General features: G+C 71.0%; 106 protein-coding genes and 1 pseudogene (2 of these 107 cut by a window edge). 34 read left to right on the forward strand and 73 right to left on the reverse strand.

Annotated elements, in window-relative coordinates:
• The 4 genes from GQR16_RS07560 to GQR16_RS07575 all read left to right on the forward strand — a co-directional run.
• On the forward strand, nt 1-208 hold the final stretch of the coding sequence (locus GQR16_RS07560; protein WP_157414550.1) for a thioredoxin family protein. The gene continues 266 nt to the left of window position 1, outside the view; 208 of the gene's 474 nt are visible here — the last part of the coding sequence; its start codon lies beyond the left edge, outside the window; the stop codon is at nt 206-208.
• Entirely contained in the window at nt 195-686 is a 492-nt protein-coding gene (locus tag GQR16_RS07565; protein ID WP_157414551.1) for a DUF4395 domain-containing protein, read from the forward strand. The genes GQR16_RS07560 and GQR16_RS07565 overlap by 14 nt, the downstream gene beginning before the upstream one ends.
• Nucleotides 687-763: 77 nt before the next feature.
• Nucleotides 764-1,189 carry an OsmC family peroxiredoxin gene (locus GQR16_RS07570; RefSeq protein WP_157414552.1) on the forward strand — a complete coding sequence of 142 codons (426 nt, stop codon included), beginning with the start codon at nt 764-766 and terminating at the stop codon, nt 1,187-1,189.
• A gap of 1 nt (nt 1,190) precedes the next feature.
• Entirely contained in the window at nt 1,191-2,093 is a 903-nt protein-coding gene (locus GQR16_RS07575; RefSeq protein WP_157414553.1) for a TIGR01777 family oxidoreductase, read from the forward strand.
• Here the strand turns inward: GQR16_RS07575 and GQR16_RS07580 are convergent.
• Entirely contained in the window at nt 2,068-2,508 is a 441-nt protein-coding gene (locus GQR16_RS07580) for a hypothetical protein (protein WP_170298436.1), read from the reverse strand. The two genes, GQR16_RS07575 and GQR16_RS07580, sit on opposite strands and share 26 nt — an antisense overlap.
• Nucleotides 2,505-3,308 (reverse strand): 4-hydroxy-tetrahydrodipicolinate reductase, encoded by an 804-nt coding sequence (gene dapB, locus GQR16_RS07585; protein WP_157414554.1) that lies wholly within the window; start codon nt 3,306-3,308, stop codon nt 2,505-2,507. The genes GQR16_RS07580 and dapB overlap by 4 nt, the downstream gene beginning before the upstream one ends.
• A gap of 38 nt (nt 3,309-3,346) precedes the next feature.
• Here dapB and GQR16_RS07590 point away from each other — a divergent pair, with 38 nt between their 5' ends.
• Entirely contained in the window at nt 3,347-3,865 is a 519-nt protein-coding gene (locus GQR16_RS07590) for a GNAT family N-acetyltransferase (protein WP_157414555.1), read from the forward strand.
• Between the two features lie 69 nt (nt 3,866-3,934).
• Here the strand turns inward: GQR16_RS07590 and GQR16_RS07595 are convergent, their stop codons facing one another.
• The 8 genes from GQR16_RS07595 to GQR16_RS07630 all read right to left on the reverse strand — a co-directional run bounded on the left by GQR16_RS07595 (nt 3,935) and on the right by GQR16_RS07630 (nt 12,800).
• The gene (locus GQR16_RS07595; protein WP_157414556.1) at nt 3,935-4,537 is read right to left on the reverse strand and encodes a histidine phosphatase family protein; all 603 of its coding nucleotides are present in this window, start codon (nt 4,535-4,537) and stop codon (nt 3,935-3,937) included.
• Between the two features lie 53 nt (nt 4,538-4,590).
• Nucleotides 4,591-5,973: a M16 family metallopeptidase gene (locus GQR16_RS07600; RefSeq protein WP_157414557.1), complete on the reverse strand. Its 1,383-nt coding sequence runs from the start codon at nt 5,971-5,973 to the stop codon at nt 4,591-4,593.
• 49 nt (nt 5,974-6,022) lie between these two features.
• Nucleotides 6,023-7,135 (reverse strand): aldo/keto reductase, encoded by a 1,113-nt coding sequence (locus GQR16_RS07605; protein ID WP_246200631.1) that lies wholly within the window; start codon nt 7,133-7,135, stop codon nt 6,023-6,025.
• 253 nt (nt 7,136-7,388) lie between these two features.
• On the reverse strand, nt 7,389-8,201 hold the full coding sequence (locus GQR16_RS07610; protein WP_157414558.1) for an HpcH/HpaI aldolase/citrate lyase family protein: 813 nt from the start codon (nt 8,199-8,201) through the stop codon (nt 7,389-7,391).
• Nucleotides 8,198-8,767 (reverse strand): MaoC family dehydratase, encoded by a 570-nt coding sequence (locus GQR16_RS07615; protein ID WP_157414559.1) that lies wholly within the window; start codon nt 8,765-8,767, stop codon nt 8,198-8,200. Before GQR16_RS07615 ends, GQR16_RS07610 begins: the two co-directional genes overlap by 4 nt.
• A 9-nt stretch (nt 8,768-8,776) precedes the next feature.
• A complete protein-coding gene (locus tag GQR16_RS07620) occupies nt 8,777-9,964 on the reverse strand; it encodes an acyl-CoA dehydrogenase family protein (RefSeq protein WP_157414560.1) in 1,188 nt (395 codons plus the stop codon).
• Nucleotides 9,954-12,011, reverse strand: coding sequence for an acetyl/propionyl/methylcrotonyl-CoA carboxylase subunit alpha (locus GQR16_RS07625; protein ID WP_157414561.1), 2,058 nt, complete (start codon nt 12,009-12,011; stop codon nt 9,954-9,956). The genes GQR16_RS07620 and GQR16_RS07625 overlap by 11 nt, the downstream gene beginning before the upstream one ends.
• 216 nt (nt 12,012-12,227) lie before the next feature.
• Nucleotides 12,228-12,800 carry a TetR/AcrR family transcriptional regulator gene (locus GQR16_RS07630; RefSeq protein WP_157414562.1) on the reverse strand — a complete coding sequence of 191 codons (573 nt, stop codon included), beginning with the start codon at nt 12,798-12,800 and terminating at the stop codon, nt 12,228-12,230.
• A gap of 182 nt (nt 12,801-12,982) precedes the next feature.
• Here GQR16_RS07630 and GQR16_RS07635 point away from each other — a divergent pair, with 182 nt between their 5' ends.
• Complete coding sequence (locus tag GQR16_RS07635) at nt 12,983-13,708, forward strand: MBL fold metallo-hydrolase (RefSeq protein ID WP_157414563.1); 726 nt, start codon at nt 12,983-12,985, stop codon at nt 13,706-13,708.
• A 61-nt stretch (nt 13,709-13,769) separates the two neighbouring features.
• Here the strand turns inward: GQR16_RS07635 and GQR16_RS07640 are convergent, their stop codons facing one another.
• The 3 genes from GQR16_RS07640 to GQR16_RS07650 form a co-directional block, all read right to left on the reverse strand.
• Nucleotides 13,770-14,441 carry a GAP family protein gene (locus tag GQR16_RS07640; protein WP_157414564.1) on the reverse strand — a complete coding sequence of 224 codons (672 nt, stop codon included), beginning with the start codon at nt 14,439-14,441 and terminating at the stop codon, nt 13,770-13,772.
• Complete coding sequence (locus GQR16_RS07645) at nt 14,438-16,138, reverse strand: SulP family inorganic anion transporter (RefSeq protein ID WP_157414565.1); 1,701 nt, start codon at nt 16,136-16,138, stop codon at nt 14,438-14,440. Before GQR16_RS07645 ends, GQR16_RS07640 begins: the two co-directional genes overlap by 4 nt.
• Before the next feature lie 90 nt (nt 16,139-16,228).
• The gene (locus GQR16_RS07650; RefSeq protein WP_157414566.1) at nt 16,229-17,845 is read right to left on the reverse strand and encodes a carboxyl transferase domain-containing protein; all 1,617 of its coding nucleotides are present in this window, start codon (nt 17,843-17,845) and stop codon (nt 16,229-16,231) included.
• Nucleotides 17,846-17,956: 111 nt separating this feature from the next.
• Between GQR16_RS07650 and GQR16_RS07655 the strand changes: the two genes are divergently transcribed.
• Complete coding sequence (locus tag GQR16_RS07655) at nt 17,957-18,607, forward strand: TetR/AcrR family transcriptional regulator (RefSeq protein ID WP_157414567.1); 651 nt, start codon at nt 17,957-17,959, stop codon at nt 18,605-18,607.
• Nucleotides 18,586-19,020 (forward strand): GNAT family N-acetyltransferase, encoded by a 435-nt coding sequence (locus GQR16_RS07660; protein ID WP_157414568.1) that lies wholly within the window; start codon nt 18,586-18,588, stop codon nt 19,018-19,020. Before GQR16_RS07655 ends, GQR16_RS07660 begins: the two co-directional genes overlap by 22 nt.
• A gap of 38 nt (nt 19,021-19,058) precedes the next feature.
• On the opposite strand, the gene GQR16_RS07665 is transcribed toward GQR16_RS07660, so the two are convergent.
• Genes GQR16_RS07665 through pdhA form a run of 4 tightly spaced genes read right to left on the reverse strand, consistent with a single transcriptional unit; the run spans nt 19,059 to nt 22,981 of the window.
• The gene (locus GQR16_RS07665; protein ID WP_157414569.1) at nt 19,059-19,370 is read right to left on the reverse strand and encodes a 4a-hydroxytetrahydrobiopterin dehydratase; all 312 of its coding nucleotides are present in this window, start codon (nt 19,368-19,370) and stop codon (nt 19,059-19,061) included.
• A gap of 55 nt (nt 19,371-19,425) precedes the next feature.
• Complete coding sequence (locus tag GQR16_RS07670; protein WP_157414570.1) at nt 19,426-20,829, reverse strand: dihydrolipoamide acetyltransferase family protein; 1,404 nt, start codon at nt 20,827-20,829, stop codon at nt 19,426-19,428.
• Nucleotides 20,830-20,831: 2 nt separating this feature from the next.
• A complete protein-coding gene (locus GQR16_RS07675; protein ID WP_157414571.1) occupies nt 20,832-21,842 on the reverse strand; it encodes an alpha-ketoacid dehydrogenase subunit beta in 1,011 nt (336 codons plus the stop codon).
• Nucleotides 21,839-22,981, reverse strand: a complete 1,143-nt coding sequence (pdhA, locus tag GQR16_RS07680) for a pyruvate dehydrogenase (acetyl-transferring) E1 component subunit alpha (RefSeq protein ID WP_157414572.1) — start codon at nt 22,979-22,981, stop codon at nt 21,839-21,841. The genes GQR16_RS07675 and pdhA overlap by 4 nt, the downstream gene beginning before the upstream one ends.
• Nucleotides 22,982-23,145: 164 nt before the next feature.
• Here pdhA and GQR16_RS07685 point away from each other — a divergent pair, with 164 nt between their 5' ends.
• From GQR16_RS07685 to GQR16_RS07700, 4 genes are all read left to right on the forward strand, one after another.
• Complete coding sequence (locus GQR16_RS07685) at nt 23,146-23,610, forward strand: Lrp/AsnC family transcriptional regulator (protein WP_157414573.1); 465 nt, start codon at nt 23,146-23,148, stop codon at nt 23,608-23,610.
• Nucleotides 23,611-23,617: 7 nt separating this feature from the next.
• Nucleotides 23,618-24,508, forward strand: a complete 891-nt coding sequence (locus GQR16_RS07690) for an ATP-grasp domain-containing protein (RefSeq protein ID WP_157414574.1) — start codon at nt 23,618-23,620, stop codon at nt 24,506-24,508.
• 101 nt (nt 24,509-24,609) lie between these two features.
• Complete coding sequence (locus GQR16_RS07695) at nt 24,610-25,293, forward strand: ArsR/SmtB family transcription factor (protein ID WP_170298437.1); 684 nt, start codon at nt 24,610-24,612, stop codon at nt 25,291-25,293.
• A 1-nt stretch (nt 25,294) separates the two neighbouring features.
• On the forward strand, nt 25,295-25,507 hold the full coding sequence (locus tag GQR16_RS07700; protein ID WP_157414576.1) for a hypothetical protein: 213 nt from the start codon (nt 25,295-25,297) through the stop codon (nt 25,505-25,507).
• A gap of 116 nt (nt 25,508-25,623) precedes the next feature.
• Here the strand turns inward: GQR16_RS07700 and GQR16_RS07705 are convergent, their stop codons facing one another.
• The 3 genes from GQR16_RS07705 to GQR16_RS07715 form a co-directional block, all read right to left on the reverse strand.
• Nucleotides 25,624-26,505, reverse strand: a complete 882-nt coding sequence (locus GQR16_RS07705) for an SGNH/GDSL hydrolase family protein (RefSeq protein WP_170298438.1) — start codon at nt 26,503-26,505, stop codon at nt 25,624-25,626.
• Between the two features lie 115 nt (nt 26,506-26,620).
• Nucleotides 26,621-28,903 carry a polyribonucleotide nucleotidyltransferase gene (locus GQR16_RS07710; protein ID WP_157414578.1) on the reverse strand — a complete coding sequence of 761 codons (2,283 nt, stop codon included), beginning with the start codon at nt 28,901-28,903 and terminating at the stop codon, nt 26,621-26,623.
• A gap of 266 nt (nt 28,904-29,169) precedes the next feature.
• Nucleotides 29,170-31,206 (reverse strand): glycosyltransferase, encoded by a 2,037-nt coding sequence (locus GQR16_RS07715; RefSeq protein ID WP_157414579.1) that lies wholly within the window; start codon nt 31,204-31,206, stop codon nt 29,170-29,172.
• Nucleotides 31,207-31,343: 137 nt separating this feature from the next.
• Between GQR16_RS07715 and GQR16_RS07720 the strand changes: the two genes are divergently transcribed.
• The 6 genes from GQR16_RS07720 (at nt 31,344) to GQR16_RS07745 (ending at nt 39,818) form a co-directional block, all read left to right on the forward strand.
• Nucleotides 31,344-32,051 (forward strand): TetR/AcrR family transcriptional regulator, encoded by a 708-nt coding sequence (locus tag GQR16_RS07720; RefSeq protein ID WP_157414580.1) that lies wholly within the window; start codon nt 31,344-31,346, stop codon nt 32,049-32,051.
• Complete coding sequence (locus GQR16_RS07725) at nt 32,048-33,001, forward strand: ABC transporter ATP-binding protein (RefSeq protein ID WP_157414581.1); 954 nt, start codon at nt 32,048-32,050, stop codon at nt 32,999-33,001. Before GQR16_RS07720 ends, GQR16_RS07725 begins: the two co-directional genes overlap by 4 nt.
• On the forward strand, nt 32,998-34,662 hold the full coding sequence (locus GQR16_RS07730; protein ID WP_157414582.1) for an ABC transporter permease: 1,665 nt from the start codon (nt 32,998-33,000) through the stop codon (nt 34,660-34,662). The genes GQR16_RS07725 and GQR16_RS07730 overlap by 4 nt, the downstream gene beginning before the upstream one ends.
• A gap of 40 nt (nt 34,663-34,702) precedes the next feature.
• Nucleotides 34,703-34,894 carry a DUF5302 domain-containing protein gene (locus GQR16_RS07735; protein WP_067877772.1) on the forward strand — a complete coding sequence of 64 codons (192 nt, stop codon included), beginning with the start codon at nt 34,703-34,705 and terminating at the stop codon, nt 34,892-34,894.
• A gap of 122 nt (nt 34,895-35,016) precedes the next feature.
• Nucleotides 35,017-39,060 carry a DUF3376 domain-containing protein gene (locus tag GQR16_RS07740; RefSeq protein WP_157414583.1) on the forward strand — a complete coding sequence of 1,348 codons (4,044 nt, stop codon included), beginning with the start codon at nt 35,017-35,019 and terminating at the stop codon, nt 39,058-39,060.
• A gap of 68 nt (nt 39,061-39,128) precedes the next feature.
• A complete protein-coding gene (locus tag GQR16_RS07745; protein ID WP_157414584.1) occupies nt 39,129-39,818 on the forward strand; it encodes a DedA family protein in 690 nt (229 codons plus the stop codon).
• Here the strand turns inward: GQR16_RS07745 and GQR16_RS07750 are convergent.
• The 3 genes from GQR16_RS07750 to GQR16_RS07760 form a co-directional block, all read right to left on the reverse strand.
• Nucleotides 39,793-40,434 (reverse strand): FMN reductase, encoded by a 642-nt coding sequence (locus tag GQR16_RS07750; RefSeq protein ID WP_157414585.1) that lies wholly within the window; start codon nt 40,432-40,434, stop codon nt 39,793-39,795. The two genes, GQR16_RS07745 and GQR16_RS07750, sit on opposite strands and share 26 nt — an antisense overlap.
• Nucleotides 40,435-40,445: 11 nt before the next feature.
• Nucleotides 40,446-41,666 carry an LLM class flavin-dependent oxidoreductase gene (locus GQR16_RS07755; protein ID WP_157414586.1) on the reverse strand — a complete coding sequence of 407 codons (1,221 nt, stop codon included), beginning with the start codon at nt 41,664-41,666 and terminating at the stop codon, nt 40,446-40,448.
• 231 nt (nt 41,667-41,897) lie between these two features.
• Nucleotides 41,898-43,529: a M20/M25/M40 family metallo-hydrolase gene (locus GQR16_RS07760; protein WP_157414587.1), complete on the reverse strand. Its 1,632-nt coding sequence runs from the start codon at nt 43,527-43,529 to the stop codon at nt 41,898-41,900.
• A 165-nt stretch (nt 43,530-43,694) separates the two neighbouring features.
• Here GQR16_RS07760 and GQR16_RS07765 point away from each other — a divergent pair, with 165 nt between their 5' ends.
• Nucleotides 43,695-44,084, forward strand: a complete 390-nt coding sequence (locus GQR16_RS07765) for a thioredoxin family protein (protein ID WP_157414588.1) — start codon at nt 43,695-43,697, stop codon at nt 44,082-44,084.
• A 45-nt stretch (nt 44,085-44,129) separates the two neighbouring features.
• On the opposite strand, the gene GQR16_RS07770 is transcribed toward GQR16_RS07765, so the two are convergent.
• The 3 genes from GQR16_RS07770 to GQR16_RS07780 all read right to left on the reverse strand — a co-directional run bounded on the left by GQR16_RS07770 (nt 44,130) and on the right by GQR16_RS07780 (nt 46,793).
• On the reverse strand, nt 44,130-44,747 hold the full coding sequence (locus GQR16_RS07770) for a hypothetical protein (protein ID WP_157414589.1): 618 nt from the start codon (nt 44,745-44,747) through the stop codon (nt 44,130-44,132).
• Between the two features lie 74 nt (nt 44,748-44,821).
• Complete coding sequence (locus GQR16_RS07775) at nt 44,822-45,736, reverse strand: LLM class flavin-dependent oxidoreductase (RefSeq protein WP_157414590.1); 915 nt, start codon at nt 45,734-45,736, stop codon at nt 44,822-44,824.
• Between the two features lie 22 nt (nt 45,737-45,758).
• Nucleotides 45,759-46,793, reverse strand: coding sequence for an EamA family transporter (locus tag GQR16_RS07780; RefSeq protein ID WP_157414591.1), 1,035 nt, complete (start codon nt 46,791-46,793; stop codon nt 45,759-45,761).
• Nucleotides 46,794-46,909: 116 nt separating this feature from the next.
• Here GQR16_RS07780 and GQR16_RS07785 point away from each other — a divergent pair, with 116 nt between their 5' ends.
• On the forward strand, nt 46,910-47,458 hold the full coding sequence (locus GQR16_RS07785) for a CGNR zinc finger domain-containing protein (RefSeq protein WP_157414592.1): 549 nt from the start codon (nt 46,910-46,912) through the stop codon (nt 47,456-47,458).
• A gap of 114 nt (nt 47,459-47,572) precedes the next feature.
• Here GQR16_RS07785 and GQR16_RS07790 read toward each other — a convergent pair whose 3' ends face one another.
• Together GQR16_RS07790 and rpsO are read right to left on the reverse strand one after the other, a co-directional pair.
• The gene (locus GQR16_RS07790) at nt 47,573-48,328 is read right to left on the reverse strand and encodes an HNH endonuclease family protein (protein ID WP_157414593.1); all 756 of its coding nucleotides are present in this window, start codon (nt 48,326-48,328) and stop codon (nt 47,573-47,575) included.
• A gap of 293 nt (nt 48,329-48,621) precedes the next feature.
• Nucleotides 48,622-48,891 carry a 30S ribosomal protein S15 gene (gene rpsO / locus GQR16_RS07795; protein WP_022893496.1) on the reverse strand — a complete coding sequence of 90 codons (270 nt, stop codon included), beginning with the start codon at nt 48,889-48,891 and terminating at the stop codon, nt 48,622-48,624.
• A gap of 304 nt (nt 48,892-49,195) precedes the next feature.
• Between rpsO and GQR16_RS07800 the strand changes: the two genes are divergently transcribed.
• A complete protein-coding gene (locus tag GQR16_RS07800; protein WP_157414594.1) occupies nt 49,196-50,224 on the forward strand; it encodes a DUF4190 domain-containing protein in 1,029 nt (342 codons plus the stop codon).
• Nucleotides 50,225-50,240: 16 nt separating this feature from the next.
• Here GQR16_RS07800 and GQR16_RS07805 read toward each other — a convergent pair whose 3' ends face one another.
• The 7 genes from GQR16_RS07805 to GQR16_RS07835 form a co-directional block, all read right to left on the reverse strand.
• Nucleotides 50,241-53,708: a DEAD/DEAH box helicase family protein gene (locus GQR16_RS07805; protein ID WP_157414595.1), complete on the reverse strand. Its 3,468-nt coding sequence runs from the start codon at nt 53,706-53,708 to the stop codon at nt 50,241-50,243.
• A gap of 319 nt (nt 53,709-54,027) precedes the next feature.
• A complete protein-coding gene (locus GQR16_RS19725) occupies nt 54,028-54,819 on the reverse strand; it encodes a GIY-YIG nuclease family protein (RefSeq protein WP_211373468.1) in 792 nt (263 codons plus the stop codon).
• Complete coding sequence (locus GQR16_RS07815; RefSeq protein WP_157414596.1) at nt 54,819-55,562, reverse strand: hypothetical protein; 744 nt, start codon at nt 55,560-55,562, stop codon at nt 54,819-54,821. The genes GQR16_RS19725 and GQR16_RS07815 overlap by 1 nt, the downstream gene beginning before the upstream one ends.
• Nucleotides 55,563-55,619: 57 nt before the next feature.
• The gene (locus tag GQR16_RS07820; protein ID WP_157414597.1) at nt 55,620-56,549 is read right to left on the reverse strand and encodes a hypothetical protein; all 930 of its coding nucleotides are present in this window, start codon (nt 56,547-56,549) and stop codon (nt 55,620-55,622) included.
• 84 nt (nt 56,550-56,633) lie between these two features.
• Nucleotides 56,634-56,855: a hypothetical protein gene (locus tag GQR16_RS07825; RefSeq protein WP_157414598.1), complete on the reverse strand. Its 222-nt coding sequence runs from the start codon at nt 56,853-56,855 to the stop codon at nt 56,634-56,636.
• A complete protein-coding gene (locus GQR16_RS07830; RefSeq protein ID WP_157414599.1) occupies nt 56,855-58,003 on the reverse strand; it encodes a restriction endonuclease subunit S in 1,149 nt (382 codons plus the stop codon). Before GQR16_RS07830 ends, GQR16_RS07825 begins: the two co-directional genes overlap by 1 nt.
• Nucleotides 58,000-59,520, reverse strand: a complete 1,521-nt coding sequence (locus tag GQR16_RS07835; protein WP_157414600.1) for a type I restriction-modification system subunit M — start codon at nt 59,518-59,520, stop codon at nt 58,000-58,002. Before GQR16_RS07835 ends, GQR16_RS07830 begins: the two co-directional genes overlap by 4 nt.
• Before the next feature lie 258 nt (nt 59,521-59,778).
• Between GQR16_RS07835 and GQR16_RS07840 the strand changes: the two genes are divergently transcribed.
• On the forward strand, nt 59,779-60,441 hold the full coding sequence (locus GQR16_RS07840; protein ID WP_157414601.1) for an Rv1352/Rv1906c domain-containing protein: 663 nt from the start codon (nt 59,779-59,781) through the stop codon (nt 60,439-60,441).
• A gap of 16 nt (nt 60,442-60,457) precedes the next feature.
• Nucleotides 60,458-60,865 carry a DUF488 domain-containing protein gene (locus tag GQR16_RS07845; RefSeq protein ID WP_157414603.1) on the forward strand — a complete coding sequence of 136 codons (408 nt, stop codon included), beginning with the start codon at nt 60,458-60,460 and terminating at the stop codon, nt 60,863-60,865.
• Here the strand turns inward: GQR16_RS07845 and GQR16_RS07850 are convergent.
• The gene (locus GQR16_RS07850) at nt 60,862-62,025 is read right to left on the reverse strand and encodes a CPBP family intramembrane glutamic endopeptidase (protein WP_246200633.1); all 1,164 of its coding nucleotides are present in this window, start codon (nt 62,023-62,025) and stop codon (nt 60,862-60,864) included. The genes GQR16_RS07845 and GQR16_RS07850 overlap by 4 nt on opposite strands.
• Before the next feature lie 175 nt (nt 62,026-62,200).
• Here GQR16_RS07850 and GQR16_RS07855 point away from each other — a divergent pair, with 175 nt between their 5' ends.
• Nucleotides 62,201-63,376, forward strand: a complete 1,176-nt coding sequence (locus GQR16_RS07855) for an FAD-dependent oxidoreductase (protein ID WP_246200635.1) — start codon at nt 62,201-62,203, stop codon at nt 63,374-63,376.
• Between the two features lie 19 nt (nt 63,377-63,395).
• Here GQR16_RS07855 and GQR16_RS07860 read toward each other — a convergent pair whose 3' ends face one another.
• Entirely contained in the window at nt 63,396-64,238 is an 843-nt protein-coding gene (locus tag GQR16_RS07860; protein ID WP_157414607.1) for a CPBP family intramembrane glutamic endopeptidase, read from the reverse strand.
• Nucleotides 64,235-65,149, reverse strand: a complete 915-nt coding sequence (locus GQR16_RS07865) for an HAD family hydrolase (protein ID WP_157414608.1) — start codon at nt 65,147-65,149, stop codon at nt 64,235-64,237. Before GQR16_RS07865 ends, GQR16_RS07860 begins: the two co-directional genes overlap by 4 nt.
• 128 nt (nt 65,150-65,277) lie before the next feature.
• Between GQR16_RS07865 and GQR16_RS07870 the strand changes: the two genes are divergently transcribed.
• Entirely contained in the window at nt 65,278-66,348 is a 1,071-nt protein-coding gene (locus tag GQR16_RS07870) for a M4 family metallopeptidase (protein WP_157414609.1), read from the forward strand.
• A gap of 10 nt (nt 66,349-66,358) precedes the next feature.
• Nucleotides 66,359-66,748 (forward strand): protealysin inhibitor emfourin, encoded by a 390-nt coding sequence (locus GQR16_RS07875; RefSeq protein ID WP_157414610.1) that lies wholly within the window; start codon nt 66,359-66,361, stop codon nt 66,746-66,748.
• On the opposite strand, the gene GQR16_RS07880 is transcribed toward GQR16_RS07875, so the two are convergent.
• The 7 genes from GQR16_RS07880 to GQR16_RS07910 all read right to left on the reverse strand — a co-directional run bounded on the left by GQR16_RS07880 (nt 66,660) and on the right by GQR16_RS07910 (nt 74,465).
• Entirely contained in the window at nt 66,660-67,376 is a 717-nt protein-coding gene (locus GQR16_RS07880; RefSeq protein WP_157414611.1) for a lysoplasmalogenase, read from the reverse strand. The two genes, GQR16_RS07875 and GQR16_RS07880, sit on opposite strands and share 89 nt — an antisense overlap.
• A 121-nt stretch (nt 67,377-67,497) precedes the next feature.
• On the reverse strand, nt 67,498-67,869 hold the full coding sequence (locus GQR16_RS07885; protein WP_067877843.1) for an FKBP-type peptidyl-prolyl cis-trans isomerase: 372 nt from the start codon (nt 67,867-67,869) through the stop codon (nt 67,498-67,500).
• 212 nt (nt 67,870-68,081) lie between these two features.
• On the reverse strand, nt 68,082-68,453 hold the full coding sequence (locus GQR16_RS07890) for a DUF779 domain-containing protein (RefSeq protein WP_246200655.1): 372 nt from the start codon (nt 68,451-68,453) through the stop codon (nt 68,082-68,084).
• A 101-nt stretch (nt 68,454-68,554) separates the two neighbouring features.
• Entirely contained in the window at nt 68,555-70,078 is a 1,524-nt protein-coding gene (exaC, locus tag GQR16_RS07895) for an acetaldehyde dehydrogenase ExaC (RefSeq protein ID WP_157414614.1), read from the reverse strand.
• A 338-nt stretch (nt 70,079-70,416) separates the two neighbouring features.
• Complete coding sequence (locus tag GQR16_RS07900; RefSeq protein ID WP_157414615.1) at nt 70,417-71,706, reverse strand: GAF domain-containing protein; 1,290 nt, start codon at nt 71,704-71,706, stop codon at nt 70,417-70,419.
• A gap of 90 nt (nt 71,707-71,796) precedes the next feature.
• Nucleotides 71,797-72,996: a PrsW family intramembrane metalloprotease gene (locus tag GQR16_RS07905; RefSeq protein WP_246200637.1), complete on the reverse strand. Its 1,200-nt coding sequence runs from the start codon at nt 72,994-72,996 to the stop codon at nt 71,797-71,799.
• Entirely contained in the window at nt 72,993-74,465 is a 1,473-nt protein-coding gene (locus GQR16_RS07910; RefSeq protein ID WP_157414616.1) for an FAD-binding oxidoreductase, read from the reverse strand. The genes GQR16_RS07905 and GQR16_RS07910 overlap by 4 nt, the downstream gene beginning before the upstream one ends.
• 77 nt (nt 74,466-74,542) lie before the next feature.
• On the opposite strand from GQR16_RS07910, the gene GQR16_RS07915 reads away from it, so the two are divergent.
• Entirely contained in the window at nt 74,543-76,180 is a 1,638-nt protein-coding gene (locus GQR16_RS07915) for a DNA-3-methyladenine glycosylase 2 family protein (protein WP_157414618.1), read from the forward strand.
• 74 nt (nt 76,181-76,254) lie between these two features.
• Nucleotides 76,255-76,926 (forward strand): FadR/GntR family transcriptional regulator, encoded by a 672-nt coding sequence (locus tag GQR16_RS07920; RefSeq protein WP_157414619.1) that lies wholly within the window; start codon nt 76,255-76,257, stop codon nt 76,924-76,926.
• Nucleotides 76,927-77,118: 192 nt separating this feature from the next.
• Here GQR16_RS07920 and GQR16_RS07925 read toward each other — a convergent pair whose 3' ends face one another.
• The 5 genes and pseudogenes from GQR16_RS07925 to GQR16_RS07940 all read right to left on the reverse strand — a co-directional run bounded on the left by GQR16_RS07925 (nt 77,119) and on the right by GQR16_RS07940 (nt 82,095).
• The gene (locus GQR16_RS07925) at nt 77,119-78,102 is read right to left on the reverse strand and encodes an ABC transporter substrate-binding protein (protein WP_157414621.1); all 984 of its coding nucleotides are present in this window, start codon (nt 78,100-78,102) and stop codon (nt 77,119-77,121) included.
• Between the two features lie 125 nt (nt 78,103-78,227).
• The gene (locus GQR16_RS07930; protein WP_157414622.1) at nt 78,228-79,268 is read right to left on the reverse strand and encodes an ABC transporter permease; all 1,041 of its coding nucleotides are present in this window, start codon (nt 79,266-79,268) and stop codon (nt 78,228-78,230) included.
• Nucleotides 79,265-80,332: a sugar ABC transporter ATP-binding protein gene (locus tag GQR16_RS07935; RefSeq protein ID WP_425482617.1), complete on the reverse strand. Its 1,068-nt coding sequence runs from the start codon at nt 80,330-80,332 to the stop codon at nt 79,265-79,267. Before GQR16_RS07935 ends, GQR16_RS07930 begins: the two co-directional genes overlap by 4 nt.
• Nucleotides 80,327-80,689: pseudogene (locus tag GQR16_RS20175) on the reverse strand (ATP-binding cassette domain-containing protein); the annotation flags it as partial. The pseudogene GQR16_RS20175 and the gene GQR16_RS07935, both read right to left, overlap by 6 nt.
• Nucleotides 80,690-80,790: 101 nt before the next feature.
• Nucleotides 80,791-82,095 carry an enolase C-terminal domain-like protein gene (locus tag GQR16_RS07940; protein ID WP_157414625.1) on the reverse strand — a complete coding sequence of 435 codons (1,305 nt, stop codon included), beginning with the start codon at nt 82,093-82,095 and terminating at the stop codon, nt 80,791-80,793.
• A gap of 245 nt (nt 82,096-82,340) precedes the next feature.
• On the opposite strand from GQR16_RS07940, the gene GQR16_RS07945 reads away from it, so the two are divergent.
• Nucleotides 82,341-83,303 carry a fumarylacetoacetate hydrolase family protein gene (locus GQR16_RS07945; RefSeq protein ID WP_246200639.1) on the forward strand — a complete coding sequence of 321 codons (963 nt, stop codon included), beginning with the start codon at nt 82,341-82,343 and terminating at the stop codon, nt 83,301-83,303.
• 84 nt (nt 83,304-83,387) lie between these two features.
• Here GQR16_RS07945 and GQR16_RS07950 read toward each other — a convergent pair whose 3' ends face one another.
• Both GQR16_RS07950 and GQR16_RS07955 read right to left on the reverse strand, forming a co-directional pair.
• A complete protein-coding gene (locus GQR16_RS07950) occupies nt 83,388-84,854 on the reverse strand; it encodes an aspartate ammonia-lyase (protein WP_211373469.1) in 1,467 nt (488 codons plus the stop codon).
• A gap of 154 nt (nt 84,855-85,008) precedes the next feature.
• Nucleotides 85,009-85,326: a DUF4190 domain-containing protein gene (locus GQR16_RS07955; protein ID WP_157414629.1), complete on the reverse strand. Its 318-nt coding sequence runs from the start codon at nt 85,324-85,326 to the stop codon at nt 85,009-85,011.
• Nucleotides 85,327-85,447: 121 nt separating this feature from the next.
• Here GQR16_RS07955 and GQR16_RS07960 point away from each other — a divergent pair, with 121 nt between their 5' ends.
• Nucleotides 85,448-86,788 carry a uracil-xanthine permease family protein gene (locus GQR16_RS07960; protein ID WP_157414630.1) on the forward strand — a complete coding sequence of 447 codons (1,341 nt, stop codon included), beginning with the start codon at nt 85,448-85,450 and terminating at the stop codon, nt 86,786-86,788.
• A 74-nt stretch (nt 86,789-86,862) separates the two neighbouring features.
• Here the strand turns inward: GQR16_RS07960 and GQR16_RS07965 are convergent, their stop codons facing one another.
• The 8 genes from GQR16_RS07965 to GQR16_RS08000 all read right to left on the reverse strand — a co-directional run bounded on the left by GQR16_RS07965 (nt 86,863) and on the right by GQR16_RS08000 (nt 97,007).
• Entirely contained in the window at nt 86,863-88,314 is a 1,452-nt protein-coding gene (locus GQR16_RS07965; RefSeq protein ID WP_157414631.1) for an NCS2 family permease, read from the reverse strand.
• Nucleotides 88,315-88,417: 103 nt separating this feature from the next.
• Nucleotides 88,418-88,762, reverse strand: coding sequence for a peptidase (locus GQR16_RS07970; protein ID WP_157414632.1), 345 nt, complete (start codon nt 88,760-88,762; stop codon nt 88,418-88,420).
• Nucleotides 88,759-89,937 (reverse strand): inorganic phosphate transporter, encoded by a 1,179-nt coding sequence (locus GQR16_RS07975; RefSeq protein WP_157414633.1) that lies wholly within the window; start codon nt 89,935-89,937, stop codon nt 88,759-88,761. Before GQR16_RS07975 ends, GQR16_RS07970 begins: the two co-directional genes overlap by 4 nt.
• Before the next feature lie 103 nt (nt 89,938-90,040).
• Nucleotides 90,041-90,523 carry an 8-oxo-dGTP diphosphatase gene (locus GQR16_RS07980; protein ID WP_157414634.1) on the reverse strand — a complete coding sequence of 161 codons (483 nt, stop codon included), beginning with the start codon at nt 90,521-90,523 and terminating at the stop codon, nt 90,041-90,043.
• 38 nt (nt 90,524-90,561) lie between these two features.
• The gene (locus tag GQR16_RS07985) at nt 90,562-91,593 is read right to left on the reverse strand and encodes a 6-phosphofructokinase (RefSeq protein ID WP_157414635.1); all 1,032 of its coding nucleotides are present in this window, start codon (nt 91,591-91,593) and stop codon (nt 90,562-90,564) included.
• Nucleotides 91,594-91,905: 312 nt separating this feature from the next.
• On the reverse strand, nt 91,906-94,029 hold the full coding sequence (locus GQR16_RS07990; protein ID WP_157414636.1) for a DEAD/DEAH box helicase: 2,124 nt from the start codon (nt 94,027-94,029) through the stop codon (nt 91,906-91,908).
• 322 nt (nt 94,030-94,351) lie between these two features.
• Entirely contained in the window at nt 94,352-95,083 is a 732-nt protein-coding gene (locus GQR16_RS07995; RefSeq protein WP_157414637.1) for a ZIP family metal transporter, read from the reverse strand.
• A gap of 4 nt (nt 95,084-95,087) precedes the next feature.
• Nucleotides 95,088-97,007, reverse strand: coding sequence for a DUF2207 family protein (locus GQR16_RS08000; protein ID WP_157414638.1), 1,920 nt, complete (start codon nt 97,005-97,007; stop codon nt 95,088-95,090).
• Between the two features lie 78 nt (nt 97,008-97,085).
• Between GQR16_RS08000 and GQR16_RS08005 the strand changes: the two genes are divergently transcribed.
• Nucleotides 97,086-97,364 carry a metal-sensitive transcriptional regulator gene (locus tag GQR16_RS08005; protein ID WP_157414639.1) on the forward strand — a complete coding sequence of 93 codons (279 nt, stop codon included), beginning with the start codon at nt 97,086-97,088 and terminating at the stop codon, nt 97,362-97,364.
• Nucleotides 97,357-98,268 (forward strand): homocysteine S-methyltransferase, encoded by a 912-nt coding sequence (gene mmuM / locus GQR16_RS08010; RefSeq protein WP_246200640.1) that lies wholly within the window; start codon nt 97,357-97,359, stop codon nt 98,266-98,268. Before GQR16_RS08005 ends, mmuM begins: the two co-directional genes overlap by 8 nt.
• A 10-nt stretch (nt 98,269-98,278) precedes the next feature.
• Here mmuM and GQR16_RS08015 read toward each other — a convergent pair whose 3' ends face one another.
• The 7 genes from GQR16_RS08015 to GQR16_RS08045 form a co-directional block, all read right to left on the reverse strand.
• The gene (locus GQR16_RS08015) at nt 98,279-99,322 is read right to left on the reverse strand and encodes a glycerophosphodiester phosphodiesterase (protein WP_157414640.1); all 1,044 of its coding nucleotides are present in this window, start codon (nt 99,320-99,322) and stop codon (nt 98,279-98,281) included.
• Between the two features lie 121 nt (nt 99,323-99,443).
• Nucleotides 99,444-100,907 carry an SDR family oxidoreductase gene (locus GQR16_RS08020; RefSeq protein ID WP_157414641.1) on the reverse strand — a complete coding sequence of 488 codons (1,464 nt, stop codon included), beginning with the start codon at nt 100,905-100,907 and terminating at the stop codon, nt 99,444-99,446.
• A gap of 30 nt (nt 100,908-100,937) precedes the next feature.
• Complete coding sequence (locus GQR16_RS08025) at nt 100,938-101,177, reverse strand: hypothetical protein (protein ID WP_067877909.1); 240 nt, start codon at nt 101,175-101,177, stop codon at nt 100,938-100,940.
• Nucleotides 101,178-101,185: 8 nt separating this feature from the next.
• On the reverse strand, nt 101,186-102,046 hold the full coding sequence (locus tag GQR16_RS08030) for an aldehyde dehydrogenase family protein (RefSeq protein ID WP_157414642.1): 861 nt from the start codon (nt 102,044-102,046) through the stop codon (nt 101,186-101,188).
• On the reverse strand, nt 102,043-103,626 hold the full coding sequence (locus tag GQR16_RS08035) for an aldehyde dehydrogenase family protein (RefSeq protein WP_246200643.1): 1,584 nt from the start codon (nt 103,624-103,626) through the stop codon (nt 102,043-102,045). Before GQR16_RS08035 ends, GQR16_RS08030 begins: the two co-directional genes overlap by 4 nt.
• Nucleotides 103,627-103,639: 13 nt before the next feature.
• Entirely contained in the window at nt 103,640-104,647 is a 1,008-nt protein-coding gene (gene deoC, locus GQR16_RS08040) for a deoxyribose-phosphate aldolase (protein ID WP_157414643.1), read from the reverse strand.
• 65 nt (nt 104,648-104,712) lie between these two features.
• Nucleotides 104,713-105,657, reverse strand: a complete 945-nt coding sequence (locus GQR16_RS08045; protein WP_157414644.1) for a sugar-binding transcriptional regulator — start codon at nt 105,655-105,657, stop codon at nt 104,713-104,715.
• Between the two features lie 118 nt (nt 105,658-105,775).
• On the opposite strand from GQR16_RS08045, the gene GQR16_RS08050 reads away from it, so the two are divergent.
• The gene (locus tag GQR16_RS08050) at nt 105,776-106,708 is read left to right on the forward strand and encodes an ROK family protein (RefSeq protein ID WP_157414645.1); all 933 of its coding nucleotides are present in this window, start codon (nt 105,776-105,778) and stop codon (nt 106,706-106,708) included.
• Between the two features lie 73 nt (nt 106,709-106,781).
• Here GQR16_RS08050 and GQR16_RS08055 read toward each other — a convergent pair whose 3' ends face one another.
• The 5 genes from GQR16_RS08055 to truB form a co-directional block, all read right to left on the reverse strand.
• Nucleotides 106,782-108,029, reverse strand: coding sequence for an MFS transporter (locus tag GQR16_RS08055; RefSeq protein WP_246200645.1), 1,248 nt, complete (start codon nt 108,027-108,029; stop codon nt 106,782-106,784).
• Nucleotides 108,026-108,955: a bifunctional riboflavin kinase/FAD synthetase gene (locus GQR16_RS08060; protein WP_157414646.1), complete on the reverse strand. Its 930-nt coding sequence runs from the start codon at nt 108,953-108,955 to the stop codon at nt 108,026-108,028. The genes GQR16_RS08055 and GQR16_RS08060 overlap by 4 nt, the downstream gene beginning before the upstream one ends.
• Nucleotides 108,952-109,374 carry a hypothetical protein gene (locus tag GQR16_RS08065; RefSeq protein WP_211373473.1) on the reverse strand — a complete coding sequence of 141 codons (423 nt, stop codon included), beginning with the start codon at nt 109,372-109,374 and terminating at the stop codon, nt 108,952-108,954. The genes GQR16_RS08060 and GQR16_RS08065 overlap by 4 nt, the downstream gene beginning before the upstream one ends.
• 94 nt (nt 109,375-109,468) lie before the next feature.
• A complete protein-coding gene (locus GQR16_RS08070; protein ID WP_157414648.1) occupies nt 109,469-109,837 on the reverse strand; it encodes a hypothetical protein in 369 nt (122 codons plus the stop codon).
• Nucleotides 109,834-110,754, reverse strand: coding sequence for a tRNA pseudouridine(55) synthase TruB (gene truB / locus GQR16_RS08075; RefSeq protein ID WP_157414649.1), 921 nt, complete (start codon nt 110,752-110,754; stop codon nt 109,834-109,836). The genes GQR16_RS08070 and truB overlap by 4 nt, the downstream gene beginning before the upstream one ends.
• A gap of 98 nt (nt 110,755-110,852) precedes the next feature.
• Here truB and GQR16_RS08080 point away from each other — a divergent pair, with 98 nt between their 5' ends.
• The gene (locus GQR16_RS08080) at nt 110,853-111,860 is read left to right on the forward strand and encodes a ketopantoate reductase family protein (protein ID WP_157414650.1); all 1,008 of its coding nucleotides are present in this window, start codon (nt 110,853-110,855) and stop codon (nt 111,858-111,860) included.
• A gap of 107 nt (nt 111,861-111,967) precedes the next feature.
• On the opposite strand, the gene GQR16_RS19885 is transcribed toward GQR16_RS08080, so the two are convergent.
• Nucleotides 111,968-113,180: the 3' portion of a hypothetical protein gene (locus GQR16_RS19885; RefSeq protein WP_246200647.1), read on the reverse strand. The gene runs 1,955 nt beyond the window's last position; the window shows 1,213 of its 3,168 coding nt (coding positions 1,956-3,168); its start codon lies off the right edge, out of view; the stop codon is at nt 111,968-111,970.

Below are 113,180 nucleotides of genomic sequence, written 5' to 3' on the forward strand. Positions count from 1 at the left end.
CGCCTCGTACGACGGCGTGCGCCACGTCGAGATCGACCTCACGCATCGGGCCGATCTCGCCGACCGGTTCCACGTCCGGCAGACCCCGACGACGCTGATCCTCCGCGCCGACGGCACCACGACCGCGCGCATCGGCGGAGCCCCCCGCCTCGCGGCCGTCCGCACCCACCTCGAGACCCTGATCGGGAGCCCCCATGTCGCATCCTGAATCCGTCGCATCCGACGCCGCAACGACCGCCGCACCCGCCGGCATCGACCCGCGCGCCCCGCGCTTCTCCGCGGCGATCACCGCCGTGTTCCTCCTCGCCGTCGTCGTGCTGTCGGTCGCCGGCCTCGACGTCACCGCGTGGGCGCTGCTCACCGTGCTCTCCGCGATCTTCCTCTGGGGTGCGGTCGCGGGTGTGAAGCGGCATCCGTTCGGCGTGCTCTTCCGCACGTTCGTGCGGCCGCGCCTGGCGCCGCCGACCGAGCTCGAAGACCCGCGCCCGCCGACCTTCGCCCAGCTCGTCGGCTTCATCGTGACGATCGTCGGCGTCGTGCTCGGCCTGTTCGGCGTCGAGTACGCGGTCGCGATCGCGGCGGGCTTCGCGTTCATCGCGGCGTTCCTGAACGCGGTCTTCGACTACTGCCTCGGATGCCAGATCTACCTGCTGCTCGTTCGCGCGCGTCTGCTGCAGCGGGCCTGACATCCCGCTCGCGCAGGCCTGCCGTTCGGCACCCGTCGCGGGCTAGGCTGAGGGCTCCGGCTCGACGAGGAGGACCCATGGCCGTCACGAGTGAATCGACCACCGTCTGGACCGGCACGCTTGCCGGCGGTTCGGGCACGACCAAGCTCGACTCCTCGGGAGTCGCCGAGTTCCCCGTCAACTGGCGGGCGCGCTCCGAGGGCGAGGCGGGCACCACGAACCCCGAAGAGCTGCTCGGCGCCGCGCACTCGTCGTGCTACTCGATGGCCCTCGCACATGCGCTGACGGGTGCCGGGCACGCGCCCGAGTCGATCCAGACCACGGCGGCCGTCACGTTCGAGGCCGGTCGGGGCGTGCTCGGCAGCCACCTGCTGGTGAGTGCACGCGTTCCTGGCCTCACCGAGGCGGAGTTCGAGGCGTTCGCCGAAGACGCCAAGGCGAACTGCCCGATCTCGAAGGCGCTCACGGGCATCCCGATCACGATCGAAGCCGAACTCGCCTGACGTGCGAGTGCTCATCGCCGGCGCGTCCGGCTTCATCGGCACGGCGCTCGTCGAGCGCCTCGCCGCCGAAGGGCACGAGGTGCTGCGCCTCGTGCGCCGTCGCACCGCGTCGCCCGATGAGGTGACCTGGTCGCCCGCGGCGGGCATCATCGACTTCACGGTCATGGATCGCGTCGACGCCGTGATCAACCTGTCGGGCGCGTCGCTGTCGCACCTTCCCTGGACGAAGTCGTACCGTGCCGACATCCTCGAATCGCGGGTGAGTGCGACCCGCACCCTCGCCGACGCGATGCGCAAGGCGCGCACTCCCCCGGCCGTGTTCCTCAGCGGCTCGGCCGTGGGCTACTACGGCAACCGGCCGGGCGAACTCCTGACCGAGGCATCGCCCGCCGGCACCGGATTCCTCGTCGACGTGGTCGACCGTTGGGAGAAGGCGGCGCGCCTCGCGCCCCACGAGACGCGCACCGTGAACCTGCGCACGGGCCTCGTGATCGGCCGCGGCGGCGCGATGAAACCGGTCGGCCTGATGACCAAGCTCGGCATCTCGGCGCGTCTCGGCACGGGCGGGCAGCACTGGCCCTGGGTCGCGCTCGACGACGAGGTGTCGGCGATCGTGCACCTGCTCGACTCACCGCTCGCCGGCCCGGTCGACATCGTCGGCCCGACGCCAGCGACCGCCGATCGGGTGATGGGCGCGATGGCGACGCGCATGCATCGCCCGTACTCGCTCGCGGTGCCAGAGCGGGTGCTCGGCATGGCGCTCGGTCAAGCGGCCGACGACCTGCTGCTCGCGAGCCAGAAGGTCGTGCCCCAGCGACTGCTCGACGACGGGTTCGCGTTCGCCCACGAGACCGTGGAGTCCGCGATCGACGCGATGCTCAGCTCGCCCGCTCGAGCTCGATAGCCCGCCGAACCGCATGCCGCGCGCGTCGGCGGTCGCCGGCGGCGTCGTAGGCCATGCCGAGCCGCATCCACGCGCGCCACGAGTCGGGCTCGGACTCGGCTTCGGCGCGGAACCGGTCGAACTCCGCATCGGCCGAGGCGCGTACGGCGCGTCCGCTCGCGGTGGTCTCGATGCCGAGGTCGGTCGCGCCCTCGTCTTCGAGTCGTCGCACGAGCCGTTGCGAGTGGATGCCGAACGCGAGCTCGCGCCAGATGGCCCACGCCGCCACGAGCGGCAGCACGATCAGGGCGATGCCCATGACGATCGCGACGGGTTCGCCCGTGCCCACGAACTGCACGGCGCGCCATCCGACGAGCGCCACGTAGACCGCGAGCAGCACCGCCATCGAGACGGCGCCGATCTTCGCCCCGCTCATTCGGCGGCGGGGACGGCGGGGACGGTCGGGTCGGCGGGAGCCGCGGGAGCCGCTGCCGCACCGGGCAGGTCGAGTCCGAGGAGCGCCCCGAGTCCGACGGTCACGCCGGTCGCCTCGGTGGCGCGGCGCAGAGCGAGCAGGATGCCGGCCTCGTAGGAGCTCGGCGAGAGGGTGGAGTGGGCGATCGTGAGGGTCTCGCCGTCGCCGCCGAGCACGACGCGCTGCTCGGCGAGCAGGCCCGACATGCGCAGGCTGTGCACCGGCACTCCCGACACGAGCTGGCCGCGCGCGCGCTGGTCGGCGTGCGGGGCCTCGACCGGGCCGGCGGCGGCGCGCGCCTCGCCGATGAGCTCGGCGGTGCGCACGGCCGTGCCCGAGGGCGAGTCGACCTTGCCCGCGTGGTGCGCCTCGACGATCTCGATGGAGTCGAACCAGGGGGCCGCGAGCGCGGCGAACGCGGTGCCGAGCGTGCTGCCGATGGAGAAGTTCGGGATGAAGAGCACCGCGCCGGCCTCGTCGTGACCGCGCACGAAGCGCTCGATCTCGGCGATGCGGTCGGACGACCAGCCGGAGGTGCCCACGACGATCGGGATGCCGGCGCCGGTCGCGAACTCGACGATGCCAGCGCTCGCGGCGGGGTGCGTGACGTCGAGCACGACATCGGCGCCGAGCATCTCGTCGAGCTCGGACTTCGACGACAGCGCCGCGTGCAGTTCGAGGTCTTCGGCCCCCTCGACGAGTGCGAGTGCCAGCTTGCCCATTTTGCCCGTGGCCCCGGCCACGGCGACCCGTATCGTCACGTGCTTCACCCTACCAAGCGCCGATTAGGCTGAGCCGCATGCAGTTCCGAGCGGTGCCGGTCAGCGGCGCAGAGGCCCACGGCATGCTCACGGCGTACTTCGCGGAGCGTGCGGCCGGGTTCCCCGTCGAGCAGGGCGAGTACCGTCCGACGTTCCCCGTCGACGCCGCGTTCACCCCGCCCGACGGCGTCTTCCTCATCGTCGACGACCCGTCCGAGCCCGTCGACGGCGACGGGGCCGATGCCTCTGGCACGACGGGCATCGGCTGCGGGGGCATCCGGCGCATCGAGCCCGACCCTGCGACCGGCCTCGTGCGCTACGAGATCAAGCACCTCTGGCTGACGGATGCCGCGCGCGGGCGTGGCACCGGACGCGCCCTGCTCGTCGAGCTCGAACGCCGTGCCCGCGAGTTCGGCGCGGAGGAGCTCGTGCTCGACACGAACGCGAGCCTCGCGGCCGCGGGCGGCCTCTACCGCTCGAGCGGCTTCACCGAGATCCCGCCGTACAACGACAACCCGAACGCCACGACCTGGTACGCGAAGCGGCTCGCCGGCTGAGGCGCCGCAGCCGACCCGACGACGCCGGCACGCGGCATCCGCACGCCCGGACTCGGCGGCGCAGCGCGGTCAGACCGCGAAGGACTCGGGCAGGCCCGTGCGCAGCTCGAACGGAAGGTGCGCGAGGTCGTTGTGCACGACGAGGTTCCAGGGACGGCCGCTGCGCTGGGTGAGCACCGTGAGGCCGCAGTTGGCCTGGTTGATCGAGAGCCAGCGCCAGTCGGGGGCGCTGAGCACCTCGCGCACGAACCAGCCGATGACGAAGTTGTGCGTGATGAGCAGGTCGTGGCGGTCGTCGCGGTGCGAACGCAGGAACTCGGCCGCGGCGTCCTCCATCTGAGCGGTGCCGGCCTCGATCTCGGCCTCGGTGACCGAGCCGAAGAACGCGTCGTAGGCCTTCGGCGTGGCGGGCGCCGGCCCCGACGGGATGCAGTCGAAGAGCAGGGCCGACGGCTCGGGCGAGAGCGACGGCATCTTCGCCGCGATGATCTCGGCGGTCTCGGTCGCGCGCTGCAGCGGCGAGTGCCAGGCGTTGTCGAACGGGATGCCGCCGAGCCGCTCGGCCAGCAGCTCGGCCTGCCGACGGCCGCGCGGCGACAGGGGGCCGTCCTGCAGGCCGTGTTCGGCGTCGAGCTGTTCGCCGTGGCGGACGAGGTAGAGGTGGTGTGGCACGATGCGCTTCCTGTGCTGGTCGGGGCGTCGGGTCGTCGGTCGGGTGGGTGTCGCTAGGCGGCGTCGGAGGTCGGGGGCAGGTCGATGGCGTCGGCGAAGTCGGCCTCCTCGCTCGCGCCGACGGCGACGAGCGAGAAGGGCTGCGCCGCCAGGTCGGCGGCGAGCACGCGGACGTCTTCGGCGGTGACCCGGGCGATGCGGCGGAGCGCCTCGTCGAGGTCGACGAACTCGCCGAGGGTGAGCTCGGCCCGGCCGAGCCGCGACATCCGCGTGTCGGAGTCTTCGAGCGCGAGCGCGGAGGCCCCCGCCAGCTGACCCGTGGCACGGCGCAGCTCCTCGGCCGTGATGCCGTCGCGCGCGAGGCGCTCGAGTTCGACGCGCATGAGTTCGGCGACCGTGGGAGCCTTCGAGGGTGCGCAGCCCGCGTACATGCCGAACAGTCCGGCGTCGGAGTACGACGGCGAGAACGAGTACACGGCGTAGGCGAGTCCTCGGCGTTCGCGCACCTCTTGGAAGAGGCGGGAGGACATGCCCGAGCCGAAGACGGTGTTGAGCACGCTCATGGTCGAGCGGCGCGGGTCGGTGGCGACGAGCCCGCGTGCCCCGAGCATGAGGTTGACCTGCTCGATGGGACGCTGCACGACCGAGAGCTCGCGCGGCGGTGCGAGCTCGACCGAGGTGCGGGAGCGGCGCTCGACGGGTGCGGCCTCGATCGCCAGGTTCCACCCGCCGGCGGTCAGCGCGCGCTCGAGCGCGGCGACGAGCTCGTCGTGGTCGACGGCGCCCGCCGCGGTGACCACGAGGTCGTTCGGCCGGTAGTTGGCGGCGTAGTGCGCGAAGACCGCCTCGCGAGTCGCCTGGTTGATCGTGTCGGGGCTGCCGCCGATGGGGCGCCCGAGCGGGTGCTCGCCGAGCACCGCCTCGAAGAAGCGCTCGTTCGCGACGTCGCCCGGATCGTCGCCCGCCATCGACAGCTCCTCGAGGATGACGCCGCGCTCGTTGTCGAACTCGACCGGGTCGAGCAGCGACGACGTGAACATGTCGGAGAGCACCTCGACCGCCATCGGCAGGTCTCGGTCCTGCACCTTGGCGTAGTAGCAGGTGTACTCCTTCGCCGTGAGTGCGTTGTGCTCGCCGCCCACGGCGTCGAAGGAGATCGCGATGTCGAGCGCGGTGCGGCTCGGCGTGCCCTTGAACAGCAGGTGCTCGAGGAAGTGGGTCGAGCCGAACGTCGCCGGATGCACGGCGTCGGCCGCACGCTCGTCGCGAGAGCCGACGGCCACCCAGAAGCCGATGGTCGCGCTGCGACTGCCCGGGACCTGCTCGGTGAGCACGCGCACACCCGACGGCAGGATCGTTCGTCGAACGCGGGCGTCACCGGCAGCGGTGAAGGACAGTTCGGCAGTGCCGAGAGGAAGGTCGACGGCGCCGTTCATCCCACCCAGCCTAGGCCACGCGTTCGCGCCGTGGTGCTCGGCGCGCGCCTCAGTGCGACGCGCGGTCGAGCTCGACGAGCTCCGATCGGTGCAGTTCGACGGATGCCGCGGCGATGAGCGCGTCGACCTGGTCGGCGTTGGTCGCGCTCACGACCGGTGCGACGACCGTCGGGCGTGCGAGCAGCCACGCGAGCGCGACCGTGGCCGGGGCCACGGCATGCGTCGCGGCGATCGCGTCGAGGGCCCCGAGCACGCGGAGCCCGCGTCGACCCAGGTGCACTCCCGCACGGGCGCCGCGGGCATCGTGCTTGACGTCGCTGCGTCGGCGGACCCCTCCTGCGAGGAATCCGTTCGCGAGCGCGAAGTACGGCATGACCGCGAGTCCCTGCGCGTGCGCGACGAGCTCGGTGGCGCCCTCGAAGGAGCTCCGCTCCATCAGGCTGTAGCGGGTGGTCAGGGTCTGGAACCGCGGCAGGCCGTTGGCCGCGAGCACGCGGGCCTCGATGAGGCGTTCCGGGCCGAAGTCGCTCGCACCCACCGCGCGGACCTTGCCGGCGTCGACGAGTGCGCCGACGGCGCCGAGCGACTCCTCGAGCGGCACCTCGGGGTCTTCGCCGTGCAGGTACAGCACGTCGATGCGGTCGGTGCGCAGTCGCTGCAGGCTCGCGTCGACCGCGGCGCGGATGGTCTGCGGGGCGAGCCCGGGAAGATCCTGGTTGCGGCCGACCTTCGTCATGACGTGCATGCGGTCGCGCGAGCCGCGCGACGCCATCCACGAGCCGATGATCGATTCGCTGCGCCCTGCGGCGTAGCTGTCGGCCGTGTCGATGAGGTCGCCGCCGGTTCCGGCGAACCGGTCGAGGATCGCGTAGGCGTCTTCGGAGCCGAGCGTCCACCCGAAGGTGCTCGCGCCGATGGCGAGACGGTGCACGCTCATGTCGGTGTCGCCGAGCTTCGCGCGGAGCGGCACGAGGATCGGACCCGAGAAGGTGTTGCTGGTGACGACCTCTGCGCGGTGCGCGGCGGTGCGCGGCTCGTCGAGGATCGACGCCCCGGCGGCATCCGCGTTCGGGAATACGTCGCGTTCCGCGAGTGCGACCGTCGACCCGTGATCCGTCTCACGGAGCGTGTCGCGCCCCCCTGCCAAATGCCTTCTCGCCACCGTCTCCTCCTCCCCAGGATTGCAATGAGACTACGTCGACTTCCGCGTGAAACCGGGGAACTCGGGGTGAACTGTTACCCAATCGTTTCGGCCTGTCCCCCGAAAGGTGGACGACATATGCCTTCGAGGTGTGGTTCGGAGCCGAAAGCCGGTCGGATTGCCCCGACCGGACCCACGTGCCGGACGAAGCGTCGCCGCATGCCGTGCGATGCCGCACACGCACGGTCGGCGGCCTGCGCGGAGGTTCGGCGGGCTACCGGTCGCGCCGGACCACGGCCTCGGCCTGCCGCAGCACCGGCCCGTCGACCATGCGTCCGCGGAACGCGAAGACGCCCGGCTCGCCGACGGCTGCGGCGAGCACTGCACGCGCCCATTCGAGCTGCTCGGCACTCGGCCGATAGGCCGCACGAACGGTGTCGACCTGCGACGGGTGGATGCACGCGGTGGCCGCGAATCCGAGCGCCGCGGCGTCGCGCGCCTCATCGGCGAGCCCGTCGAGGTCGGAGATGTCCAGGTGCACCGTGTCGATCGCGGCGACGTCGTGCGCGGCGGCCGCGAGCTGCACGTGCGCTCGGGCGTGCGCGGCCACGCCGCGATAGCGGGCGTCGTCGTGGCGGCTCGAGAACCCGCCGAGCGAGGCCACGAGGTCTTCGGCGCCCCACATGAGCGCCGACACGTTCGGCAGCGCCGCGACGGCCTCGGCCGCGAGCACGCCGCGGGCCGTCTCGCAGAGGGCGACGACCTCGAAGGGCTCGAGGTCGACCAGGTCGGCCGTGCCCTCGCACTTGGCGAGCATCACGGTTCGGTACGGCGTGTCGGCGAGCATCGCCACGTCGTCGGCGAAGTCGGCCGAGGCGGCCGGGTTCACGCGCACGATCACGCGGTCGGGGTCGAGGGCGGATGCCGCGACCGCACGCCGCGCCTCGGCCTTCGACCCCGGCGCGACGGCGTCCTCGAGATCGAGGATCACCGCGTCGGCCCGCTCGAGCGCCTTCGCGAACCGGTCGAGTCGGTCGGCCGGGCAGAAGAGCAGCGCCGGGCCGAAGCGGAACGGCGGCCGTGTCATCCGCTCGCCCCCTCGTCCGACGGCGCACCCGCCGCATCCGGCGCACCGTGCTGCCCGGCGCCGCGCTCCCCCGCCTCGCGCGTGTGCACGAGCATCGTGCGCGACGCGGTCGCGACGACCACGCCGTGCTGGTTGCGCGCGGTGTGCGCGAGCACGACGACGCCCTCGCCGGGGCGCGACGAGGACAGCCGCTTGGATTCGACGACCGACTCGCCGTACAGCGTGTCGCCGACGAACACGGGGTGCGGGAACGCGACCTCGCCGAAGCCGAGGTTCGCCACGAGCGTGCCCAGCGTGAGCTGTCCGACCGACTGGCCGACGAGGGTCGACAGCGTGAAGAGCGAGTTCACGAGGATGCGCCCGAACGGCTGCGTCGCCGCGAACGCCGCGTCGAGGTGCAGCGGCTGCGGGTTCATCGTGAGCGTCGTGAAGAGCACGTTGTCGGCCTCGGTCACGGTGCGCCCCGGGCGGTGCAGGTAGCGCACGCCCGTCTCGAACTCCTCGAACCAGAGGCCGCGCTGCACGACCTCGCGCTCGGGAACCACGTCGCTCGCGGCATCCGTCATGGTGGGCTCCTACGCGGTCGGAACGAGCTGCTCGGCGCCGATGCCGAGCTCGCGCGTGATGATCATGAGCTGCACCTCGGTGGTGCCCTCGCCGATCTCGAGGATCTTCGAGTCGCGGTAGTGGCGCGCCACGGCGTTCTCGTTCATGAAGCCGTAGCCGCCGAAGATCTGCGTGGCGTCGCGCGCGTTGTCCATGGCCGCCTCCCCGCACACCATCTTGGCGATGGATGCCTCGAGCGTGAAGGGCTTGCCCGCATCGAGCTTGCGCGCGGCGTCGTGCCACGCGAGCCGCGCCTGGTGCACCCGGGCCTGCATGCGCGCGATCTTGAACGCGATGTGCTGGTTCGAGCCGATGCTCGCGCCGAACACGCGGCGCTCGTTCGCGTAGCGGAGCGCCTCCTCGAGGCAGCCCTGCGCGGCACCCGTCGCGAGCGCCGCGAACGCCACCCGGCCCTCGTTGAGCGTGCGGAGGAAGTTCGCGTACCCGCGTCCGCGCTCGCCGAGCAGGTTCGACGCGGGAACTCGCACGTCGCGGAGGGTCAGCGGGTGCGTGTCGGAGGTGTGCCAGCCGACCTTGTCGTAGCTCGGCTCGACCGTGAATCCGGGGGTGTCGTTCGGCACGATGATCGTCGAGAGCTCGGGCTTGAGCTCGCCGCGCGCCCCGATGCGCTGGCCGGTCACGGCCGTGATCGTGACGAACCGGGTGATGGGCGTGCCCGAGTTGGTGATGAACTGCTTCGAGCCGTTGATGACCCACTGGTCGCCGACGAGGTCGGCCGTCGTCGCCGTGGCGCCCGCGTCGCTGCCGGCGCCCGCCTCGGTGAGCCCGAACCCGGCGAGCGCGCGCCCCGACACGAGGTCGGGCAGGTACTCGGCCTGCTGCGCGGGCGTGCCGTGACGGTAGACGGGCATGACGCCGAGTCCGACACCCGCCTCGAGCGTGACGCCGATCGACTGGTCGACGCGGCCGAGCGCCTCGACGGCGAGGCAGAGCTGGAAGTAGGTCTTGCCCTGTCCGCCGACGTCCTTCGGGAACGGAAGCCCGAACAGGCCCATGTCGCCCATCTGCGCGATGATCTCCATCGGCAGGCGACGCTGGGTGTCGTACTCGTAGGCGGCGGGGGCGACGACGCGGTCGGCGAAGTCGGCGACGTCGTCGGAGAGGCGCTGCTCCTCGTCGGTGAGGTCATACTGCATGCGTGGGCTCCTGTTCGTGGGCTCCCCGGGTCGCGGGGAGGTCGGATTCGGGTGCGGATGCTGCGTCGCGGGTGTCGCTCGCAGGCTCGATGCGCGCGACGGGTTGGTCGCGCGAGACCAGGTCGCCGACGGACGCCGCGAGGCGCACGGTTCCGGCGGCGGAGGCGGTGATGCGGTGCTCCATCTTCATGGCCTCGATCGCGAGGATCGGGGCGCCCGCCTCGACCGGGTCGCCGTCGGCGACGAACACGGCCGTGACGGTGCCGGGCATGGGCGCACGCAGTTCGGGGCTCAGCGCGACGCCGCCGCGCTCGGCGAGCGCCCGTCGCGCCTCGGCGTGGGCCCGGCGGGCGACGTGCACCAGGGCGAAGGTGCCGTGGGCGTCGTGCACCCAGATCTCGCCGTCGGCGGCGATGCGCACGGTGGCGGCGGGTTCGTCCGCCTCGGCGGACCGTCCTGCGGCGACGGCGACGGCGACCACGTCGGCGGGCTCGTCGCGAGGGGCGAGCAGCACGGTCGGCGGGCGGTGCGCGCCGAGGCGCCAGCCCGCGGCATCCGTCCAGGCGGCCGGTCCCGCACCCGCGCGCTCGAGGGCGCGCCCCTCGCGGGCTGCATCGGCGAGCACGGCGGAGGCCGCGGCCGCGAGCTGCTCGGGTCGCGGGCGCCCGGCAGTGGCGGGCGGCATCCGCTCGATGAGGTTCGTGTCGAGGGCGCCGGCGCGCACGTCGGGATCGGCGAGCAGGCGGCGGACGAAGGCGAGGTTCGTGTCGACGCCGAGCACGACGGTCTCGGCGAGTGCCGCATCGAGCCGTTCGAGCGCCTCGGCCCGGTCGGCGCCGTATGCGATGACCTTCGCGAGCATGGGGTCGTAGTCGGCCGTGATGTGCTGACTCGTTCGGATGCCCGCGTCGACGCGCACGCCCTCGCCCGTCGCCGGCCGCCACTCGAGCAGTTCGCCCGTCGAGGGCAGGAACCCGCGATCGGGCGATTCGGCGTACACGCGGGCCTCGATCGCGTGCCCGGTGAGGTGCACGTCGTGCTGGGCGATGGCGAGCGGCTGCCCCGCGGCGATGCGGAGCTGCTGCTCGACGAGGTCGATGCCCGTCACGAGCTCGGTCACGGGGTGCTCGACCTGCAGCCGGGTGTTCATCTCGATGAAGAAGAACTCGTCGGGCGCGACATCCGACACGAGGAACTCGACCGTGCCAGCGCCGAGGTAGGCGACGCTGCGGGCCGCATCGCAGGCGGCCTGCCCGATGCGCTCGCGGGTCGCCGCATCGAGGAGCGGCGACGGCGCCTCCTCGACGACCTTCTGGTGGCGGCGCTGCAACGAGCACTCGCGCTCGCCGAGGTGGATGACGGTGCCGTCGGCGTCGGCGAGCACCTGCACCTCGATGTGCCGCGGTCGCTCGATGAGGCGTTCGAGCAGGAGCGTGTCGTCGCCGAACGAGGTGCGCGCGACCCTGCGGGCGGCCGGGATCGCGTCGGCGAGCTCGACCGCGTCGCGCGCGATCTGCATGCCCTTGCCGCCGCCTCCGGCCGAGGGCTTGACGAGGAGCGGGAATCCGACCTGCTCGCCGGCGGCCAGGAGCTCGGCGTCGTCGAGATCGGGGTCCGAGACGCCGGGGACGACCGGGACTCCGGATGCCGCGACGTGCCGCTTCGCGCGGATCTTGTCGCCCATGACGGCGAGCGCCTCGTCGCCCGGCCCGATGAAGACGATGCCGGCCTCGCGGCAGGCGGCGGCGAAGCCCGCGTGCTCCGAGAGGAATCCGTAGCCGGGGTGCACGGCCTGCGCGCCGGTCTCGAGCGCCGCGGCGACGAGACGGGCGGGGTCGAGGTAGCTCTGCGCGGCGGGCGCCGGGCCGATGCGCACGGCCTCGTCGGCGAGGCGCACGTGCGGGGCGTCGGCATCGGCGTCGGAGTGGACCGCGATCGAGCGGATGCCGAGACGCCGCAGGGTGCGGATGACGCGCACGGCGATCTCGCCGCGGTTCGCGACGAGCACGCGTTCGAACGGACGGCTGGCGGCGTCGATCGTGCCCATGTGCGTGTCTTCTGCCTCTCTGCAGGGCGCACGCCGCTCGAATCCGGTTAGCGTGCACTAACTGGAATCATGTTAGTGACCACTAACTGAAATCGCAAGCACGCGACGCAGTGCCTGCGCATCGCGCCGCGAGTGGGCGGCTCTGGCGGTCTCCAGGCGCGAGGAGCCGCCGGAATCGCCCATTCGCGGCGTCAGCGGCGGAGATCACCGCGCAGGTCAGGGAGCGGCGTGCGACGCGACGGCGGCGACCAGGCACTCGACGCCGTAGCCGAACGCGCGGTCGACGTCGCCGCCGAGACGGAAGGCGCCCGCGAGCTCCATGCTGACGAAGCCGTTGGCCCAGGCCGTGAAGGTTCGCGCCGCGTCGAGCGCGTGCTCCTCGCCGACGAGGTCGGCGGCGGCGTCGAGCACCGGCACGCTCGAGGCGCGCAGCGACTCGGGGTCGAGGTGGAGCTCGGCGCCCGGCGCGAACACGATGCGGAACGCCACCGGGCGCTCGTGCGCGAAGGCCCGCAGCGCGCGAGCGAGCGCCCTGAGCCGATCGCGCGGGTCGGCGCCGGCCCGCGTCGCCGCGCGGGCGGCGCTCTCGCCCAGGTCGCGGAGCGTGGCGTCGGTCACGAGCGCGATGAGCGCATCGCGACTCGCCACGCGCTTGTAGAGCGACGGCGCCCGCACGCCGACGCGCGTGGCGACGGCCTGCATGGTGAGGCCCTCGAGCCCGGCCTGCTCGAGCAGCTCGCGGCCGGCGTCGACGATCGCGACGAGGGAGGTGCGGTCGGGCGTGGGCATCTGAACTCCTCGAGGTGCGGGATGTCGGCGCGGACGCGGCATCCGATCACGTATGGCTATTGACGTTAGCCATGATAGCTATGTATCGTAGCCATGGCTAGCCCGGATCTCGGCACGGGGCTCCAACCGCGAACCTCCGACCGGGCCGACCGGAACCGAGCCACGAACATCGGAGACACACCATGCGACTCGCACCCTCGCTGCACCGCGTCGGCAACGACATCGTCGCCGTCTACCTGATCGACACCCCCGAGGGCGTCACGATCATCGACGCCGGCCTCGCCGGACAGCGGAAGGAGCTGCTCGCCGAGCTCGACGCCATGGGGCGCACGCTCGACGACGTGCGCGGCGTCGTGCTCACGCACGGCGACAGCGACCACATCGGATTCGCCGAACGGCTCCGTCGCGACCACGGCGTGCCGATCTTCGTGCACGAGGCGGATGCCGCGCGTGCCCGTGGCGAGGAATCGTCGAAGCCCGAATGGGGCCGCCTGAAGCTCGGCGCCACCGCGAAGTTCATGTGGTACGCGCTGCGCAAGAACGGCCTGCGCACCACGCCGCTCACCGAGGTCGTCGCCGTGCGCGACGGCGACCGGCTCGACCTGCCGGGTGCACCCGTGATCATCGGCCTGCCCGGCCACTCCCCCGGCAGCATCGCGATCCACGTTCCCGCGGTCGACGCCGTGTTCGTCGGCGACGGCCTCACGACCCGCCACGTGCTGACCGGCGCGACCGGCCCCCAGCCGGCGCCGTTCACGGACGATCCGGCCGAGGCGCTCGCGTCGCTGCATCGCATCGCGGGCCTCGGGGCCGCGTGGGTGCTGCCCGGGCACGGGTCGCCCTGGCACGGCGGCGTCGAGCAGGCGGTCGCCGAGGTCGAGCGCGCGGCCGCGGCATCCGGAGCCTGAACGCGCCGAACGAAGCGGCCGACGGCGACCGCCGCGGCCGAACCTCGGAACCTGCCGAACCTCAGAAGCTGCCGATGCCCTTGCCGAGCATCGAGATGCCGATCACGAGCAGCAGCACCGCCATGATCACCGCGTTCTCGTGGGCGAGCCACACGCGGAGGGCATCGAGCGGCCCGCGCAGCTTCGCCGAGGCGAGCAGATAGGCGATCACCGGGATCGCCACGGTGGACGCCGCGATGAGCACGTAGATCGCGATCACGAGCACGGTCTCACCGCCCGCGAGCTCGGCCGCGCCGATCTCGGTGCCCGCACCCGCGGCCATGATGAGGTTCTTCGGGTTCAGTGCCGAGAGCAGGAAGCCGAGGCCGAGCGCGCCGACGAACGTGACCTTGTCGATGGCCTGCATCCACTTGGGCAGCACGGGCTCCTCGCCCGGCTTCGGACGCTTGCGCCACTGTCCGAGCGCGAGCACGAGCAGGCCCGCGCCGAGCAGCAGCTGGATCACGCCCTGGACGGGCTTGGATGCGTCGGGGTCGTCGTCGGGCAGCACCGACGCGAGGAGCGTGAACACCGTGACCGCCACGACGATGCCGACGAGCCAGCCGAGCAGGAACCCGACGCTCGTCACCCGTGCCTTCGGGGAGAGCAGCATGAGGATCGCCGCGATGATCGGGATCGGGCTGATCGCCACACCGAGGGCGAGGGGCAGGATGCCGCCGATGGCTTCGTTCATGGGGTGCTCGTCTCGTTCGTGGGCGGGGAGGTCGCGGGCGTCGGGTCGTCGGCGGCGAGCGCGGCGATCGCCGCGCGGTTCGTATCGAAGACCCGCTCGTCGCCGAGCAGGCCGAGCTGCACGAGGCGCAGTCGCGCGGGTTCGCGCATGCGGCTGAATGACAGGGTCACGTCGTTGCGCACGAGCCAGGTCTTGAGCGACTCGAACTCCTCGGCCCCGGTGACGTCGATGTCGGTGACCGCCTCCATGTCGATGACGACGTCGCGCACGGGTCCGCCCTCGGCGTCGGCGGCCGAGGAGACGGCGCCCTTGACGGCGGCCGTGAACACGCTGCCGTTCGCGAAGAAGAGCGGCGCGGCGAGGCGGATCACGATGAGGCCCGGCGCCGTGGTCGTGCCGACGGGAGCGTCCTCGAGGAGCGACTCCCCCGGATCGCCCGAGGCTCCCAGCACGTCGATGGCGGGGTTCGCGGCGCGCTTGGCGAGGTTGACGAGGGCGAGCACGAAGGCCACGACGATGCCGGCGATCGCACCGACGAGGAGGGTCACGATGAAGCACACCGCGCCGATCGCGAACTCGAACCGGTCTTTTCGCCAGAGCTCGGCGAAGTCGCGGAAGCCGAGCAGCGGGATGATCGCGACGCCGACGACCGCGCCGATCGCGGGCGACGGGATGTCGGCGAGCAGAGCGGTGCCGAAGAGCAGGAGCAGGAGCGTGCCGACCGCCAGCACCATCGAGGGCAGCTGCGTGCGGGAGCCCGACTGCTCCATGGCGGCCGTTCGGGAGGTGGATGAGCCGACCGAGAAGCTGCCCTGGGCCCCGGCGGCGATGTTCGCGACGCCGAAGGCGAGCAGGTCGCGGTTGGCGTGGAAGGGATACCGGTGCTTCTCGGAGTACGACCGCGAGACGAGCAACCCCTCTGCCGTCGTGACGAGCGTCAACGCGATGGCCGACGGGATGAGCGCGAGCCACGTCGTCCAGTCGAGCACGGGCCAGGTGAGCGTCGGCGGACCGGCGGGAACCGCGCCGAGCACGTCGACGCCCGCGTCGTCGAGGTTCGCCACGACGACGAACACCGTCGTGACCACGAGCACCACGAGCGCCCACGGCACCGCGCGCAGGAATCGCTTGCCGAGGAGCAGCACCGCGACGGAGGCGACCGAGATGGCCAGCGACCACGGGTTCGTCGTGCCGATTCCGGTGAGCAGTCCGGCGACCTTGTCGACGAACTCGCCGCCCGAGTCGATCTTGACGCCGAGCATCTTGGCGATCTGGCTCACCATGATGTCGAGCGCCAGGCCTCCGACGAAGCCGATCAGGATCGGCTTCGACAGGAAGTTCGCGAGGAAGCCCAGCTTGAACACCGAGAGCAGCACGAACATGACGCCGCAGATGATCGCCTGCGCGAGCGCCATCGTGGCGTAGTCGTCGCTGCCGGCCGCCGCGAGCCCGCCGATCGACGAGGCCACGAGCGCCGCGGCCGCGGCATCCGGCGACGCCACCAACTGCCGCGACGAAACGACGAGCGCGTAGACGATCGTCGGCACGATCAGCGCGTAGAGCCCCGCCGTGGCCGGCAGGCCGGCGATCTGCGCGTACCCGATGTTCAGCGGGATCGCGATCGCGATCAGGGTCACCCCCGCCGTCAGCTCGGTGGCGAGGTTCCGCCCCGTCAGTCCGGCCAGTGGTCGCTGCATGCCGCCCCATCCCCGATCGCGCGCACGTACGCCGACGCGTACGGGAACACTCTGGCATGACGGCGCCGCCCGACGGCGGATCCGCACCGGTCACATGCGGAAGAGTCCGAACGCGGGCTCGGGCAGCGGCGTGCGGCTCGCGAGTTCGAGCGCCATCGCGAGCACCGTGCGGGTGTCGGCGGGGTCGATGATGCCGTCGTCCCACAGCCTGGCGGTCGAGTGGTAGGGGCTGCCCTGCGCCTCGTACTGCGCGCGGATCGGGGCCTTGAACGCCTCGGCCGCGGCATCCGACCACTCCTCGCCCTTCACCGCGAGCTGATCGCCCTTCACGGTAGAGAGCACGGATGCCGCCTGCTCGCCGCCCATGACCGAGATGCGCGCGTTCGGCCACATGAAGAGGAACCGCGGCGAGTACGCCCGACCGCACATCGAGTAGTTGCCCGCACCGAACGATCCGCCGATGACGACCGTGAGCTTCGGCACCCTGGTGGTGGCGACCGCGGTGACCATCTTCGCGCCGTGCTTGGCGATGCCGCCCGCCTCCGCGTCGCGGCCGACCATGAAGCCCGAGATGTTCTGCAGGAACAGCAGCGGGATGCCGCGCTGGTCGCAGAGCTCGATGAAGTGCGCGCCCTTCATGGCGGACTCGCTGAAGAGCACGCCGTTGTTCGCGACGATGCCCACGGGGTGCCCGTCGAGGTGTGCGAAGCCCGTGACGAGCGTGTCGCCGTAGTCGGGCTTGAACTCGGTGAACTCGCTCGCGTCGACGAGCCTCGCGATGACCTCGCGCACGTCGTACGGCTGCTGCACGTCGACCGGCACGACCGCGGTGAGGTTGGCGGGATCGACGGCCGGCGGGCGCGGCTCGCGCACGGCCCAGGCGCGCGGCGCCTGCTCGGGCAGCGTCGCGACCATGTCGCGCACGAGCTCGAGGGCGTGCTCGTCGTCGTCGGCCAGGTGGTCGGTCACGCCGGAGATGCGCGAGTGCAGGTCGCCGCCGCCGAGCTCCTCGGGCGTCACGACCTCGCCGATCGCGGCCTTCACGAGGGGCGGGCCGCCGAGGAAGATCGTGCCCTGGTCGCGCACGATGACCGACTCGTCGCTCATCGCGGGCACGTAGGCGCCGCCGGCCGTGCACGAGCCGAGCACGGCCGCGAGCTGCGGGATGCGCATCGACGAGAGCTGCGCCTGGTTGAAGAAGATGCGGCCGAAGTGCTCGCGGTCGGGGAAGACGTCCTCCTGCATGGGCAGGAACGCGCCGCCGGAGTCGACGAGGTAGACGCACGGCAGCCGGTGCTCGCGTGCGACCTCTTGTGCGCGCAGGTGCTTCTTCACGGTCATCGGGTAGTACGTGCCGCCCTTGACCGTGGCGTCGTTGCAGACCACCACCACGGGTCGGCCGTGCACGAGCCCCACGCCCGTGATGATGCCAGCGCCCGGCGAGTCGCCGCCGTAGAGCCCGTCGGCCGCGAGCGGCGAGAGCTCGAGGAACGGACTGCCCTCGTCGAGCAGGCGGTCGACGCGGTCGCGCGGCAGCAGCTTGCCGCGGGCGACATGACGGTCGCGGGATGCCTCGGGGCCGCCGAGCGCGGCGACGGCGAGTCGTTCGCGCAGCTCGCCGACGAGTCCGGCGTGCGCCTCGGCATTGCGCCGCGCGGCCTCGCCGGCGTCGCCGGATCGGTCGATCGCCGTCGTGAGTGTCGTCATCGGGCCCTCCGCATGGTCGCGCCGGGCACGTGCGGTGGCACTTGTGCGGCGTCGCGATTTTCGGTTAGTGTTCACTAACTCGATTCCCGAGGTTAGCGAGCACCCATCCAAATGGCAAGCACACCCGTACCGGCCCCGACGGCACCGCAGGCGCCGCAGTCTGCGCCCCGGCCTGCGCTCACCGAGCGCGGCCGGCAGAAGGCCGACCGGCGCGAGGCGATCCTCACGGCCGCCGCGCGGCTCTTCGCCGAGCGCGGCTACGCCGGGGTGACCATCGAAGACCTCGGCACCGCCGTCGGCGTCAGCGGCCCCGCCGTCTACCGGCACTTCACGGGCAAGTCGGCCGTGCTCGCGGCGATCCTCGAGGGCGCCAGTCGCTCGCTCCTCGACGGCGGCGAGCGCGTGCTCGCCGAGGCGCCCGACGCCGCGACCGCACTGCGCTCGCTGATCCGGTTCCACGTCGCCTTCGCCCTCGGCGAGGCCGACGTCATCGCCGTGCAGGATCGCGAACTCGAACAACTCGACCCCGGCGTGCGCCACGAGGTGCGCTCGCTGCAGCGGCAGTACGTCGAACGCTGGGTCGACACCCTCGCAGAGCTCAGGCCCGACCGGGCCGAGGTGGAGCTGCGGTTCCGGGCACATGCCGCCTTCGGACTGCTCAACTCCACACCCCACAGCGCCCGCACCCCTGGGCGCAGACCCGCCGACGGCGCTGTCCGCGGCATCCTCGAGGAGATGGCATGGGCGAGCCTCATGTCGTGAGCCTGCGCGCGACCCGCGACACGGATCTCGACATCCTGAATCTGATCACCCGCGACGCCGGCATCGCTGCCGGACCCACGAGCGCCACGCTCGGCTCCGACCCCGCCGACCGCCGCACGATCCGCGCCGACGGCGAGATCGTGGGCGACGTCGCACGCTGGCACGAGGCCGGCTGCGCGTTCGTGAGCTACCGCGTCGACGGCGCGCGCCGCGACGACGGCATCGCCGGTCGGGCTCTGCGGCTCTTCGTCGAGGTGCTCGACGAACGGCCCGTGCGAGCGCGGGTGGCGGCCGGTGACACCGGGTCGATCCGCGTGCTCGAGCGCCTCGGCTTCGAGCCGGATGCCGCATGGCCGACCGCCGCGATCGCACTCGGCGCTCCCGACGACGACGTGGTCTACCTGCTCGCCTGAGGCCGATCGCGCACCGTCGCCGAGACCTCGGCGAGCCCTCAGTCGCGCCGCCGCGCGCCCTGCTCGTCGGCGATCGCCTGGATGCGGGTCGCGAGCTCGACATCGCGCGCGGTCACGCCGCCCGCGTCGTGCGAACGGAGTTCGAACGCGATCGCACCCCATCCGACGCGCACGTCGGGATGGTGGTCGAGCTCGTCGGCCACGACCGCGACCGCGTCGAGCACCCGCACGGCGCTCGCGAAGTCCGCGGTGGCGTAGGCGCCGTCGAGCCGGTCGCCGGCGTGCGTGAACGCGGTGCCGGCGAGGACGTCGGCGGTCTCGGCCGGGGTGAGGATGCGCTGCGGGTCCATGCCGCCATCATCCTCCCCGACCGGGACCGCCGACAGGGTTCCGATCGAAGAGCCGTCAGACCATCGTCATCGCACGGGCCGGGTCGCGCAGGAGCGCGCCGACATCCGTGAGGAAGGAGGCCGCCTGCTGACCGTCGACCAGGCGGTGGTCGAACGAGAGGCTCAACGTCATGACCTCGCGCAGGGCGATCTCGCCGCGGTGCTCCCACGGCTGACGACGCACGGCGCCCATCGCGAGGATGACCGCTTCGCCCGGGTTCAGGATCGGCGTGCCGGCGTCGACGCCGAAGACGCCGACGTTCGTGATCGACAGGGTGCCGCCGGTGAGGTCGGCAGGGCGCGTGCGCCCCTCCCTCGCGGTGGTCGCGAGCTCGCCGATCGCATCGGCCAGTTCGACGAGCGTCATGCGCTCGGCCGCCTTCACGTTGGGCACGACGAGCCCCCGCTCGGTCGCCGCGGCGATGCCGAGGTTCACCGAGGCGAACTGCACGATCTCCTGCGAGGCCTCCTCCCAACGCGCGTTCACGTCAGGGGTCCGCCGGGCGGCGAGGCACACGGCCTTCGCAACGACCGCGAGGGGGGTGACGCGGTGCCCGGCGAACGCTCGGTCCTCACGCAGGCTGCGCACGAGGTCCATGGTGGCGGTGACGTCGACCGTGAGGAACTCGGTGACATGCGGCGCGGTGAACGCGCTCGCCACCATCGCCGCCGCGGTGTGCTTGCGCACGCCCTTGATCGGGATGCGCACGTCGGCGGCGCCGCCCTCCGCCGGCCCGACGACCTTCGTCTCGGGCGTCTGCCCGTCGAACTTCTGCATCTCGGATGCCGCGGCCTCGACGTCGGCGCGGGTGATGAGTCCGCGCTCCCCCGTGCCGTGCACCGCTGCCAGCTCGACGCCGAGGTCTCGTGCAAGCTTGCGCACCGGTGGTGTCGAGCGCGGCCGCTCGGACGGCGTCGCGGGCGCCACGGGCGCGGCCCCCGCCGTCGCGACATCCGCCTGCGGCACGGTCTCGGCGGGCAACGCCGGCACCAGGTCGGCCGCGAGCGCCGAGCGCCGGGCCCGACGCTTCGGGCCCGACTCGGCCGCGGCGCCGTAGCCGACGAGATTCGGCCCGGGCGCGTCCTCCGCCACCTGCTCATCGGTGCCGGATCCCGACGCGGCGGGCGCGGCGGGCGCGGCCGCATCCGGTCCGTCGGCACCGGGCTCGGCCGATGCGCCCTCGCCCGTGTCGCACGAGAACAGCGGCGCCCCGACGTTCACGGTCTCGCCCTCGCCCGCGTGCAGCGCGGTGACGACCCCCGCGAACGGCGACGGCAGCTCGACGACCGCCTTGGCCGTCTCGACGTCGGCGATGATCTGGTTGAGCTCGACCCGATCGCCGACGGCGACGCGCCAGGCGACGATCTCGGACTCGGTGAGGCCTTCGCCGAGATCCGGAAGGGGGAAGTCGCGGATCATGCTCACGCCTCCACCCCGCTCAGCGAGTTGGGCCGGCCGAGCGCGCGGTCGACGCCGTCGAGCATGCGGTCGAGGTCGGGCAGGTGGTAGCGCTCGAGCTTCGCGGGCGGGTAGGGGATGTCGTGCCCCGTGATGCGCACTGGCGCCGCCTCGAGGTACTCGAAGCACCGCTCGGTGATGCTCGCCGCGATCTCGGCGCCGAGTCCGAGCTGCTGCCCGGCCTCGTGCGCGATCACGAGCCGCCCGGTGCGACGCACCGAGTCCGCGACCGTGCCGAGGTCGAGCGGCGAGAGCGAACGCAGGTCGATGACCTCGATCGACACGCCCTCCTCCGCCGCGGCGGTGGCCGCGTCGCGCGCGATCTGCACGAGCGCCCCGTAGGTCACGAGCGTGACGTCGGTTCCGGAGGTCACGACCGACGCGATGCCCATCGGCTTGGCGTCGGCGAGACTCGCCCGATCGTCGACCTCGCCCTTGACGTGATAGCGGCGCTTGGGCTCGAAGAAGAGCACGGGGTCGTCGCTCGCGATGGCCTGCTGGATCATGACGTAGGCGTCGGCGGCATCCGAGCACGAGACGACCCGCAGTCCTGCGGTGTGCGCGAAGTACGCCTCGGGCGACTCGGAGTGGTGCTCGGCCGCGCCGATGCCGCCGCCGAACGGCACCCGGATCGTGATCGGCATCTTCACGGTGCCGCGCGAGCGGCGGTGCAGCTTCGCGACCTGCGCGACGATCTGGTCGAAGCCCGGGTAGATGAACCCGTCGAACTGGATCTCGACGACGGGTCGGTAGCCGCGATAGGCGAGGCCGACCGCGGTGCCGATGATGCCGGCCTCGGAGAGCGGGGTGTCGACGACGCGGTGCGCGCCGAACTCGGCCTTGAGCCCGTCGGTGATGCGGAACACGCCGCCGAGCGTGCCGATGTCCTCGCCCATGAGCACGACGCGGTCGTCGTTCGCGAGTGAACGGCGGAGTCCGGCGTTGATGGCGCCGCCGAGCGTGAGCGTGGTCATCGTGCGCCTCCCTCGGTGGCCCCGGATGCTCCGTCGTCGAACTGGGCGAGGTACCTCGCGTACTGCTCGCGCTGGCGGTCGAGGTGCGAATGCGGTTCGGCGTAGACGTGGTCGAACACCGTCATCGGCTCGGGGTCGGCCATGGTCGCGATCGAGGCGCGGAGCTCGCCGGCCGCGCGCGCGGCCTCGACCTCGACCTCGCGCTCGAGGGTCTCGAGGTCGAGTCCGGATGCCGCGAGCAGCGCCCCGACCCGGGAGATGGGGTCGCGGGCGCGCCAGTCGGCGAGCTCATCGTCGGTGCGGTAGCGCTTCGGGTCGTCGGCCGTCGTGTGCGGGCCCATGCGGTAGGTCACGGCCTCGATGAAGGTCGGGCCTCCGCCGCGCCGGGCGCGGTCGAGGGCGACGCGGGTCGCCGCGAGCACGGCGAGCACATCGTTGCCGTCGACGCGGATGCCGGGCACCCCGAAGCCGTCGGCGCGCTGCGCGAGCGGCTGCTTGGACTGCAGGCCGACCGGTTCGGAGATCGCCCAGCCGTTGTTCTGGCAGAAGAACACGACGGGCGCCTCGAAGCTCGCGGCGAAGACGAGCGCCTCGTTCACGTCGCCCTCGCTCGTGGCGCCGTCGCCGAAGTACGCGACGGCCGCGGCATCCGAGCCGTCCCACTTCGCGCCCATCGCCCAGCCCGTCGCGTGCAGCGACTGGGCGCCGATGATGATCTGCGGAACGGCCATGCCGTAGTCGTACGGGTTCCAGCCGGACGACGCGGCGCCGCGCCAGACGCGGAGCACGTCGGCGGGGTCGATGCCGCGGACCCAGGCCACGCCGTGCTCGCGGTAGCTGCCGAACACGAAGTCGTCGGAGCGGAGCGCCCGAGCGGAGCCGACCTGGGCCGCCTCCTGTCCGAGCAGCGGCGGCCAGAGTCCGACCTCGCCCTGACGCTGCAGCGCGATGCCCTCGGAGTCGATGCGACGCAGCACCGACATGTCGCGGTAGAGGCCGCGAAGGGCCTCGGTGTCGATGTCGACGACCCAGCGATCGAGGTCGGGGTCGGCGCGGCGTTCACCCTCGGGGGTGATGAGCTGGGCGAAACCGTCTGGCCGGGTCAGCAACCCGGTGGCGATGCGGTCGGATGGGGTCATGGGTGGATCCTCGCTCTCGACGACCGCCTCGTGAGCAGCCGTACCCGGCGACACTGCCGGATACCGCGAGCGTACGTCGAGATGGCACTGCGCTCAAGCATTCGAAGTTCGGTTGAGCATGTTGCTCAACCGGAGGCCCCGATCGGGTGCTAACGTCTGGCGGTATGACCGGCTACGACGACGTCGACCGCGCGCTCCTCGGAGCCCTCGGCGGTGACCCGCGCGCGACGGTGGTCGCCCTCGCCGATCGGCTCGGCCTCTCGCGCAACACCGTGCAGGCGCGCATGGCGCGGCTCGAGACATCCGGAGCCTTCCTCTCGTTCGAACGCAGCATCGACCCGGTGCCGATCGGCTACCCGCTCGAGGCGTTCGTCTCGGTGCACCTCCAGCAGAAGCGGCTGACCGAGGTGGTCGCCGCGATCTCCGAGATCCCCGAGGTGATCCAGGCGCACGGCCTCTCCGGGTCGGTCGACCTGCTCGTGCGCGTGGTGTGCCGCGACGCGCACGACCTGTTCCGCATCGACGGCGAGATCCTCGCGATCGGCGGCGTCGAGCGCACCGAGACGTCCCTCGCGATGGGCGAGCTGATCCCCTACCGCCTCGGCCCGCTCCTCGAGCGGCCGAGCTGAGTCCGCCATGCGCGTCGCGGTGCTGCGGTGCGAACGGCTCCCGAGCTTCGTCACGTGGGAGATCGACGACGTCGAGGCGCTGTTCGACGACGATCGGCGGCTGATCGAGGCGCTCCGCGAACGCGGCGTCGACGCCGAGCCCGTCGCCTGGTCGGCGCACGGCGTCGACTGGCGCGGGTTCGACGGGGCCGTGCTGCGCAGCACCTGGGACTACGTCGATCGGCCGGCCGAGTTCGTCGAGGTCCTGACGCGGGTCGACCGTTCCACGTGCACGTTGCTGAATCCGCTCGACGCGGTCGGCTGGAACCTCGACAAGCGCTACCTCGACGACCTCGAGCACCTCGGCGTTCCGGTCGTGCCCGTCGTCCGGGGAACGCCGGCCGACGCGCGGCGCCTCCTGGCCGCGGTCGATCTGGCGGGTTGGTCCGAGCTCGTGGTGAAGCCGGCCGTGGGCGTCGGCGGCTCGGGCGTCGAGCGAACGGATGCCGCGGGGCTGGCCGCCGTGCTGCGCGGGAGGCCGCCCGGTGCCGAGGTGATGGTGCAGCCCTTCGCGAACGCGATCCTCGACGAGGGCGAGCTGTCGTTCGTCATCGTCGGCGGCTCGCTGAGCCATGCGCTGCGCAAGCGGCCGGCGGCGGGCGACTTCCGCGCGCACGGAATCTACGGCGGCACGGTCGAGCGAGCGGATGCCGCGGCCGACGACGTCGCGCAGATCGCGTCGATGCTCGCCCGCCTGCCGTTCGACCTGCTCTACGCCCGGTTCGACGTGGTGCGCCTCGACGGGCGCCTGGCCGTGCTGGAGCTCGAACTCGTGGAACCCATGCTCTACCTCGACCGCGAACCCGGCAGCGCCGGACGCCTCGCCGACGCGACGATCGCCCGTCTCGAGCGAGCCTGAGCCGCCGTCGCGAAGCCGGCGCGCGACATCGGATCGCGATGCAAAGAACATCTTGCAAAGAAATGTTTGCAATACTGTCTTTGCAGAGGTACCTTTGCACCATGGCAACCAACGGACCCGCAGACCTCAGCTCGCAGCCCAGCAGCTCACGGCACCCCGGCATCGATCACGTGCTGCCGTCGTCGAGTCTCAAGTCGCTCGCCCACCCGTTGCGCGTGCGCATCTACGACGAGCTCTCGTCATACGGCCCGATGACCGCGAGCGGCCTGGGCGAACGCCTCGGCGAGTCGAGCGGCTCCACGAGCTACCACCTGCGCCAGCTCGAACGCGCGGGCCTCGTGCGCGAGGACACCACGCGCGGCAAGGGCCGCGAACGCTGGTGGGAGCGCACGCCGGGCTCGATCGCGATCCCCGACGCCCGATCCCTGCCCGCCGGCAGCGCCGAGCGCCTCGCCGTGAAGCTCGTCGAAGACGAGTGGTTCCGCTCCCGCGAGACGAACTTCCGCGAGTTCGTGCTCGAGGGAGACCAGGTCTTCGGCGACGAATGGCTCGACATCGCGACGAGCGACACCATCAACCTGCGCCTCACGCCCGACCAGCTCGGCGCCCTCGTCGCCGACATCGACGTCGTGCTGAAAACCTACATCGACGCCTACAAGCGCACCCCGACGCCGGGGTCCCGCCCGGTGCAGATCCACATCAACGCCTTCCCGCTCATGCGCGGGGAGCCGACCGCGGAGTCCGCCGACTCCGCCGACACCGCCGCCACCACGAAGGAGCCCTGAGATGACCACCGCCACCCTCTCCCCCGGCTCGGGCGCGCTCGCCTCGCTCGCCGTCCGCAGCGGCCTCGGCATCGCCGAGTGGGGCCTCCGACGCGCCGCCCGGCGCAACGACCGCGACCGCCTGGCCGCGAGGCTCGAGGCGCGGGCGACGGCCGCCGCCGCACTCGCCGAGCGCGACGCGATGATCCGCAGCAGCGTGCAGCAGCTGTACTGACGCCCGCCCGCGGCATCCGCTCGCTCGCGAGCCTGCCGCGTGCCCTCGCACACGACGGATGCCCCGCCCGAACGACTCGGGCGGGGCATCCGTCTGTTCGGGCCGCAGCCGACGCCTCAGCGGCTGAGCACCCGGTCGTTCGCGAGCGCCCGTGCGTAGCCGAACGCGTTGCCGAGCGCGTTCGGGTGGAAGTTCGCCGTCGCCAGCACGTCGGCCGGATCGAACGAGATGTACGGCAGCTTCGCGCCGATGCCGTGCCCGGCGAACTCCTGGGTCACGTCGACGAGCGTGACGCGCGGATTGGCGGTCGCTGCGACGGCGCCCGCGATCACGGCGTTCAGCGCATCGCTCGACTGGTTGACGAGGTCGCCGAGCGGCGCCACGCCGGGATTGAACAGCCGCGGGTAGTTCAGCACGACGACCTTCGCGTTCGGCAGCGTCGCGGCGATCGTGGAGTACAGGCCGACGAGCTGGGGCCCGAGCGCGGCGAGCTTCGCAGCGCTGAGCGCGAGGGCGCTCTTGCACGGCTCCACGGTCGGATCGGGGTTCACGGCGCAGGCCGCGAGCACCTCGTTCGACCCGGCGTCGATCCCGCCGACCGTGAGGGTGACGAGCTTGGTGCTCTGGCTCACGCCGACCAGCTGCGCGCCGGTGGCGGCGACCGTCGCGCCCGAGCACGCCTTGTTCTCGGTCAGTCGATAGAGGCTGAAGAGCGCCGCGACGGTCGGGTAGCTCGTGTACCTGCTCTGCTTGCAGTCCTCGGAACGATAGGGCGGTGCGCCCTGACCCGCCGTGTACGAGTCGCCGAGCGCGACGTACGCGCGCGCTGCGGGGGGCGACCATCCGGTCGCGACGGCGGATGCGGCGCCGGATGCGCCCGTGGTCGGCAGTGCGGCTGCCGGCGTGGCGGCGAGGCCGGCGACCAGCGCCGTGGAGATCAGCGCGAGGGCGCCGAGACGAGACGGAAGCCCCCTTCTTAAGCGAGCATTCTTCATCATGGGGCGCACCATACTCCCCGCCGTCGACGGCAGGCAGCCCCACTTCGCGTGGCAGACGACGGATGCCCCGCCCGAACGAGTCGGGCGGGGCATCGGTCTGCGTCAGAGGCGGTGACTACGCGTCAGCACCCTCTGCGGGCGCCTCGGCGTGCGTGCCGGAGGTCTCGCGACCCTCGGTATCGGCGTCTTCGGCCACGACCGGAGCGAGCGAGAGCTTGCCACGGTCGTCGATCTTCGTGATCTCGACGAGGATCTTCTGGCCGACGCCGAGCACGTCTTCGACGTTCTCGACGCGCTTGCCACCGGCGAGCTTGCGCACCTCGCTGATGTGGAGCAGGCCGTCCTTGCCGGGCAGCAGCGAGACGAACGCGCCGAAGGCGGCGATCTTCACGACGGTGCCGAGGAACTGCTCGCCGACCTCGGGGTTGGTCGGGTTGGCGATCGCGTTGACCTGGGCACGGGCGGCCTCGGCCGACGGGCCGTCGACGGCGCCGATGTAGACGGTGCCGTCCTCCTCGATGGAGATGTCGGCGCCGGTCTCGTCCTGGATCGCGTTGATCGTCTTGCCCTTCGGGCCGATCAGCTCGCCGATCTTGTCGACGGGGATCTGCACCGAGATCACGCGGGGCGCGGTCGGGGCCATCTCGTCGGGAGCGTCGATCGCGGCGTTCAGCACGGCGAGGATCGTCGTGCGAGCCTCCTTCGCCTGCGTCAGCGCGCCGGCGAGCACCGAGGCGGGGATGCCGTCGAGCTTCGTGTCGAGCTGGATCGCGGTGACGAACTCCGACGTGCCGGCGACCTTGAAGTCCATGTCGCCGAGGGCGTCTTCGGCACCGAGGATGTCGGTGAGCGCCGCGTAGCGGGTCTCGCCGTCGACGGTGTCGGAGATGAGGCCCATCGCGATGCCCGCGACGGGTGCGCGCAGCGGCACACCGGCGTTGAGCAGCGACAGCGTCGAGGCGCAGACCGAGCCCATCGAGGTGGAGCCGTTGGAGCCGAGGGCCTCGGAGACCTGACGGATCGCGTAGGGGAACTCCTCGCGCGTGGGCAGCACGGGCACGAGGGCGCGCTCGGCGAGTGCGCCGTGCCCGATCTCGCGACGCTTCGGCGACCCGACGCGACCGGTCTCACCGGTCGAGTAGGGCGGGAAGTTGTAGTTGTGCATGTAGCGCTTCTTGGTGACCGGGCTCAGCGAGTCGATCGACTGCTCGAGCTTCAGCATGTTCAGCGTGGTGATGCCCAGGATCTGGGTCTCGCCGCGCTGGAAGATGGCCGAGCCGTGGACGCGGGGCACGACCTGCACCTCGGCGTCGAGCGGGCGGATGTCGGCGAGGCCGCGGCCGTCGATGCGGACGCCCTCTTCGAGCACGCGCGTGCGCATGACCTTCTTGGTGACCGACTTGTAGGCCGCGGAGACCTCGGCGTTGGCCGACTCGGGCAGTTCGCCCGCTTCGACCTTGGCCGCGACGTGCTCCTTGACGCGCGACTTGAGCGCGTCGTCGGCGTCTTGACGCTCGACCTTGCCGGCGATCTTGTAGACGTCCTTGAGCTCGGCGCTCGCGAACGCCTCGACGGCGGCCTTGACCTCGGCCTGGTAGGGCGGGAAGGTCGGGTAGTCGGCGGTGGGCTTGGCGGCGGTCTTCGCGACCTGCTGCTGCGCCTCGACGAGCTGCTTGATGAAGGGCTTCGACGCCTCGATGCCCTGCGCGATGACCTCTTCGTTCGGCTTGACGGCGCCGGCCTGGATGAGGTTCCACGCGTTGTCGGTGGCCTCGGCCTCGATCATCATGATCGCGACGTCCTGCGAACCGTCGTTCTCGGTGATGACGCGACCCGCGACGACCATGCTGAACACGGCGTCTTCAAGCTGCGAGTGCTTCGGGAACGCGACCCACTGGCCGTCGATGAGCGCGACGCGCACACCGGCGACGGGGCCGGAGAACGGCAGGCCCGAGAGCTGCGTCGAGAGCGACGCGGCGTTGATGGCGAGCACGTCGTAGAGCTCGTCGGGCTCGATGGCGAGCACGGTCACGACGACCTGGACCTCGTTGCGCAGGCCCTCGACGAACGAGGGGCGCAGGGGGCGGTCGATGAGACGGCAGGTGAGGATCGCCTCGGTGGAGGGGCGGCCCTCGCGACGGAAGAACGAGCCCGGGATGCGGCCCGCGGCGTACATGCGCTCTTCGACGTCGATGGTCAGCGGGAAGAAGTCGAAGTGGTCCTTCGGCTGCTTCGAGACGGAGGTCGCCGAGAGCAGCATGGTCTCTTCGTCGATGTAGGCGACTGCCGAGCCCTGCGCCTGCTGCGCAAGGCGGCCGGTCTCGAACCGGATGGTGCGGGTGCCGAACTTGCCATTGTCGATGACGGCTTCGGCGAACGTGATTTCAGGACCTTCCAAGAGGTCTCTCTCCTTTGTTTTTCGTCGCACCCCGTATGGGCGCGACTCGTACGTCAGGAGCAGGAACAGGCAATACGAATCGCATCAGGACGATGGGTTCACGCTGGCCACCAGTAGAAGTCCACCATTCGATCGTGTCGTCGATTGGTGATCCACCACAGGGGACCAGCTTCCTGCCGGCCTGCTCCGTCAGCCGCCTCTCGGCACCGTGCACCTGCACGGCGACCGTTCGGCAACCTCGAACAGCCTAGCAGAGGGGCGGTTTTTCACCCGTGAACAGCGGATGTCGCCCCGGCGACGTCGAGCACGGGCTGCAGTTCGGGGCGCTTCGCGTCGCGTCCGTCCCCCGCCGTGCGGCCGCGCAGGCGCCTCGCGACCCATGGCGCGGCGTGCCGCACGAGCCACTCCGCGTCGCCGATGTGGCCGTCGCGCGCGGACGCGTCGTCGGCCGCGGCGTCGGCGTCGAGCTCGTGCGCGGCCTGCTCGAGGGCGCCGAGGGCCGCGGCATCCGGAACCCCGAGCGCCCTGGCCGCCTCGTAGGCGAGCGCACGGTGCCCGGCCGAGTTCAGGTGCACGCGGTCCTCGGCCCACATGCCCTTGACCGTGAGGGCGGGCATCGCGGCGACGTCGAGCACGATCGACCCCGTGTCGTGGCCGATGCCGACGATGCGGTCGGCGAATGCGGCGAAGCGCGCCTCGTAGAGGCGGGAGGCGGGGCGCTGCGGCATGAACGGGGTGACGAGCAGCACGTCGGCGCCCGTCGCACGCACGGCGGCGACCGATGCGGCGAGCCGGTCGGCGAGCGCGTGCACGTCGGGTCGCGGGCCGACGAGGTCGTTGGCGCCGATGAGCACGCTCACGAGGTCGGCGCCGAGCGCGGCCGCCTCGGGCAGCTGCGTCTCGACGGCGTCGGCGACCTTGCGGCTGCGCACGGCGACGTTCGCGTACGACACGCGGTCGCCCTCGGGGCTCGCGAGGGCGAGCAGCATCGCGAGGCGGTCGGCCCAGCCGCGGTACTCCCCCGCTGCCATGCGCGACGTGTCGCAGAGCCCTTCGCTGAGCGAGTCGCCCACGGCGACGTAGCGGGTCCAGCGGGGCGGCGCCTGTGGGGCGGATGCCGCGGCACGGCGCTCGCGCGTCGTGACCGGCGTCGCGACCCGTCCGGAACCTGCGACCGCGCGTTCGTAGTGCCCCAGCAGCTCGTCGCCGAGCACGTCCCACCCGCGCCCGTGCACGGCCTCGCGCGCCCGGACGGCGAACGCCCGGCGCTTGGCGTCGTCGCCGACGAGGTCGCGCACGCGTTCGCGGAACTCCACGAGGTCGCCGGGGCGGTAGAGCCAGCCGTCGACGCTGTTCTCGACGAGGTCGAGCGGGCCGCCGCGTCCGGTGGCGACGACCGGCACGCCGCTCGCGAGCGCCTCCTGGATCGTCTGGCAGAACGTCTCGCTCTCGCCGGGGTGCACGAACACGTCGAAGCCGGCCATGGCCTCGGCGAGCGCGTCGCCGCCGAGGAAGCCGGTGAAGACGGCGCTCGGCAGCATCCGTTCGAGCACGGGCCGCGACGGGCCGTCGCCGACGACGACGAGTCGGGTGCGCGGCAGGTCGGCGATCGCGCGCAGGTCCTCGACCTGCTTCTCGGGTGCGAGCCGGCCGACGTAGCCGATGACGACCTCGTCGTCCGTCGCGCCGGCGACCCGCCTGCGCCAGTCGTCGCTGAGTCGCGAGGGCGCGAACCGGTCGGTGTCGACGCCGCGCCGCCAGAGCGCGATGCGGTCGGGGTCGACGTCGAGCCCCGTCAGCCGGTCGACGGCCGAGCTCGAGGGCGCGAGCGTGATCGTGGCGCGCTGGTGCAGCTTCGCCATGTGCCGTGCGAGCGCGGGCGCCGCGCCGGGCACCCCGTAGCGCTCGGCGTACGACGGGATGTCGGTCTGGTAGACCGCGACGGTCGGGATGCCGAGCGACTGGGCCGCGACGACCCCTCGCCAGCCGAGCACGAAGGGCGATGCGAGGTGCACGACGTCGGCCTCGTGCTCGCGCAGGAGCGCGGCGAGCTTGTGCGAGCCGGCGAGCGTCACGCGGACGTCGGGGTAGGTCGGCAGCGGCATGGAGGGCAGCAGCACGGTTCGGGCGCCGTGCAGGTCGTCGAACGACCCGTCGCGCGGTGCGCCGCCCGGCCCGGATCGCGGGGCGATCACGAGGGCGTCGTGTCCGCGTCGCTCGAGGTGGCGGAGCACCTGGAGCAGGGAGTGCGTCACGCCGTTCATGTGCGGGAGGAACGATTCTGCGAGGAGTGCGACCTTCACACCACCAGCGTGGGGCCTGATGAGCCGTCGTTTCGCCCGTTCGCGCCCCGCTTCGTCGAAGGTTCACCTGCTGGTCGCCGACGGTTGGGCCTCCGTCCCTCTGGACGATTGCTATACACGCGTGTAGCATCCGATACATGCGTATAGCCGAGGCGGATCCCACGAGTGAGACGGCCGCCGTGCCCGACCCCGCGCCGAGCGACCTCACGACCCGTGCGCGCCTGCGCGACGCCGCGATCGAGTGCTTCGCCGCCGAGGGGTTCGGCGCATCGGTCCGCACGATCGCGGCCCGCGCCGGGGTCAGCGCCGGCCTCATCCGCCACCACTTCGGCTCGAAGGACGCGCTGCGGGCCGAGTGCGACGACGCCGTGCTCGAGCGCCACCGCACGCTCAAGACCGAGGGGCTCGAGTCCCCCGCGAACGCCATGGCGCAGCTCGCCGAGGCCGACGAGCACGGCGCGATGCTCGTCTACATCCTCCGCAGCGTGCAGGACGGCAGCCCGGCGGGCGCCTCGTTCATCGAGCACCTCATCGCCGATGCGGCCGCGTACTCCGAGCAGGCGGTCGCCTCCGGCATCCTGCGCCCGAGTCTCGACCCCGTCGGGCGTGCCCGGCTCATGGTCACCCAATCGGTCGGCGGGCTCATCGTGATGCTCTCGCTGCACCCCGAGATCGACCTGACCGACTTCAAGACCGTGCTCGCCAAGACCTTCGAGCAGATCGCCCTGCCGTCGATCGAGCTCTACACGAACGGCGTCTTCGCCGATTCGACCTATCTCGACCAGTACCTCGCGTACGTCGAGGCGCAGTCACCGAACGCGCAGTCACGAACGGAGCAGTCATGAACGCAGCATCCACCCCGGCGATCGAGGTCGCCGGACTCGTCAAGCGCTTCGGCGCCGTCACGGCCCTCGACGGCCTCGACCTGCGCGTCGAGCAGGGGCAGGTCATGGGCTTCCTGGGGCCGAACGGGTCGGGCAAGTCCACGACGATCCGCATCCTGCTCGGCATCGCACGCGCGGATGCCGGTGCCGCGCGCCTGCTCGGCGGCGATCCATGGCGCGAGGCGGTCGAGCTCCACCGCCGCATCGCCTACGTTCCGGGCGACGTGAACCTCTGGCCGAACCTCACGGGCGGGCAGGCGATCGACATCCTGTCGCGCCTGCGCGGCGGAGTCGACCGCACCCGACGCGACGAGCTCGTCGAGCGTTTCGACCTCGATCCGGGCAAGAAGGCGCGCACCTACTCGAAGGGCAACCGGCAGAAGGTCGCGCTCGTGGCTGCGCTCGCCTCCGACGCCGAGCTGCTGATCCTCGACGAGCCCACGTCGGGGCTCGACCCGCTCATGGAGGGCGTGTTCACCGACGTCGTGCGCGAGCTCGCGCACCAGGGGCGCAGCGTGCTGCTCTCGAGCCACATCTTCGCCGAGGTCGAGAAGCTCTGCGACTCGGTCACGATCATCCGCGCGGGCCGCACCGTCGAGGCCGGCACCCTCGCCGACCTCCGGCACCTGCACCGCACGTCGGTCTCGGTCGTGCTGCCCGGCGGCGCGGGCACGCTCGCCCGGCGCGCCGATCTGCACGACCTCGCCGTCGACGGCGAGCGCGTGAGCTTCACGGTCGACGACGCCGAGCTCGGCGGCGTGCTCGCCGACCTCGCAGCGCGATCGCCGCGCTCGCTCGTGTCGACCCCGCCCTCCCTCGAGGAGCTGTTCCTGCGTCACTACGGCGTCGAGCTCCCCGCCACCGACGATGCGGCCGGTGCCGCGGTCGCCTCGAAGGCGAGCGCGTCATGACCGCGCTCGCACCGGCGCCGTCGCGACCGACGCCTGCGACGCCCGGGCACACGCCCCCCGTCGCCGCCTTCACCGCGTTCCCCGACCTCACCCGGTTCGTCCTGCGCCGCAACTGGCTTCGGCTCGCGATCTGGGTGATCGTGCTCGTCGGCATGGTCGCGATGGTCTACGAGTCGCAGCGGGTCGCCTTCCCGACCCAGGAGTCGCGCGACGCCTACGCGGCCGTCGCGAACACCCCGGCGGTGGCCGCGCTCACGGGTCTGCCCTACGGCGCAGGCACGCTCGGCGGCATCCTGAACATCAAGATCTGGATGACGCTCGCCGTCTCGATCGGGTTCGCGTCGATCTTCCTGCTCACCCGCAACGGGCGCGCCGAGGAGGAGAACGGGCGCACCGAGCTCATCCGGGCGGGCGCCGTCGGGCACCACGCCTACAGCCTCGCGAACCAGCTCGTCGTCGGCGGGCTCAGCGTCGCGATCGGCCTGCTCATCGGGCTGACGTGCATCGGCCTCGGCCTGCCCGCCGAGGGTTCGCTCGCGATGGGCGCGTCGATCGCGGGCGTCGGCATCGCGTTCCTCGGCATCGCCGCACTGGCCGGGCAGCTCACGTCCACGAGCCGGGCCGCCAACTCGCTCGCCTCGATCGTGCTCGGCGTCTCGTACCTCGTGCGGGCGATCGCCGATGTGCAGGCCGAGGGCGACACCCCGAGCCCGCTCAGCTGGGCCTCCCCCATCGGCTGGGCGCAGAACATGCGCTCCTTCGGCGAGAACGTGTGGTGGCCGTTGCTGCTGCTCGTCGGCCTCGGCATCGGCGGATGCCTCGTGGCCGGCGTCATCGAGTCCCGGCGCGACGTCGGCGCCGGCGTGCTGCCCGACCGGCCCGGCCCCGCGCGTGCCACCGGTTCTCTGGCGAGCGTGCTCGGCCTCGCCGTGCGCCTCGAGCGCGGGCCCATGATCGGATGGCTGCTCGGCGGCCTCGCCGGCGGCCTGTTCTACGGCGGCGTCGCCTCGGCGATGTCCGACCTGCTCGACTCGGGCAACGCGTACGCGAAGGCGTTCATGGGGCAGGCCGACTCCGTGCTCGACGGCATCGTCGGGCTCTTCGTCATGGCGACGGCGATGGTCGCCGCCGCGTTCGCCGTGCAGTCCGCCACCTCGGTGCGCCTCGAGGAGGCTTCCGGCCGGCTCGAGCCGCAGCTGGCGGGGGCGGTCTCCCGCACCAGGTGGGCGCTCACGCACTACCTCGTGGCCGCCGGGTGGGGCATCGTGATCCTCGTCGCCTCGGGGCTCGTGTTCGGCCTCGCGTTCGCCGCGAGCCAGTCCGACCCCGACCAGGTGCCCCGCATCCTCGCGGCCTCGACCGCCTACATCCCGAGCCTGCTCGTGCTCGTCGGGGTGACGGTGCTGCTCACCGGGTGGCTGCCGCACCAGGCGATCCTCGTCTCGTGGATCGTCTACGGCGCGAGCGTGATCATCGCCATGTTCGGACCGCTGTTCTCCCTGCCCGACGAGGTCATCGACGCCACGCCCCTCGCCGCGACGCCCCGGGTTCCCGGCGTCGAGCTCCAGGCCATGCCGCTCGTCGTGCTCTCGCTCGTCGCGCTCGCGTTCTGGGCGCTCGGGCTGCTGCGATTCCGGGCGCGCGACCTCACGCAGGCGTGAACGGGGCCGGCGTCCGATCGCACGCGCCTAGACTCGAACCATGAGTGCCGACGACGACAAGACCACCACGGGCCCCTCCGACGACGTCAAGCGCAAGTTCCGCGAGGCCCTCGAGCGCAAGAACAAGCAGCAGCGCGGCGGCGAGGCGCACCTCGACGGGCGCGGTGCCGTCGACCACGCGCAGGGCAACGCCGCGACGAAGCAGGAGTTCCGCCGCAAGAGCGGCGGGTGAGCCGGGCCGCGGCCGTCCGCGGCATCCGCTCCTCGTGACTCGGTGCGCGCCCTGATGCCGGCGGTGCTCGCCGATCGCTAGCATGTCGCCGACCGACACGGGTCTTCGCGAGGGAGCGAGCGATGCCAGATCCGGAAGCGACCCCAGCACGGGTACCGCACGACTACGTGATGCTGCGGCTGGATGCCGCCGCGAACGACCAGGTCGACGCGCGGGCCGTGCCGCGCATCTACGGCACGTTCCCCGAACCGGAGGGCACCGATCCGGCGCCCGAGTTCGCCGGCGACGTCAATCCGCGGATCTTCCTGCCGAAGGGCGGGCGCCCGTACGCGGCACGCGGGCTTCGTGTCGCGCTGGCGATGAAGGGCGGCGTGAGCCTCGCCGTCTGGATCGGCGGCGCCGTCGCCGAGCTCGACGTGCTGCGCCGCATCCGCGTGTTCCAGATCGGCGACGGCCCGGCGCAGGCGCTCCTGATCCGCCCGGCGCCCACCGCCGTGCGCGCTCCCGGTGCCGCTCCCGTCGCCGCCCCCGACGAGGAGCTGCTGCTGCGGGCCGACGCCTACGCGCGCGTGCTGCATCGCCACGGCTACGACCGGGTCGAGTTCGACGTGCTCGCCGGGGCGAGCGCCGGCGGCCTGAACGCGGTCATGTACTCGGTCGCGCAACGTGCCGGCGTCGGCCTCGACGGGATCCTCGGCACCTGGCTCACGACCGGGTCGGCGTGGGGCCTCCTGCAGACCGGTGATCCGGCGCAGTTCGACTCGGTACTGCGCGGCGACACCTACTTCTGGCCCGAGCTCGCGGGAGCGCTCGGGCGCATCGCCGCGGGCGACGTCGGAGGCGCGACGAGCAGCGCGACGGCGCCCGGCGATCCGACCGACCGGCGTGGCACGGGCGATGCGGATGCCGCATCCGACCTCGACGGGATCGGCGCCGCCGCACCGATGCGCGCCGAGACCGACGCGGCCCGCGCCGCGCTCGCGTCGCCGCACGTGGTGGTCGACCTCTCGGCGACGCTCATCGACGCGACCGACACGACCGAGCGCGGAACCGCCGAGGGGCGGGCGCACTTCCGCTTCGTCGGCGACGACACCGACCCGGTGCCCGACCGGGGCATCCCCGGCCGCAGCGCCGATGCCGACACCGACGCGCCGATCGCCTGGTCGCGCCTCGCCTATGCAGCCCGATCGACGTCGTCGTTCCCGGGTGCGTTCGAACCGGCCCTCATCTACTCGGGCACCGAGCCCCTGCGGCCGTCGGGCGAGCTGAACACGCCCGACATGCGCAACGTGTTCAGCGCGCATCGTGCGGAGATCGCGAAGCATCCGTTCCGCGTCGTCGACGGCGGCGTGCTCGACAACATCCCGATCGACCGGGCGCTGCGCGCCGTCCGCAACGTTCCCGCGAACGAGCACGTCAACCGGGCGCTCATCTACCTCGACCCGTCGCCGAAGGAACGCACCAAGGCGCTCGTGCGGGCCACCGAGTACGACGGCGAGGGCCCGATGCGTCCGCCGCCCGAGCCGAAGGTGCGCGACGACCGGCTCTCGCGCTTCCTGTACGCCGTGCCCACTGCGCTCCGCAAGCGCACGAGCGAGTCCGGTGAAGACGAGATCGACCAGGTCTACGCCGACCGCACCGCCGCGATCGTGCGCAAGGGCCGCGACGAGCTGCTCGCCGTGCGACTCGACCCCACGCCGACGGCCGACGAGGAGCCGGCAGACCGCTCGCTCGCCGCGTACACGCGCATGCGTTCGACGACCGACGCCGATCTGCTCGGCACGGTGTTCGCCCGGCCGGGCGAGTGGACGCTCGGCACGAACCTGGAGTCCCGGCCGCAGCGGCGCGCGCTCGACCGGCTCAGCATCCAGCGCGTCGGCGCAGCATTGCGCCGCGTGCTCGACCAGCTGAGCCGCAGCGGCGAGGTGGCGCCCATGCCCGGCGAGCCCGACCTTCCGCCGATCGCCGACGACGCGATCTCGCTCGGCTCGCAGACGCTCGTCGACACCGCGTTCTGCGTGCTCGACTGGATCCGCGCCCTCGAGGACCAGACGTTCCACACGTCCGGGCTCCACGCCGACGGCCGCAACACGACGGGGCTGCACGCGTTCGACGACGCGCTCAGGGCGGCCGACGACGACGCGTACGGCAACCGCGGCCGAACGCGCGCCGCCGTCCGCGAGACGCTCTACGACGTGCTGCGCGATGCACGGGATCTCCGCGACGGGAGCATCGCCGCCGCGCTCGACCGCGTCGATGCGATCGCGCCCGCCGACTCCCCGCTCTCGGCCGCGGGCGCCGAGTCGGTCGCGCGCACGTGGATCGCAGCGAACGGCGACGATTCGGCGACCCGCACGACGCTCTGGCAGGGACTCGACGGAATCGTCCGGTGGCTCCAGCGCGCCAACGCCGTGCTCGCCGCGCAACCGGGTCAGGAGGAGTGGGCCGAGAGTCCGTGGCACCGCATGCCGACGCAGGGCACGCCGCTGCCGGCATCCGAACTCCCGCTGATCTTCGGCGGCAGCGGAATGCCGACGGCGTCGTCGCCGGTGCGGTTCCACGTGATCGGTTCCGACACGCAGCCCGCAGCCGTGTCGGAGTACCGCACCCTGCTCGATGCGCAGGTGCTCGACGGATACAAGGCGGCACTCGCCAAGCCCGTCGAGGACCTCGCCGACGCCGACCTGCTGCGCCGGCTGATCGACGATCGCGTGCTGTACTCGTCGTCGAAGCTCGCAGGGCTCCGGATCGCGAACTTCGCCGGGTTCCTCAGCACCGACTGGCGGCGGAACGACTGGTGGTGGGGCCGCCTCGACGCGTCGGCGGGCATCGTGTCGTTCCTCGAGTCGATGGACGTCGCCCCGAACATCTCCGCCGTCGCGGGCTCCGAGCTCGGCGGTGTGCAGGCCGCGCTCCTCCGCGAGATGAACGCGAGCGCCGAGCGGCCGTACGCGAAGGCCGTCACGTCGGATCCGACGACGATCCGCGCCGAGGTGGTGCGCGGCACGCAGGACCTGGAGTCGCTCCGGTCGGGGTATCGCATCGCACTCGCGACCCGCGTCGTCCGCTCGTTGTCGGCGGCCACGGTGCGCGGGTCGCGGAAGCTCTCGCCCGTCCGGGTGGGGCAGTGGCTGATGCGCCCACTGCTCGTGCTCGCCCCGCTGCTGCTGTCGACGCCGCGGCTGATCCTCGCACTCGTCGTGTTCGCCTGCGGGCTGATGCTCTCGGTGCGGCAGCTGACCGGCCAGCTCGACGAGTCGGCGGCGGTGTCGCGGAGCCTCTTCGGTGCGAGCGCGGCCCTCGTCGTGGCCGCGATCATCGTGCTCGTGCGACTCGTCACGGCCGCGCGTGCGGCCGGCGCGCGACGGAGGCGCATCGACGCGCATCTGGGCGACGACACGGCGAACCGCCTCGCCGATGCGACCCGCGCGCAGCAGGTGGTCTCGACCGCCGAGGGCCGCGCCCGTCTTCCGCGCATCGCGCTCGTCGTTGTCACGATCGCGCTGCTGGCGGCGTTCTTCGTCGTCTCGCTGAGGTTCGGCCTCTGGACGCTTCCGTTCTGGATCGCGCTCGTCACGCTCATCGGCGTCACCGAGCTCACGCATCGCCAGCTGCAGACCGTCGCCGTCGCCCGCCGCCGCAGACCGCTGCGGTGGGTGGTCCTCGTCGGCTTCACCGTGGTCGCGCTGATCGTGACGTCGCTGCTGCCGCAGTGGCTCGATGGCATCGCCGAGCAGGCGCGATCGCCGCTGGCGTTCGTCTCCGACGGCGTGTGGGGCTCGCTGGCGTGGCGCCTGATCGCGGCAGCCGTCGTGGTCGCGGGCATCACGGTCACGCTGTTCGCCACGACCATGCGCGTGCGGCACCTGTTCGTCGTGCTGCTCGCCGCGGAGGTCACGATGGTGATCGCGGTCACGGCGACGACGCTGCTCGCCGCGATCGACGACACGGCCGGCGGCGACGATCCCCTCGCGATCGCGATCGCCGCCGGCATCACGGCGGCGCAGGGCTGGGCGGCCTACCTCATCACGGCGTGGGCCGTCGGCACGGTGCTCTGGTGGGCGCCGTGGTTCCGCGGGTTCGACATGGCGGCGACGCCGCCGACCGACGCGGTGTGGGACCTCGTGCCCGGCTCGCTCGTCGACGCGGAGCGAACCCGACGGTGACGGATGCCGCGGGCGGCCGCCCGCGGCATCCGCCCCTGCCGTTCACCTCGGTCGGGTAGAACACCCGTGTGGATCTCGATGCGATCGCCGCCTCATCGTGGGTGCTGCCCGTGCTGTTCGCGTTCGTGGTGGGCGATGCGTTCCTCGTGGTGCTGCCGAGCGAGACGCTCGTGGTCGCGCTCGGCGCACTGGCCGCCTCGACGGGGTCGCCGTCGCTCTGGGCGGTGGTGCCGGTCGCCGCGGCGGGGGCCGTCGTCGGCGACCTGTGCTGCTACCTGATCGGGCGGCGCGTGGGCCTCGACCGCTGGGCGTGGCAGCGGCGCGGGGGCGTGGGCCGGGCGCTCGAGCGCGCACGCGACACCGTGCACCGGCGCACGGCCGTGCTCGTGTTCACGGCCAGGTACGTGCCGTTCGCGCGCATCGCCGTGAACCTCGCGGCGGGGGCGGGCGGGGTGCCGCTGCGCCGCTACCTGCCGCTCTCGCTCGCGGCCGGCGTCGCCTGGGCCTGCTACAACGTGGGCATCGGTGCGCTCATCGGTGCCGCCTTCGGCGATCAGCCGCTCCTCGCGACGCTCGTGTCGATTCCCGTGGCGATCGTGCTCGGGCTCGGCGTCGACCGGCTCATCGCACGCGTGGATGCCGGGCGCTCGGCCAGGGCGGATTCCCCTGGTTCGACGCCGGGCACGACGAAGGCCCCGGCGCCGGGTTCGACGCAGGGGCCTTCGGACGGGTTCACTCCCCCGCGAGACCGCCGATGAGGTGGCCGGTGGGGCGGTCGAGCGCGAACGGGTCGTTCACGAGGTTCGCACGGTCGGTGCGCTCGACGAGGTCGGCGAACTCCTTCGCGCCGCGGAAGATGCGGTCGGGCAGCGAGCGCACGCCGTCGCCGCCGTCGCCCCAGTCGCTGGTGGCCGCGTAGACGCCGGTGGTCACCGGGATCGCGTGCAGGTAGGTGAACAGCGGACGCATCGCGTAGTCGATCGCGAGCGAGTGCCGCGGCGTGCCGCCGGTCGCGCCGAGCAGCACGGGCAGGTCGGTGAGCGCCTGCGTGTCGATCACGTCGATGAACGACTTGAACAGGCCCGCGTAGCTCGTCGTGAAGATCGGCGAGACGGCGATGAGCCCGTCGGCCGAGGCGACGGCCTCGAGGGCCGCCTCGAGCTTCGGCGGCGCGAAGCCGAGCAGCAGGTTGTTCGTGATGTCGTGCGCGAGGTCGCGCAGCTCGAAGGTCTGCACCTCGACCTCGACGCCGCGCTCGCGCAGGATGCTCGCGGCATCGGCCGAGAGCCGGTCGGCGAGCTGACGCGTCGAGCTCGGGGTCGACAGGCCCGACGAGATGACGACGATGCGCTTGACGGCGGTGGTGTCGGTCATGGTCGTGCTCCTTATCGCGTGGCGGCGGGGCCGAAGGCCGAGCCGGTCTTGACGGGTGCGGGTGCGGCGGCGGTGGCCTGCGCGTCCTGGTAGGGCGACGGGCCGGCGAGGTTGTCGCCGCGGTTCGCGTTCGGCGTCGCCTGGCGGGGCGCCTCGCCGCCGTACGTGGCGGCGACGAGCGAGGCGTGGGTCGGGGCATCCGGAACCTCGGCGGGGCGGTTCGCGGCGAACTCGCGGCGCAGCACCGGCACGACCTCTTCACCGAGCAGGTCGAGCTGCTCGAGCACGGTCTTCATGGGCAGGCCCGCGTGGTCGAGGAGCCACAGCTGACGCTGGTAGTCGCCGACGTAGTCGCGGAATCCGAGCGTCTTGTCGATGACCTCCTGCGGGCTGCCCACGGTGAGCGGGGTCTGCTGCGTGAAGTCCTCGAGGCTCGGGCCGTGCCCGTAGACGGGCGCGTTGTCGAAGTAGGGGCGGAAGTCGCGCACCGCGTCCTGCGAGTTCTTGCGCATGAACACCTGCCCGCCGAGGCCGACGATCGCCTGTGCGGCGGTGCCGTGGCCGTGGTGCTCGAAGCGCTGGCGGTAGAGGGCGATCATGCGCTGGGTGTGCGATGCCGGCCAGAAGATGTGGTTGGCGAAGAAGCCGTCGCCGTACGACGCGGCCTGCTCGGCGACCTCTGGGGTGCGGATCGAGCCGTGCCAGACGAACGGCGGCACGCCATCGAGGGGGCGCGGCGTCGAGGTGAAGCCCTGGAGCGGCGTGCGGAACCGGCCCTGCCAGTCGACGACGTCTTCACGCCAGAGGCGGTGCAGCAGCTCGTAGTTCTCCTGCGCGAGGGGCAGGCCCTGACGGATGTCCTTGCCGAACCAGGGGTAGACCGGGCCGGTGTTGCCGCGGCCGAGCATGATGTCGACGCGACCGCCCGACACGTGCTGCAGCATCGCGAAGTCCTCGGCGATCTTCACCGGGTCGTTCGTGGTGATGAGCGTCGTCGAGGTCGTGAGCTGCAGGGTCGAGGTCTGGCCCGCGATGTAGGCGAGGGTCGTGGTGGGCGAGCTCGACCAGAACGGCGGGTTGTGGTGCTCACCGAGCGCGAAGACGTCGAGGCCGACCTCTTCGGCGTGCTTGGCGATCGTCAGGGTGGCCTGGATGCGCTCGGCCTCGGTCGGGGTGCGTCCGGTGGTCGGGTCCTGGGTGATGTCGCTGACCGTGAAGATTCCGAATTGCATGATGCCCCTCCTGGGTGTTCCTTCTGACGATCCCATCGTATGCATTTGCATACATCTGCTCCAACGGGACCTCCATGCACCTTATTCCCGCGAATTCGGACTTCTTCGCCGGATGCCCCCGACGCGGCCTCCGCGCGACGCTCGCATGCCGTCCGGCCGGGCGCCCGCACGCGGAAGCGGGGCTCGCCGCCGAAGCGACGGGCCCCGCCCCGCGTTCGCGTTCCGACCGGATCAGCTCGCGTCGGCGTGGCCCTGACCGTGGTCGTGGCCGGGTGCCAGACCGCCGCCGCCCGGGTTGTTGACGGTCAGCTCGGGACCGGCGGGTGCCGGCAGCGAGAGGCCCCCGGGCACGTTCGCGCCCTTGACCCCGTTCACCGACTGGGTGGAGTACGCGTAGGCGAGCACCGCGGTGGCGATCGCGTCGACGTTCTGGTCGAGCGCGGTGCGGTTCACGTTGTCGATCGTGTCGCACGCCTGGTGGTAGCACGGGTCGTACTGCGCCCCCGCGGTACCGCCCCAGATCGCCGCCTGCTCGGCCGTCTTCACGACCTCGGCGCCCGTGAACAGGCCGCCCGACGGGATGCCGGCGAGGATGAACGCCTCATAGTCGCTGCGCCCGCTGAACTCGGCGTCGTCGTACGGGATCGCGTTGCCGGTGTAGAAGCTCTCGAAGAGGTCCTCGATCGCTTCGGAGCCCGCGGGCACCGCGACCGGGGCCGGCCAGCTGGACTCGTCGGCGTCGTACACCATCTGGATGTAGTTCGGCGATCCGACCATGTCGAAGTTCATGTACAGGGCGATGTCGTCCTTCTGCGCCTGGCTCAGGCCGTCGACGTACGCCTGCGACCCGAGCAGGCCGTCCTCCTCGGCTCCCCACCATGCGAAGCGGACGGTGTTGGCCGGCTTGAGCTTGGACAGCTTCTCGGCCACCGCGATGAGCGAAGCGCTGCCACTGCCGTTGTCGTTGATGCCGGGGCCGGCGGAGACGGAGTCGAGGTGCGCGCCCGCCATGACGACATTGTGCGTGTTCTTGCCCGGGAGCTCTGCGATCACGTTGACCTGCGGACGCTGCTCGGGGCTCGGCACGGTGACCGTCGCCGTCGAGCCTGGCACGGCGAGCGCCGCACCGTCGGCGTAGCTGATCCCGACCACCGGAACGTCCAGCGGCTGGGTGTTGATCCCGAAGAGCGTGCCCAGGAGGAGCACCGAGCGCTCGGGCGTGTTGCCCTGGTTGAACTCGATGACCGCCTCGGCGCCCGCGTTCTGCGCGTTCCGCGCCTTGACGCCGAACTCGCACGTGCCGCGCTGGATGAGCGCGATCTGGGTGCCGGGTGCGTCGAATCCGAGGCCCGTGAAGTCGGATGCCTCGCATCCGCTCGTGACGGTGAGTCCGTTCGGCTGCCCGAGGACGACGTCGACGGGGATGACGGTGCCGGTCACGGTGCCGTAGCCGGTGCCGGTCATCGACTCGGTCGCCCTGGCGGTCGAGGTCGGCGTCAACTGCTGCAGGCTGGCTGGTCCGACGAAGGTGTAGTCGAACTCGTCGGTCGTCACCTTCCAGCCGGCGGCGGAGAGTTGCTCCTTCACGTACTCGACGCTCGCGTCGTAGCCGGGCAGACCTGCCGCACGGTTGCCGCCGTTCGCGTCGGCGATCGCCTGGAGCGCTTCCAGATGGCCGACCACCGCATCGGCGTCGACGCATTCGACGAGTTTCGCGATCGTGTTGTTGTTGCGGTTCTCGCACGAGTTGCCGCCGGGTGCGGCCAGTGCTGCTCCTGCGGGGACGAGGGCCAGGGCGGCGACCGCGGATATCGCGGTCGCGAGCGCTCCGGCCCGACGGGATTGCCTTGTCGTTCTTGACATGTCACTCCTCACAGGCGAGGCCGTCTTCGTTGACGGCGCTTGAGGCCCGAGGCTATCCGCCGTGGCGCCTGCGCAACAGACTTGACATCGCCCCCCCGGATGAGGCTCGCGTCGCTCGCAGCGAACACCGGGCGTCCGTCCAGCGGCAGACCGTACGCTGGAACCATGGCTACCGTTCCCCTGACGCTTGAGACCTTCGAGAAGACGATCCTCGAGGGCGGCACCGTCTTCGTCGACTTCTGGGCCGGCTGGTGCGGCCCCTGCATGCAGTTCGCACCCAACTACGAGGCCGCCTCCGAGGCGAACCCCGACCTCGTGTTCGCGAAGGTCGACACCGAAGACCAGCAGCAGCTCGCCGCCGCGATGAACATCACGTCGATCCCGACGATCATGGCCTTCAAAGACGGCGTCGGCGTCTTCGCCCAGGCCGGCGCGCTCCCCCGCCCCGTCTTCGACGACCTGGTGTCCCAGGTGCGCGAGCTCGACATGGAGAAGGTGCGCGAGCAGATCGCGGCCGAGCAGTCGGCCGAGGGCGCCGAGACCCCCGTCGCCTGATCGGCTGAGCGGTCGTGCCTGCGAGCGGATGCCGCGGGCGATCGCCTAGGCGTTCGCGGGCGTCAGCGCCTCCGCGAGTCCGCTCGCGTCGAGGTCGACCCCGAACGGGCGCGCGTCGCCCGTGATGCGGGCCGGCACGCGCACGAACGCGCCCCGCAGCCGCAGCGCATCGAGCTGTTCGAGCCACGGCTCGGTCGCGGCATCCGAGAGGAAGCCCGCGTGGCGTGGGCGGTCACCGCCCACGAGCTGCACGCCGACGCGGTATCGCATCGAGAGCCAGTGGCTCGCGCGCGGCACGAGCACGGCGTGCTGGTCGGCGCCGCCGTGGATGCGCGCGAGCTCGATCGCGGCCTGATGGCGGTGCACGTCGGTGACCGGGATGACGCTGCGCACCTCGCGCGAGCGGGCTGGCGCGTCGAGGATCTCGAGTCCGTCGAGCGTCGACAGACCGCCCCACTGGTCGGGATTCGTGCGCGTGTGCCCGGCGCGCAGGAGCACCACGAGCAGCCAGACGAGCGAGGCGACGAGCGCGATCAGGAACGGCCAGTACAGCCACGCGGGCGAGTTCGGGCGCACGATGCCCGTGAGGATGAGCAGCACGAGCACGAGCAGGTACGGGGTCGGCTCCCACGCGAGCAGGGGCTTCGAGCGGGGTGCTGGCATGCGTTTCAGGCTACCCGAGCGCCGGGCGACCGAAGCGCCGGGCTACCCGAGCGCCGGGCGGCCGAAGCGCCGGGCTACCGGAGCCCCGGCAGGCGCGACGCCACCTCGTCGAGCACCGCACGACTGCCGGCGTAGATGCCGTCCTCGCGCGGCCAGTGCGCGACGACGTCGGTGAAGCCGAGCTCGGCGGCGCGCCCCACGGCCTCCTCGAAGGCGTCGACGCTCTCGAGCGCGTACCGCGCCGACGAGTCGAGCAGTAGCGTTCTCGGCATGGTCGAGGCGTCGCGCCCTGCGGCCGCGCACGTGTCGTCGAGCCGTCGCGAGAGCTTCGCGGCGTAGGCCCACCACTCCTCGGTGTCGTCGATCGAGCCGGCCGTCGTGACCCAGCCGTCGCCGAGGCGCACGGCGAGCGCCATGGCCTTCGGGCCGTCGGCCGCGATGTGCAGCGGCGTGCGCGGGTGCTGCGGCGGTGCACCCACCATGCGCGCGTTCACGGCGCGGTACCACTGCCCGTCGTACGAGATTCCGGCGTCATCGGATGCCGCGGCATCCGTCGCCGTCGGGTCGCCCTCGAACCGCAGCAGGAGGTCGAGGGCCTCGGTGAACTCGGCGAACCGCTCGAACCGCTCGGTGGGCGTGAGCAGGGGCTCGCCGAGCACCGTCGCGTCGAAGCCCGTGCCGCCCGACCCGACGCCGAGCAGCACCCGGCCGCCCGAGATCTGGTCGACGGTCGCGATGTCCTTCGCGAAGGGCACCGGATGCCGGTAGTTCGGCGAGGCGACGAAGGTGCCGAGCTCGATGCGCTCGGTGACCATGGCGGCGGCCGTCAGCGTCGGCACGGTCGCGTGCCAGCGCTCGCCTGCGAGACCGCGCCACGAGAGGTGGTCGTAGGTCCACGCGTGGTCGAAGCCGTACTCCTCGGCGCCGCGCCAGAGCTCGGCGGCCTCCGGCCAGTCGGACTGGGGCAGGATGCAGATGCCGAAACGCATGATCGAAGCCTACGGGCGCGGGCTAGGTCGCGGGGCGATCGACCGGGCGGCCGGTACCGACGGGCTGGTCGACCGGCAGTGGGTCGGGCTCGAACGACAGGTCGGGCTCCATGGCCGTCGCCGCGCCGGGCACGATGTCGGGGGCCGTCGCGAGCGCCGGGCGCTCGAAGCGCACGAGCACGATGCCGCCGAGGATGAGCAGGCCGCCGAGCAGCTGCACCGGGCCGATCGCCTCGCCGAGGAGGATCCACGCGACGATGCCCGCGAAGACGACCTCGGAGAGCCCGAGGAACGACGCGAGGCGCGTGCCGAGGATCTGGATGGCCTGGATGCCCGCGACGTACGCGAACGCCGTCGACACGGCGCCGACCGTCAGCACCGGCACCCACCACGGGGCCGTCGTGCCGAAGTACGGCATGGACGCGAAGTTCGCCTCGAACGGCACGAGGCCGACGAGGAGCGAGGCGCCGAGCACGAGGCATCCGATGAACAGGCCGACTGCGGCGAGCGAGATCGGCGGGATGCCGGTGTCGGTCCGCTCGCCGAGCACGTAGTAGACGGCCACGCCGATCATCGCGATCGCCGCGAAGGCGATGCCGAGCGGGTCGAGGGCGCCGCCGGCCGGGCCGATGACGAGCACGAGGCCCACGATCGCGACGACCGACCCGGCGAGCACGACGAACTGCGGCACGTGGCGGGTGCGCACCCAGGCGAGGGCGACCAGGGCCACGGGCGCGAGGTACTCGATGAGCAGCGCCGTGCTCACGGGAATGCGCGAGATCGACATGTAGAACGCGAGCTGCACGCCCGCGACCGCGATGACGGAGTAGACCAGCACGGTCCACTTCGCGCGCCAGAGCGGCCGGAGGTCGAACTTCAGCGCGATCAGGCCGGGCACGAGCAGCAGCAGGGCGCCCACGAGCACGCGGAAGAACACCGCCGCGCCGGGCGACCAGCCCGACTCGAGCAGGGGTTTCACGACGGCCCCGCCCGCGCCGAACGCGAGGCCCGAGCCGAGGCCGAGCATGATGCCGAGGATGCCGCGTGAAGCCCGCATTGCGCTGCCGTTCCGTTGGTTCGTGATTCGCATGAGATCGTTCGCGAGCCGCGGCCATGTCATGCCCGAAACTCGTTATGCTCGTGACAGTACTCGGGCAGGAAGTCAGGAGTCAAATGTTTTTCACCCATGACACGGAGTCGGCGCTGCAGTTCGTGGGCGCGCTCACCGACACGGTGCCCTCGGCCTCCGATTCGGGCGACGACGAGCTGCGCACGATCGGCCAGCTCGACGCGCTGCTCGTGACCTGGAAGTACTCCGGGCGGCACGACCGCGACGCCCGCGAACTCGGCGAGGTGCGCGACGCGCGCGAACGCCTCCGCGCGCTCTGGCTCCTCGACCGCGACGCCGCGGCCGACGCCGTGAACGAGCTGCTCGCCGACGCGCACGCCCTCCCCCGGCTCGTGCGCCACGACGACCTCGACTGGCACATCCACGCGACCGCGCTCGACGAGCCGCTCGCCACGCGCATCCTCGTCGAGGCGGCCATGGCGTTCGTCGACGTCATCCGCTCCGACCAGATGGAGCGCCTGCGCGTGTGCGACGCCGACGACTGCGAGAGCCTCTACGTCGACCTCTCGAAGAACGGCTCGCGCCGCTTCTGCACCACGCGCTGCGGCAACCGCATGGCCGTGCGCGCCTACCGGGCCCGCGCCGAGGCCTGACGCTCGACCGCAGCCGAACTCCGGATGCCGCGGACGACGCGCCGATCCTTCCAGGTTTCGCACGGCGTGTCGCCGTCGCGATCCGGAGTTGCGCCGCGCACCGTGCGCGTCGAGCTAGGCCGGACAGCCCGCATCGACCGCCGCGATCGCGTCGAGGTCCTCCGGCGCGATCGTGAGCCCGTAGGCGAGCAGCACGCCCGCGAACCGGTCGACGTACGTGCAGGCGTACTCGCCCCGCGGCGGCATCCATTCGGCCGGCCCCGAGTCGGATTTCGACTGGTTCGCCGGCCCGTCGACCGCCGAGAGGTTCGCCGGGTCGTTCGCGAACGCGGCGCGCTGCGCGTCGGTCCACGTCGAGGCGCCGTGCTGCCACGCGTACGAGAGCGGCACCATGTGGTCGATCTGCACGGCCTCTGACGTGTCGGGGCCCCGCGTGAACGAGATCACGGCGCCCGTGTACGGGTCGTGCAGCGTGCCCGTGCGCACGATGCAGCCGTTGCTGTCGGCGCGGAACACGAGGTCGACGAGGTCGCGGATCAGCACGTCGTTGCGCGTGTCGCAGCCGTTGCCGTCGACGTCGGCCCAGGCCGCGCCGAACAGTTCGCGGTCGTACGGCGACGTCGAGGACGGGCCCGCCACCACGAGTGCCGCGAGGTCGGGGTCGAGCGTCGCCGGGTCGATCGGGGCGCGGTGGACCGGGGCGTCGGATGCCGCGGCCGACGGCCCCGGCGGGAACCAGCCGTCGCCCGCCTCCGAGCTCGTGCCCTCCGGCCCGTAGAGGTACACCCAGATGGCGACGGCGAGCACGATGACGAGGAGGGTCGGGAGGGAGATCCGGCGGGTGCGGCGGGAACGGCGGCGAGAGGGCATCCGATCATTCTGGCGTGCCCCGGAGACACCGGATGACACGCCGGCAGCCCCGGGTTCGCGCGGCATCAGCCGCGGAATCGCTCGCCACGGGGTCTTGCCGGATCACGGGCACTTCGTCAGGCGCCGGATGCGTCGAACCCCCGTGGCCTGCGCGACACGTCGCCCCGCGGCATCCATCGCCCGGGAATGACGAAAGCCCCCGGCCGGTTCCGAAGAACTGGCGGGGGGCTTTCGCAAGAAGCTCGCGGTATCAACGAGAGCCGCAGCGCCGCACGAATGCGGCTGGGTGCTGCTTAGCGGCGCAGGCCGAGACGCTCGATGAGCTTGCGGTAGCGGTTGATCTCGACATCGGCGAGGTAGCCGAGGAGACGACGGCGCTGACCGACGAGGAGGAGCAGGCCACGACGCGAGTGGTGGTCGTGCTTGTGCTCCTTCAGGTGCTCGGTGAGGTCCTTGATTCGCTTCGTGAGGAGCGCGATCTGGACCTCGGGGGATCCAGTGTCACCGGGGTGCGTCGCGTACTCTTCGATGATCGCCTTCTTGACGTCTGCTTCGAGTGCCATAGATGGGATCCCCTTTCTCATTCGTTGCGCGCTGCCCGAGGCCGAATGCCTGGGCTCTCTTGATGCGCGGCCGTTTCACGGCAACCTGAAGAGTCTACCAGAGCGGATGCCGCGTGGCCGCCGGTGCGCGGAACGGCCGATGCGCACCGGCACGCTGTGCACAGCGCCGATCCCACCGCCGAGGATCCGCATACGATGTGCCGCACGGCACCCGCCGCTCATCCGCACCCGCGTTCGGCGCGGGCGCACCGCCATCGACACCTGCACACCCGGGCCCTCGCGGCGCCCGGAAGGGAGCCCCGCCATGCCCGAGACGCCGATCGAGTCCGATGAGGCGCGTTCCGACCGTCCGGTGTCGCCGTACGGGCCCTCCCCGACGACCGCGGTCGGCGCCGCACCCGCACCTGCTCCTACTCCCGCTCCCGCTCCCGCTCCGGAGTACGGGGCTGCGGCGTCGGTCTCGCCCTACGGCGCCGCACCCGCTTCGACGCATCCCCCGGCTGCCCCGCCCGTCGGCTCGCGCGACCCGTTCGGGCTCGCGGCCCTCGTCGTCGGCCTCGTCGCCGTCGTGACCGCGGTGATCCCGGCCGCCGTCGTCGTCGCCTGGCTTCCGGCCCTCGTCGCCGTCGGCCTCGGCATCGCGGCCCTCGCATCGAAGGGGGTCACGCGAAAGGGGCACGGGCTGGCCGGCCTGATCCTCGGCGTCGTCGCGTTCCTCCTCGCGATCGTCGTGAGCGTCGCCGCCCTGTTCTGGTCGGCGTCCGCACCGATCGGCGGGTCGACCGGTGACTTCAGTTCGGGGCTGCTCGACGAAGCGCTGAACGACCCCGATGCCGCCGACGAGTACGTGCCGTCCGAGTTCCAGGTCGTCGGCGGCACGGCGACGGGCGACCTCGACGACCCGTTCCCCATCGGCGAGACGGTCGAGGTCACGAACCACGGTGAGCCGTACTACTCGATCACCGTCGGCGCGCCGAACCCCGATGCCGACGCGCTCGTCGCCGAAGAGAATCCGTACAACGACGTCGCTCCCGAAGGCTCCTCGTACGTCCTCGTGCCGGTGACCGTCGAGTTCCACGGAGATGCGGAAGACCCCGACGCGCTCGGCTCGCCGGCCTTCGACATCCGCGTCTCGTTCACGACGGGCGACGGCGGGCGCATCGACGAGGACTACGCGGTGATCCCCGACCCGTTCTTCATGCTCCCCGAGCTGAAGTCGGGCGAGAGCGCCACCGGCAACCTCGTGTTCGTCCTCCCCGACTCGACCCTCGACGCCGGAACCTGGCTGGTCGACCTCGGGTACGAGGATTCGTTCCACACGTCGGCCCGCTAGGGACGGCGACGCGCGTTCAGGCGCTCCGCAGGGACTCGACCGGGTCGGCGGCGATCTCGATCGACCGCAGCACCGCCACGAGTTCATCGACCCCGGAATCGCCGAAGAGTTCCTCGGGGCCGGTCTCCGCGATGCGGCGATACCGCTGGTCCTCGTACAACGCGTCGATCGGCACCGATCCGTCGTGCGCGAGCCGGTCGACGATGAGGTCGACGAACGAGATCTGTCGGGCGCCGAGGCGCTGGTGCGACACGAACTCGGCGAGTGCCTCCTGCGCGGCCGATCGTTCGAGTCCGACGATCGAGCGGATGAATCGACCGAGACCCTTCGCGGCCGCGGCCGCAGCGTCGAGGTCGGCGAGGTCGGATGCCCCGAACTCCCCGCCCTCTCGCAACATGCGCTCGAGCTCCTCGACATCGGTCGCGGTGAGCTGTTTGCCGGTGCGGAGCTTGCGTAGGACGACGTGGTTCTCGTGGGCGACGAGGTAGGCGTAGAGCTTCGCCCGGAATCGTGCGGAGTCGACTCCCGGTGCGGCGAACACGAACTCCCCCGCCTCGGAGCGCACCTCGTCGTCGAAATCGGTGTAGACGGGGGCTTGACGCGATACATCGATGAGCTTGACGAGCTCGCGCAGCCGAGTGCGCACGAGCTCGAGCAGGGGCAGCGTCACGTCCTGCCACCATTCCTCCCCCGCGACCGCGTCGATGAGGTCGAGGTGCTTCGCCACGGCAGGGATCGACCGCTGCTCACCGAGCGCCGAAGCGAGCGCACGGATGCGGTCGCGCGCCTGGGCGAATCCGGCATCCGCGGTGAGCACGCCGAGTTGGGCGCGCAGCACGAGCAGGTCGAATCGCTTGGCACGTTCGTCGGTGTCGGCAACGAGCGCTGCCGACGGCAGTTCGGCCAGTGCGGATGCCTCGGCGAGCGCCGCGGCATCCCCCTGCCATGCGTCTCCGCGTGCGAACCGCTCGACGAGTCGTCGGTGCGGGCGCACGAGCACGTTGTGCTCGCTCATCTCGGCGACCACGCGTTGCAGGCGCTCGGCGAGGCCGGTGCGCAATTCACGATCGGCGGTGCCCACGAAGGTGCCGGCACCGCCGCCGACATCCGCCCGATCGATCTCGGTGATGAGCGCGAGCCGAGCGTCGAAGAGTCGACCGTGCAGCGACCGCGCGCTCGAGCCTGCCGCCTCGGGCACGTCTTGATTGAAGTACTCGATGTTGCCGCCGACGTCGAAGACGATGAAGTCGCGCTTGTCTTCGCCGGGCCCGTAGATGTCGCGACGCAGGCGTGTGCCGCGACCGATCATCTGCCAGTACTTCGACTTCGAGAAGACGGCCTTGAAGAAGACGAGGTTGACGATCTCGGGCACGTCGATGCCGGTGTCGAGCATGTCGACCGAGATCGCGATGTGCGGTGCTGCGTCCGGCCGGCCGAACTGTTCGATGAGGTTCTGGGCGCGGTCGTCGCTCGAGACGATGACCTGGGCGAAGTGCCCCGCGTACTCGGGGTAGTTCTCGTCGAAGCGCTGTTGGATGAAGCGCGCATGGTCGATGTTCTTCGCGAACACGATCGTCTTGCCGAGCCGGTCGCCCGCGGCGACGGTGCGCCCCTCGGTCATGAGAATGCCGAGCACGCGGTCGACGGTGTCTTCGTTGAAAAGCCAGCGGTTGACCGATTCGGCTTCGATACGGTCGGGGATCACCCCGTCTTCGCCCCACTCGGTGAGGTCCCAGTCCTCCTTCTGCTCATCGGTGAGATCGTCGTAACGGATGCCGCTGCGCACGAACTTCGATTCGATGCGGTGCGCGACGGGCGGCACGAGGTACCCCTCGTCGATCGCGGTGCCGAGCTCGTACGAGAACGTCGGAACGCCGTCCTCGAGGCGGAACAGACGGTAGGTGTTGTGGTCGACCTCGTCTTTCGGGGTCGCGGTGAGGCCGACAAGAGGGGCGTCGAAGTAGTCGAAGATCGCGCCGTACTTCTGGTACACCGAGCGGTGCGCCTCGTCGATGACGATGAGGTCGAAGAATCCGGGCCCGAAGCGGCGCAGCTCGGCGGTGCCGTCGCCTGCGGTGTCTCCCCCGCGGTTCAGCAGCCCCAGCATCGTCGGGTACGTCGACACGTACACGCGCCCTTCGACGTCGCGCGCGTCGAGCAGGTTCACGGTCGGGCTGCCGGGCAGGTGCTCCTTGAACGCGTTCGCGGCCTGCGTGACGAGCGCCTTGCGGTCGGCGAGGAACAGCACGGTCTTCACGTGGTTCGCGCGGGTGAGCAGGTCGACGAGGCCGATGACCGTGCGGGTCTTGCCCGATCCGGTGGCCATGACGAGCAGCGCGTGTCGTTCGCGGTCGCGTTCGAATGCTTCGGTCACCGCGCGGATCGCCTGGTGCTGATAGGTGCGTTCGACGATCTGCGCATCGATGTCGATCGAGGCGAGCGGGTGCCGCACGCCGGGCTGTCGACGTTGCTGCAGACGTGTCAGCTCATCCTTCGTGTAGAAGCCCTGCACCTCGCGCGGCGGGTGGCCGGTACCGGCGGGTGCGTCGTCCCAGATCCAGTGCTCGTAGCCATTGCTCGTGAAGATGACGGGCCGCATGCCGAAGCGGCGCTCGAGGGCGTCGGCGTAGAGCTTCGCCTGCTGCTGTCCGCTGCGGGGGTCGCGTTTCGTGCGCTTGGCCTCGATGAGCCCGAGCGGGCGGCCGTCGTCGCCCCACAGCACGTAATCCACGCGCCCGACGCCGCTCGGCGTTCCCTCGAGGTCGCCCACCTCGAACTCGATCGCGTGCTCATCGCGCGGATCCCAGCCCGCTTCGCGCAACAACTGGTCGATGAACTGGTCGCGGGTCTCGGCCTCGTTGTAGTCGTGCGTGTCGGGCACGGCCGCGTTCGCTGCCTTGACGAGGGCGACCTGCGCCTTGAGTGCGGCGTTCTCGGCGCGCAACTGCTCGCTCTCGGCCTCCTTCGCGGCGAGCGCGGCGTCTTTGACGGCGTTCTCGTCGAGCGCCTTCGCGAGCTCGGCCTTGGTCTTGGAGATGAGGCCAGGCTGGGGCTTCGGAATCGAGGCCGCGTCGAACGGCTTGCCTCGCATCGGTCGATGCTCGGGCGTGCTCGCATACCGGGTCGCGAGCCAGTGCAGCGTGTGGAACAGCTCGCGCACGATCGCGAGGCTGTCCTGATTGGTGAGTGCGTAGGTCTTGTGCACGGCGTCGTTGCCGCGCTTGCGGATGAGGTTCATCTTCGTGAGCACCGCATCGCCGACGAGCCGTTTGAAGGTCGGTTCGTGCAGCAGGCTCGACAGGTCGTCCTTGTACGGGCGCTTCAGCGAGGCATCCGCCCGATAGAGCCAGTAGACGCTGAGTTCGACCGTGCGGCGAGCGTAGAAGAGGCTCGAGCGCGGGTCGCCGTAGGTGTAGAACTCGGCGCGGGCGGCCTCGCTCGCGATCTCGGGCCAGTCGGGCGCCACGAAGTCGAAGTTGCCCACGTCGGCAGGTCCTCTCTCGGGGCGCCGGGCGGAGACGAACGACAGTGTCGATCAGCGAGGTCGGCGCAGTGCCTCCGAGCGTAGCGATTCGCACCGGTGAGCGGATGCCACGACGCGGCGATCACCCCCGTTCGCGGGGTGCGTGCTCGTCGCCCTAGGTCGCCCGATCGTCACTGGGTATTCATCGCCGGGAGGCGTCATGCGCTGGACGTCGCCGGACGGTAAGGTGCTGCGCACGTTGCCCGAGCGGCCGGTGGGGCCCCCACTCGAACCGAGCGGCAAACGCGGTATGCGAAGAATGGACTGGACGGGCAAATTCTTATGGCTGCCCGCGCGTGAACAAGGGGTAGGCACTCGCGCGGTGCCGTACCGACACGTCGATCAGCCTCCCGGAATGGGCCGCCGTCATCGGTTCGGTGACGGCCCAAGTGTGAATCTGCCATCCGATCGAGCTGATCAATTGCAGTGCCATCAATGCGACGCTGGAGTCCGCAAGATCGTGCTCGCGTGCCAGACCAGGTGCCACGACGGCATCGTCCAGCGGGATCCGAGTGGTGAAGAACGGGCGACCGGCGTCCCATGCTCGCTGCGCGTCCCGTTGGCATGACTCGAGGTGGAGACGGAGTAGCTTCTCTCGCTGTTCGGGAAGACGAGTGTTCTGTGCCTTTCCACCCTTGCGGTTCGCGAATGGCAAGGTGCCGTGCTCCGCCGCGAAGTCGGCCAGCAGGCCAGATTCGACGGACTCGGGATCTACATCGGGCGTCTCCCGCCATGAGACGCGCAGGTCGGCGCTGTCGGCCAACTGCCAGATCATGCGCCCGCCCCAATGGCCGACCAACTGGCCCGCACCATGGCGCCGGTACTCCGAGAGCCGCCTGCGCAGATTGGTCGCCTTGCCGATGTAGATGACGGATGCCGCGGGCACCCAGGCCCGCTCGAGTTCACCGACCGGCAGTGTCGGGTTCTTCCCCTTGAACCATCCTGCCGGATTCGTCTCGAGGAAGGCGGGCGGGGCATCACTCTCACGGACCACCACGTACACGCCCGGCCCGGTCGGGACCCTGACGCTCGGGAGGAGATCGAACCGAACTGACCCACTGAAGCCCTCCATCAAAGTTCCTCGCTGAGCTCTGCGCGCGGCGCCTTGGACTCAGGACCTGTGTCTGCTTCGGCCGAGTCATCCCATGAGAGGCGGATGTCGCCGAACGCGAGGTTCGATGCCGTGATGACTCCTTGGCTGGCGAGCGCGTTGGCTGCGCCGCCGATGACGGCGCCGATGCCGAACGGCACCACCTTGCCAAGTACGATGATGCCCTGCTTCGTGCCGTACTTGGTGATGAAGTTGTGCCCGAGCACCTTGTTGGCCGCCTTGATCTGGCTCATCGGAATCTTCGAGACGAGCTGTCGCGCCCAGTGCTGTCCGGTGCGTTCGGCGACCTGCGTGACGCTCTTGGCTCCGAGGTCGCCGAGCAGGATCGCCATCACCAGAGTGCGACGGCGTTCGATGTCGTCGACCCGGATGCCCTGCACCTCGGCTCGCGCGAGAATGTAGAGCACGGTCGCGTTGAGGAATGCGATGGCTTCACCACCCGAGATCGCGAGTGCGACGCCGGTGCCGACAGCGGGCGCCGCCGCAGCAGCGCCGACGCCGACGCCACCCGCGATCGTGGCGGCACGCAGTTCGACGTTGAGCCGCTTGACGACCTGCTCGGGTGTCGCGTCCGGGCGGTTCACCCGAATGCGGGCGATGTGCCGATCGGTCATCGGCGCCTGGAACGTGAGCGCCTTATCGAGCAGCGCAAGCGTCAGACCTTGCTTCGCCGGGGCGTCGTCGATCACGGTCGCATCAGTCATTCGGGATTCTCCATTCGGGTGTTGAGTGCACGTTCATTCAGCTCGACGAGCGACGTGTCATTCGGTCTCGGGTGCCTTTTCCACGGGGCAACTGCCGATCTGGATGGGTCCGAGGCTGAAGTCGCAGTACTCGACGTACGAGATCTCGGACTTCCAGTCCTTGTTCGTGATCGAGGTCTGTTCTGGGGCAGGTCGGAGGTAGGCCCAGCCCCAAATTCCGTCGTCGCCGGCCCGGGTTGTGCAGCCGGAGCCGCAGTCCGCCAAGCGCGCCTTGACGTCATCGATGAACGTCGAGAGCGAGTCGCACGTGCTGCGCGCTGAGACGGTCAGCTCGCCGAGGCACACCGAGTTGTACATCGCGATGTGCATGCTCACGCACGCACGGTAATCGTCACCGTCACCGCAGATCTGGCCGGCCCCGCCGCCCCACGATGGTTCCCGCGTCAAACTCAGCGCCGCCCCGTACCCTTGCGACTCCGTCGCGGGCTTCGACTCCTGCAACACCACGTCGTACGAGTAACCGTTGTTCAGTCCCACGACCACGAGCACCCCGAGGATGCTCGACACTGCGGAAACGGTGATGGCGACGGTGAGCACCGCCACATACGCCGGAGCGAATCCACGCCCGTCGGTGCGTCGTCTCAGGGAGACGTCGATGCACAACACCACGAAGGACAGCAGCCCGAGCGCTCCGGGAATCCAGGAGTAGCCATCGATGAGCAGGATGTTCGACGCGACTAGGCCTACGGAGGTGAATCCGGCGACCACCCACCAGAAGATGCGCCATCCCCGGGTCAGCGGGCCATACGAGCGCCTGCCGCATTCCGTGCACGTGAAGCGACGCATGCCGGCGAATCCGGGCTTCACGTCGCCCGTGAACGCCGCACCACAATGGCGGCAGGTCCTCTCCGACGTCGTCGGCGCTGACAGGTCGTCCGGGCTGTCCGTCTCGGCGGCGTCAGCCGTGGGGCGTGGGGCTTCGGTCATCGATGTCCGTTCGGGTTCACGGAAGCAGAGATGTCGCGGGTACGACATGGCTGCCCTCGGGGTGGGTGGTTCGTCTGCGCGCGGCTAGAAACCGCGCGGATTCTGGCGCTGCTGGAGGTATCCGCGACGAGCGCAGAGGCGCTGCCAGGCGAGCTCGTCGACTCGGCTCATGTTGCGGGCCCGCACCCGGCAGATGTGCTGCCAGCCGTCGCGACTCATGAGGTCTTCTGAACTCACGGAGTTCGCGTTGATCGCGCGCACGATTCCGGCATCCGACGAGCCGCTCGACTTGCCGAACCCGAACATCAGAGCTCCCCGCGGAACGCGCGGTGTTGGAGGGAGGCGAACAAGGCGTCGAGTTCTCGAAGGACGCGCTCCGCTGTACGTTTTGACGCTTCGATCCGTCTCACGCTCTCGACAAACCGATTCTGCTTGACACGGCTCGGCACGACAGCTGGGAATGCCTTGAGCTGCGTGGAATTGATTGACGCGATTCCGGTGGTTTGCTTGGCCATACGTAGGAAGTACGCCTTGCCGTACTCGCTGCCGACATGCCAGTTCAGGTACAGCGGGTCGACGTCACCAGATTTCAGCCGAACCCGGAAGATGTGGTTCTGGTGAATCGACTCCGGAAGTTCATCGTTCCAGAGCACTCCGCGCCCGAGCTTGTCCGGGTCGCCGCCCTCGGTGAGCAGCAAGTCCCCCGCTCGCAGCCGGTATCGCTCGATCTCCGTCGCTGTCGCCTCGATACGCTTCACATTGGTGAGATCGATCCGCTTGTCCTGGACATTCACGACTGCCATAAACGGAACTTCACGCATCGCGGCACCGTTGGTCTTTCGCCCCTTCGTGATGCCGGACGACACGTCAGCGATCTCGGAAAGAGGCAGTACACGGCCTTCGCGCTTCGCGAACAGCTCTCGATAGACAGCGTCCGCGGCCTCATCGTGGACCTTCACAGATCGAGCCTGTCGACCACGGAGGGCGTCGGCCTCGTCGAGGATGGCGGCGATGCGGCGTTGTTCGGGGAGGGGTGGGAGGGCGAACGACATCCGGCCCAGCGTCGCAAGTGAAATCGATTTGCGCCGCTCTGCCGTCCCGTTCCCCATCGTCGCGTACTGCGCAAGTGCAGTCGGGCTCTTGAGGAATCGGTACAGGTACTCGGGGTCGACCCGCTGCTCATCGATCGAGAAAACCGTGTACATGGGACTGATCAACGAGCGCTCGGTAGCCCGCCCGATGGAACCTTCATCGAGGTGGATAGTGGCGTACGCGAAGTCCCCCTGCTCGACAAGCTTGTACGTCGAGAGGTCCTTGCTATGAACCTGTTTCGTGAAGTACTCGTCACTTCGGACGAAACCGCGGTGCTTCGTCACGGAGTAGACGGGAGCAAGCCGGTTGCCTGCACGGGAACCAGCGGACTTGATCAGGTCGTCCAGCCGAACCGTCGTCACGCGACATCCGCCTTGCTTGCCAACATCCCCCGCAGCCGCGTGAGCCCCGCGGCGATCTCTACCTCGAGTGCATCCAGCTCGTCGAGGATCTCCTCCGGACTCCGATGCTCGACTTCCTCATGCTCGATCTCCTTGTACCGGTTGATCGAGAGGTCGTAGCCGTTGTCGACGATCTCCTGCTTGGGCACGAGGAAGCTCTGCGCGGTTCGCGGGCGGTCGGCCTCGGGCGAGACGTCCGGCCCCGAAAGCGACAGCCAGCGTGTAAGCACATCGGGCAGGTCGTTCGCCTCGATTGGCGTGCGCTTGTCGTCGAGCGTGAAGCCGTCGGCACGCACGTCGTAGAACCAGACGTGGTCGGTTCCGCCAGACGAGGTCTTCGTGAAGAACAGGATGGCGGTTGAGACGCCGGTGTACGGCTTGAATGTTCCGCTGGGCAGCTTCACGACGGCATCGAGCTTGTGGTCCTCGATGAGCAGCTTTCGCAGCGCCTTGTGCGCGTTCGACGAGCCGAAGAGCACGCCGTCGGGCACGATCACGGCCGCGCGTCCGCCATTCTTCAGCAGCTTGACCATGAGCGCGAGAAAGAGCAGCTCGGTCTTCTTCGTCTTGACGACCTGCAGCAGGTCCTTCGCGGTCGTCTCGTAATCGAGCGATCCGGCGAACGGCGGGTTCGCGAGCACGAGCGTGAAGTCCTCGGATGCCGGATGGCCCTCGGCAAGCGAATCCGCGCGTTCGATCACGGGGTCTTCGACGCCGTGCAACAGCATGTTCATGCTGCCGATCCGCGCCATGGCGGCGTCGGAGTCGTAGCCGGTGAACGCCTGCGTGTTGAAGAAGTCGCGCTTCGCGGCATCCGCGAAGATCTCGTCTTCATGGTGCTCGCGCAGGTACTCCTCGGCCATGACGAGGAAGCCCGCGGTGCCGGAGGCGGGGTCGATGATGCGGTCGTAGGGGGTCGGCGCCGACATGTCGACCATGAGCTTGATGATGTGCCGGCTCGTGCGGAATTGGCCGTTGGTGCCCGAGGTTGCGAGCTTGCCGAGCATGTACTCGTAGATGTCACCCTTGGTGTCGCGATTCTCCATGGGGATGTCGGCGAGCAGGTCGACGACCTTCGCAAGCAGGTTCGCGTTCGGAATCGTGAACCGCGCGTCCTTCATGTTGCGCGCGTAGCTCGAACCCTCGACGCCCATGCGGCGCAGGAACGGAAACACGTGCTCGCCGACGATGTCGTACATCTCCTGCGGCGAGCGGTTCGAGAACACGCTCCACCGCAGGTCGTCGTAGGGACGCGGGGTTCGCCCGGTGTCATCGATGCCCTCGGGGAAGACGCGCCGCTCAATCGGCTTTCCGGTGCGGTTCGCCTTGCGCTCCTCGCGCGTCTGGATCTCGTCGAGCCGACGGATGAACAGCAGATACGTGATCTGCTCGATCACCTCGACGGGGTTCGCGATGCCGCCCGACCAGAACGCTTCCCAGACCTTGTCGACCTTCGGCCTGAGCTCACCAGTGACCATTGCGCGCGTCGCCGCCCCTTCGTGTTCGCGTGCCGTCGTGGCACGCAACCTCGATCTTCGCAGAGGGTCGGATGTCGCGAGGCCTCCGGAAGGCGTTCTCCCCCACTTCGGGGGCGGTCGGCGCATTTCAGGGCTTGCCCGGACGTCGAATGTCGGTGGCCGGGTGCATCCTGATCCACTTGCCGAGCGCACGGTCGGCGGTCATCACGGTCTCGAGATCCGGATGCCACACAGCGGGCGTGCGCCCAGGAGACGATGATGTCCGACACGCAGAACCCCGAACCCGAGAGCAACACACCGTCCGGTGACGAGACGGCGCAGATGAGCAACGACAGGGCCTCCGAGAGCACGGCGCCTTCAGCGAAGACGCCTCGCGGTATTGGTCGCATCCGTCGTTCGACGCTCATCCTCGCGGCCGTCATCGCGGTGCTCGTGATCGCGCTCGGCATCACGATGACAAACCTCGTGAACACGAACGCCGCGCTGGCTGAGAGTGAGGCCCACGCTGCCGCCATTCAAACCCAGTCGGACGAGTTCGAGGGCGATCTCGAACTCATGACAACGTCACGGGACCAATATCGCGACGCCTCGACCAAGGTCTCCGAGCGCGAGATCGCAGTGTCGAAACTCGAAGACGAGGTGGAGGAGCGCGAGAAGGCGGTAAAGGCGACTGAGGAACACATCGCTGCAACCACGCTGAAGGACGGATACGCGTACACGGTTGGGCTCACCATGGAACCCGGCGTCTACGAGGCCAACGCCACCGGATCGACGTGCTACTGGAAGATCACGACGAGCGGAACGAACTACTCCGACATCGTCGAGAACGACCTCGGCAAGGCGGGCGTACTCAGGGTGACCGTCAGCCCCGGCCAGGACTTCCAGTCGCAGCGCTGCGGAGAGTGGCACAAAGTGGGCTGAGTGCCAGACTGGCCCCATGGCGTTCACCACCAAGCGCGTCTACGACCCGCCCGAGGCATCCGACGGATACCGAGTACTCGTCGACCGGCTGTGGCCGCGCGGTGTGAGCAAGGAGCGCGCCGAGCTCGACGAGTGGGCGAAGGATGTCGCTCCGTCGCCCGAGCTGCGCAGCGAATGGCATCACTCGCCCGACCGTGAGGCGACGTTCGACGACTTCGCCGCCCGGTACCGGCACGAGCTCGACGAGAACGCTGCGGCAGAGACGTTGCTCGCGCTCGGCCGCGAGCACGACCGTGTGACGCTCGTCTTCGGCGCGCGCGACGAGCACGCCAACCACGCAATCGTGCTGCTCGACTGGCTGGCCGCGCACGGAGCATCCGTCGACCGCGACGCGCAGGGCGACGCCGAGACCAACGAGACCTAGGCGCGCGACTCCGCGAGCGTCAGGCCGGGCTCTGGCTGCTTCCAGAGCTGGCGCGTGACGACGAGCACGAGGATCGTCGCGCCGAGCAGGATCCAGCCCGGCCAGCCGAGCACGCTTCCCCAGATGCCGTCGTCGTCGGCGAGCGAGTCGGCGTCGGCGAAGATCAGGAACTGCGTCGTCGCCGTGTTGATCGCGCCGTGCGCGATGACGGCGGGCCAGACCGAAGCCGAGCGCAGCCGCATCCAGCCGATGACGACGCCCGTGAGCACGCAGAACGCGACCATGCTCGCGAGCCCCAGCAGGTCGGTGCGCTGGTAGTTGTAGCCGAGCAGGATCAGCGGCGCGTGCCAGAGACCCCAGATCGCGCCGGAGGCCAGCAGCGCCCACACGGTGCCGAGCGGACGCATCGCGGGCAGCAGCCATCCGCGCCAGCCGATCTCCTCGCCGAATGCGGCGACGCTGTTGAGCGCCGTGAGGAACGGCAGCGAGATGAGCGTCATCACCACGACGACGGATGCGTCGATGGGCACCGTCTGCCCGCCCGCAGTCTCGTTGAGTGCGTCGATCACGGCCTGCACGCCGCTGAGGCCGACGAGGTCGACGCGGATCAGCCCGAGCGCGTGTCCGAGCAGCATCGCAAGGAACGGCAGCGCCGTGAAGAACACGAAGGCGAGCGCGATGAAGAGCCAGGTGCGCCCGGCGGGACGGATCGGCGAGAGGCCGAGCGAGCGCGGGATGCTCGCCGGACGCCGCACCCAGAGCACGACCACGAGGGTCGCGAGCGCCGGCGTGAACATCATCGCGGGCGCGAGCAGGCCGAACAGCGGGTGCGCGAGCCCCTCGCCCGAGGTCCAGAGCGGCAGCGCGACGAGCCAGGCCCCGACGAACGCGATCGCGACGAACACGCCGACGGCGATCCACGGCACGCGCGTCGGCACGATCGGGGCGGCGGCGGCGTTCTTCGCGCGTTGCCGGTTCGCGGCCTCCTCGCGCCGCGAGGGAAACGCGCTGGCCCCTGCGGTCGCCGCAGCGGAGTTCGCGTGGGCAACGGCACGCATCGGCGCGGCGGCGTTTTCGGGTGCGGGGGGCGCTTCGATCGGCACGGGCACCGGGGTGCCCGGAGCGGCTGCGGGAACGATCGGGGTGGACGGCTCGGTCATGCCTCCATGCCATCAGACGCGGACGCACGGGCGCGTCCCTCGTGCGACGGATTCAGCACGCGGCGGCGCCGGAGCATCCGTCCCTCGACGGAGGCGCCGCGCCCGCCCTGCCGCACGTCGGTTCGGAACGCTGCTCCGCCGGAATACACCCCTGCGCCACGTCGTTTGCATACGTGTGCATGAGTTCGCGATCCCGGTCGACGTCGTCGTGATCGGCGCGGGCCAGGCCGGACTGTCCGCCGGATACCACCTCCGGCGGCGCGGGTTCTCGCCCGTCGGGGCCGCGCACGCCCTCGCCGCGAGTCTGCCCACTGCGTCCGACCCCACCGCGGACTCCCCCGAGACATCTGCCAGGACGTTCGTCGTGCTCGATGGCGAATCCGCACCCGGCGGTGCGTGGCAGCACCGCTGGGCGTCGCTGCGCATGGCCACGGTCAACGGCATCCACGAGCTGCCGGGATTCGCCGTTCCACCGGCCGACCCCGAGGCCTCCGCCAAGGACGTGCTGCCGTCCTACTTCGCCGAGTACGAACGGCGCTTCGACCTGCGGATCGAGCGCCCGGTGCGCGTCAGCGCCGTCCGCCGGGCCGACGACGACCCGAACGGCCGACTGCTGGTCGAGACGGAGACGCCGAGCGGCGCGCGCACCTGGACCGCCCGGTACGTGGTCAACGCGACGGGCACCTGGACCCGCCCGTTCCTGCCGTGGGTTCCGGGAGCCGACCGCTTCACCGGAAGGCAGCTCCACGTCGCCGACTACGTCTCGGCCGACGCCTTCTCCGGGCAGCGGGTCGTCATCGTCGGGGCCGGCGTCTCGGCCGTGCAGCTCCTCGACGAGATCTCCCACGTCGCCGACACCTTCTGGGTCACGCGCCGGGAACCCGAGTGGGTGGAGGAGGACTTCGACCTGCCCGCCCGCACCGCCGCGATCGCGGGCGTCGAGGCGCGGGTGCGCATGGGCCTGCCGCCGGGCAGCGTCATCTCGGTCACCGGCATGCACTGGACGCCGTGGGCACGCGCGGCGGAGGCACGCGGGGTGCTCGTGCGGCACCAGATGTTCGCGGCGATCGAGGAGCACGGCGTGCGGATGCCCGACGACACGTTCGAGCCGGCCGACGTCATCCTCTGGGCGACCGGGTTCCGGCCCGCGGTCTCCCACCTCGCCCCGCTCGGGCTGCGCACCCCGCAGGGCGGGTTCCGGGTCGCCGACACGCGTTCGCTCGACGATCCGCGGCTGTTCCTCATCGGCTACGGCCCGTCGCAGTCGACCGTCGGGGCGAACCGGGCCGGACGCGAGGCGGTGCGACGGATCGTCGCCGAGCTCGGCGCGCCGGCGACATCCGCCGCCTGAGCGCGCTGCCGGGTCAGCGCTACGGCGCGAGCAGGAAGATCGCCGGCCAGCCCGTGTGCGCGTACACGATGACCGCGAAGACGACCGCGTCGAAGAGCATGTGCACCGTGAACACGTAGCCGAGCGACTTCGTGAGCTTGAACGTGTAGCCCTGGATGAGCGCGAACGGGATGGTGAGCAGCGGCCCCCACGACTGGTAGCCGAGCTCCCAGAGGAACGACACGAACACGATCGTCTGCAGCAGGTTCGCCTGCCAGGTCGGGAAGTGGCGGCGCAGCAGCACGAACACCGTGCAGATGAAGAACAGCTCGTCCCACGTGCCGACGGCGATGACGCCGATGAGCAGGCGGCCGATCTCGTCGGGCTCGGTCACCGTCGGCCAGTTCTGGTAGACGCCCGAGGTGATGAAGTAGAACGGCAGGATCAGCCAGCCCGCGAGCGTCACGAAGATCAGGTAGAGCCACTGGGTGCGGTTCCAGCGGTTGCCCGTTCGCCACGGGAAGCGGATCGTGCGCTCGCGGTAGAGGAACCGCGAGATGAGGAACGGGACGAGCACCGCGAGGCCGAGCACGACCGCGAAGCGCACCATGCCCGCATCGCTGAGGTCGGCCTTCATCGACGCCGTCGAGATGATGACCTGACCGACGGCGATGAGCGCGAGGTCGGCGAGCAGTCGCTCGGTGCGCCCGGAGCGATCGCAGAGCCACGCGCCCACGAGGCCGGCGGCGAGCATCGCGTAGCCCGCGATCGGCAGCAGGAACCCGAACAGCAGCACCGCGGCGCCGCACACGAGCAACGCCGGAATCAGGGCGAACGGATGCGTCCGCAGGGCGGTCGGGTCTTGCGTCGCCGTGGCGGTCATTCGTCGTCGGCGAGCGTTCCGCGGCGCACGGCCTCGACCCACTTCGCGAGGTAGACCGCGCCGGCCTCGTCGTGGATGAGCGCGCCCGCCGTGAGCACGGGATATCGGGTCGCGGGCACGCCGTCGGCCGGGCGCACGTCGACGTGCCGCACCGACTCCCCGCGGTCCTGCAGCCACTCGGACATGGCGTAGTCGGTGCGCGAATCGCCCATGGTGCGCCAGTGCTGCGGGCGGATGCCGCGCTCCTCGAGCAGTGCGACGGCGCGCTCGGCACCGAGGTCCTTGCCGAGGCGCACCGACTCGACGTCGGTCGAGATGATCGTGGGGTCGATGCGCCACTGCACGCGCCCCGCGGCATCCGGCCGCTCGTGGCCCTCGCGGACCGTGCCGAACCCGTGCGCCGCGAGCACCTCGTGCGCGTGGTCGTCGAAGCCGGGCTGCGCCGCGAGGTAATCGGCGTTCTCGACGTGCACGTGCTGCTCGACCGAGACCATGGCCCGCTTGGTCTCGTCGAAGAACCCGAAGTCGTCGAAGAAGGTGCCGACGAAGTCGCGCATCGCGTCGGAGAACTCTGGGGGCGTCGCGAGCTCGTGGTCGACGTGCACCTCGCCGAGGCCGTCCTGGTCGATCGCCGCCCAGACCGCGCCCTTCTCGCAGATCGCCCAGATCGGCGCGCCCGGCTCGATGCCCGCGGCGAGCATCGGCGGCACGACCTGCGCGGCGATGAAGGCGTCGGATCGGCCCGTGTTGAAGACCACCGGGATGCCGGCATTCGCGAGCGCGGCGAGGTCGCGCGCGATCGACGGGATCGCGATCGTGCGCGTCACGGGGCTGGCGATCGGGCCGTCGACGTCGAGCAGGAGTCCGAGGAGCGGGGTCGCGATCGGGGACTTGGCGAGGGGCGTGGTCACGCGTCCAGCCTAGGCGGGCGCCGCCCGGCGCGCTCCGAGCCCGGTGCGCTCCGAGCGCTCCACGCTGCGCACGCCTCGCCCAGCGCGCCGTCCACCCGGATGTCGCAGGCAGGTGCGAGCATCGACGCATGCCGACGATCGTTCCGCCCTACCTGCTCGACCGCATCGCCGAGACCGCGGGCACGCGGTACCCGCTCGCCGCCGAGGCCGCCCGCCGGGCGCTCCTGCGCGAGCCGCCCGCGCGCCTCGGGCCGTCCTCGCCCGGGCTTCCGCTGACCGACGCGTACGGGCTGCCGAGCGCACTGCCCGACGCCCCGTCGACCCCCGATCGGCGCATCTCCGACGCGCAGGGCACCGAGCGGCTGCCCGGCCGGCTCGTGCGCCGCGAGGGCGAGCGCGCCACGGGCGACGAGGCCGTCGACGACGCCTACGACGGCCTCGGCGACACGCACCGCATGTTCGACCGCGTCTTCGGCCGCGACTCGATCGACGGGCTGGGCATGCCGCTCGAGGCCACCGTGCACTTCGGCGACAATTACGACAACGCCTTCTGGGACGGTGAGCGCATGGTGTTCGGCGACGGAGACGGCGAGATCTTCCGCGGCTTCACCGACTCGCTGAGCGTCATCGGCCACGAGCTCTCGCACGGCATCACCGAGCACACGGCGAAGCTGCGGTACCAGGGCCAGTCGGGCGCGCTCAACGAGCACGTGTCCGACGCGTTCGGCGCGCTCGTCGAGCAGTACGCCCTCGGCCAGGACGCCGAGGCCGCCACCTGGCTCATCGGCGAGGGCATCTTCACGGCCGAGGTGCAGGGTCGGGCACTCCGTTCGATGCTCGAACCCGGCACCGCCTACGACGACGACGTGCTCGGCCGCGACCCGCAGCCCGGGCACATGCGCGACTACATCGAGACCGTCGAGGACAACGGCGGCGTGCACCTGAACTCGGGCATCCCGAACCGCGCGTTCGCGCTCGCGGCGCGGCGGCTCGGCGGGTTCGCGTGGGAGCACGTCGGCCGTATCTGGTTCGACACGCTCACGTCGGGCGAGCTCGGCGAAGACGCGACGTTCGCGCAGTTCGCCGACGAGACCGTGCGGCAGGCCGAACGCCGGTTCGGCGCGCAGTCCCGCGAAGCCGAGGCCGTGCGCGACGGGTGGCAGCAGGTGGGGGTGCTGGCCGAGGCCGGGCAGGGGTAGCCTTCGTCGCATGGACGTCTTCGTGGCCCGCAGCGGCGGCCTTGCCGGCATCCGCCTGACCTGGCATGTGAAGGTCGACGACCAGCCCGACGCCGACGACTGGTTCGTGCTGATCGAGGAGATCCCCTGGGACGACGTGCCGGCGGCCCCGGCCGAGCCTGACCGCTTCACATGGGACATCCGGTGCGAGCCCGCCGAAGCCCGGCACCCCGCGGCCGGCACGACCGATCCGACGGCCGCTGAACCGAACCCCGCAGGGCCGAAAGGCGCTGAGCCGAAGGCCACCGAGGCGACCCTCGCCGAACGTCAGCTCACGGGGCCGTGGCGACAGCTCGTCGACCGGGTTCGCGAGACGACGGAGCCGCAGCGCGAAGCGCCGCGAGCACCCCGATCGAGATGAGCAGCTGCGCCGCGAGGTAGGTCGACATGACCGTGAGGTCGTGCAGGTCGAACCCGGAGACGGCGAACTCGTAGCCCGGCAGGAACCGGCCGAGCCCGAGCACCGAGTCCGAGACGACGAAGAGCGCACCGCCGATCGCCATGACCGGGCCGCGACTCGCTGCGAATGCCGCCATGAGCCCCAGCACGAGTCCGTAGAGCGCGACGGGTACGAACAGCACGCCCGTGTGCGGGCCGAGCAGCGCGAGGAATCCGGCGAACCAGGCGACGTAGACGAGGGCCCAGAGCGGCGGACGGATGCGGCCGCCCGAGGGCGCTCCGTCCGAGGGCCCGCCACCCGGCATCCGCACGAACACCGTGATGTACGCCACATGGGCGAGCAGGAACGCGCCGAGACCGACGACGAACATGCCGTCGAACGACAGCGCGACGTCGCCGGCCCACGAGAGCCCGATCACGACGAGCAGCAGCCAGGGGGTCTTCAGGCCCGAGCCCCGAGTCGCGAGCACCACGCCCAGCGCGAGCAGCGGCATGAGCAGCGCCTTGGTGGCGGTCACCGACCAGTCCGGACCCGTCTCGAGGAGCACGAGGTGAACGGCGCACAGCACGAGGTAGGGAGTGAACGTCATCGGCACCCGCCGATCGTAGCCGGGCGGGTGCCGCAGGCCGAACGGACTGTGGGATACGACGAAGGCCGACGGGCGATGCGCGTCGGCCTTCGTGCGATTCAGGTGATGCGGTGCGCTCGGCTCAGCTCACGCCGAGCAGGTCGATCACGAAGATCAGGGTCTGGCCCGAGAGGCGGTGTCCGCCGCCGGCGGGGCCGTAGGCCTTGTGCGGCGGCACGATGAGCTTGCGGCGGCCGCCGACCTTCATGCCGGGGATGCCCTCCTGCCAGCCGGCGATGAGCGCCTGCAGGGGGAAGTTGATCGACTGGTTGCGGCTCCACGAGGAGTCGAACTCGTCACCGGTGTCGTACTCGACACCGAGGTAGTGCACGTCGACCGTGGAGCCGGGGGTCGCCTCGGCTCCGTCGCCGACGACGATGTCCTCGATGACGAGGTCTACGGGGGCGGGGCCCTCGGGAGCGTCGATCTCGGGCTTGCTGTTCGTGTCAGTCATGCATCCATCCAATCGGAGGCACCCGGTCCGGACAAGCGTCCACTCCCCTCTTGCGCTGACTGCGAACATGTCGCACTCTGGATGCCTGAGAACTCGTCGCCCCGCAGAGTCGTCGGCTATGCCACACCGCAGGGCGGCGAGTTTCTCTATGTCCGGTTCGGCTCGGCTCGGTTTCTCCATCTCCGGCGAGCAGCGACATCCGCGAACCTGCGTCACTCCTCCATGAGCCGCGACCGGATCAGGAAGCGCACGCCCTCCGGCGCCTCGACCGAGAACCCGCTGCCGCGCCCCTTCACGACGTCGACGGTGAGGTAGGTGTGCCGCCAGTAGGCGAACTGCTCGGCCGACATCCAGAACGGCACGACGCGCGGTGCGGCGTCGGGCGGCCCCGACGGATCCGCCCCGAGGTCGAGCTCGCCGAGCAGCACGTCGGCGTCGCTCGTGATGAAGTCGCCGGCCGGGTAGCACATGGGCGAACTGCCGTCGCAGCATCCGCCCGACTGGTGGAACATGAGCGGGCCGTACTTGCCCCAGAGCATCACGAGCAGGTCGGATGCCGCGGGCGAGAGTTCCACCCGCGGCATCCGCTCCCCTGCCACCGTGATCGAGGCGACGATCCTGCCGAGGGACCCGATCCCCGGCGTGTCAGCACTCATCGCGGCACCCATTCGACGGGCTCGGCGGCTCAGAAGAACCCGAGCGGGTTCTCGTTGTAGCTGACCAGGAGGTTCTTCGTCTGCTGGTAGTGGTCGAGCGCGGCCTTGTTGTTCTCGCGGCCGATGCCCGACGACTTGTAGCCGCCGAAGGCCGCGCCGGCGGGGTACGCGTGGTAGTTGTTCACCCACACGCGACCGGCCTGGATGTCGCGGCCGGCCCGGTACGCCTCGTTGCCGTTGCGGCTCCAGACGCCCGCGCCGAGCCCGTAGAGGGTGTCGTTCGCGATCTCGATGGCGTCGGCGTAGTCGGTGAAGCTCGTGACGGCGACGACGGGGCCGAAGATCTCCTCTTGGAAGAGCCGCATGCGGTTCTGGCCCTCGAAGATCGTGGGCTGCACGTAGTAGCCCTCGCTGAGGTCGCCCCCGAGGTCGGCGCGCTCGCCGCCGAGCAGCAGCTTGGCCCCCTCCTGCTTGCCGATGTCGATGTAGCTGAGGATCTTCTCGAGCTGGTCGTTCGACGCCTGCGCGCCGACCTGGGTCTCGGTGTCGAGCGGGTTGCCCTGCTTGGCGAGCTTCGTGCGCTCGATCGCGTCGTCGAGGAACGTGTCGTAGATCGACTTCTGGATCAGCGAGCGGCTCGGGCAGGTGCAGACCTCGCCCTGGTTGAACGCGAACAGGCTGAAGCCCTCGAGCGCCTTGTCGTAGAACGTGTCGCGCTGGTCGGCGACCGACTCGAAGACGATGTTCGGGCTCTTGCCGCCGAGCTCGACGGTCGACGGGATGATGTTGTTCGACGCGTACTGCAGGATGAGGCGGCCGGTCGTGGTCTCCCCCGTGAACGCGATCTTGCGGATCCGGTTCGACGACGCGAGCGGCTTGCCCGCCTCGACGCCGAAGCCGTTCACGACGTTGACGACGCCCGGCGGCAGGATGTCGGCGATGAGCTCCATGAGCACGAGGATCGACGTGGGCGTCTGCTCGGCGGGCTTCAGCACGACCGCGTTGCCCGCGGCGAGCGCGGGAGCGAGCTTCCACACGGCCATGAGCAGCGGGAAGTTCCACGGGATGATCTGGCCGACCACGCCGAGCGGCTCGTGGAAGTGGTACGCCACGGTGTCCTCGTCGAGTTGCGTGAAGCTGCCCTCCTGCGCGCGGATGAGGCTCGCGAAGTAGCGGAAGTGGTCGCTCGCGAGCGGCAGGTCGGCGTTCAGCGGTTCGCGGATCGACTTGCCGTTGTCCCACGTCTCGGCGACCGCGAGCAGCTCGAGGTTCGCGTCGATGCGGTCGGCGATGGCGTTGAGCACCGCGGCGCGCTTCGCGGCACTCGTGCGACCCCATGCCGGCGCGGCCTTGTGCGCGGCGTCCAGCGCCGCGTCGATGTCGGCGGCCGTGCCGCGGGCGACCTCGGTGAACGGCCGGCCGTTCACGGGCGAGATGTTCTCGAAGTAGGCACCCTCCTTTGGCTTGACCCACTCGCCGCCGATGAAGTGCTCGTAGCGCGGCTTGAACTCGATCAAAGCGCCGGCGGTGCCTGGCGCGGCGTACACGGTCATCGTGTCTCCTCGTGACGTCATTGTCTGGTTGCCCAGTTGCGGGTTGCCCTGTTGTCTGGTTCCCCCGCACCGGGCAGGCGCTCGGTGCGGGGGTTGCCAGTCACGGTAGGCGCGCGCCCGTTGCGACCGGGTTGCCCGAGGGTTGCAGGTGCGTTGCAACGACGTCGCGCAGGAGTCTGCTCAGGGTCGCGGATGCCGCGGGGCGGCGCGCGTGATGAGGCGGCGAGTCCGATGCGAAATTCAGGAGATCCCGGGTGCCGGGCCTCTGAGAGCGCCTGGTGAGCCGAATCTCCTGAATTCGGCGGCCAAAGCCCGCTCAAACGAGCGGATGCCTCGCCTCAGCGCTGTGCGGCCTCGAGGCGCTCGAGGTGCGCCACGACCGAGGCCCGGCGCGGGGAGCGCGGAGGCAGCACGCCCAGGAGCGCCCGCCAGACGTCGGCGTCCTGGCGGTTCTCGTCGCGGTCGGCGTAGGTGGCGAGCACGTCGGCCGCGGCATCCGACAGCATGGACTCGCGCAGGCGACCGGCGAGCTCGTCGCGGATCTCGACGATCCCGGGCGCCGTCGAGGCGGGCAGCACCGGCCCGGCGTAGCGTTCGGCGGCGCGGCGCAGCGACCCGCGCGCGAGCAGGTTCGCGACGGCGGTGGCGTCGAGGTCGACCTCACGGGCGAGGCGGTATGGCCGGGACTCGAGCTGCGGTTCGCCGGCGGACTCGAGCACGCGGCGGAGGCGCACGAGTTCGGCGCGCACCGTGACGGGCGACACGTCGCGCTCCGACAGCAGCGTGGCGAGGCGCTCGGCGCCGAGCCCGCGCGGATGCCACGCCAGCAGCGTGAGGATCTCGGCGTGACGCGGGCTGAGCTCGGTCGACCCGAGCCGGGGACGTCGCTCGCCGAGCACCGTGAGGGCGGTCGGGGTCGTCTTCGGCGCGGCGACCGCGCGCACGCGGGAACGGCGGATCGTCGCCTTGACGCTCGACTCGAGCCGGGCGATGCGCAGCTCGGCCTCGACCGCGGCGACCGTCGCCGACACGAGCGAGAGCGTGTGGGGCGCGACCGCGAGATCGGTGCCCGTGATGTCGATGACGCCGAGCAACTCGCCGGTCGCCGGGTCGTGCACGGGGGCTGCGGTGCAGCTCCAGGGGTGCACGATGCGGTTGTAGTGCTCGGCCCCGCGGATCTGCACGGCCCGATCGAGCGCGAGGGCGGTGCCCGGGGCGCTCGTGCCGACGCTCGCCTCCGACCAGTCGGCGCCGGCGACGAAGAGCATGTCCTCGGCCCGACGGCGAAGGCCGGCGTCGCCCTCGACCCAGAGCAGGCGCCCGTGGGCGTCGCCGATCGCCACGACGAGGCCCGACTCGTCGGCGCCCTCGACGAGCAGGCGACGGATGACGGGCATGACCGGTGCGAGCGCGTGTGCCGCGCGGTAGTCGCGGAACGCACCCTCGTCGAGGTCGATGCGCGGCAGCGCCCGGTCGGGATCGATGGCCCCGCGGATCGCGCGCTCCCACGACTCGCGCACGACGGGCCGCAGCACGGGCGACACGGAGCCCGCCGCGATCGCGTCTTCCTGCAGATGCAGCAGCCGATCGCGCAGCATCGAACTCTGCGGGTACTGCGGCACGGGCATGCCGACTCCGATCGCCGTCAATCAGGATGCGGCAATCCTACGTCGCGGTGCCCTGGAGCGGCAGTGGCAGGGTCGTCGTCGCCCGGGCCGTCAGCGTCCGGGCCCGGAGATCGCGCGCCGGTCGGCCGCGACGAGGTCGAGCAGCTCCCGCTCGTCGGCGAGGCGTCGGGCATCGGCCCGGCCGGTGACGATGGCCTGTCGCGTGAACGCCAGGCGCGTGGCATCCGCGATGAACGCCTTGACCTGGGACGTGCGAGGCGGGGTCTGCGACCGCGCCCAGGCGAGCGCGGCGCTGCGACCCGCGGGCGAGGCGAGCCCCTCGACCTCGTCGGGATTGAACCAGCCGGCGGCGGCGTACTCGAGCAGCCGGTCGCGCGTGATGCGGCGCTCCTGACGGCGCAGCAGCACCGTGAGCACGATGGCCGCGACGAAGATGGGCACCTGCACGAGCAGGTAGAGCGCGACCGCGTCGGAGGCGAACGTGAGCGACCCGTTCCAGAGCGCGTGCAGCGCGATCGCGCAGGCCAGCCCGCCGAGGAACCAGATCAGGATGCCGGGGCCGCGCGTGCGTCGCGCCCCCAGACCGATCGCGAGGCCCGTGCACGCCGTGAAGAGCACATGGGCGAACGGGGAGAACAGTCCGCGCACGACGAAGGTCGCGCCGAGCGCCGCGCCGCCGCCCTCGATGAGCGCCGACCCGAAGTAGAGGATGTTCTCGGTGAACGCGAACCCTGCTGCGACGGTCGCGGCGTAGACGAGCCCGTCGACCGGGCCGTCGAAGTGGCTGCGCGAGAACGTGAAGAGCAGCAGCACGCCGAGGCCCTTCGCGACCTCCTCCACGAGCGGCGCCTGCACGACCGCCTGCATCGCCTCGTCGGGCCCGGTCGAGAGCGCGAAGGCCATGGCGAGCTGCACGCCCGTGTCGACGAGGAGGGCGATCGCGACCGACACCGCCGCACCCCACAGGAACGCGAACCAGAGCGCCCAGCGCGGCTCGGGCTCCCAGCGGTCGATCCAGCGCACGGCGAGCAGCACGATCGTGAGGGGCACGAGCGCGAGGAGGCTGCCGATCAGGAGCGTCGAGACCCCGAGCGCGACGGCGAAGTACGCGACGACCAGCAGACCGACGATCACCGCGACCGTGATGCCGATGGGCGCGAACACGCCCGCCCCTCGGCGTAGCGGCACGACGACCGAGGCCGGCGGCGGAGGCGGCATGAACGCCTGCGGCGACGGCCCGGGGTTCACCGCCGGTCCGGATCGGTACTCGCCGGGAACGGGTCCGGTCATCGGTTCTCCTCGGGCGTTCGGGGCTGTTCGGGCATTCGGGGCTCTTCTGGGGTTCTGGGCTGTTCGGGCATTCCGGTCTCCGCGAACATCACGCCCGGATTCAGGATGCCGGTCGGGTCGAAGAGCGCCTTGATCCCGCGCTGCAGGTCGTACTGGTCGTCGCCGAGCTCGTCGGCCAACCATCGGCGCTTGAGCACGCCGACGCCGTGCTCGCCCGTGAGCGTGCCGCCGAGCGCGACCGCCTCGCGGAACATCGCATCGGCCGCGGCCCACACGTGCTCGGGCGCCTCGCCCGGGTCGCCCTCGAACACGAAGTTCGGGTGCAGGTTGCCGTCGCCCGCGTGCGCGAGCGTCGGGATCTCGAGCCGGTGCTCGGCGCCGATGCGCTCGATCGCGCGGAACATCTCGGGCAGCCGCGAGCGCGGCACCGCCACGTCCTCGATGAGCACCTGCCCGCGCGCAGCGAGCGCGCCGTGCCACGCCCGACGGATCGCGACGAGCCGCTCGCCCGACGCGGCATCCGTCGACCGGCTCACGCGACCGCCGGCGGCGGCGAAGGTCTCGACGATCGAGTCGGCCTCGGCGACCGCGCCGGCCTGGTCGGTCTGCGCGAGCAGGAACGCCTCGCCCGTGGCGAGCGTCGCGAGCGGGGTGCCGGCGAGGGCGTCGGATCCGAGGTGGGCGGCCACGCGCGCGATGCCCGCGGCATCCATGAGTTCGAGCATCGCGGGCCGCACGCGCGAGGCGGTGACGGCAGCGGATGCCGCGGCGGCCGCCTCGACGTCGGGGAACGCCGCCGCGATCGTGACGACCTCGCCCGACGGCAGCGGCCGCAGGCGCACGGTGGCCTCGACGATGATGCCGAGCGTGCCCTCCGAGCCGGTCATCAGCGCCGTCAGGTCGTACCCCGTGACCCCCTTGACCGTGCGGTGGCCCGTGCGCAGCAGGCGCCCGTCGGCGAGCACCACGGCGAGCGCGAGCACCGACTCGCGCGTGACGCCGTACTTGGCGCAGAGCAGGCCCCCGGCGTTCGTGGCGATGTTGCCGCCGATCGACGAGATCGCACGGCTCGCGGGGTCGGGCGCGTACCAGAGGCCGAGCGGCGCGACCGCGTCGGCGAGATCGCCGTTCAGCACGCCCGCCTCGACGACCGCGAGCTCGTCGGCCTCGGAGATCTCGAGGATGCGGTTCAGACCAGAGAGGTCGAGCACGAGGCAACCGGCGCTCGCGATGGCGCCGCCCGCGAGCCCGGTGCCGGCGCCGCGCACGACGACGGGCGTCGACGTCTCGTGGGCGATGCGCATGACCGCCTGCACCTCGTCGACGGATGCCGCGTGCACGACCGCGAGCGGGCGGTGCGCGCCGCGCCAGCCCGACCGGTCTTCGCGCACGGCCTCGAGCTCGGCGGGCGCCGTCGAGACGCGCGCGCCGAGTGCGGCCGCGAGTCGGGAGAGCACATCGGATGGCATGCGGCCCAGCCTATTGGCCCGGCGCTGATGTCCGATTCCCGCTGATCGATGTCGGTGGCGCATGCGAGGGTGGTGTCATGCCCAGCCCGACCACCGCACGACGCGTGCTCAGCGACACGACCGTCGACGACCCCGTGTTCGCCGAGCGCTACCGCGCCATGCAGGCGCGCGACGCCCGCTTCGACGGGCAGTTCATCACGGGCGTGCACTCGACGGGCATCTACTGCCGCCCGAGCTGCCCGGCGGTCTCCCCCAAGCCGTCGAATGTGACCTTCTACCTCACTGCGGCCGCCGCGCACGAGGCCGGGCTGCGCGCGTGCAAGCGCTGCCTGCCCGACGCCGTGCCGGGCTCCCCCGAGTGGAACCTGCGCGACGACCTCGCAGCACGCGCCATGCGCCTCATCGCCGACGGCGTCGTCGAGCGCGAGGGCGTTCCCGGGCTCGCCGCACGTCTCGGCTACACGCCGCGTCACCTCACGCGCGTGCTCACCGCCGAGCTCGGGGCCGGGCCGCTCGCGCTCGCACGTGCGCACCGGGCGCAGACCGCCCGGGCACTGCTGACCTCGACGGCCCTTCCCGTGGCGGATGTCGCGTTCGCCTCGGGCTTCGGCAGCATCCGCCAGTTCAACGACACGATCCGCGAGGTCTACGAGCGCAGTCCGCTCGAGGTCCGCGCGGCCGCCCGCGTGCACGAGCGGGTGGGCGGCCTCTCGACCGGAGCATCCGCCAGTCCGTCGTCGGGGCTTGGCGGGGCGCCGGTCGACCTGGTCACCGTACGTTCGTCGGGCGTCGCGCTCGAGACCACGACCGATGCGGCAGCCGACCCCGGCGCGGGCGTCGTTCGCCTGAGGTTGCCGGCCCGCGCGCCGTTCGACGCGGCGGGCGTCTTCGGTTGGCTCGCCGCGCGCACGGTCGCGGGCGTCGAGTCGTCGACGGTGTCCGCCGATGGCTCGCCGCGGTTCCGCCGCACGCTTCGGCTACCGGGCGGCCCCGCGCTCGTGGCCTTCGCCCCCGGCGGCGACGCGCACTCCCCCAGCATCGAGATCGAGGCGCGCCTCACCGGACTCGGCGACCTCCCACCGCTCGTGGCACGCGTGCGCCGCCTCTTCGACCTCGACGCCGACGCGCTCGCGATCGACGCCGCGCTCGCCGCCGAGCCCGCGTTCGCGGCATCCGTCGCCGCCGTGCCCGGCATCCGCGTTCCCGGATGCCTCGACCCGCACGAACTCGTGTTCCGCGCCCTCATCGGGCAGCAGATCTCGGTGGCTGCGGCGCGCACGGCGCTCAGCCGCCTGGCGGCCGAGCTCGGCGAGCACGTCGCCGGCGACGAGGAGCTGAACGCGCTCTTCCCGACCGCGGCGGCCATCGCCGAGCACGGTGCCGAGGTGCTGCGGGGGCCGGCCGCCCGCATCCGCACGATCGTCGACGTCGCCGCCCGTCTCGCCGACGGAGACCTCGTCGTCTCATCCGACCGCGAGCGGCACGACCTCGAGGCGCGGCTGCTCGAGATCCCCGGCATCGGTCCGTGGACCGCCGGCTACGTCGCCATGCGCGTCACCGGGGCGCCCGACGTGCTGCTCACGGGCGATCTCGCCCTGCGCAACGGCGCTGCGAACCTCGGACTCCCTAGCGAACCGCGCGATCTCGCCGCATACGGGGCCCGCTGGGCCCCTTGGCGCAGCTACGCGTCGATGCACCTCTGGCGCTCAGCCTGACCTCGGCGGCGCGCCAGAGGTAAAGATCCGATGTCTGCACGGATTTCTGGGCGGCCCCGCGTTACGATGCACGAATGGCGGTCACCGACGAAGCGATCCTGAAGATCAAGGAGATGATCCTCACCGGCGAGCTCGCTCCCGGAGATCGACTCCCACCCGAGAAGGAGCTGAGCGATCGACTCGGGCTCTCCCGCTCCTCGCTCCGCGAGGCGGTCAAGGCGCTCGAGGTGATCCGCGTGCTCGATGTGCGCCGCGGCGACGGCACCTACGTGACGAGTCTCGAACCGCGCCTGCTCCTCGAGGCGATGTCGTTCGTGATCGACCTGCACGACGACCAGTCGGTGCTCGAGATCTTCGCGGTGCGCCGCATCCTCGAGCCCGCGGCGGCATCGCTCGCCGCCCGCAACGCCGACGCCGAGACGATCGAGCGCCTGCGCACGGTCGTGACGAGCGTCGACGAGGCGACCGACGTCGAGGGCCTCGTGACGCACGACCTCGAGTTCCACCGCGGCATCGCCGAGGCCACCGGCAACGCCTACCTGGCGAGCCTGATCGATTCCCTCTCGGGGCACACGGTGCGCGCCCGCGTCTGGCGCGGCATCACCGAGGAGAGCGCCGTCGACCGCACACTCCACGAGCACCACGCGATCCTCGATGCGATCGCCGCCGGCGACGCAGACCTTGCACAGGCGCTCACGGTCGTGCACGTCAGCGGCGTCGAGCAGTGGCTGCGCTCGGCACTCTGAGCCCCGACGTCGACGACAGCCGCGGCTGAACGGCAGAACGGCGACGCTCGGGGCTGCGGCGGCCCGCGGCATCCGCTCGCTCGGATCAGGACCGCGACGCCCCGCCCCGCCCGATGCCGCGCCGGGAACTCGACCGCCGGCACGCCGAAGGGGGCGCCGACTCTCGTCGACGCCCCCTCGTTGAGAGCCGGCCTACTCGTAGAGCACGGCCTGGATCTCGTCGTCGTCGATGTTCGAGACGTCGTACCAGTAGAAGCCCGTGTCGATGGTCTTCGGCAGGTCCTTGCCGTCGATCGCCTCGACGGCCGCCTTCACGGTCTCGTAGCCGATGCCGACCGGGTTCTGTGTGATCGCGCCGATCATGAGCCCGTCGCGGATCGCGTCCATCTGCGCCTTGCCCGAGTCGAAGCCGACGACCGCGAGCGTCGCGGGGTCGATGCCGAGCTCCTTGACGGCCTGCACGACGCCGATCGCAGAACCCTCGTTCGAGCCGTAGATGCCCTTCAGGTCGGGGTTCGCGGCGATGATCGCCTTGGCGAGGTCGGCCGACTTGGCCTGGTCGCCGCCGCCGTACTGGATGTCGACGATCTCGATGTCGGGCTCGTTCTCCTCCATGTACTGCACGAAGCCGTCGCGGCGCTCCTGACCGGTGACCGAGGTCTGGTCGTGCACGACGAGTGCGACCTTGCCTTCGTGGTCGATCGCGTCGGCCATGTGCTTCGCGGCCTCGGCGGCGGCGGCGAGGTTGTCGGTCGCGGCGGTGGTCACGGGGATGTCGCTGTCGACGCCGGAGTCGAACGCGATGACCGGGATGTTGCCGTCCTTCGCCTGCTGGAGCAGCGGCCCGGCGGCCTGGCTGTCGAGTGCGGCGAAGCCGATCGCCGCGGGGCTCTTGTCGAGCGCCGTCTGCAGCATCTGGATCTGCTGGTCGACGTCGGCCTCGGTGTCGGGGCCCTCGAAGGTGATCTCGACGTCGAACTCCTCGGCCGCCTGCTCGGCGCCCGACTTCACGGCCTGCCAGAACTGGTGCTGGAATCCCTTCGAGACGAGGGCGATGTACGGCTTGTCGCCGCTTGCGCCATCGCCGCCCGACGAACCGCTGTCGGCGCAGCCCGCGAGAACCAGGGCTGCAGCGATGAGACCGGCGACGGTGCCGATCGTGCGCTTCTTGAACATGATCACTCCTTGGTGTTCGGATGTGTGTGGTGTGGTGGTGGTGCGGATGGTGCGGGGTGTGGTGGTGAGGGGTGGTGCGGTCTGTGCTCCCGTCGCCCGGATGTCTCGGGCGACGGTCGTTTCGGTCAGGCGCGTCGGCGGCGCAGCATGTCGAGGTACACCGCGACGAGGATCACCACGCCGACGGCGACGGACTGCCATTCCTGCGGCACCGAGATGATGCGCAGGCCGTTGGTGAGCACGGCCATGATGAGCGCGCCGATGACGGTGCCGACGATGGAGCCCTTGCCGCCCTGCAGCGACGTGCCGCCGATGACGACCGCGGCGATCGCCTCGAGTTCCAGGCCCATGCCGCCGGTGGGCTGCGCCGACGAGAGTCGCGAGGCACTGAGCACGCCGGCCAGGCCGACGAAGAGCCCGGCGAGCGTGTAGATGATGATCTTCCAGCGGCGGACGTTGACGCCCGACAGCGCCGTCGCCGCCTCGTTCGAACCGATCGAGAACGTGTAGCGGCCGAGGATCGTCTTCGAGAGCAGCACGGCGGCGACCACGATCATCACGATGAAGATCGCGACGCCGAGCGGGAACCGGATGCCGGGGATGATCGACAGGTTCATGATCGACTGGAAGTCGGGGTGGTCCTTGAAGTAGATCGGCTTGGTTCCCGAGATCACGAGCGAGAGGCCGGCCGCGATCAGCATCATGCCGAGCGTCGCGATGAACGGCGGGATGCCGAGCACCGAGATGTTCACGCCGTTGATGAGGCCGATGAGCCCGCCGAACAGGATCGTCGCCAGTACGCCGGCCCAGAGCGGCCACCCGAGGTAGGTGAGGAACACGCCCGCCATGACCCCCGAGAGCACCATGCCGGTGCCGATCGAGAGGTCGATGCCGCCCGTGATGATGACGAACGTCGTGCCGAGCGCGAGGATGCCCGTGACGGTCGCCGCCGTGAGGATCGAGACGAGGTTGTTCGTCGTGAAGAAGTGCGGGCTCGCGAGCGAGAAGACGAGCACGATCAGGATGAGGCTCGCGAACGCGAGGAGCTGCTGCAGGGAACCTCGGATGCGCGCGAACCGAGGCGTCGCACCCTTGTCGATCGCGGCGAAGGCCGTCGTCGACGGATCCCGGTCGGGCTTCGGCGGGGTCACGGTGGGGCTGGTCATGCGATCGTTCCTTCACTCGAGAATCGGGTTGCGTAGTCCATGAGGTTCTCCTGCGTGGCATCCGCGTTGTCGAGGATCGCCGTGAGCCGGCCCTCGGCCATGACCGCGATGCGATCGGAGAGGCGCAGCACCTCGGGCAGTTCGGAGGAGATCATGACGATGGCCTTGCCCTGCTCGGCGAGGCCCTTGAGCAGCGCGTAGATCTCCTCCTTCGCACCGACGTCGATGCCGCGCGTCGGTTCGTCGAAGATGAGCACGTCGCAGTCCTTCGCCAGCCACTTCGCGATGACGACCTTCTGCTGGTTGCCGCCAGAGAGGTTCCGCACGAGCTGGGCGCTCGACGGGGTCTTGATGCGGAGCTTCTCGATGTAGTCGCGACCGGTCGCCTCGATGCGGGTGTCGTTCACGAATCCGAGGGTCGAGGTGTAGTCGCGCAGCGCGGAGAGCACGATGTTCTCCCGCACGCTGCGTTCGAGCAGCACGCCCAGGTGCTTGCGGTCCTCGGAGAGGTAGCCGATGCCGTGCCGTGACGCCTCGGCGGGGTTGCCGATCGAGACCGGTCGGCCGTGCATGCGGATCTCGCCGGACTCGCGCGGATCGGCGCCCACGATCGCTCGCGCGACCTCGGTGCGCCCGGCACCCATGAGCCCCGCGAACCCGAGGATCTCGCCGGCGTGCACCTCGAAGCTCACGTCGCGGAGCAGCGAGCGGGTCGAGAGGCCCGAGACCGCGAGCACGGGCTCGCCGTCGATGGCCCGTGGCACCGGGCGCTGCTCGCCCGAGATCTCGCGGCCGACCATGAGCGAGATGACCTCGCGCTGGTCGGTCTCGGCGGTGATGCGGGTGCCGGCGTTGCGCCCGTCGCGGAGCACCGTGATGCGGTCGGAGATGCGCGTGAGCTCCTCCATGCGGTGCGAGATGTAGATCACGCCCGTGTCGGGACGCTTGAAGCGGCCGATGAGCTCGAACAGCACGTCGACCTCGGCGTCGTTCAGCGCCGCGGTCGGCTCGTCCATGATGAGCACCTTCGCGTCGAACGAGAGCGCTTTCGCGATCTCGACCATCTGCTGCTTCGCGACCGTGAGCTGCTCGACGCGTTCGGTGGGGTCCAGCGCGAGGCCGAGCCCTTCGAACAGCTTCCGCGCGCGACGGTTGAGGCTTCGCTCGTCGAGGAAGAAGCCGGCGGCACGCTGCTCCCGGCCGATGTAGATGTTCTGCGCGACCGTGAGGTCGGGCATGAGGTTGAACTCCTGGTGGATGATCGAGATGCCGAGCTCCTGCGCATGCTTCGGCCCCTCGATGACGATCTCCCGGCCGTTCAGCCGGAAGCTGCCGGCGTCGGGGATGTAGATGCCGGCGAGGAGCTTCATGAGCGTCGACTTGCCGGCGCCGTTCTCGCCGACGAGCGCGAGCACCTCGCCGCGATGCAGCTCGAGGTGCACGTCGTCGAGCGCCTGCACGCCCGGGAACCCCTTGCTCACCCCTCGCAGGTCGAGCAGGGGCACGGATGTCTCGGCGGAAGTCATGCCGGCACCTCGCCGACGCGGATGCCGCGCCACGTGTACTCCTCGATCGACGCGCGGTGCATCTCGGTGCCGGCGCCAGGTGCCTCGGGCACCAGGTAGCGCCCGCGCTCGACGATGACGGGAGTCACGAAGTGCTCGTGCAGATGGTCGACGAACTCGACCATGCGGCCGTCCATCGTCCCCGAGACGGCGACGAAGTCGAACATCGAGAGGTGCTGCACGGCCTCGCAGAGGCCGACGCCGCCCGCATGCGGGCACACCGGCACGCCGAACTTCGCGGCGAGCAGCAGATTGGCGATGTTCTCGTTCACGCCGCCGACGCGGGTCGCGTCGATCTGCATGACGGCCATGCCGCCGGCCTGCAGCAGCTGCTTGAAGACGACGCGGTTGGCCACGTGCTCCCCGGTCGCGACGCGGACCGGTGCGACGCCGCGCGCGATGGCGGCGTGGCCGAGGATGTCGTCGGGACTCGTCGGCTCCTCGATCCACGCCACGTCGAACTCGGCGAGCGCCGTGACCCAGGCGATCGCGTCGGCGACGTCCCATCGCTGGTTGGCGTCGATGGCGATCGGGAACTCGGGGCCGACCGCGGCGCGGGCGATCGCGAGCCGACGGCGGTCGTCGGCCAGGTCGCTGCCGACCTTCAGCTTGATCTGCGGGAAGCCGTCGGCCACGGCCTCGCGGCAGAGCCGCTCGAGCTTCTCGTCGGAGTACCCGAGCCAGCCGGGGCTCGTCGTGTAGGCGGGGTACCCCACCGCGAGCAGTTCGGCCTCGCGGGCGGCCCGACCCGGTTCTGCGGCACGGAGGATCTCGAGCGCGTCATCACGGGTGAGCGCGTCGGAGAGGTAGCGGAAGTCGACCACGTCGACGAGCTGCTCGGGCGTCATGCGCGAGAGCAGCCGCCAGAGGGGCAGGCCGGCGCGCTTGGCCTTGAGGTCCCAGAGCGCGTCGATGGCCGCACCGATGGCCATGTGCATGACGCCCTTCTCGGGGCCGAGCCAGCGCAGCTGCGAGTCGTGCGCGAGCAGCCGCCATGTCGCGCCCATGTCGTCGAGGAGGGTGTCGACGTCCTGCCCGAGCAGGTGGCCGCGGAGCGCATCGAGTGCGGCGACCTGCACGTCGTTGCCCCGGCCGATCGTGAACACGAAGGCGTGCCCCTCGAGGCCGTCGCCCGCGTCGGTGGCGATCGTGAGATAGGCCGCCGAGTAGTCGGGATCGGGGTTCATCGCGTCCGACCCGTCGAGCTGGAGCGAGGTCGGGAAGCGGATGTCCGTGGTGTCAACGTTGACGATCGTGCTCATGAGGTCCTTTCGTGGGCTCAATGAGCATAAACATCCGATGTCTCTGACGTCAAGAGTTCTTCGAGGCCGATTATGTGTCGAAATCCTTCGAAACACCCAAGAGAGTTCGGATGTTCGCGGTGACCCGATCGGATGCAGCGAGCGCAGGGTCGCGGCCGTGCCACATCGACATCGTGTCGTCTGCTTCATCGGATCTTGTACATCTCGCACAGGTTCAGCCCGATTCGGCCCGTTAGCCTAGACAGGTGAGATTTGCGCACCTCAGAGTCGACGGCCAGACGATTCCCCGACTCGCGGTGGTCGACGGCGAGTCCGCGATCTTCCTCGACGAGATCATGCGGCGTGCGCCGCGCGATCTCCAGGACCTCATCGAGCAGGGGCCCGAGGGCCTCGCCCGGGTTCGCGCCGCCGTCGGCGAAGCAGACCCGTCCACGGCCGCGGGCACCGCTGACGACCCGCGGGGCCCATCGGTCGACGAGCTCGCCCCCGAGCCCGGCGCCGACGCACCCTCCGCCGGCGCGCTCCCCCGCCACCGAGTCGCCGATCTGCGGCACTCCTCGGCCGTGCTGCGTCCCGCGCAGGTCATCGCGATCGGCGCGAACTACGCGGCCCACGCCTCCGAGCTGAAGCTCCGCTCCGAGACCGCGATGACGATCTTCTCGCTGTGGCCGAACTCGCTGACCGCCCACGGCGCCACGACCACGTGGCCGGCCGACCTGACCCAGCAGGTCGACTACGAGGCCGAGCTCGGCGTCATCATCGGCCGACCGGCACGCGGCGTGCACACGCGCGACGCCCTCGACTACGTGTGGGGCTACACCGTCGTCAACGACATCACGGCCCGCGACATCCAGTTCAGCGAGGCGCAGTGGTCGCGCTGCAAGTCGTTCGACGGCTTCACCCCCACCGGCCCGGTCGTCGTCACGGCCGACGAGATCCCCGACCCGCAGAACCTGTGGCTCACGACCAACCTCGACGGCAGCATCATGCAGGACGCCTCGACCGCCGAGATGGTGCGCAGCGTCGCCGAGATCATCTCGTTGCTGTCGCGCTCGGCGACGATCCCCGCGGGCACGCTCATCTCGACGGGCAGCCCCGGCGGTGCGGGCTACTCTCGCAAGCCTCCGGTCTTCCTCCGCGACGGCTCGACGGTCACGGTGAGCGTCGAGGGCATCGGTTCGCTCACGACCCACTGCCGCGTCATCTGACCCGGAGGTCGAACCGGGCCCGACCACTGAACCGCGCCCGACCGGCGCACGCGGCGACCCCGCAGGGCCGCCGCGACGCGAACCTCACTCCGAGGGTTCGCCCTGCAATTCGATCACCGGGATCGCCTGCGTGATCGGGCCGATGCCCGACAGCTTCGCGGGCACGAGCTGCGCCTCGACGGCCTCGCGCGTCATGAGCCCGGCCTCGACCACGAGGTCGGCGACGGGTCGGCCGGTCGCGAGCGCGAGCTTCGCCAGTGCGGATGCCTCGCCGTACCCGATGAACGGGATGAGCGCCGTGATGACGCCCACGCTCGACGCGACCATGCCGGCGAGGCGCTCGGTGTTGGCCGTGATGCCGTCGACGCAGTTGACGCGCAGAGTCCAGCAGGCCTGGCGCATCCACGTGATCGACTGCAGCAGCGAGTGCGCGATGACCGGCTCGAAGGCGTTGAGCTGGAGCTGCCCGCTCTCGGCGGCCATGGTCACGGTGAGGTCGGCGCCCGCGATCGCGTAGGCGACCTGGCTCACGGCCTCGGGGATCACCGGGTTGACCTTGCCGGGCATGATCGAGGATCCGGCCTGCTTGGGCGGCAGGTTGATCTCGCCGAAGCCCGCCTGCGGGCCCGACGAGAGCAGGCGCAGGTCGTTGCAGATCTTCGAGAGCTTGATCGCGCTGCGCTTCAGCGCGCTCGAGAAGGTCATGAACACGCCCGTGTCGCTCGTCGCCTCGATGAGGTCGGGCGCGGTGACGAGCTGGTGCCCGGTGATGGTGCTGAGGTGGGCGACCGCTCGTCCGGCGTAGCCGGGGTCGGCGGTGATGCCGGTTCCGATGGCGGTGGCGCCCAGGTTGACCTCGCCGAGCAGCTTGATCGTCTCGCGGAGGCGTTCGAGGTCTTCGCCGAGCGTCGTCGCGAACCCGTGGAACTCCTGGCCGAGCGTCATTGGCACGGCATCCTGCAACTGGGTGCGGCCGACCTTCAGCACCTCGTGGAACTCGCGCCCCTTGGCGCTGAACGAGCGGCGCAGCAGCTCGAGCTCGTCGAGCATGGTCGTGAGCGAGTACGTCATCGCGACCTTGAGCGCGGTCGGGTACGTGTCGTTCGTCGACTGGCTGCGGTTCACGTCGTCGATGGGGTGCAGGATGTCGTAGCGCCCCTTGGCGTACCCCGCGAGTTCGAGCGCGACGTTCGCGATGACCTCGTTCGCGTTCATGTTCGTCGAGGTGCCCGCACCGCCCTGGATCACGCCGACGACGAACTGCTCGTGGTACGCGCCGTCGATGATGCGCTGACAGGCCTCGTCGATGTACGCGGCCTTCCGATCGTTCAGCACGCCGACGTCGTGGTTGGCGCGTGCCGCGGCCTGCTTGACGGCGGCGAGCGCGATCACGAGTTCGGGATAGACCGAGATCGGTCGCTTCGAGATCGGGAAGTTCTCGAGGGCCCGGAGCGTGTGCACGCCCCAGTAGGCCTCGGCGGGAACCTCGACCGTGCCGAGCGAGTCGGTCTCGGTTCGGGTAGCGGTTGGATTGTCTGACGACGTCGTCACGAACACCTCCGGGTCGGTTCGTGATCGAGCCTACCCGCGGCATCCCGACCGGATCCTGAGTGCGCCGTCGATCCCGATCGATCGTCCGGACGCGCCGATCGGCCGGTCGGATCGACCGGCCGCTCGGGCCGCAGCCGCTTGGCGGAGCGGCGGATCAGATGAACGCGAACGGCAGCATCACGAGGCCGAACACGAGCGCGCCGAGGGTGACGAGCACGGTGCCTGCGAGCATGACCGCGTTCAGCACGATGCCCCAGATGGCCATGGTGCGCGAGGCCGGCTCGCGCTTCAGCGCCATGACGCCGAGCACGAGGCCGACGGCGGGCACGAAGAACGTGAAGCTCGCGAAGATCGAGACGATGCCGAGCACGAGGCTCGAGATGCTGAAGCCGTTCGACTCCGTCGCGACGGCGGACGCCGAGGGAACCTGGCCGTACGAGGCCGGTGCGGTGGTCGTGGCAGTGGTGGTCATGGGAATGCTCCTGTTCGTGGTGTTGCTTCAACGCTACGAGCCGCGCCCGCTCCGAGATATGGGGCAAACCCCCCGATACGCTCTGAGGGATCCCCCAGGGGTCGCGATCGAACGGAGCGAGATGAACTTCACCTGGACCCTGCACGGCGACGGCAAGCACGTGCTGCCGGGGCAGGTGGTCGCCCCCGGCGAACGGCTCAGCTGGCCCCGCACGATCGGACTCGGCGCACAGCACGTGATCGCGATGTTCGGCGCGACCTTCCTCGTGCCGATCCTCACCGGGTTCCCGCCCGCGACGACCGTGTTCTTCTCCGGCATCGGCACGATCCTGTTCCTCGTCATCACGCAGAACAAGGTGCCGAGCTACCTCGGCTCGTCCTTCGCCTTCATCGCCCCGATCACGGCCGCACTGGCCGCCGAGAACGTCGCGGACCCCATGGGTGCGGCGCTCTTCGGCATCGTCGTCGTCGGTGTGCTGCTCGCGGCGATCGGCCTCATCGTGCAGTGGCTCGGCACCGGATGGATCGACGCGCTCATGCCGCCCGTCGTCGCCGGTGCGATCGTCGCGCTCATCGGCTTCAACCTCGCCCCCGCGGCCCGCGACAACTTCATGCAGGAGCCGCTCACCGCGTTCGTCACGCTCGCGGCGGTGATCATCTCGAGCGTGCTGTTCCGAGGCCTGCTCGGCCGCATGTCGATCCTCGTGGGCGTCGTGCTGGGCTACGTCGTCGCGGCGCTGCTCGGCCAGGTCGACTACGCACCGATCGAGGCGGCCGCATGGGTCGGCCTGCCGACCTTCCACCTGCCGTCGAACCCGTTCGCCGACGCCTCGATCTGGGGCTACCTGCCCGCGTTCCTGCCCGTCGTGCTCGTACTCGTCGCCGAGAACGTCGGCCACATCAAGGGCGTCGCGCAGATGACGGATGCCTCGATCAACCGCTCGACCGGTCGCGCGCTGTTCTCCGACGGGCTCGCGACGACCATCGCGGGGTTCTTCGGCGGCTCGGGCACGACCACGTACGGCGAGAACATCGGCGTGATGGCCGCGACGCGCGTGTACTCGACCGCGGCGTACTGGGTCGCGGGCGTCGTGGCGATCCTGCTCGGCCTCTCCCCCAAGTTCGGCGCCGTCATCAACACGATCCCGCCGGGCGTGCTCGGCGGCGTGACGACGGCGCTCTACGGCCTGATCGGCATCATCGGCGTGAAGATCTGGGTCGACAACAAGGTCGACTTCTCACGGCCCGTGAACCAGTTCACGGCCGCGACCGCGCTCATCATCGGCATCGCGGACTTCACGTTCGCGATCGGCGGGGTCTCGTTCAACGGCATCGCGCTCGGCACGATCGCGGCGATCGTGATCTTCCACCTGATGTCGGCCATCGGCCGGGCGCGCGGCACCGACGACGTGCGCGACACGTCGCACCCCGAGGGCACCGAAGGCGCCGACCGCGCCGGCTGACCGCGCCGGGCAGCACGAACGACGGATGCCCCGCGGCCGGCCGGCCGCGGGGCATCCGTCGTTCGAAGCGGTGCTCAGGCGCCGAAGAGCGCCTCGATCGGACCGCGCGCGAAGTAGAGCACGAAGCCTGCTGCGACGATCCAGAGCAGCGGGCTGATGGTCTTCGCCTTGCCCGACAGCGAACGCACGACGACCCAGGCGACGAAGCCCGCACCGATGCCGTTCGCGATCGAGTAGGTGAGCGGCATGATCACGACCGTGAGGAACACGGGCAGGAGCACCGAGAACTGGCTCAGGTCGAGGTCGCGGATCTGCGACATCATCATGGCACCGACGATGACCAGGGCCGCCGCGGCGACCTCGCTCGGCACGATCTGCGCGAGCGGCGTGAGGAACATCGCGAGCAGGAACAGCACGCCGGTGACGACGTTCGCGAAGCCCGTGCGGGCACCCTCGCCGATGCCGGAACCCGACTCGATGAAGACCGTGTTCGACGAGCCGGAGGTGAAGCCACCGGCGACCGCGCCGACGCCCTCGACGATGAGCGCGCTCTTCAGTCGCGGGAAGTTGCCCTTCGCGTCGGCCAGGCCGGCCTCCTTCGACAGGCCCGTCATCGTGCCCATGGCGTCGAAGAAGTTCGTGAAGACGAGCGTGAAGACGAGCATGATGACCGTCAGGAAGCCGACCTTGCTGAAGTCGAAGCTCACGTCGCCGACGAGGCTGAGGTCGGGCACCGCGAACAGGCTGCCGTTCAGCGCGGGAACCGAGAGGCCCCAGCCGCCGTCGTTGTCGACGCTCGAGCCGAGGTGCCAGATCGCCTCGATGACGACCGCGAGCACCGTGCCGGTGACGAGGCCGATGAGGAGCGCGCCCTTGACCTTGCGGGCGACGAGCACGCCGGTCAGCAGCAGCGTGACGATGAAGACGAGCGTGGGCACGGTCGCGATCGAGCCGCCGATGCCGAGCCCGACGGGCGGGGAGTTCTGGCCGGTCGCCGTCACGAGGCCCGCGTCGACGAAGCCGATGAACGCGATGAAGAGGCCGATGCCGACCGTGATCGCGATCTTGAGCTCGTACGGCACGGCGTCGAAGATCAGTCGCCGCAGGCCGGTGGCGGCGAGCAGCACGATGATGAGGCCGTTGATGACCACGAGGCCCATCGCCTCGGGCCAGGTGACCTGGCCGACGACGCTGAACGCGAGGAACGAGTTGATGCCGAGGCCGGCGGCGAAGGCGAACGGCAGGCGGGCGACGAGGCCGAAGAGGATCGTCATCACGCCGGCGGTGAGGGCGGTCACCGCCGCGACGGCCGGGAAGGCGAGGTTGTTGCCCGCGACATCGGTGCCGGCCGACAGGATGATCGGGTTGAGGACGACGATGTACGCCATCGTGATGAACGTCACCAGGCCGCCGCGCACCTCGGTGCCGACGGTCGAACCGCGTTCGGTGATCTGGAAGAAGCGGTCGAATGCGCCGACGGGCTTCGCGCCCTCGGGGCGGGTGGCGGGGGCTGTTTCAGTGGTCATCCGGGAACCTTCGATGAGGGACGGGCGCATTCGGGTGCGCCCGACGGTTGGACTGGCGGGAATTGAGTTATAGCAGGAGCGAGCGGCCCGGCAGAAGGGCTGGTCAGCTGAAGATCTTGAAGAGGTGCTCGCCGATGATGAGATAGACGCCGACGAGCACGGCGATGGCGCTCAGGGCGAAGCTCGCATAGGCGCCGACGAGCGCGAGGCGCTTCTGGCCGTCGGTGAGCGGGCTCTTGCGAGCGGCCTTGGCGGCCTGCTTCTCGGCTTTGCGGATCTCAGCGGGGGTCACGATGGTGATGGCGTCGGTGAACTCGGCCGGGGTGACGACCGGCGTGCGCCCCGAGATCGTCAGCAGTCGGATGCCGAGGGAGTACGCCGAGACCACGACGCATGCGCCGACGAGCGCCGACACGAGCACGAGCACGAATGCGAACCAGTCGATCACTTGGACACCTTGCCCTTCGGCTTGGGGTTGCGCTTGATCTTCACCGCGCGACCGGAGTCGGCGACCTCGCTCGTGACGTTCGAGGCCGAGACCTCGCTGCGCTGGGAGAGCATGAAGATGCCGATGATCACGCCGGCGCCCACGACGGCGTCGAGGATGACGCCGACCGGGCCGAGCAGCGCGATGGCCGCGGCGATCGCGCCGACGGCGCCTGCGGCGGGCAGGGTCAGCAGCCAGCCGATGCCGATGCGGCCCGCGGTGCGCCAGCGCACCTTGGAGCCCCGGCGGCCGAGGCCGGAGCCGATCACCGATCCCGAGGCGACCTGGGTGGTCGAGAGCGCGAAGCCGACGTGGCTCGACGCGAGGATCGTCGCGGCGGTCGCGGTCTCAGCGGCGAAGCCCTGCGCGGGCTTGACGTCGGTGAGCCCGGTGCCGAGGGTGCGGATGATGCGCCATCCGCCCATGTAGGTGCCGAGGGCGATCGCGATCGCACACGTGACGATGACCCACGTCTGCACCTCGCTGCCCGAGGACTGCAGGCCCGCGGCGACGAGCGTGAGCGTGATGACGCCCATGGTCTTCTGCGCGTCGTTGGTGCCGTGCGCGAGCGCGACGAGCGACGACGAGAAGATCTGCGCGAACCGGAAGCCCGAGCGGCCGTCGGGCTTGCCGTCGTAGCGGCGGGTGATCGCGTAGGCGAGCTTCGTCGCCAGGTAGGCGATGAGGCCGGCGGTGAGCGGCGCGAGGATCGCGGGCAGGATGACCTTCGAGACGACCACCGCGAAGTCGACGGCGCCGAGGCCGGCGCCCACGATCGCGGCGCCGATGAGGCCGCCGAAGAGGGCGTGGCTCGACGACGAGGGCAGGCCGAGCAGCCACGTCACCATGTTCCAGACGACGGCGCCGATGAGGCCCGCGAAGATGAGCTGGGGCGTGATCAGCACGCCCCCGTCGCCCTCTTTGATGATGCCGCCCGAGATGGTCTTGGCCACCTCGGTCGAGAGGAACGCGCCGACGAGGTTGAGGATCGCGGCGAGGGCGACCGCCACCTTGGGCCGCAGGGCACCGGTCGCGATGGGCGTGGCCATCGCGTTCGCAGTGTCGTGGAAGCCGTTGGTGAAGTCGAAGAACAGGGCCAGTGCGATGACCAGCACGACGATGAGGGTGAGATCCACCGGCGTCTTTCTTGGATCGGACTTTGGATCGGTGTCGAAGAATCACCGGATGAACGTGGCAGACGCCGACAACGTTGAACAGACGGCGAACGCCGGGTAAATCCTACGCGACGCCGTTGCGCTCCTCTACCACGCTCGCGAGGTCGGCACCGAAGACGAACGTGCGGCGGACCGTGCCCCCGTCGAGCACCCCGGGCAGCCAGAACCGGGCGTCGTCCCACATGCGCGCGTAGGGCACCGCGTCGAGCGCGAACCACTCGGGCTCGAGCTCGTCGGATGCCGCGGGCTCGCCGCTCCAGCGACGCGCCACGAACACGCTGGACTCCTGGCTCCATGCCTCGCGGTGCGGGAACAGGTAGGTCAGGAGGCCGCGCGGCTCGAGGTCGGACGCCGCGACGCGGATGCCCGTCTCTTCGAGCACCTCGCGCGCCGCGGCATCCGTCGCCGACTCCCCCGGCTCGAGCTTGCCGCCGGGGCCGACGAGATTGCCGACGCCGAGGCCGTGGCGCTTGCGGCCCAGCAGCACCTCGGTGCGGCCGTCGTGCTCGCGCAGCAGGTAGCAGACGCAGACCTGTGGCAGCGGCATCCGTTCGCCTCGATTCGCCTCGACCGGACCCGGACGGCTCAGCCGAAGAGGATCTTCGCCTCGTCGTAGCGCGACTGGGGCACCTGGTTGAGCGATCCGACGGCGTCGGCGATCGACACCGTCTCGATGTCGGTGCCCCGGAGGGTGACCATGGAACCCCAGGCGCCGTCGTAGACCGCGTCGACCGCGGCCATGCCGAGGCGCGTCGCGAGCACGCGGTCGAACGCGGTCGGCTCGCCGCCGCGCTGGATGTGGCCGAGCACCGTCGCACGCGACTCGATGCCCGTGCGTTCCTCGATCATGGGGGCGATGAGCTCGGCGATGCCGCCGAGGCGGGGGCGGTTGAATGCGTCGAGGCCCTTGTGCGAGTGCGCCTCCTCCATGCCCTCGAACTTGAAGCCCTCGGCGACGACGACGAGCGGCGCACGGCCGCGGTCGCGCACCGACTCGACCCACTCGGTGATCTGCTCGATGGTCTGCGGCTGCTCGGGGATGAGGATCGCGTGCGCGCCGCCGGCCATGCCGGAGTGCAGGGCGATCCAGCCGACGTGGCGGCCCATGACCTCGAGCACCATGCAGCGGCCGTGCGAGTCGGCGGTGGTGCGCAGGCGGTCGATCGCCTCGGTCGCGATCTGCACGGCCGTGTCGAAGCCGAACGAGTAGTCGGTGGCCGCGAGGTCGTTGTCGATGGTCTTCGGCACGCCGATGACCTTGATGCCGCCTTCGTCCCACAGGCGACGAGCGGCCGTGAGGGTGCCCTCGCCGCCGATCGCCATGATGGCGTCGATGCCGTTGCGGTCGAGCATCTCCTGGATCTTCTCGGGACCGCCGCCCTCGCCCTCGAACGGGTTGGTGCGGCTGGAGCCCAGGATGGTGCCGCCCTGCTTGGCGAGGCCGCGCACGTCGTGACGCACGATCGGCACGAGGTCTTCTTCGACGACGCCGCGCCAGCCGTTGCGGAACCCGACGAACTCGGTGTCGTACGAGATGACGCCCTTCAACACGGAGCCGCGGATCACCGCGTTCAGTCCGGGGCAATCGCCGCCCGAGGTGAGGATTCCGATCTTCATGACGCCTGGGACTCCTTGGTATTGGGAAAACGTCGCTGGAGCCGCTTCATCGGGGCACGACGTTCGGAAGTCTAGCGAACCTCGACTCTCCGAACGCGGCTGAACGGCCTTCGCGAGGCAAGGTCGCCAAGATCCGCAAGGTTCTCGCCACACTGCCTCGCGCGAGCCGCGGATCGCCCGGCCGAGCCGGTGGCTGATCCGTCGATCCCCGCCCCTTCGGCTCGGGCGAGGGGCGAGGATCGACGGATGACGGATGGACCGGTCGAAGGCAGTGCGCGGACCCGGTGTCGTCGCCCGGGCGGCCTCGTGCGCCTACAGCGCCCCGTCGAGCGCGGCGCGCAGGAGGTGCTGCAGCGCGTCGAGCTGCACCGAGTCGGCCGAGCCGGGCTCGACGTCCTGCCCGTCGAGCGCGCGGGCGGCGAGGCCCTGCTTGGAGTCGATGAGCTCGGCGATGCGCGCGTCGATCGTGTGCGCGGCGATGATGCGCCACGCGGTGACCGGCTCGTCCTGGCCGATGCGGTGCACGCGGTCGATCGCCTGCGTCTGCTCCGCTGCGGTCCAGCTGAGCTCGGCGAGCACGACGTTCGACGCGGCCTGGAGGTTGACGCCGACGCCGGCGGCCGTGAGCGAGCAGACCGCGACCGCGACATCCGGGTCGTTGTTGAACGCGTCGATGGCCGCCTGGCGCTGCAGCGCGGTCTGGTCGCCGCGGAGCGACACGGTGCGCAGGTCGCGCGCGGCGAGCGCGGACTCGGCCTGGTCCATGACGTCGATGTGCTTGGCGAAGAAGACGACCTTGCCGACCGAGCGGGCGAGCTGGGCGGCGTAGTCGGCCGCGAGACCGGCCTTGGCCTGGCCGATGCGGCGCACCATCGTGAAGACGTTCTCGCCCGACTTCGCGGACTTCGACTCCTCGAGCTCGGCGCTCGCGACGGCGCGGATGTACTGGTCGCGCTGGTCGTCGTCGAGGTCGCCGACGCGCAGGTTGCGGGCCTCGACGAGCGCGCGGAACCGACCGACGAGGCGGTTGCCGAGTTCGCGCTCGGCGGCGCGCACCGAACGGCCGAGCTCGTCGTCGAGTTCGACGGGCAGGTCGGCGATGCGCTTGGCGGGCAGGTCGGCCGCGACGTCGACCTTGCGGCGACGCACGATGCCGAGGTCGATGACCGTGCGGCGTGCGGCGGCGTAGAAGCCGGCCTCGGCGGGCGTGAGCCCGTTCTCCTCGAGCAGGCCGAGCAGGCGCGGCGACGGCTTGTCGCCCTCGATCCAGCCGAGGAACTGCCAGATCGCGCGGAAGTCGTCGACGTCGTTGATGAGCGGCGTGCCAGTGAGGGCGAGGAGCAGCGGGTCGCCGCCGGGCGTCGCGCGACGGATGCGCTCGGCGAGGGCGAGCACGTTCTTGGAGCGCTGCGACTGCAGGTTCTTGATGAAGTGCGCCTCGTCGACGACCATGCCGCGGAACCCGAGGGTCGACAGCCAGGCCATGTGCCGGTCGAGCACGTCGTAGTTGACGACGACCACGTCGGCGAAGGCGTCGAGCGTGTCGCCGTCGCCGTGGATGACGGTCGCGCGACGGTGCGGGGTCCAGCGTTCGACCTCGCGCGCCCAGTTCATCTTGACGACGTTGGGCACGACCGCGAGGAGGGGGTACGCGTCGGAGACGGATGCCGCGAGCACCGACTGCGCGGTCTTGCCGAGTCCGGGCTCGTCGGCGAGCAGGAACGTGCGGTGGCCCTCGCGGGCGGCTTCGATGAAGCGCGCCTGGTGCTTCATGAGCTCGAGGCCGCGCGGCGCGAGCCGGTCGAGCTTGGGGGCCTCGGGAAGTTCCATGGTGGCGGCCTGGCCGCCGGAGCCCTGCTCGAACGCCTTGAACAGCGGGCCGAGCAGCTCCCAGTTCGCGAGCCGGCGCACGGGCGCGGGGGGCGGAGGAGGCGTCGAGAGGTCGGGCGCGAGGAACGGGTTCGCGAGCTGTCGCGACTTCACCGAGGCGGGGATCACCTGGTTCTCGGCGAGCACGGGCTTGGCCTCGGCCTCGCGCGTGATGATGAGCTCGTCGGGGCTGAGCTCTGCGCCCGACTCGAGCAGCCAGTCACGACGGAACCGCTGGGCGACCGTCGAGATCGAGGCATCCGGTTCGAGCAGGGTGATGAGGCTCGTGTCGCGCGCCGCGGTCTTCGCGAGGATCTGCGCGATGCCGTCGAGGCGCTTCAACAGCTCGGGGCGCGAGCTGTCGGGCACGTCGGGGTCGGACTTGACGCGCGCACGCTCCTCGCGCATGAGGAGCGCGATGACCTGGAACTTGGTGCGGTTCGTCGGCCCGAGCTTGCCCTTCTGGGCCTTCTGCTCGACCTCGCGCACCTTGCGCGCGAGGATCGGGATGATGGGTGCGTCGTCGTCGCGTGAACGCGTTCGCTGACGCTGCCTCGTCTGGGCCATGATCCTCCGGGGTATCGGGGCTCGTCTCTGGGCGCCTGCCCGTCACCGATCTCGGCGGCCGGCACCGCTCGGCGCATCGACGGATGCGGCCGGGTGCGGAACGGGCGAACCCCTGCTCGAGCGAAGACTGCTCGAGGAGGAACACTGCTGGAGGTTGAACGCTGTTCGAGATGAACGTTGTTCGAATCGAACACTGTTCGAGCAGCATGCGGGCGGGGCTCGCATGGTCGAACGAAGAACGGGTTCGCCTGGGCGCAGGTTCCATTCTAGCCGCAGAGGGCCGGATGCCGCGAAAACACGCGCAGAAGCGCTCGAGTCGTGCTCAGCCGGCGACGTGCACGGCGTAGCTGAGCAGGAACCCCGAGGTCGCGAGCAGGCCCGTGTACGCGTGCGTCGTGCGGAACGCCTCGGGGATCATCGTGTCGCAGATCATGGCGAGGATCGCCCCTGCGGCGAGCGCCGTGATGAACGCCGTCGTGCCGCCGTTCGCGCCGTCGAGCAGCACGAAGCCGAGCAGGGAGGCGAGCCCGCTCGCGAGCGCGATGCCGGTCCAGAGGAGGAACACGTAGCGGGCCGATCGCCCTTCGTCCTTGAGCGCGGCGGTGCTCGAGAGCCCCTCGGGCACGTTGGAGATGACGATGGCCACGAGCACGGGCACGCTGACGCCCTGGCCGCCGACCATGCTGAGCCCGAGCACCGCCGATTCGGGGATGCCGTCGAGCAGGGCGCCAAGCGCGATGCCGATGCCCGTTCCGGAGTTCTCGCCCGTGCCGCGCCGATTGCGCTGGTCGAGCCGGTCGAGCAGGTTGTTCGCGAGCACGTAGACGATCGCGCCGACCGCGAAGCCGCCGACGGTCGGCCAGAACCCGCCCTCGTCCTGCGCCTCGAGCACGAGGTCGAACGCGAGGGCGGAGATGAGCACGCCCGAGCCGAACGCCATGACGGAGGCGACGATCGTGGTCGGCACCTTGACCGTCCACGCGATCACCGCGCCGACGAGCAGCGCGGCGCCCGCGCCGAGTCCGGCCAGGGCCGCCCAGAACCAGTCCCCCATGAGATCAGACCCCGCCGCCGCCGCCACCGCCGCCGCCGCCGCCCGACGACCCGCCGCCGCCGGAGCCCGACGACGACGAACTCGACGACGAACCCGACCACGACGTGGTCGACACCGACGTGAACGCGGCCACGGCGACCGAGAATCGGGCCGCATCGAACGCAGAGGTGCCGGCGTACCAGCCCGGCTCCTGTCCGTTCACCTCGTAGAGGTCGGCGAGTTCGCGCAGCCACTGCTTCTCGAGGCCGAACAGCGCCGCGTACGGCAGCAGCCGTTCGGTCAGGCGCAGCACCTCGGCGGGGTCGGCCGCGGTCGGGGTGACGGATGCCGCGGCATCCGCCCCACCGTACGGCGACGCCTGACCCGGCTGGACGCCCTCGCGCACCGGGTCGCGGAGCGCCCCGCTCGGGCTCTGCAGCATGCGGATGCGATCGGCCTCGGCGAGCCGGATGAACAGGCGCAGGCCCTCGAGGTGATCGCGCAGGCGTCGTCCCTCGGCGGTGAGCGGCCGCACCCCGGCGACGGTGACGATCGCGGCCATGGCCGAGAGGCCGCCGACGAACAGTGCGAGGAAGGGCCATCCGCCGCCCATGACCGTCTCGAGCGCGATGACGGCGCCGATGAAGGCGATCACCGCCGAGATGATCGCGACGGCCGCGATGGCGATGCGGCCGCCGATCGCCGGTCGTCGTCGCAGCCCCGAGGTCGCGGCGCGCGCGGCGACGGCCTTGCGGATCGCGAGCAGGCGCTGGCCGAGCGCCGTCGACTTCGAGTCCAGCGCGCGCTCCTGGCCGACGGTCGGGTAGTCGCTGAAGAGCGCCCGCACGACGGACTGGGCGTCGAGGTCGCCGAGCGGTCCGCCCATGAACTGCACCGAGTACTTCTTGCCGCCCCGGTCGAGGATGCGCACCTCGCGGGCGACGGCGCGTTCGAGGATCGTCGCGGTGACCCCGCGCGACGACTGGTCGACGAGGTCGGCGGCCATGAGCGCGCTGACCCCCTCGGGCGGCTCGTACTGCGCGATGATCGTGCCGCGCGGCGCGCTGCGCCAGCTCGTCAGCCGCAGGACGAGCGCGAGCACGAACATCGCGAACGCGATGACGGCGAACACTGCGGAGGTCACCGCCGCTGGCGACGACGTGAACGCCTCGTCGCGCGGCACGAACGTGCCCGGCTCGAACGCGGCGGCGATCGTCAGGTTCTCGTAGGGGCCGATCGCGTTCGCCTGCGCGACGAGCAGCGGCTGCTCGGAGGTCTCCCCGAGCTGCAGCGTCTCGCACGGCGTTCCCGAGCCCGATCCGCCGCGGTAGCACGCGGCCTGCCCGGTGAACGCGGCGCCGAGCGCCTCGTCGACCCGCAGTTCGGCGCGCACGACCCCGAAGGGCTGCGCCCAGCCCGTGCCGTTGACGTCCCAGTAGAACTCGTCGAGCTGGGCGTCGTCGGGCTGCAGGGTCACGTTGTGCTGCCGGTACGTGATGACGTAGGTCTGCTCGCCGTGCACGTACGCATCGCCGGCGATCGTCACGAGCAGGAACTCGTCGTCGTCGTCGGTCTCGGTGCTGAACGCACGCGGCTGGCCCGCGGCGTCCGTCACCGACTGCACCTGGATGTCGACCGGGTGGCCGTTGTAGTCGAGCGGGATCGCCCGCCGGATGCCGCGGTTCTGGTCGTACTCGGGAAAGAGCGCGACGAGCGTCTCGGTCGTGTCGAGCACGGAACGGCCGCCCTCGTCGCGGCCGAGCACGTAGACCGCGTCGAAGGACGCGAAGGTGAAGTCGTCGACGCCCGCGGGCACGACGGTCACCGGCGAGGTTCCGGATGCCGCGGCCGGCGCGGGTGCGGCCGTTGCCGCCACGGCGGGTGCGACCGCGACGAGCAGCGCGAACAGCGCGGCCGCCGCACCGCGCAGGAGTCTGGTCGCCATGCGCCAACGCTAGCGCCTCCTGGCGGATCGGGAGAGGTACCCCCGGGGGTACCTTCGATGCGGGATTACGATGGAGGGGTGATCGAGGACATCAAGAAGCGCGCCCTGCACCGCACGAAGATCATCGAGGGCCAGCTGCGCGGCATCGAGAAGATGATCGAGAACGAGGACTACTGCGTCGACATCATCACGCTCTCGCTCGCGGTGCAGAAGTCACTCGGCTCGCTCAACAAGCTCCTCGTCGAGAACCACCTGCGCACGCACGTGACCGAGATGTACGAGGCCGGCGGCGACCAGCGCGAGGCCGCGGTCGCCGAGCTGATCCGCATCTTCGAGCTGTCGAACAACCGTGGGTGACGGCCGCGACTCCCCCGCCGATGCACTGCTGAGCGCGCTCGCGAGCCGCCCGCTGGTCGTCGACGGCGGTCTCGGCACGCTGCTCACCGATCGAGGGGCGGATGTCGCGGCGCCGCTCTGGAGCGCGCAGACGCTGATCGAGCAGCCCGATGCGATCCTCGCCGCGCACCGCGACTACTTCGCCGCCGGCGCCGACGTCGCCGTCACGGCGTCGTACCAGGTCTCCGCGACGGGATTCGCGTCGGCCGGGCGCGACGCCCGCGAGGCCGGGCGCATGCTCGCCCGAAGCGTCGAGCTCGCCGCCCGTGCCCGTGATGAGGCCGGTCGCGGCTGGGTGGCCGCCTCGGTCGGGCCCTACGGCGCCTCGCTCGCCGACGGCTCCGAGTACCGCGGCGACGACGGCCTGAGCGTCGCCGAACTGCGCGCCTGGCACCACGACCGGCTCCGCCTGCTCGCCGACTCGGGCGCCGACCTCGTCGCCGTCGAGACGATCCCGTCGCTCCGCGAGGTCGAGGCGCTCGTGCTCGAGCTCGAGGGCGTCGGAATCTGCGCCTGGATCGCCGTCACGCCCGACGGCGAGCGCCTGCGCACCGGCGAGCCGCTCGCCGACGCGTTCGGGCTCGCCGCGGCATCCGCCCAGGTGATCGCCGTGGGGGTCAACTGCTGCCCGCCCGAGCAGGTGCTCGGCGCCGTCGAGATCGCCCGCTCGGTGACCGAGAAGCCGGTCGTCGCCTACCCGAACAGCGGCGAGACGTGGGATGCGGTCGGGCGCACGTGGCACGGCACGCCCGGCTTCGACGCCGAGCTCGTTCGCGCCTGGCGCGACGCGGGCGCCGGCCTCATCGGCGGATGCTGCCGCACCGGGCCCGCCGACATCGCGGCGATCGCCGCCGCGCTCGCCTGACCGGCTGCCGCTAGGTCCCCGGCGCCGTCACCGCCAGCCACTCGTCGAGCTCGCTCGGCTCGTCGGTGATGATGCCGTCGACGCCGAGCGCGCCGACCTCCTCCCACTTCTCGTGCGAGTTCAGCGTGTAGCAGAGCACCGCGATCTCGGCCGCGTGCAGCGCCTCGAGCGCCTGCGGCTGCGCGACCACCGATTTCGCGGTCGTGCCGAAGCCGACGAGGCCGAGCCGCTGCGCGAGCGGCACCGGATCGGCGGGCAGTTCGCGGATCAGCATGATGCGCGGTGTCGACGGCGCCACCCGCTGCAGGGCGAAGAGCGTCTCGAGGCTGAAGCTCTGCAGCACCACGCGCCCGCGGAGTCCGTGGCGTTCGATGCGATCCACGACCGTGCGCGCCTCGTCGGCCGTCCAGTCGGCCTTCAGTTCGACGAGCGCTCGGGCGTCGGGCCGCTCGGCGAGGGCGGAGAGGAACTCGTCGAGCGTCGGCATCCGCTCGCCCGCGAACTCGTCTCCGTACCAGGCGCCCACGTCGAGCTTGCGGAGGGCCGCCTCGTCGAGGTCGCCGACCGAGCGGTGATCGCCCGTGATGCGCTCGAGGTCGGTGTCGTGGAAGAGCATGGGCACGCCGTCGCGGCTGAGCTGCACGTCGGTCTCGACGTAGGCGAGCCGGTCCATGGCGAGCTCGAGCGACGTCATGGTGTTCTCGGGAGCCGAGGCCCGGTCGCCGCGGTGCCCGACGATGAAGGCGGGCTCCCCTGGGGCTCGGAGCGCACCGAACACGTCACGGGCCGTCGCGCTCGTCGGGATGCCGGTGACGATCAGCATCACCGAGACGCTCGCGACGCCCACCGCGCCGAGGAGCACGCGCACCGACCGGCGGGGCGGATGGGCGAGCCGGTGCAGGATGCGTGCGCTCGGGCGCCTGCGCCGCTGGGCGCTCGGCGGCGTGCTCGTCGTGGGGTTCTGACGGGTGTCCTGCCGGGGTGCGTCCGGGGCGTTCGGGGCGTCCGGGAGCAGCGCGATCGTCGGGGCGATCGCACGGATGGTGCGAGTCACGGGTTCGGGCCTTTCCACCGTTCGCGCGGCGTTGCGCGGCGGTGCCCGTCACTCTAGCAAAGAGCGTTACCGTTTCGTTACCTTTTCTTCACCGCGATTTCGATGCACCGCGGATGCCGCATCACGCGCGTTCCTCGGCCTCGGCCTCGGCCGTGATGCGGTTCGCCATGCCCGAGAAGATGACGCCGTGGAACGGGAGGATGCCCCACCAGTACAACCGCCCCGCCAGACCCTTGGGGAAGAACACGGCGCGTTGCCGGTAGCGCGAGCCCCCGGGCGCCTCCGACGCCGACAACTCGAGCCAGGCCCGACCCGGAACCCGCATCTCGGCTCGGAGGCGCAGGAAGGCGCCCCGCTCGATGGCCTCGACCCGCCAGAAGTCGACCGCATCGCCGACGTGCAGCGTGTCGGGGTCGAGGCGCCCCCGACGCAGGCCGACCCCTCCCGTGAGCTTGTCGATCCACCCGCGCAGCGCCCACGCGAGCGGGAACGAGTACCAGCCGTTCTCGCCGCCGACGCCCTCGATGACGCGCCACAAGGCACCGGGCGTCGCCCGCGACATCCGCTCGCGCTCGTCGACGTAGACCGTGTGCCCCGACCACTCGGGGTCGCTCGGCAGCGGATCGCTCGGCGCACCCGCGACCTCGGCGTTGCGCCAGCTCGTCTCGACCTCTCCGGCGCGCTCGCGATCGAGCGCGAGCCGCACGGCGGTGCGGTACGGCAGCAGCCCCTCGGCCGGCGGCGGGATCACGGCGTCGATGTCGTGGTCGTGCATCACGCAGTCGAACTGCAACGACTCGATGATGGGCACCGCGAGTCGGCGCGGGATCGGCGTGACGAGGTTCACCCACTGGCCCGCGAGCCAGGGCGTCAGCACGGGCAGCGCGGCGATCGGCCGCTGCGGCAGGCCGGCCTCGACTGCGTAGCCGTTCATGAGCTGGCCGTAGCGGTGGATGTCGGGTCCGCCGATGTCGAACGCCCGGTTCACGTCGGACGGAACGTCGATCGCTGCGATGAGGTAGTGCAGCACGTCGCGCACCGCGATCGGCTGGATGAAGCTGCGCACCCATCGCGGCGCCGGCATGTACGGCAGCACCTCGGTGAGATGGCGGATCATCTCGAACGAGGTCGATCCCGAGCCGATCACGACGCCCGCCTGCAGCACGATCGTCGGCACGCCCGAACCGAGCAGCACCTCGCCGACGGCCGCCCGCGACCTGAGGTGCCGCGACAGCGGCCGGCCCTCCGGGTGCAGCCCCCCGAGGTACACGATGCGACGCACGCCGTGGCGGAACGCGGCATCGCCCACGGTGCGCGCGATCTCGAGCTCGGTCGCCTCGAAGTCGCCCTTCGCGCCCATCGAGTGCACCAGGTAGTAGACGGCCTCGACGCCCTCCATCGCCGCGTCGACCGCATGCGCATCGGCGAGGTCGCCCGCGACGACCTCGGCCGAAGCCGCCCACGGCACGTCGCGCAGACGCTCGGGCCGCCGCACGAGCACGCGCACCTGGTGTCCGGCGGCGAGCAGGCGCGGCACGAGCCGGCCGCCGATGTACCCGGTCGCACCCGTCACGAGGATTCGCACGTCGCCCCCTCGCGTCGAGACGAGCGACGGTCAGCCGCGCTCGTTGCCCCGACGATAGTTGCCGCTCGCCCTCGCCAACAGGTGCTGCACCCGTGAATCGTCTGCACGTTGCAGTGCGTCGATCAGGCGTGCGGCGTCACCGCCGCCCACCGTCATCACGGGCCGGCCGCCGCGATACACGATCACGCCGCCGCGGCCCGTGAGCCGGTAGTCGAACGGGTCCGACTCGAGCCGGCCCCGTTCGTCGGAAGCCCCGTTGCGACCGGACACGGGAATCGCTACTTCATGCTCTTCGTGTGCCAGACCGTCTTCGTCTCGGTGAACGCCGCGATGCGGCCGAGCGCCGGCGCCGCGGCATCGGGACCCTGCTCGGGGCGCAGCACGCGCTTCAGCGTGTCGGCCGCGGCGAACTCGAGGTCGATCCAGTCGAGGTCGCCCGCGCCGACGAGGTCGAGCGCGTTGACGTCGGCGTGACTCGCGAGCCACGGGGCGATCTCGGCGGGCGAGCCCGTGAGCACGTTGACGACGCCCTTGGGCACATCGCTCGTGGCGAGCACCTCGGCGAGGCTGATCGCCGAGAGCGGGAACCGCTCGCTCGCGATGACCACGACCGAGTTGCCCGCGACGAGCGCCGGAGCGACCGCGGAGACGAACCCGAGCAGCGACGAGTCCTGCGGCGCGACGATCGCGACGACACCGGTGGGCTCGGGTACCGAGATGTTGAAGTAGGGGCCCGCGACGGGGTTCGCATTGCCCGCGACCTGGGCGAACTTATCGGCCCAGCCGGCGTACCAGACCCAGCGGTCGATCGCCTCGTCGACCTGGGCGGATGCCGCGGCGCGCGTCACGCCCTCGGCCTCCTCGATCTCGGCGACGAACTGGGCACGACGGCCTTCGAGCAGCTCGGCGATGCGGTAGAGCACCTGCCCGCGGTTGTAGGCCGTCGCGCCGGCCCAGCCGCCCACCGCGGATCGCGCGGCGACGACCGCGTCGCGGGCGTCCTTGCGGGAGCCCTTCGCGGCGTTCGCGAGGAACGCGCCGGTGGCCGAACGCACCTCATAGGTGCGCCCCGACTCGCTGCGCGGGAACGCGCCGCCGATGTAGAGCTTGTAGGTCTTCGGCACGGCGAGGCGGCTCATCGCTTCGATCCCTTCGTGGTGGCCTTGGGCGTTCGTGGCGCGCGCGTGCGGCGCGGCTTCGGCTCGGCGGCGGCTGCGGCATCGGAGCCGGCCGCCTCGACCGCGGCGCGCGACGAGCGCGTGATCGCGGCCTGGCCGCCGACGGGGGCCGGCGCGAGGTACGCAGCGAGGCCGTGCCGGCCGCCCTCGCGTCCGTAGCCGGACTCCTTGTAGCCGCCGAACGGCGACGCCGGGTCGAACCGGTTGAAGGTGTTCGCCCAGATCACGCCGGCGCGCAGCTGGTCGGCGACCGCGAGGATGCGGCTGCCCTTGTCGCTCCAGATGCCGGCCGAGAGGCCGTAGGGCGTGTTGTTCGCCTTGGCGATCGCCTCGGCGGGTGTGCGGAACGTGAGCACCGAGAGCACCGGGCCGAAGATCTCGTCGCGCGCGATGCGGCTCGAGGTCTGCACGCCCGTGAAGATCGTGGGTGCGAACCAGAAGCCGTTCTCGGGGATCTCGCACGGCGCGGTCCAACGCTCTGCGCCCTCGGCCTCGCCGATGTCGGAGAGTTCGCGGATGCGGTCGAGCTGCTCGCGCGAGTTGATGGCGCCGATGTCGGTGTTCTTGTCGAGCGGGTCGCCGAGGCGCAGCGTCGACAGGCGGTTCTTCAGCCGGTCGACGACCTCGTCGTGGATGTTCTCCTGCACGAGCAGCCGCGAACCGGCGCAGCACACGTGCCCCTGGTTGAAGAAGATGCCGTTCACGATGCCCTCGATCGCCTGATCGATGGGGGCGTCGTCGAACACGATGTTCGCGGCCTTGCCGCCGAGCTCGAGCGTGACCTTCTTGTCGGTGCCCGCGACCTGACGTGCGATGGCCCGGCCGACGCCGGTCGAACCCGTGAAGGCGACCTTGTCGACGCCCTCGTGGGCGACGAGCGCGGCACCCGTGTCGCCGGCGCCCGTGATGATGTTCACGACACCCGCGGGCAGGTCGGCCTGCTGGAGGATCTCGGCGAAGATGAGCGCCGTGAGCGGCGTGGTCTCGGCCGGCTTCAGCACGACCGTGTTGCCGGCCGCGAGGGCGGGTGCGATCTTCCACGCGAGCATGAGCAGCGGGAAGTTCCACGGGATGACCTGGGCCGCGACGCCGAGCGAGCGGGGGTTCGCGCCGAGGCCCGCGTGGTCGAGCTTGTCGGCCCATCCCGCGTAGTAGAAGAACCAGGCGGCCACGAGGGGCACGTCGACGTCGCGCGACTCCTTGATCGGCTTGCCGTTGTCGAGCGACTCGGCGACGGCGAGCTCGCGGGCGCGCTCCTGCACGAGTCGTGCGATGCGGAACAGGTACTTGCCGCGGTCGCGGCCGCTCATGCGCGACCAGGTGCGGTCGTAGGCGCGACGGGCGGCGGCGACGGCGAGGTCGACGTCGGCCTCGTTCGCGTTCGCGATCGTCGCGATGCGCGCCTCGGTGGCGGGCGAGATGGTCTGGAACGGCGTGCCGCGGCCGTCGACGAACTCGCCGTCGATGAAGAGGCCGTACTGGTCGCGCAGGTTCAGGACCGACGTCGACTCAGGGGCGGGTGCGTATTCGAGGAAGCTCATGCTGGTGCTCGTCTCAGTCGATCGTGACGTAGTCGGGGCCGGAGTAGTGCGACGTGCTCAGCTTCTGACGCTGCAGCAGCACGTCGTTCAGCAGGCTCGAGGCGCCGAAGCGGAACAGGTGCGGCTGCAGCCAGTCTTCGCCGACGGTCTCGGCGACCGTCACGAGGTACTTGATCGCGTCTTTCGACGTGCGGATGCCGCCCGCGGGCTTCACCCCGATGCGCTGGCCGGTCGCCAGGTGCCAGTCGCGGACCACCTCGAGCATGAGGAGGGTCACGGGCAGGGTCGCCGCCGACGGCACCTTGCCGGTGGAGGTCTTGATGAAGTCGCCGCCCGCGAGGATCGAGAGCCACGACGCGCGACGCACGTTGTCGTAGGTCACGAGCTCGCCGGTCTCGAGGATCACCTTGAGGCTCGCGCTCGTGCCGTCGGGCCGACGGCAGGCCTCCTTCACGGCCGCGATCTGGTCGAAGACCAGGCCGTAGCGGCCCGAGAGGAACGCACCGCGGTCGATGACCATGTCGATCTCGTCGGCTCCGGCGGCGACGGCCTCGGCCGTGTCGGCGAGCTTGATCTCGAGCGAGGCGCGGCCGCTCGGGAACGCCGTGGCCACGGCCGCGACCGAGATGAGCCCGTCGTCGGGGTCGCCGTGCGCGGCGCCGAGCGCGTCGACCGCGTAGGGCACCATGTCGCCGTAGACACAGACGGCCGCGACGCGCGGCGTCGTGGGGTCGGCGGGGTCGGGCGTGATCGCCTTCGCGACGAGCGAGCGCACCTTGCCGGGCGTGTCGGCGCCCTCGAGCGTGGTGAGGTCGATGAGCTCGATGATGCGGTCGAGCGCCCACTGCTTCGACGTGGTCTTGATGCTGCGCGTGCCGAGGCCGGCGGCGCGCTGCTCGAGGCCGACCGCGTCGACGCCCGGGATGCCGTGCAGGTACCTGCGCAGCGTCGCGTCGTCGGGTTCGCCGCCGAGCACGGCGAGTGCGCGCTCCCTGGCGGTGATGAGGGATGTGCCTGTCATGGTGAGGACCTGGCTTTCGGTGTTTCGGTGAGCGAGGAGGGGCGGCGGCGCGGCGTGGGCGCGCGTCAGCCGTCGAGGAGGTGGAGGGCGGTGGCCTCGTCGGTGACGAGCACCGAGCAGAGGCCGCTGCGCACGACCGCGTCGGCGACCGCGTGCTTCGCACGGCCGGCGATCACGGCGATGCCGAGGGATGCCGCGCGCAGCTCGTCGAGCGTGAGCCCGACCGTTCGCGCGTCGAGGGCGGGATCGACGATGTTGCCGTCGGAGTCGATGTAGCGGCCGACGACGTCGCCCACGGCGCCCTTGGCCACGAGCAGGTCGACGTCGGTCTCGGAGAGGTAGCCGCTCTCGACGTGCACGGAGCTGTGGTCGGCCGCGCCGGCGCTGAACACGTAGGCGTCGGCCGAGCGGGCGAGGTCGATGACGCCGGCGACGACGCGGTCGGCCTCGATGGCGTGCTTGGTCTCGAGGCGTTCGAGGATCGCGGGGCTCGGCAGCAGCGTGGCGCTGCCGCCGCCCTTCTGCGCGATGCCCACTGCAGTCGCCGCGGCCGTGCCCGGGCGGCGGTTGAGGCTCACGCCGCCGTTGATCTGCACGACGTTGACGCCGGTCGCCCAGCCGTTGCGCAGGTGCTGCGAGATCTCGAAGAGCGTCCGGCCCCAGCTGACGCCGAGCGTTCGCGGAACGGGGCGGAGCGAGGTGAGGTAGTCGGCCGCGGCCTGTGCGGTGCGGGCCTGCAGCTCTTCGGCCGACGCGACGCCGGCCGAGGAGACCACGACGGCGTCGGCGAGCCCGCGTTCGTCGCGCAGGCGACGTTCGATGGGCAGTCGCCGCGCACGAGGGTGCAGGATCTCGATGCGGATGAAGCCCTCCTGCTTGGCCTGTGCGAGGAGACGCCCGACCTTCCACCGGGTGAGGCGCAGCGCCTGCCCGATCTCGTCTTGCGTCTTGTTCTCCTCGTAGTAGAGCTCAGCCGCTCGGATCGAGAGGAGTTCGTCGATCTCGTCCACACCAGTCCTTCCGCTCACCCTCCAGCGTAGGCAGGTCGCCGCTCATCGGCAACACTCGCGTGCATTCGTGCTCACATGAGCACGGATGCCGGATGTGCGCGCACCCTATGCTGGCTTCGTGACCCGCCCCCTCGCCATCGCCGTCGACCTCGGCGGCACCAAGGTCGAAGCCGCGCTCGTCGACGACCTGGGCTCCGTGCTCCCCGCCTCGCGGCACCGCCGCCCCACCGGGCCGACCGCCACGAGCGCCGAGCTCGAGCAGGCCGTTCGCGACGTCGTGCTCGCGACCCTCGCCGCCCTGCCCGACGACGCGATCCTCGTCGGCGTGGGCATCGGCGCGGCCGGGCCCATCGGCGTGGCCGACGGCACGGTGTCGCCGCTCAACGTGCCCGCCTGGCGCGACTACCCCCTCGCCGACCTCGTCTCGGGCCTCGTTCCCGGCGTGCCCGTGGTACTCCGCATCGACGGCGTCTGCATCACCCTCGCCGAGCACTGGATCGGCGCGGGCCGCGGCGCCCACAACCTGCTCGGCATGATCGTCTCGACGGGCGTCGGGGGCGGGCTCGTGCTCGGCGACCGCGCCGTGCCGAGCCCCACCGGCAACGGCGGCCACATCGGCCACATCGAGATCGCCGGCTTCGAAGACCCGTGCCCCTGCGGGGGTCGCGGATGCCTCGAGGCCGTCGCCTCGGGTCCGCGCACCGTGGCGTGGGCTCGCACGCAGGGCTTCGAGGGCACCACGGGCGAAGACCTCGCCGCCGCGCACGCCGCGGGCGACCCCGTCGCACTCGCGGCCGTCGAACGCGCCGGAACCGCGATCGGCCGCGCCGCGGCATCCGCCTCGAGCCTGCTGGATCTCGACGTCGTCGCGATCGGCGGCGGGTTCAGCCGGGTCTCCCCCGCGCTGTTCGAGCACGCGCGAGCCGCACTCGCCGAGCGCGTCGCGTTCGGGTTCGTCACGCGCACGCGCATCGAACCGTCCGCACTCTCCGACGAGGGCCCGCTCGTCGGCGCGGCCGCACTCGTGCACCGGCCCGAGCTCGTCGCCTGACCCGAACGGTCTGGGCCGCTCGGCCGCTCGCGCCCTCGGCCGCCCGCGGGGCGCTGCTCGCGCCGGCCTGCGGCTACACCCGGTGCGGGTGGCGCTCGTCTTCGAGGTAGCCGGGTCGCGCCGCGAGGAACCCGGCGATCGCGGCCGGAACCGCGGTCGCCGCGAGGATCACGAGCGGCACCGTCCACCCGTCGGTCGCCGCGTGCACGAGCCCGATGCCGATGGGCGCCACGGCCGCGATGAGGTAGCCCGCCGACTGCACCACGCCGCTCAGCGCGATCGACCCTTCATGGGTGCGCGAGCGCAGGTTGATGAGCACGAGGGCGAGGGGGAACAGCAGCGGCCCGGTGCCGATCAACGCGACCCACAGCCAGATCGCGGCCTCGGGGGCCAGCAGCAGCCCGCCGTAGCCGAGCACGAACGCGAGCACCGAGACCACGACCAGCGTGCGCACCCGGTCGTAGCGCGCAGCGACGATCGGCACGAGCAGCGCCGCCGGCAGGCCCATCGCGGCGAACAGCGAGAGCAGCGCACCCGCCTGACCGCTCGTGACACCGGCGATGTCGGTGACGATGCTCGGCAGCCACGCGAACATGACGTACGCGTTGACCGACGACACCGCGAAGATCGTCGCGAGGGCCCACGCGATCGGGGATCGCAGCGCGCGCCGCACCTGGCCGCCCGCCGCCTCCTCGGGCAGGGCGGCGGACGCCGTCGCGCGCGGGTGCACGAGCAGGGCGATCCACGGGACGAGCGCGATGAGCGCGATGAGCGCCCACTCCCCCAGCGAGACGCGCCAGCCCGCGGCATCCGCCACGGGCACCGCGATGAGCGGCGGAACGAACGTGCTCACCGAGATGATCGACACGTAGAGCGTCGTCACGAGCCCCACGCGATCGGAGAAGTAGCGCTTCACGAGGGGCGGCAGCAGCACGTTGCCCACGCCCACGGCGGCGAAGACCAGCACGCTCGCGGCGATCAGCGAGACGGCCTCGGGCGCGAGACCCCGCCCGGCCAGCCCCACTGCGAGCACGCCGAGCGCCACGACGACCGTGCGCTCGAGCCCGAGCCGCTTCGCGATGATCGGGGTGAGGATGGCGAACACGGCGAAGCACAGCGGCGGAAGCATGCCGAGCAGGCCGACCAGGGCCGGCGGCAACGGGATGTCGACGTCGATCTCGGCGATGATCGGCGAGAGCGATGCGACCCCCGTGCGCAGGCTCGACGCAACGAGCAGGATGCCGAGGAGCGCCAGCGTGCGCCCCGCCCACAGCGGCCTCGCCGGCTCACCCGACGGGATCGCCGGGATGGCTCCGGTCACGCGAGGATCTGCTTCGCGCGTTCGACGTCGCCGCGCATCGTGTCGATGAGATCGGGGATGCTCGTGAACGCGACCATGCCGCGGATGCGGTCGACGAACTCGACGTCGACGACGTGGTCGTAGAGGTCGAGGTCGCGATCGAGCACGTAGGCCTCGACCTGCTTCGGCGCGACACCCTCGAAGGTCGGGTTGTCGCCCACCGAGATCGCCGCCGGGTACCGGGTGCCCGCGTCGGTGAGCCAGCCCGCGTAGACGCCGTCGGCGGGCACGAGGCCCTCGGACTCGGGCGTGAGGTTCGCGGTCGGGAAGCCGAGCTCGCGGCCGCGCTTCGCGCCGTGCACGACGATGCCGGACACCGTCGGCGTGTGGCCGAGCAGCGCGGTGGCGTGCCGGACGTCGCCCTCGGCGAGGATCTCGCGGATCCACGTCGACGACACCCGACGCTCGCCCTCGGGGCGCACGTCGTCGACGACCTCGACCTCGAAGCCGAACTCGCGGCCGAGCTCGATGAGCAGGTCGACGTCGCCCGCGCCCCTGGCGCCGTAGCGGAAGTCCTTGCCCACGAGCACGACCTTCGCGTCGAGCGCCCGCACGAGCACGCGCTCGACGAACTCGGCCGCCGGTACCGACGCGAGCGCGCGGTCGAACGGCAGCAGCAGGGTCGCGTCGACGCCCGTGGTCGCGAGCAGCTCGAGCTTCTGCCGAACGCTGACGAGCGGTTCGGGGCACTTGTCGGGTGCGAGCAGCGCGAGCGGGTTGCGGTCGAACGTGACCGCGGCCGTCACGAGCCCTCGCTCGTCGGCGAGCGTGCGGATGCGCTCGATCAGCGCCCGGTGGCCCTGGTGCACGCCGTCGAACTTGCCGATCGTGACCGCGCTCGGACCGAAGCCGGCCGGAACCCCGTCGACGCCCTTGAAGGTCTTCACGCGGCATCCGTTCTCGTGAGGTCGCCGGATGTCGCGGCCGACGCGTCGGGCCGATGCTTCGCGAGCCACCACATGCCGAGCGCCGGCAGCACCAGCGGGATGAACACGTAGCCCCGGCCGAACCACGACCACACGGTGTCGTGCGGGAAGAGCTCGGGGTCGAGCACGCTCAGCACGCCGACCACGAGCACGCCCGTGAACTCGAACGCGAGCGTCGCCCAGGCCACGCGGTACCAGACGCGGCCCTGACGGATCAACGCGATCGTCGCGACGATGTAGACGACCGCCGCGAGCGCCGACAACGTGTACGCCAGCGGCGCCTCGTCGTACTTCGTGGCGATCTGCAGGAACGAACGTCCCGTCGCCGCGAGCGCGAGCACGGCGTAGACCGCCACGAGCACTCGCCCGACGCCGCTCATGCGGGGGCGCTTCGGAGAGGAGGTGGCGGATTCGGCGGAGTCGGCGGTGTTCACGTGCGAGTCAGACATGTCGTTCGATTCTCTCAGACGCGGGTCACGCCGACTGCACGGTCCAGATCTGGAACATCCGGTAGAGCATGACCGCGACCGCGAGCGCACCGACGCCGAGCACGACCGTGCTCCACCTGCTGCGGTCGAGCAGCGCCCAGAAGATCGCGGCGGGCGGCACGAGCAGCGCCGCGAACAGGTACACGCCGAACTCGAGCGCGTTGCCGGTCGGCAGGTTGCCGAACGCCGGTGCCGCGATCGAGACGACCACCTGCACGATGAGGAGCAGTTCGACGAGCACGAGCGACCCGTTCGACAGATCGCTCGGCGGGCGCCCCGCGAACCCGAGCACGATGCAGAGCAGCCCCGCCGCGACCGCGACCGCGAGCTGCACCCACATGAACCACTCGATCATGAGGCGTCCTCGACCGGGAAGCCGACGACGACCTTCAAGGTCTCGCCGCGGCGCTCGACGATCGCGACGAGGCGACGGGCTGCGCCGCCGTCTGCGGCGTCCGCCACGGCCGCGATCGGCGCGCCCTTCGCGGTCTCGGGCGCTCCGGCCGCGTCGATGCGCTTGCCGTGGCCGAGGTCGATCGCCTGCTGCGGGGTGACGTGCACGACGGGAAGCGCCAGCTCCGCTGCATCCGCGGCGCCGATGAGCGCCGACGCGACGTCGAGCTCTTCGAGCACGGATGCCTCGGCCACGCTGAAGCGGCCGATGCGCGTGCGCCGGAGCGCCGTGAGATGCCCCCCGACGCCGAGGTCGGCGCCCAGATCGCGCGCGAGTGCACGGATGTACGTGCCCGACGAGCACTCGACCCGGACGTCGAGATCGACGAACCCGTCGACCCGGCGCATCTCGAGCACCTCGAACGCCGAGATCGTGACGGTGCGAGCCTTGAGCTCGACCTGCTCGCCGTCGCGCACACGCTGGTACGCGCGTTTGCCGTCGACCTTGATCGCGCTCACGGCACTCGGCACCTGCTCGATCACGCCCGTGAGCTTCGCGATGCCCTCGGCCACGCGGGCCTCGTCGACGGCGGCGACGAGGTCTTCGGATGCCGTGTCGAACAGTTCGCCCTCGGCGTCGTCGGTGCTCGAACCCGCGCCGAGGCGGATCGTCGCGACGTACTCCTTGTCGAGGCCGACGAGGTAGGTGAGGAGGCGGGTCGACCCGTTGACCCCGAGCACGAGGAGGCCGGTCGCCATGGGATCGAGCGTTCCGGCGTGCCCGACCCGGCGGGTTCCGGCGAGGCGACGCGTGCGCGCGACCACGTCGTGGCTGGTGATGCCCTGCGGCTTGTCGACGAGGAGGATGCCGCTGTTCACGCCCTACAGGCTAACAGTCGGCGGTTGCGCGACCTCGCGGGCGGGCCCGGATGCCAGGAGCGGGCCGTCGCGGCATCCGCTCGCCCTACGCTTGACGCGTGAGGATCGGGATCATCGGCGCCGGCGCGCTCGGCGGAACGTTCGCGGCACTGCTCTCGCAGGCCGGCCACGAGGTCGAGGTCGCCGCGCGGGGTTCGGTGCTCGCGGCGATCCGCGACCACGGCATCCGTCTCAGCGGCGGGTTCGGCGACGTGATCGCCGAGGTCGCCGTCGCGGAGCGCCTGACGCTTCGCCCCGACCTCGTGCTCGTGTGCACCAAGGCGCAGGATGCCGAGGCCGCGATCGCCGCGAACCGCGACCTCATCGACGGCGTGCCCGTCGTCGTCGTGCAGAACGGGCTCGAGGGCGTCGACACCGCCGCGCGTCTCCTCCCCCGCTCGGACTGCTTCGGCCTGCTGTCGCTCATTGCCGCCGACCACTCCGAACCCGGTGTCGTGCACGTGACGGCGACCGCCGAGAGCCGACTCGGCCGCGGCGACGGGCCCGCCGACGCCGAATCCGTGCGCATCGCGGCCGTGCTCTCCGACGCGGTGCCCGTGCGTGCGCTCGACGACTTCCGCGGAGCCCAGTGGACCAAGCTCGTGGTGAACATGGTCAATGCCGTGCCCGCCGTCGTCGGATGCACGCTCGGCGAGGTCGTCGCCTCACCCGAGCTGCTCCGAGCGCTGACCGCGTCGATGCGCGAATGCGTTCGCGTCGGCATCGCGCGCGGGGTGCGCTTCGGCAGCCTGAACGGCCTCGACGATGCGTCGCTGCGCACCTTCGCCGGCCTCCCGCTCGCGGAGGGCACGGCCGTGCCGGCCGCCCTGGTGGCGCGCATGGGCTGGGAGTCGAATCGAGGCTCGACCCAGCAGAGCCTCCGCCGGGGGCAGCCGACCGAGATCGACTTCCTGAACGGCGCCGTCGTGCGCGAGGCATCCGCAGCCGGCATCGACGCGCCCGTGAACGCGGCGCTCACCGCGCTCGTGCACGAGGCGGAGGCGCTCGGTCGGCCGCTGCCGGCGGGGCGCGTGGGCGACGCCCTCGCCACGCTCGACCTGCGCTGAACGACGGGTCGCCGCTCGAGCATCGGGCAGCGAGGCCCCGCCCGGGCCGAAACGCGGAAGAGGGGGCCCGGCGAACCGGACCCCCTCCTCTCGTCTAGCGGATGTCGCTACGCGCGCTTGCGGCGAACGCGGGCGATCACGAGGAACGCTGCGCCTGCCAGCACGATGATGCCAGCGACGATGGCGATGCCCGTACCGGCGAAGCCGGTGCTCGCAAGGCCGGTGCCGCCACCGGCGGTCGTCGACTCGCCGTCTCCGCCGCCGTCGCCGTCGCCGTCATCGGTCGGAACGATCGTCGGACCGCTCGCGCAGTTCGGCGTCGCCGGCGGGTAGCTCAGCTCGACCGACATCTCGGGGTTCACGACGAGCGTCGCCGAGGTCACCGAACGCGTCCACGCGAAGTTGCCGTCGGTCTCCTGCCACGTTCCGTCGGCGAGCTGCTCCCAGCCCGGCCATCCGGTCGGGGTCACGCCGTCGGCCGCAACGGAGGCGCCGGGCCAGAGGTGCTGACCGGAGAGCTTGCCGTCGACGAGCTCGCCGAGCTCGATCGTCTCGGTGTTGGTGCCGTCGCTCAGCACGAGCGACACGGTGTTGCTCGTCGACTGCTTGTCGGGGTCGGTCAACTCGACGTCGTAGAAGATCCACGGTGCGTCGGCGATGCACTTCCCGGTCGCGAACGATCCGTCGAGCGTCGGCTGGATGCACTCGACGCCGGCGAACGTGAAGTCGAACGACTTCGTCGTGGTGCCGTCTGCGAAGAAGTGGCCCTTGTCGGTCGTCGCGATCGCGGTCGCCTTGCCGGTGCGCGGGTCACCGTCGATCGTCCAGCTCACGAACTTGACCTCTTCGGGCAGCACGATCGCGTCGAGATCGACACCGCACACGTCGGTGGGCTTCGGCGCGGCCGACAGGTCGATGCACGCCGTGTTGACGTAGTCGAACGTCCACTCGGTCTGCTGTGCCTCGTCGAAGGCGTAGCCCTTCTCGGCGATCGCCGTGACGACGATCTGTCCGTCGGCCTCGGTGCCCGTCTGCTCGAAGCGGTAGTGCTTGCCTTCGGTCAAGGGCAGGACGAGCTTGCCGTTGTCGGGTCCGCACGTGTCGGAGCCGGTCGGCACCACGTCGATCGTCACGACGGTCGGCGGGCAGTCCACATTCGTGAAGTCGAACGTGAACGTCTCGGACGTCGTCGCACCACCCGGGAAGACGTAGACACCGGTCGTCTTCGCGACGGCCGTGGCCTTGCCGTCGACGACCGCGCTGATGTCCCAGACGATGCCCGTTGCCGCAGTCGGCTCGAGCACCTTGTCGTTGGCGACG

Origin of the sequence: Agromyces allii (assembly GCF_009749385.1) — a bacterium.
GTDB classification, from domain to species: domain Bacteria; phylum Actinomycetota; class Actinomycetes; order Actinomycetales; family Microbacteriaceae; genus Agromyces; species Agromyces allii.

Bases quoted from the DNA above. Each gene is read 5' to 3' on its own strand.
- GQR16_RS07565 (WP_157414551.1), top strand. From the start codon at position 195: ATGTCGCATCCTGAATCCGTCGCATCCGACGCCGCAACGACCGCCGCA.
- GQR16_RS07570 (WP_157414552.1), top strand. From the start codon at position 764: ATGGCCGTCACGAGTGAATCGACCACCGTCTGGACCGGCACGCTTGCC.
- GQR16_RS07580 (WP_170298436.1), bottom strand. From the start codon at position 2,508: ATGAGCGGGGCGAAGATCGGCGCCGTCTCGATGGCGGTGCTGCTCGCG.
- GQR16_RS07590 (WP_157414555.1), top strand. From the start codon at position 3,347: ATGCAGTTCCGAGCGGTGCCGGTCAGCGGCGCAGAGGCCCACGGCATG.
- GQR16_RS07600 (WP_157414557.1), bottom strand. From the start codon at position 5,973: ATGAACGGCGCCGTCGACCTTCCTCTCGGCACTGCCGAACTGTCCTTC.
- GQR16_RS07610 (WP_157414558.1), bottom strand. From the start codon at position 8,201: ATGACACGGCCGCCGTTCCGCTTCGGCCCGGCGCTGCTCTTCTGCCCG.
- GQR16_RS07615 (WP_157414559.1), bottom strand. From the start codon at position 8,767: ATGACGGATGCCGCGAGCGACGTGGTTCCCGAGCGCGAGGTCGTGCAG.
- GQR16_RS07620 (WP_157414560.1), bottom strand. From the start codon at position 9,964: ATGCAGTATGACCTCACCGACGAGGAGCAGCGCCTCTCCGACGACGTC.
- GQR16_RS07625 (WP_157414561.1), bottom strand. From the start codon at position 12,011: ATGGGCACGATCGACGCCGCCAGCCGTCCGTTCGAACGCGTGCTCGTC.
- GQR16_RS07630 (WP_157414562.1), bottom strand. From the start codon at position 12,800: ATGCCCACGCCCGACCGCACCTCCCTCGTCGCGATCGTCGACGCCGGC.
- GQR16_RS07635 (WP_157414563.1), top strand. From the start codon at position 12,983: ATGCGACTCGCACCCTCGCTGCACCGCGTCGGCAACGACATCGTCGCC.
- GQR16_RS07640 (WP_157414564.1), bottom strand. From the start codon at position 14,441: ATGAACGAAGCCATCGGCGGCATCCTGCCCCTCGCCCTCGGTGTGGCG.
- GQR16_RS07645 (WP_157414565.1), bottom strand. From the start codon at position 16,138: ATGCAGCGACCACTGGCCGGACTGACGGGGCGGAACCTCGCCACCGAG.
- GQR16_RS07650 (WP_157414566.1), bottom strand. From the start codon at position 17,845: ATGACGACACTCACGACGGCGATCGACCGATCCGGCGACGCCGGCGAG.
- GQR16_RS07655 (WP_157414567.1), top strand. From the start codon at position 17,957: ATGGCAAGCACACCCGTACCGGCCCCGACGGCACCGCAGGCGCCGCAG.
- GQR16_RS07660 (WP_157414568.1), top strand. From the start codon at position 18,586: ATGGGCGAGCCTCATGTCGTGAGCCTGCGCGCGACCCGCGACACGGAT.
- GQR16_RS07665 (WP_157414569.1), bottom strand. From the start codon at position 19,370: ATGGACCCGCAGCGCATCCTCACCCCGGCCGAGACCGCCGACGTCCTC.
- GQR16_RS07670 (WP_157414570.1), bottom strand. From the start codon at position 20,829: ATGATCCGCGACTTCCCCCTTCCGGATCTCGGCGAAGGCCTCACCGAG.
- GQR16_RS07675 (WP_157414571.1), bottom strand. From the start codon at position 21,842: ATGACCACGCTCACGCTCGGCGGCGCCATCAACGCCGGACTCCGCCGT.
- pdhA (WP_157414572.1), bottom strand. From the start codon at position 22,981: ATGACCCCATCCGACCGCATCGCCACCGGGTTGCTGACCCGGCCAGAC.
- GQR16_RS07685 (WP_157414573.1), top strand. From the start codon at position 23,146: ATGACCGGCTACGACGACGTCGACCGCGCGCTCCTCGGAGCCCTCGGC.
- GQR16_RS07690 (WP_157414574.1), top strand. From the start codon at position 23,618: ATGCGCGTCGCGGTGCTGCGGTGCGAACGGCTCCCGAGCTTCGTCACG.
- GQR16_RS07695 (WP_170298437.1), top strand. From the start codon at position 24,610: ATGGCAACCAACGGACCCGCAGACCTCAGCTCGCAGCCCAGCAGCTCA.
- GQR16_RS07700 (WP_157414576.1), top strand. From the start codon at position 25,295: ATGACCACCGCCACCCTCTCCCCCGGCTCGGGCGCGCTCGCCTCGCTC.
- GQR16_RS07705 (WP_170298438.1), bottom strand. From the start codon at position 26,505: ATGATGAAGAATGCTCGCTTAAGAAGGGGGCTTCCGTCTCGTCTCGGC.
- GQR16_RS07720 (WP_157414580.1), top strand. From the start codon at position 31,344: ATGCGTATAGCCGAGGCGGATCCCACGAGTGAGACGGCCGCCGTGCCC.
- GQR16_RS07725 (WP_157414581.1), top strand. From the start codon at position 32,048: ATGAACGCAGCATCCACCCCGGCGATCGAGGTCGCCGGACTCGTCAAG.
- GQR16_RS07730 (WP_157414582.1), top strand. From the start codon at position 32,998: ATGACCGCGCTCGCACCGGCGCCGTCGCGACCGACGCCTGCGACGCCC.
- GQR16_RS07735 (WP_067877772.1), top strand. From the start codon at position 34,703: ATGAGTGCCGACGACGACAAGACCACCACGGGCCCCTCCGACGACGTC.
- GQR16_RS07740 (WP_157414583.1), top strand. From the start codon at position 35,017: ATGCCAGATCCGGAAGCGACCCCAGCACGGGTACCGCACGACTACGTG.
- GQR16_RS07750 (WP_157414585.1), bottom strand. From the start codon at position 40,434: ATGACCGACACCACCGCCGTCAAGCGCATCGTCGTCATCTCGTCGGGC.
- GQR16_RS07755 (WP_157414586.1), bottom strand. From the start codon at position 41,666: ATGCAATTCGGAATCTTCACGGTCAGCGACATCACCCAGGACCCGACC.
- GQR16_RS07760 (WP_157414587.1), bottom strand. From the start codon at position 43,529: ATGTCAAGAACGACAAGGCAATCCCGTCGGGCCGGAGCGCTCGCGACC.
- GQR16_RS07765 (WP_157414588.1), top strand. From the start codon at position 43,695: ATGGCTACCGTTCCCCTGACGCTTGAGACCTTCGAGAAGACGATCCTC.
- GQR16_RS07770 (WP_157414589.1), bottom strand. From the start codon at position 44,747: ATGCCAGCACCCCGCTCGAAGCCCCTGCTCGCGTGGGAGCCGACCCCG.
- GQR16_RS07775 (WP_157414590.1), bottom strand. From the start codon at position 45,736: ATGCGTTTCGGCATCTGCATCCTGCCCCAGTCCGACTGGCCGGAGGCC.
- GQR16_RS07780 (WP_157414591.1), bottom strand. From the start codon at position 46,793: ATGCGGGCTTCACGCGGCATCCTCGGCATCATGCTCGGCCTCGGCTCG.
- GQR16_RS07785 (WP_157414592.1), top strand. From the start codon at position 46,910: ATGTTTTTCACCCATGACACGGAGTCGGCGCTGCAGTTCGTGGGCGCG.
- GQR16_RS07790 (WP_157414593.1), bottom strand. From the start codon at position 48,328: ATGCCCTCTCGCCGCCGTTCCCGCCGCACCCGCCGGATCTCCCTCCCG.
- rpsO (WP_022893496.1), bottom strand. From the start codon at position 48,891: ATGGCACTCGAAGCAGACGTCAAGAAGGCGATCATCGAAGAGTACGCG.
- GQR16_RS07800 (WP_157414594.1), top strand. From the start codon at position 49,196: ATGCCCGAGACGCCGATCGAGTCCGATGAGGCGCGTTCCGACCGTCCG.
- GQR16_RS19725 (WP_211373468.1), bottom strand. From the start codon at position 54,819: ATGGAGGGCTTCAGTGGGTCAGTTCGGTTCGATCTCCTCCCGAGCGTC.
- GQR16_RS07815 (WP_157414596.1), bottom strand. From the start codon at position 55,562: ATGACTGATGCGACCGTGATCGACGACGCCCCGGCGAAGCAAGGTCTG.
- GQR16_RS07820 (WP_157414597.1), bottom strand. From the start codon at position 56,549: ATGACCGAAGCCCCACGCCCCACGGCTGACGCCGCCGAGACGGACAGC.
- GQR16_RS07825 (WP_157414598.1), bottom strand. From the start codon at position 56,855: ATGTTCGGGTTCGGCAAGTCGAGCGGCTCGTCGGATGCCGGAATCGTG.
- GQR16_RS07835 (WP_157414600.1), bottom strand. From the start codon at position 59,520: ATGGTCACTGGTGAGCTCAGGCCGAAGGTCGACAAGGTCTGGGAAGCG.
- GQR16_RS07840 (WP_157414601.1), top strand. From the start codon at position 59,779: ATGTCCGACACGCAGAACCCCGAACCCGAGAGCAACACACCGTCCGGT.
- GQR16_RS07845 (WP_157414603.1), top strand. From the start codon at position 60,458: ATGGCGTTCACCACCAAGCGCGTCTACGACCCGCCCGAGGCATCCGAC.
- GQR16_RS07850 (WP_246200633.1), bottom strand. From the start codon at position 62,025: ATGACCGAGCCGTCCACCCCGATCGTTCCCGCAGCCGCTCCGGGCACC.
- GQR16_RS07860 (WP_157414607.1), bottom strand. From the start codon at position 64,238: ATGACCGCCACGGCGACGCAAGACCCGACCGCCCTGCGGACGCATCCG.
- GQR16_RS07870 (WP_157414609.1), top strand. From the start codon at position 65,278: ATGCCGACGATCGTTCCGCCCTACCTGCTCGACCGCATCGCCGAGACC.
- GQR16_RS07875 (WP_157414610.1), top strand. From the start codon at position 66,359: ATGGACGTCTTCGTGGCCCGCAGCGGCGGCCTTGCCGGCATCCGCCTG.
- GQR16_RS07880 (WP_157414611.1), bottom strand. From the start codon at position 67,376: ATGACGTTCACTCCCTACCTCGTGCTGTGCGCCGTTCACCTCGTGCTC.
- GQR16_RS07885 (WP_067877843.1), bottom strand. From the start codon at position 67,869: ATGACTGACACGAACAGCAAGCCCGAGATCGACGCTCCCGAGGGCCCC.
- GQR16_RS07890 (WP_246200655.1), bottom strand. From the start codon at position 68,453: ATGCCGCGGGTGGAACTCTCGCCCGCGGCATCCGACCTGCTCGTGATG.
- exaC (WP_157414614.1), bottom strand. From the start codon at position 70,078: ATGACCGTGTACGCCGCGCCAGGCACCGCCGGCGCTTTGATCGAGTTC.
- GQR16_RS07900 (WP_157414615.1), bottom strand. From the start codon at position 71,706: ATGCCCGTGCCGCAGTACCCGCAGAGTTCGATGCTGCGCGATCGGCTG.
- GQR16_RS07905 (WP_246200637.1), bottom strand. From the start codon at position 72,996: ATGACCGGACCCGTTCCCGGCGAGTACCGATCCGGACCGGCGGTGAAC.
- GQR16_RS07910 (WP_157414616.1), bottom strand. From the start codon at position 74,465: ATGCCATCCGATGTGCTCTCCCGACTCGCGGCCGCACTCGGCGCGCGC.
- GQR16_RS07915 (WP_157414618.1), top strand. From the start codon at position 74,543: ATGCCCAGCCCGACCACCGCACGACGCGTGCTCAGCGACACGACCGTC.
- GQR16_RS07920 (WP_157414619.1), top strand. From the start codon at position 76,255: ATGGCGGTCACCGACGAAGCGATCCTGAAGATCAAGGAGATGATCCTC.
- GQR16_RS07925 (WP_157414621.1), bottom strand. From the start codon at position 78,102: ATGTTCAAGAAGCGCACGATCGGCACCGTCGCCGGTCTCATCGCTGCA.
- GQR16_RS07930 (WP_157414622.1), bottom strand. From the start codon at position 79,268: ATGACCAGCCCCACCGTGACCCCGCCGAAGCCCGACCGGGATCCGTCG.
- GQR16_RS07935 (WP_425482617.1), bottom strand. From the start codon at position 80,332: ATGGTCGAGATCGCGAAAGCGCTCTCGTTCGACGCGAAGGTGCTCATC.
- GQR16_RS07940 (WP_157414625.1), bottom strand. From the start codon at position 82,095: ATGAGCACGATCGTCAACGTTGACACCACGGACATCCGCTTCCCGACC.
- GQR16_RS07955 (WP_157414629.1), bottom strand. From the start codon at position 85,326: ATGACCACCACTGCCACGACCACCGCACCGGCCTCGTACGGCCAGGTT.
- GQR16_RS07960 (WP_157414630.1), top strand. From the start codon at position 85,448: ATGAACTTCACCTGGACCCTGCACGGCGACGGCAAGCACGTGCTGCCG.
- GQR16_RS07965 (WP_157414631.1), bottom strand. From the start codon at position 88,314: ATGACCACTGAAACAGCCCCCGCCACCCGCCCCGAGGGCGCGAAGCCC.
- GQR16_RS07980 (WP_157414634.1), bottom strand. From the start codon at position 90,523: ATGCCGCTGCCACAGGTCTGCGTCTGCTACCTGCTGCGCGAGCACGAC.
- GQR16_RS07985 (WP_157414635.1), bottom strand. From the start codon at position 91,593: ATGAAGATCGGAATCCTCACCTCGGGCGGCGATTGCCCCGGACTGAAC.
- GQR16_RS07990 (WP_157414636.1), bottom strand. From the start codon at position 94,029: ATGGCCCAGACGAGGCAGCGTCAGCGAACGCGTTCACGCGACGACGAC.
- GQR16_RS07995 (WP_157414637.1), bottom strand. From the start codon at position 95,083: ATGGGGGACTGGTTCTGGGCGGCCCTGGCCGGACTCGGCGCGGGCGCC.
- GQR16_RS08000 (WP_157414638.1), bottom strand. From the start codon at position 97,007: ATGGCGACCAGACTCCTGCGCGGTGCGGCGGCCGCGCTGTTCGCGCTG.
- GQR16_RS08030 (WP_157414642.1), bottom strand. From the start codon at position 102,046: ATGAGCCGCCTCGCCGTGCCGAAGACCTACAAGCTCTACATCGGCGGC.
- GQR16_RS08035 (WP_246200643.1), bottom strand. From the start codon at position 103,626: ATGAGCTTCCTCGAATACGCACCCGCCCCTGAGTCGACGTCGGTCCTG.
- deoC (WP_157414643.1), bottom strand. From the start codon at position 104,647: ATGACAGGCACATCCCTCATCACCGCCAGGGAGCGCGCACTCGCCGTG.
- GQR16_RS08065 (WP_211373473.1), bottom strand. From the start codon at position 109,374: ATGAGCGGCGTCGGGCGAGTGCTCGTGGCGGTCTACGCCGTGCTCGCG.
- GQR16_RS08070 (WP_157414648.1), bottom strand. From the start codon at position 109,837: ATGATCGAGTGGTTCATGTGGGTGCAGCTCGCGGTCGCGGTCGCGGCG.